The sequence below is a fragment of the Aquibacillus kalidii genome, from assembly GCF_014280935.1.
GTDB classification, from domain to species: Bacteria; Bacillota; Bacilli; order Bacillales; family Amphibacillaceae; genus Aquibacillus_D; species Aquibacillus_D kalidii.
The window spans coordinates 1-115,343 of record NZ_JACLZI010000061.1 but is presented as its reverse complement, the minus strand read 5'-3'; the positions used below and the strand labels follow the sequence as shown (position 1 = coordinate 115,343).

Sequence of the window (115,343 nt, the reverse complement as noted above, 5' to 3'; positions counted from 1 at the left end):
TTAATGAAGTCCTCATCTATTCCATCAACACGCTCAACAAAAATATCAGCTGGCACTGGATCTGGTATAGCTGTTTCATTATCATTAGCACCCAAAGAGGTTAAACTAAAGCTATCTAGATAACCATATGCACCTGGTTGTCCAGTAATAATTGCCCCCACTTTAAAATTAGTAACTACTTCCGTTAATTCAAATTCTAACGTTAAAGTCTCCCAGTTGTTATAACCAGTTGTTGTTACCTGTTTAATCTGATTATCACCAGCGAACAACTGAATATTCGCGGCTTTATTTTTCTCAATTGACCCTCCCATGGAATGTACAGATAATTGATAAGTTCCTACTGGCAATGATTCAATTGTTTGACTCACAGTTTCAGACTGCTCACTCATGGCGGAGTCTTTTATCCAGTATTTAAAAGCGTAGTCACCTTGATCCTTTACCATCCATTGATCATTCGAATAGGCAAAATGGTTAATTTCAAAATTATTATTATCCTCCACGTCCCACGACCCATCACTCCAGAAATCACTCTCAAATCCACCATTTGAAAGCAAATTACTTGAAGTAGCAGCAGAACTTACTAACGGACTTATCCCAAAAGAACTTAGCATAAAAATAAAACCAATTACGATAGTTTGTATCTTTTTCATATTATCTTACCTTTCCTTTTATGTAGTTAACACCCAAATAAACCGCTTACAAATTATATAAAGAACAAGCACCCATCCAAAATACACTATTATCTTGAATGAGTGCTGTTGTTTATCTCTAGGTGTTAGTTCCCTCTTGATTTCTCAACAATTCTGACTTCATATTGGTCCAATGTCATTTCTCCTGATAAAATTTCACCAGTCACCATATCTGTCACTTCAGAATCTAGTACAACAACTTGTTGTTCCTCGGTGAAATTCATGATAAAGACGTAATCTGCATCTTCACCTTGACGAACTTGAATAGATACTCCTGGACTGTGTTTAACTGGGAATATAGCTTTAAGTTCTAATTCACTAATTAAGTCACTATAGAAGTCTCTATGAAACTGTTCATCTAGTCGAGCACCAATATAATAAGTTTTTCCCTTTTCATGGGAATGGCTTGTTACAGCAGGCTTACTCTTATAAAAGTCTTGTAAATAAGTACCCTCCGTAATTGCTCCATTGACATCAATGATTGTTGCATAGTCTTTCACGAGATACTTCTGATTATTGAAAGTGACATAGTTTTCATCTTTCGGATATAACGTATCCGTTTCAAGGGGGTTCAATCCAAAGATTTCTTGTAAATCCTTGTGCCACCCACCCAGATAAGTTAGGTCATACTCATTTACAACTCCACTGATATATGTTGTCACAAGACGCCCACCATTTGCTACAAAAGCTTTTAATCGTGCGATTGTTTCCTCGCTCATTAGATAAAGCATCGGAACAACTAATAACTTATATGGTGAGAAATCTTGTTCCTTAGTAATAACGTCAACTGGAATATCCTTTTCCCAGAACGGACGGTAATGTTCCTGTAACGTTTGCGGATATTGCTTTGTTTCTAATCCATATCCTTGCGCATCATTCAATGCCCAATTACTTTCCCAATCATATAGGATTGCAACATCACTTGGTCGGTTTGTCCCTACTACTTTTGGTAGTTTTTCTAGTACTTGACCAACTTTTGCAACCTCTTGAAAAACACGATTTTCTGAACTATTATCATGGTCTACAACAGCACCATGGAATTTTTCAGAAGACCCTCGAGACTTTCTCCACTGGAAGTACATCACACTATCAGAACCATGAGCAATCATTTGCATAGAAGAAAGCAAGTGCATCCCTGGACGTTTTGCTTTATTTACTTCATGCCAATTAACAAGACTCGGAGTAGATTCCATTAATAGAAACGGTTGCTGTTTTAAACTACGATATAGGTCATCAATAAAGGCAACCTTCATAGCCAAATTAGCTGTACTTTCCCAATCATTATGCCAAGCAGGATACGCATCCCAACTAATTACATCTAAGTGCTTCGAAAACTTACTATAGTCTAGTGATTGGAATGGAATTAAATCAAACGTATCAGCCATAAAGTTTGTAGTAATAGGTATTTCCGGCGTAATTTCTCGGATTGGCACAATTTCATTCTTATAAAAATCAATCGTTTGATCTGTTACAAAACGACGCCAATCTAAATTCAATCCATGAACGGCATTTTCACCAATTGGAGAAGGTGACTCAATTTGTGACCAATCTGAGAAAGTATGACTCCAAAATGGTCCCCACCATGAATCATTAAGAGCTTTCAAATCATTATTATATTTATCTTTTAACCATGTTCTAAAGGCTTCCTGACACTGATCACAGTGACACTCCCCACCATACTCATTAGAAATATGCCACATCACAAGCGCTGGATGATTGCCATATCTTTCTGCTAGTAAACGGTTCATTTGCTGTGTTTTTTCACGATAAACTCCTGAAGTAAAACAATGGTTATGACGGCCGCCATGTAATTGTTTAACACGACTCCCATTGACACGTAAAACTTCCGGATACTTCTCTGACATCCAAGCTGGACGTGCCCCACTTGGAGTAGCTAAGATAATACGACCTCCGATTTTATAAATATTATCAATAATGTTATCTAACCATTCGAAGTTGTAGACCCCTTCTTCTGGCTCAAGCGTACTCCAAGCAAAGATGCCTACCGAAAATGTATTAGTATGTGCAAGCTGCATCAATTTAATATCATCCGAAAGAATATCTGGTCGATCTAACCATTGATCAGGATTGTAGTCGCCTCCATGAAGCATGAAGTCCGCCTTCGCAACGTATGTTTTCTCATGTTTTGACATAATACTCTCCTCTTAAATCATTGTTTTTAAAGCTTATCCTTTTGTACCACCCGCTGTTAATCCAGATACAAAGTTCTTTTGCAGTAGAACAAATACAAGGGCAATCGGAATACTGATTAGGATTGCACCTGCAGCGAACGTTGTATAACTCGCACCCATTACATCATTAACTAAATTGTAAAGACCTATCGGCAATGTATAAGATTCAGGGGTTCTTAGTATTGTTGAAGCTAAAACGAAATCTGCAAGCGGAATTATGAATCCGTTCATAGCAACAACAGCAATCATCGGTCTTGATAACGGCATAATAATTTGGAAGAAGATCCTTGTGTTACTTGCCCCATCAATTCTTGCACTCTCATCCAATGACATAGGAATCGAATCAATATATCCCTTCATTAGATACGTACACATCGGAATTTGACCACCAATGTAAAGGAAGATTAACAACCAGTGACTATTCATAAGCCCAAGAATTTGCGCTAATACAAATAGGGCAATTAAAGCCGAAAACTGTGGAATCATTTGTAGTAATAAAAATAGAATCAAGCCATTTTTCCGACCCGCAAAGCGAAATCTTGAAAAAGCATAAGCTGTAAATGACACACTAATTACTGTGCCAATCATAGTTAATACACTTATTTTTATTGAATTCATATACCATTGGCCATACTGAAGGCTTTCCTTGCCTGCAAATAACTCTTTGTAATGGTTTAATGTTGGTTTATCAGGAATTATGGATGTACTAATCAAACTATTACCCGGATTAAAGCTTGCACCCACTGTCCAAAGTAAAGGATAAATAATAATTACCATCATAAAGATTAAAATAAAGTAAGAGGCAAAGAGTCGATAAAATCTATTTTTCTTTATGTCTGTTACCATATCTCTTACTCCTCCTTAAATGAATTTGTTCGTCTGAATTGCCATAATGCGATTGCAATGACAAATACAGATAACAAAATAGTTAATGCAGCAGCTAATGAATATTGGCTAGATTGCATAGTCAATTTATAAATCCAAGATACTAAGATATCTGTTCCACCAGCTGTCGATCCTGGCATTGCAGGTCCTCCACCGTTAAACAAATATATAATGTTAAAGTTGTTAAAGTTAAACGTATATTGCGTAATAATAATTGGCGCAATCGCTAATAAAATCATTGGCATCGTAATATGTCTAAACTTCGCAAAAATTGACGCTCCATCAATCGTAGCTGCTTCGTATAAATCATCAGGAATAGACTGCAAGACACCTGTAGTTACAAGGAATATATAAGGAAATCCTAACCACCCCTGCATCATAATAAGCGCAAGTTTAGACCAAGCTGCATTTGTCATCCAAGGAATCGGATCAATTCCAAAGAAAGCTAAAACATCATTATTAATAGCACCAAAACTATCATTAAATAGACCAGCAAAGATTAATATCGTTACGAAACCAGGCACAGCCCAAGGTAAAACAAGTACCGTTCTGAACAACCTTTTAAAGCGAATTTCTTTTTGGTTGACAATAACCGCCATTAAAATACCAATACCAACTTGTAAAGTAGTGGCAACAAGTGTCCAAATGACCGTCCATCCTAATACATCAAAGAAGGTAGAACGCCAGATATCAACCGTAAAGATTTTTGCAAAAGTATCAAAGCCAACCCAATCTACTAAATTAGCAGGAGGCGAGTGATACAAGTCATAGTTTGTAAAGGCCACCCCTATACTAAATAATATTGGGAAAATAACAGCGAATACTAAGATAAGTATCGAAGGACCACTTACTACATATGGATATCCTTGTTCGACTAAATTGTGATATTGCTCTTTAAGTGTGTTTAAACGCATATTCTTATCTCTTAATTGACCATTGCGATATGCATCACGGAAATTCAAATAATAAACAATTAACCCTAAAACTGTAACAAGGATGGCGATTATACCTTGAGCCATCAAGAATACAGAGTTATCTCGTGGCACCTCCGTACCAAGTGTGAGAATTCCCCAAAATCCCATATTTAATAAATCTTTGAATGCAACAAAAAATGAAATACCAAGACCTAGGAAGACAAGCCCTTTTACCCATTGCTTATTGTAAAATTGTCCTAGACCTGGAATGATCGATAAAATACTTGCTATAGTCCGGTGTTGCACTTCTCTCACCTCTTTTATATAAGAAACCATAGTTTTCGACTTTTAAAGGGAAATGGTGCCAAACATAGCTTTACCGTTTGACACCATCCATAGTTAGATAGATTTTTTATTATTGTCCGCCATGATTGGCTTCAATTTGACCTTTGATTGTTTCAACTGCTTGGTTTAATGCTTCTTTTGGTTCAGCTTTACCAGTTGCAATTGTTTGTAACGCAGCATCTGCAGGTGTCCAAACTTCATTCATCTCCGGAATGTTTGGAGTTAACTGAGCGAATTGAGACTGTTGCGCTACAGCTTGAGCCGCTTCACTTTCTGCTACAACCGGATCATCTGCTAATGCAGCTACAGCTGGTACTTCATTTGTTACTTCGTATCTTGTTTTAGAATTTTCTTCATTTGCGATGAATTCAACAAATTCTTCTGCAAGTTCAGCATTCTTAGAGTAAGTGCTGACATTATAGCTTTTAATTCCAACAAATGAACTCATGTTTTCTCCGTTTGCAAGTTCAGGAAGCTTAACAACTCCATAGTTGATTCCAGCTTCTTTGTATGGTCCTAAGTTCCATGGACCAGAAATTACTGCTGCTGCTTTACCTTCTGAGAATAAAGAATCTAAAACGTTGATACCCTGTTCGCCGATAATTCCAGTTGGGAAAAGCCCATTTTCATAAAATTTTTGAATTTCTTGTGCACCTTCTACCGCACCCTCATTATTTAAGCCAATGTCACTAGCAACGAATCCACCATTGTCATCTTGTCCGAAAATGTAACCACCATAACCACTCATTACACCTTGCGCATAGTAAATTTGGTCAAATAAAGCTAAGAAACCAAAGTTTTCCCCAGTTGTTAATTCTTTTGATAGATCATACCAGCCGCCTAAAGTAGTTGGTAATTCATCTTCAGATACGATGTCTTTATTGTAAAATAATACAGTTGTTTCAACAGCTTTTGGTAAACCATAAACTTTTCCATTGTAAGTTTGTGATTGCATTGCTACATCTGTGTAAATAGATTGAACATCTTCACTAACATCAAGTTCTTTAATTAATCCTTCTGTCACCGCAGTACCAATTTGGTCACCAGGCATTGTAAGTACATCTGGTCCTGTACCAGCAGGTCCATCAAGTCGTAAATCTTCTATTTGTTGTGCATAAGCTTTTTCTACAACCTTTACTGTTACATTTTCATGTTCTTCTTCAAATTTTGCAACGGCATCTTCAATACCGGCAGATTTTTCTATATCTTCCCAAACTAGTAATTCAACATTACCATCGGAATTCTCATTTGATTTACCTGTATCACCTTCACTATCTTCCTGTGGTCCACAAGCTACTAAAGCTAACAATAATGCAACAATACTTAGAAGCCCAAATAATTTAATCTTCTTTGCCATCTAATAAACACCCCTCTAATTATGTTTGTATATGAAAGCGCTATTACATTTAATAATATAGCACGTTCAATAAAACATGTAAACAACTATTTTACTATTATAAGTAAAACATTTACTAAAAGTTAACCTATGATGCTGGTAAAAAAAAGAACCTTTACTCAAGGTTCTTTTCCGAAATATTAATTTGTACTCTTCCGAATAACTAATTCAGGGCGCAAGTATAACGTTTTTACAATTGTCCGCTTTTCTATTACTCTTTCTAACAGTAAGTCTATTGCATTTTTGCACATTTCCTCCATATCAATATCAAATGTGGTTAGTGGTGGTGAGACATATTTGGCAACGCTTATATTATTAATACCTACCACACTAACCCTACTAGGAATTGCAATTCCACTTTCATTCAAAGCTTGCAAACACCCAACTGCAATGGGGTCAGCTGCAGTAAAAAAGGCTGTCGGTAAATTGTCACCTAATTCTTCAATAGCCCGTTTCATCAATTGATACCCATTGTCAACGGAAAATCCTCGGTGGATAAATATATATTCTTCCTTCAGGATCCCCTTTCCATCCATATATCTTCGAAACACTCGTTCCCGGATATCACTTTCATCTTCATCCGTATTTGGATTATGGTAAGTGCCACCAATGAAACCTATTTCTGTATGACCTTTGTCTATCAACATATCTATCGTTTTCTTTGTTACTTGCGACAAATCTGGTCTTACCGAATCATAATGCTCCGGGTCTGGGGTTGCGTCAATAAACACCCCATTAGAGGTTATATTTCTCAAATACTCTAATTCCCTATCGGAAAAAGTTCCGACAGCAATAAATCCTTCTATGTTTTCAGGAATTGCGCTAATTCCATCAGTAATTTTATAAGTTGTTAACTCAATATTCTTTTTTTTCGCTAACTTTTCAATTTCTAGCCGCATACTTTTAAAATAAACATCTTCCAGTTCTTCCTTGTCCGTCAACCAAGAAAGAAATACAATGTTCTTAACAAGCTGGTTTACTGTTTTTTTCTTATATTGCAATTTATCTGCAACCTCATAGATTTTATCTCGTGTTTCATTTGAAACAGAGAGATTAGGATCGTTATTTAATACTCGTGACACAGTTGTAATTGAATAACCAGACTGCTTTGCCACCTCTTTTATAGTAGCCATGCTCATCCCCCTATTATCAATAATCAATATTCTTTTAATTGAACACCTTACCTATATAGTAAAATATTTTACTTTTATTTACTTATATTTTACTTCATCAAAAGTGAAAGTCAAGTAGATAATAATGAATAAAGTGAATTAAGAGAAAGCATTGAAGATCAACGATTAATTTAACATTTTGATGCAATAGCTTGCTTTATCTTTGGCCAGTCAAAATCTAGCACCTTCCAACGGAGATTTCTTTACTTTATCAATTAATAAATTGACAAGAGTTTCTCGATTAATGACGATTTATAGATCGTGAATCTCATCAATGAAGTCGATCAATTCTTCTAGTTCCATATTTATATTATAATTGAAATGCTCACTTGTTTCAGTTTCAGGGCTTGTTTTTCTAGTTCGTCGATAAAGGTGGGTGCGCTATCCTTAACGTGCAATACATAATTCTCCTTTGTGAGAGTATTTGCGAAATAGGGTACCCTGCCCTATCTCCAGTGCGAAAGGCTATTTTGCTAAAAAAGCAATTTACACATTATCATAATCCTGTTTTCCAACAATTATATTCCATAATTAAAAATCTTTTTGTTACATTGGAAAAAGAAGTTTGGACTAACGCAACCAGCTAACAATTAGAACAAAATGGTTATTGCTGCTTCCCTTAGTTCAGAGCTCTATCTTTACCAAAAAGAACAAGGGATAACAAAAAGCAGAAATTTTAGAAAGCGTTCAAGAAGTGTTTTTTTAAGCAAGAATCAACACAAGCCTCACACCACTAATCGACAAAATCCGGGTGGTGACAGGCACTATAGGAGGAAAAGACTATGATTATTCATGGAAAAGAGGTTCTGGGTGCTTTAGTAGATAACCAGACTCGTTGTAAACATTACCATAAGGAAGTAGATATTATTGCTATTAAATTTAAATGTTGCGATACCTACTATCCTTGTATTAAATGTCACGAAGAGGAAACAAAACATAATGTCCAGGTTTGGCCCCAGAGGGAGTTTCATACAGAAGCTATCTTATGTGGTAATTGTGGGATAGAGTTGACGATTGGTGATTACCTAAACAGTAGTTCTACATGTCCAAATTGCAAACATTCCTTTAACGAAGGTTGCGCCAACCACCACCACCTTTATTTTGATATTTCCCAGAAAAAAGAAGCAAGATAGCTGCGATAATTACTGACGAAATACGGGTGGTGACAGGCACCTTTTTATGCTACTGACCTTTTACCTATATAACTTTTTGATACAACTTTTTGAATTCGTGGTGCCATGACACCAGCAATAATCGTGAATATTATATCCTTTGGTAATGGTGCCACCATCCAAGCCCACGCCATCTTATAGGTGAATCCTTCTGGTGCTGATGCCCAAAATTTGTACGCATAATACATCCAGTTCGTCCCAACGAAATAATTAATAACTAATCCTATCAACGCTGCGAATAAAAACATTTTCTTAGATGACTTCTTTTCTACTATTTTACCGACAACATAAGCTACTAAAATATAAGATAGAACAAATCCAAATGTTGGCTTTACAAGCACAGAAGGCCCTCCAGTAAAATTAGCAAATACTGGTGCACCAACTAGTCCAATTAATGTATATACAGTCATAGAAAGAGCACCAAGCCTACTTCCCAGAATCAGACCCGCCATAACACAAAGAAAAGTTGTCAGAGTAATAGGTACTCCTCCAATAATAATAAATGATGTAATGTTAGACCCTACGGCCATTAGCGCTGCAAACATTGCTGCTAAAGTAATATCGATTGCTTTTAATTTCACCTTAATCCCCCCTACGTTTTATCTTCAAATAGAATAAACTACCACCCCAACCATTGTCAACTAAATATAAAAAGGGTTAACAATTATAGTAATATTCGACAAATCCCGAATTATTTCGGGTGGTGACAGGCACCAACGATGCACCCAACGAAGAGAAAAGATAGCCTTTATTGCAGCTATCTCTTTAATATATTTTTTCTTATTAGAAGCTATCATCCTTCTTCTCATAACTATTGTGACCAACTCTTCTATCTTATCGTTTATTACATAAAGACAGTGATATTAAAAGAAAATATAAAGGCCTTATTATCAGTTGTTAAACTGTAATAAGACCTTTTAATCTTGTGCTTCCTTAAGTATCTTGTCTATCTCTTCTTGATCTTTTCTTTCTTCTTCTTTTTCTCTCCAGAAATGGTTAAACGCTTTTATTGTTTCTTCACTATAAGCATAAGAAGTGAACTCATTTCCATCTTCATCATACTCTGTCATTGGGGTTACTTCTAGTGAATAAGATTCCGTTCCCGAATCGACTGATTCAGTTTTCTTATCAAATTCTGCACGCTTCTCTTTAATGGAGTTTCTTTCTGCAATCTTATTAAGTTTCCCCTGGACCTTTTTATTAGCCTCAATTAAGTCTTCCTTTTCCACTTTTAAAGCTTCTGCTTCTGTTCTCAATTCTTCTACTTCAATCTTTAGTTCTTCTTTCTCTGCATGAACTGTTCGTAATGCCGCTTCAAGTTTTGATACCTTATTTCGCAATTTCTCCAAATCTCTTTGTAATTCATTAGGAACCTCACTAAAAACTGTTTTTCCCTTTGTGTTCTTTATATCCTCAATCTTTTGAATCCCTATTCTTGTCTTATGGGTAAGCTCAAATACATTGGGTGAGGCTTCCAAAATTAATTGTTGTTGTGTTAACAGTCTTACTGAATGGTCAAACTCATCACCGTCCATGCTTAATCGCTCGACCAATTGGTCTTTCCGCATAGACTGCTGATCAAATAGCAAACGCAAAATCGGATTCACACTAACCCCCCTTTAACCCATCATACATGTCTCGTTATATAGTAACAGATTAGGGTGCCTGTCACCACCCGAAATTTGTCACAAAAGGACGAGCGCTCTTCCGATATTCGACAAAAACCGGGTGGTGACAGGCACTTTATTATTCAACTTCTTCAAAGCGATTGTAAATGGCTTGGAGGTGTTCGTGATCTAGTTGGTCGAACTCGTTCCAATTAATGGATTCAGATATATAGTGATGATATACTTTGATTTTTCTTCTAATAGCTGGCTTTGGATTGGCTAAAGCCATTTTATACAATACCTCTAAAAGGCTATAACATACAAAGACATCCTGTTTCCCATAATAAAATACTTTTAATATGCTCTTATAAAAATATTCATCAAATTGCTTCGTTGATTTAATTAATCGTAAGTCATTACGATTGTCTGTCAAATATCTTATATCTTTATACACCTTTCCCAAGTGGTTGAGTATCGACCCAATTCTGTTTATACAGTTAATTGCCGTATCAGGATCGTTTATAGATGGTGAAAGTGCCTTAACTGCAATCTCCACAAGTTTTTGTAAAATGAATTCGATATCTTCTAAATCTGTTCGCTCTGCACCAATCACAATAAATTCTCTTATTTTATTGATGTCATGCTGCTGTTCCACACTATAAATGCTTAGAAGCGGTAAATCCTCCATTACATAATTACCAATATGTTCATTTAATTCTATGACACAACGATGTGATTTGGCCCAATTTACAAGGTGCATCCATTCTATCTTCTGAATATAACCTGTGGTATCAGCTCGAAGGATAAACCTTTTCTGACTCGTTATTTGGTTTAATTCTCGCTCATCCCACTTTTCAAATTCTCCAAATTTTTGTTCTGAATAGGCATGTTCAATCACCTTTTTACTATCTGTATGAATTATTCCGATCAGACTACTCACTTGCAACCACTTTGCAGCATGATGGATGAAGAAAATAAAAAAAGCTAAACACAGAATTGATATGATGATCATTAAAAGTGGGCCAATAATTGTATCGTGCTGACCAACTAACATTAGATTAACGAGTGCGAAAATAAATCCAAAACAAAACACACCCAATACATGATGTGTCATTCTACTTTGCATAAAGTCTTGTAGAGTCCTCGGAGAAAACTGTGATGAATAGGTAGATAAAACAACCATGATAACAGAAAAACTGATAGTGGTCATTGTTAAAATTGCGGTTACTAAGGAGGAGTATATCCCCTTGGCAATCTGTTCATTAATGACTAAATTTTTTGGTACTTTATCACTAATATCTGACAGGACCAACTCATCAACAATGTGAAAGGAAATCACTAGGATTAACGAAGCAATGCTATATAATGTAGGGACAAACCAAAAACTATCTCTAATATTTAGTAACACTTTTGGAAATTTCGTTATTATTAACCCTCCCTTGAACACTTCAAAGATTAGTCTTAATTCAAAGTATCGGTTTCCCAAAGGAAGAATATTCAATCGGACAAACATTTCCAAACAGCTCACACCAAATTAATAAAACAATAACCCCAACCCCTGAAAATAAGGACTTGAGGTCATATCACCGTTCGACAAAAAACGGGTGGTGACAGGCACCTTATCTAATTTTTGCTTTGATGTCGTGGATGTAGCGGGTTAGGTGTGCGGTTAGTTCGCTTCGTAGGAATGGGGTTACGAGATAAATGCCGTTGAAGTAGTGGAGTGCTTCTTGGATGAGTTCTTCTGAAATGGCTAACCCTTCTCGTGTCGCCTCTTCTTTCGATTCAATATCCATGCGCGTTAGAATGGATTCAGGGATCTGCATACCTGGTACCTCATTATGCAAAAATTGCGCATTTCGCTTACTCACCATTGGCATGATCCCAACAAATACTGGCACATCAAACTCTTCGACTGCGCGGGCGATCTGTTCAAACAATGCCTTATCATAGATAGGCTGCGTCATAACATAGTCAGCCCCAGCGTCAAGCTTCCGTCGCAAACGTTCGATTGCTCGATTGAAATTCCTAACGTGTGGATTAAAAGATGTTCCCACACAAAAATCGGAACTCTGTTTTAATGCTTGCCCAGAGAAAGCAATTCCACTATTTAGCTTCTTAACCATTTTCGTTAAATCAATAGAGGAGACATCAAAGACCGATGACGCACCCGGTAGATCACCAAACTTAGATGGATCACCGGTTATCAACAGTATATGATTAACCCCCAAAACATGTAGACCCATTAAATGAGACTGTTGACCAATTAGATTTCGATCGCGACAAGCCACATGTACAAGTGGCTCCACTCCCATATCTTTAATTAAACTAGCAATTGCCATATTACTGACACGCACAGTAGCTAAAGAATTATCAGCAATGGTGAGCGCATCGATTCCTGCTTGCTGGAGTTCTTTCGTAGCTTGCAAATACTCCTCGACATCTAATACTTTCGGTGGATCTAACTCTACGATTATCGTAGGTTCATTTCTGACTTTTTCGATAATTGATTTCTTAGGCGGATTATTCGTCAGTCCACTCCGTACTGATTTGGTCAACAATTCTACTTGAGCAGCCTTCCTTTCTTTTACTTCAACAGCATTGTTATGCGAATCACCATGACTACGAACAACTAATTCTACACTATCATCCAAAGAAAGCTTCTCAATCCGCTCAACCAACGCACGAATATGGTCAGGTGTAGTCCCACAGCACCCTCCGATAAATTTAACCCCTTTCTGAAAAAGCTCAGCACCTCTATCCGCAAAATATTCCGCATTACCAGTATAGGAATACTCCCCATCAACCATATGTAATATCCCACTATTAGGAACAGCAGCATAGTGGGATGTTGGTTTTAGATTCAGCGTTTCATAGCTTCTCAGAATACCAGATAAGCCAAGTTTACAGTTAAGCCCAACAACATTTGCTCCAGCCTTTTCTAACACCGAGAAAGCTTCTTCAATACCATACCCATCCCTCGTAACACCAACAGCCTCCGGTGATAGATTAGCAATAATAGGTAAATTTGTGTTACGACGAACTGTTTCCACAGCGAGTTCTAATTCTCTCAAATCAGCAAATGTCTCAAGTAAGATTCCGTCTACTGACTCTTCTAATAGTGGTGCCAATTGTTCTTCAAAAATTAACCTCAGAGATAATCTAGATCCCTGATTCCCGAAGTCAGGAGTCTTTAGATCAGCTGTTGAGCCAATAGTCCCGAACACAAAAATGTCATGTTCTACCTGATTTTGTTCTCGAAAAGACTCTGCTGCTTCTCGCGCCACTTTTACAGCTGCACGATTAATTTCCCATACACTATCTTCCAAACCGTAACGCTCGAGTCCAAGCCTGTGCCCGCTAAACGTATTAGTCTGGATCAAGGTAGACCCAGCAGCAAGATAAGCCATATGCGCCTCTTTTACTAAGGTTGGGTTCTTGATACACAATGACTCAAAACACGTACGAGATGCAACACCCGACTGATGCATTAACGTAGCCATTGCCCCGTCACCTATTACTTTACCTTCTTTCAATAACTCTAAAAACTGTTGGGAGCGTTCCGAATGAATTGTTTTTGTCATTTTACCTCACCTTTCTCACTAACCTTATTATTATAAAACTTAGACATTGAAATACTTATCTTCAGGATCAGTTAAGATGTTCCTCCCCCTATCAAAGGCAACTTTAAATACGAAACATTGCCCATCTCACCTTATCCGCTGTTCTAACCATGTTTAAATCCGATTTTCATATAGCCACCTTCTTCCTTTGCTTTTCTGACAAAAATAAAAGGATCTTCCTCATAGAGAAAGACCCTGAACAAAATTCCGCGCTCCGGTCTCTCATCTTACAGTTAAATACTGTTGGAATTAGCACCGTAATCATACGTCAGTATAATCCGGTTGCCGGGTTTCATAGGGCCAGTCCCTCCACCTACTCTTGATAAGAGAAAAAATATGTAATTGTTGTTGTTTTGTTATCTATAACCTACAGGCTAACTTTTATAATGTCAATACAGAATTTTCAAAAAAGTTAGTAATAATGAAAATTGGGAGGTAAGTCCGTGCTACCATAATCCTACATTCTGTTAGCTTTTATAACAACCACTGGACCTAGCCGAGCGCTAACCACTTACACTACTTGTGATTTTAACACCTTTTTCCTCCGCTCCACTCGTACATAGCGGAACAGTACAAATGCTAACAGTGCTAGCTGGCCAATCAATGTTTCCCATGTAGGATAAAATCCAAAGAAGTTTATGATTGGTAGACTATTAATTGGATGAACAGGGAATATATTTGTAATTTGTAAAGCATGAATACTTTTTCGGTGCCTGTCACCACCCGATTTTTGTCGAATAAGAAAAAAGGAGTTACTTAAGTATGAGTAACTCCTTTTACCTATTCGATATTTAGTTTAGAACGAAGAAAAGGAGCAACCTTTCCCTACCCATTACTCTCCTAAAAACGATTCAACCCCATAACTCGCAAGTACCCACTTTGGTAAAACAAACCTTGCTGTCATTAGTGGGTCAACAACCTGACAAATCTCTGTTTGTCCAACTGCACTGAATAACATCGTTAACTCGCTAAAGGATAAGTTTATTTTCCCTTGCAATAATTTTGCCATATCGGCAACTGATATTTTTACAGCTTCATCCAATGTTCTTGCCGAAGCAATCGTTGCAATTTTATCCACCGTTTCTAACAGTGGATTTGCAAGAGCTACCTGTTTAATAATATCGAATGTAACGGTAACCTTTCCCGCAATTTCTATCCCTGTAACAGATACCTCCCCATCACCCATAGCTGCATGAAGATCACCCAAGGCAAATAACGCGCCATCGGTAGCTACTGGGAAATAAAGCGTTGTACCTGTCGTAATCATCTTGTTATCCATATTCCCACCATGGGATCCAGGGGTACCATTAGATACAGGATCAGCATAAGGTGCTACGCCAATTACTCCAACCATTGGGTTAAGCGGAATTTCTAACCTTTCATCGAAAATCGCCTTGTTATTTCTAATTGGGATTATTTTTGTTTCAAATTTCTCGATTTGATCACCTAGTACGCCTTTGCCTGGGCTGACACTCATCACTCCTTGATCAGAAAGTTCTATCGCATCAATCGTTACAACTAAAATATCTCCTCTTTCTGCTCCCCTTACAAAAATAGGACCAGTTGTTGGGTTGACCTTATCCCAATCTAAACTCTCATATGTTGAATCGGTCGATTGTATTTGATCTTCATAACAATCATACGTTTCTATCTCAATTGTCGAACCATTTTCCACAGTAATTGAGGGGTGGTGATATTTACTAAAATTATAAACAGGTGTAGATTTAGCAAGTTTAAAAACCATTGTTGTTACATCTCCTTTTCAACCAGTTGATTGGCCTCTACCTTTTAATCATATACATTAAAATTAAATTTGACTCTGTTACATTTTAACTGAGATCTGTTACTTTGGACCATAGTTGACTTTATCCTAATCAAGATGACACCAGGAGTCTATAGTTACTTTGGTAAGAAAAACAACAACTATCAATTAAAGCATTATAAAGTTGGTTGGTAGGACTTGTGGGACAGAGGACCTGACCCTCAGTCCCACAAAAAAACAACTGAAATAGTAAGCTATTTCAGTTGTTTCCCACTCTACTAGGAGCAATTTCTATTCCCCATCATTTTAGTCCGAAATATAAACAATGCCTTTTTCATCCATTGTTTCATAAAGTACAGAAAGCGTATAATTGCCACCTTCGTATATAGCATAAGAGTACATTCCATGATCCATGCGTGTTGCTTCTCCAAGGATTTCCTCCAATTCTGATCTAACTAAATCGGTTTGCAGCCAGAAAGCCACTCGGTTATAGAGAATGTCCACACCATAATCGCCATAGAAGGCCATATCAAAATCATCGCATTCTGAACATTGAGCAACATACATATCGTCTGGTTCTCCAAATTTGCTAACGATAGATGCCAAATCATTTTGCTCCATACTCTTACTAAATGGACCTAGTTTCCCCTCTTCCCTCGCAATTTTCAATATCTTCTCTAGTTCCGTTCTGTCATTAATAATAAAGTCATACTCGTCAGATGGCATTTCTATAGATGTAAGGCTTGCGTCAAAGTTGTGAATTTCTCTATCATCTGTCTTAAAGGAATCTACTTCCTTACTATTTGTAATGAACCACTGATTTTCTTCCTTACCAAAAGTTAATTCATAATTCCAAATGTAAGAGGATTCCTTTGTTGTAGAATCACTAGGATCTTCTCCAACTTCGTAATAAGCTGATTCAAAAGTGATGTCAACCAAAACATTAACAACATAGGAATCTTTGTCCGTTAATTCGATACTTCCCAAATCGTATTCGGTACTAACTGCCCTACCAAACCACCTCAAATTATCAGCGTTTAGGGAATCAAAGTTATCCTTAATTCGATCGATATATTCCTCATTAACCATATAGGTGAATTCATTACTATCTAAATTTGTAAAGGCACGAATATACTGATTAACATGCTCATTAATCGTGAACATCACATCATTTTCAAGTTGTTCATTTACAGCTTCTAAATTTAAATCAATAGATTTTACATTTGTATCTTGAACACTCACTTCTTTAGATACCACTTGCCCCCAAGGATAATCATACCTTGCTTGAAAACTCATTGAACCATTAGTCGCAACTGGACCATATTCTTTTAGTTTGCTCAGCTTACCTATTTCTTCTCCATTTATATATAAAATACTGTCTGGATTGTTCGTTTTAAAAGAAATATAATGTCCATCAAATTCAATATTGGTTGAAATATCAGCCACTTCATATTCTAAAGTTTGGATATCTAGTTCTTTTTCAAAATCACCAAATTCTCCACTATATACAGCACGAACGGTATATAAACCAGGAGTTAGTTGATCAATCATTATCGGTTCGTTATCATACGTTTCAACAAATTTATCATTTACATATATTTCAGTTCCAGAAAAGTTTGCTGTTAATCGCAGAGATATAGGTTGCACTTCAAGTTTGTAATCATCAAAAAAGTAATATTTAGTACCATCCTTCTTCAACGACAACCAGTTGTGTTCTTGACTCTCGCCCTCTTCTACTTCTTCGTTTAAAGCATCTACTGTTTGGTTTAAATTTTCAGGATGGTCATGAAGAAAATCAGCAATCTTTTCTATATCTGATTTATTTAATTGTTCAGCATCGTCTTGACTAATGAATAACTCTTGAAGTTTATTCACATCTTTTTCTTCTACAGCTGATTTAAACTCATCCACAATATGAAGGGGTTCTGTTATGCTTTTCGCATAAAAATATCCACAAGTCGAGACACCAAGTAACACAAGTATTGGAATGATAATAGCGATTAATCGTTTTTTGGTCAGTATTTTTCCAGTATTGTTACCGGTTCGTTTATTTGATTGAGATGTCTCTTGTTCAGGTCGAATAGGGCTAGATTCGTTTTTATTACTAGAAATTGTTTCATAGCTAGGTTGGTTTTCAATAGAGTTAATATATATTTCTTCATTGTGGTTTGAAGTTTCTGGTGGGCCATCATGATTTTGTTGTGGAGGAGTATTTTTTACCTTTTTTCCACATTCAGTACAAAACTTAGCATCTTCCTTAAGCTCAGAACCACAAGAGGTACAAAATTTCATTTACGTGTTTCCCCCTTGATTAGTAAGAATAATTCTTTTATAAAGAACAGACACCCAAACAATGGGTGCCTCCTATTTTTACAATTTTTTAATAAAAGCCGTATGGTACCATATTTTCTACTTGGTTTATAAGATTACCAACGATACTATCGCCTATGATCATAAAAATTATAGACATTGCAATGTTCGCAAGGATAAGTCCGTAAAATACATCTAACCCCTCACCATTCTCTTTTACTGAGAAGATGATAGCGATACACGAAACGAAGAACAGTCCAATTCCTGTTCCAAAAAGAATAAAGCTGAATACAGGTACTGACAATATAGAAAATAGTACGGCTAATAAAAGCAATGCTACTGGTAATACATTAAAAACTCCGAAGCGTACAACTACTTCAATGTAATTCACCTGCGATTTCATTAACTTTGACACACCTAAGACAACTGCTGAATAAACAGCTAAATAGATTAATAGGAAAAAGAATGGTCTAACCACGAATGCCCCGAAAGGTACTTCTATGTAACCTGCACTCAATCCCTTTGCTGCAAAGTATGAAAATAGCGGTAATAATAAGGCAAACAACACATGCGTGATAATTCCACTTACTTTATCCTCACTCGATACTTCTCTACTAGCTTTCATAGGACTAGCAATGCTTTTCTTAGCAAACCCCAAGAATTCACTTGCTACATTCTTACCTAATTGAGCATAATCCATATTGTTGCTTACTTGACCTACGTCAACTTGTTGTGTTGCCGCAATCTCTTCATTTGCATTAATTGCTTGCTTCTGTGCACTTTGTGACAAAGACACCTGATAACCACATTCCGCACAGAATTTCGCATCTGCTTCATTCAAAACACCACATTGAGTACAATGCATAAAATTATTCCTCCTTCTGTATTAGGAATGTTTGCTAATTATGTACATTTACCTACCCGAAACGATAACAATAAAATAATTAGTGCAAAAGAGGTATGAAAACTACAAAAATCAACAAACATATAAGGAATATTGTACCATATAAGTCGAGTGGTTTCGACAAGTTTTTTGGGAGAAATGTGTAGTCTGTTCTGCATTGGTCTGGAACAGAGTAGCAATACATCGAAAATAATAAGTCAAATCACCTATTAAATATGTTCATCTGAAAACTGAATAATTACGAAAACAATTTAAGCATTTCATACACTATGCGAAGTTAAAAATTTAACGGGACACTGGACCTGACCCTCTGTCTCAAGTACCTTCGTATATTTTACTCAATATCCCCTCTCTATACGGAAGACGAATATGCATATTTCACTTTTTTCAGGTCAACCTATTACTAGCTGTTTTTACATATAAACAGTTATAATGACAAAATTTACTCTAAGTTAAAAAGCATCTACATGGAGGGATTTTAATGGTAAAAGACGGAGTAGCAAATAATAGAGAAAAAAAGAACGGCGAAGGTAAAAAGCCTCCAGAGCAACGTCGTGGAGGAGCGAGATCTAACGCAAGAGGCAAAACTCGTTAGGATTTATTATAAGGGAGGGTCCTTTTTACAGAAGGGCCCTTCTTTTATTTTTCACTTTTTCAGATTACAAACTAGTTGATTCAATCAGAACGTAAATTGAAACTGCTTATTATTGATCAATATATACAAAAAAATTAAGGATATTTATGTTAAAATGAAGGTGCCAGTGTGAAAAATACTAGGGTTTTAAAATGACTAATAGTTAATTGTACATACTACCTTATTAATCATTTGGTTTTATCCATATTCTTTTATCAGTATTCAGTAGGTTTATCATTTACAATTCATCCTGTTGTAGTTGGTGGCTATGTTGAAAATTTAAAGACTTTTAAACGTTCTTATCAATAGGATTTAGATAATAGTGTTTTCTTCTAAGGGAAGGAATTTTGCTTAGTAAGGGAGGAGAATGAAAACTTGCAAAGCTACACACGCTATGACACACAGGAAAAAGCATATAAACAACAAAAAGTAGCCCTATATTGTTTATTAGGGAGTACATATTTATTTTTTGTCGGATTAGTATTAGGAGATATACAAGCAATTGCGGACTATAGCTATTCTTTACACGAAATCATATCATCAACAGCAAACTTAATGCTTATCACTCCATTCCTACTATTGATTTATATATTTTATAGAATTAGATATTTGATAATAAGAGGAAGGGTCCTTCCCGAATTAAAATCTGGCATTAAAGGGTTATTTGTTGCGGCTTCCATTATAGGGATTTTCACTTTTACGTTTTTTAAACTAAATGAATACGAAAGTCATGGTGTACTAACTGTTCAAGGAAAAATTCAAGAAGAAAACAACTATTATCTAATAATTAATGATAAGAAGATCAAAGTGACAGAAAGTGAATATTATTTAACCACGCAAAATGAAGTATATTTGGGAAGTTATAAATGGAATAAATTATCTCCAGATGAGGGAAAACTTTTGACTATTAAGCCAGATTAATAACTAATGCAGGAATTTAATAAGCAACTCTTGAAATTGGCAGTACTTTCGCTCTTCCTGATAGTTGAAAGACTTATTCACTTAAAGGTTTCTATTATAAACATTATATGATGGTGATAAACATGAAAAAATCAGATAAAGTAATCGTTAATACATCAGCAATAATTTATTGTTTCGCATTTTTATTTTATATAGGTTTATTGTTATTTGGCAGTGGTGTAGAATCATATGTTCATGCGATTTTCATATCTACATTTTTTCTTTTCATTATTGTTTTTGTTTCTAAAAAAGGCAGGAAAAGCACTTAACTTTTGAAATTAGTAATAATTCCATTAATCGATATAATACTACCAACTAAGTGAGACAGTATAAGTTGTGTTGACAGAACCTTTTGAGCTTTTAATTTATTGTAAATAATAATTGATGCTTTAATTGTTTGTACATAAAAAATAACGCTCTGATGTTTTCATATCTGAGCGTTTTGTCCTAGTGAATTTACTTAATTATTCTCTACACCATTTCTAACAAACCCTTTTACTTCCTCTAGTGGGATTCCCGCATCTTTTGCCATTAGCATTAATATAAGCCATTCCTTATCTACAGCTTCCCCTACCTTATCGTTGACCAAATCCATTAACTAATCATCCCCTATCAAGTTAACAAATTATAGGAAGCCATTTAATCTGGTTCAACTAGAGTGTGAATTAAGCTATCCCACCACTTGTTTCCAAAAAATATTACCAACTAAAACAGTTTATTCCGTACTAGGAGGTAGCATTCCGAATAAAAAAAGATTAACAATCTCCGTTGCTATTTGACTTGGCTCTTTAAGTCCTTTAAACAATTGAGTAATCGTTAGCCTTTCCATAATTCCAACCAAACTCTCAGCAACGGTACCCATATCTAACGCTACATTAAAATAGCCATCCTCACGCTCTGCAATTAAATTAAGCTCAATCATGGAAGCTAATTGCGTCTTTATCTCTTCAGATTCAGATGATTGAAGAAAGCCAATACGTGTTTCATTGATATTTTCTTTAAACAAAGTAAAGATCGCTGATAATCCTTGGATAATTCTTTCCGGAACTTTTTCAGGTGCAAGGCCCGTTTCAATTCTGCTACCAGCTGCCAAATCAAACAGCTTACCTCGAAAAGATTCTACTAATTCCTTAAATATTGCTTCTTTACTTTCAAAATATAGATAAAAAGTTGGCTGTGTCACGTTAGCCTTTTTTACAATGCTACTAATCTTTGTTTCATAAAATCCTTTTTCTGCAAACTCTTCTGCTGCTATGACGAGCAATTTTGCTCTACTTTCTTCCCCACTTGCCCCAGCTTTTCTGCCTCTTTTTGCCATCTATAATAAACCTCTATCTATATTTATTGAATTATATTACTCGTGAGTATTATCCTATATTATTAGCAATCACGTCAAGGAAAATTATACCTAACAGTACATAAATAAAAGCAGATCTGTGAAACAATCCCGTGAAACAAGAAAATTCGGGTGGTGACAGGCACCCCAAATATGAAACTTTTAGGTTCCTAGTTTCGTATTAGATACTATGCGAAATGTTACATACATTTTTTAATTATTTGGAGGTTATACGTGATGAGTGGATCGGCGATTAAAATTACTAATTTAGCAAAAACGTACGGGAAACATGATGCGGTTAAGCAACTTAACTTTGAGGTGCAAAAAGGTGAATTATTTGGATTCCTTGGACCAAATGGAGCTGGAAAAACGACAACGATAAAGATGTTAACTGGGCTACTAGAGCCAAGTAGCGGTTCTGCAGAGATTAATGGCATTAACATTTGGCAGCACCCCATTGATGCCAAGAAAAAGATTGCCTATGTCCCTGATCAGCCAAACCTTTATCCAAAGCTAACTGGCTGGGATTATCTTGAATTTGTTGCGTCCGTTTTTCAGCTTCCAAAGGATCGCTTCCAAGCTAAAGCTGAGGAATTGTTAAGTATCTTCAACCTATCTAATCAAGCAAGTGACCTGATTGAAAGCTACTCTCATGGGATGAAACAAAAAATTGCCATTTGTGGTGCTTTAGTACATGAACCAGCTGTATTATTTCTTGATGAGCCAACAGTTGGTCTAGATCCTAAAAGTGCACGTAGTCTTAAAAACCTACTACGTAAGCTTTGCGATGAAGGGATGACTGCTTTTATTTCTACACATATTCTTGAAATTGCCGAACAGATGTGTGATCGGGTTGGAATTATTCTCGACGGAAACATTATTGCATTGGGTACGATGGAGGAGTTAAAGAGTGCTGAAGGAAAAGCAGATCAAAGTCTAGAAGATATATTCTTAGAATTAACTGGTGGCGAAGATGAGCAAGCATTAATTAACGAAATAACTGATGATGGTGATAAATAATGATACAACTGCTATTAAGAAATCAATGGAAAATGGCGATTAACACCCTACGGACTCAGCGAAAAGTAAATTATCTTAGTTATTTGATCGTAGCTGTAGTTCTTGGTGCTCTATTATACTTTCTTTCACGTAGCGTCTGGAAAATGGGCTCTATGATCACCGAACCAGTTTTAGCTGGATTAGTTTCTTACGGTTCCTTGGCGGCAATTGGCTTTATTATCCTATTAGGGGTACCTCAAGTATTTAAAAGCTTATATGCAGCGACTGACCTTAATTTACTATTTACAATGCCGATTAAAACCCGTCACATATTTTGGGTTAAATATATTCAAAGCTTCATCGGCATACCTTTACTACTTTTCATCCTATTTCTTATCCCGTTATACCTATATGGTATATTGATGAGCGCACATTTTCTTTACTATGCTGTTGCACTATTAGCGTTACTTTCTGTTCTAATCATTGGCTTGTCTATTGCTTATTTATTCAATTTAGCCTTAATTCAATTAATCCCAGCAAATAGAGCAAATGAGTTTATGACGATGATGAGTTTCTTATCAGGGATTCTTGTTTATTTAATGTTCATGTTGCCTACCTATTTAGACGATCAACCCCTGTCAGATAAATTATTACAAGGGCTACCTCTTTTCCCAGAGTGGGTTCCAGTAACCTGGGTAAGTGATGCGCTTGTAACATCCATTAGTGGATCGGCTGGGTTTATAGTACCACTTGCCATGACCGTTGCCTTAGCTATTATTTTTATGCTGATTACCTTTATGTTAGTTGAAAAAGGATTTCGAACTGGATGGATCAAATTAAGTGAAGGGACATCTACTAAGAAAAAAAAGAAAAAAATATCTGCCTCAAAACTAAAAGCTCCTACACTACACCATCCGATCATCGCTGTTGGTAAGAAGGAATTTTATGCAATAAAACGTGACATGAGAGAATGGCTTATCTTTATGCCGATTATTTTCTTCATCGTTTTCGGTGTAATCGGTGCCCTTTCAGGCGGAGCCAAACTTAGTGATTTACAAGGGCCGAACCAAATAACCTGGCCAATTGCACAAGGTATCCTGCTATTTGTTTACGCTATGTTTAATGGACAAATAGCGAGCTCCTCAATAGCAAGAGAAGGAAAGTCAATATGGATATTACGGATTTTGCCTTTATCAGGAAGGGATATTGCACTAGGTAAACTATGGATTAGCTGGTTAATTCCTTTTATCATTTTAACCATCATTGAAATTATCGTAGCTATTTTCTTAAAATGGTCATTGCTTCCATTCATTGGTGGCGTTGCAATGAAAATGGTTATAACACTTGGTATAAGTGGAATCGGCCTTTGGTTAGGTACGATCGGTGCAAAGCATAATCCAAATAATCCACAGCAAAGATTGAAGTTTAGTACATCACTGATTTTACTACTTGCGTCTTATATTTATTTGATTATCGCTTTAATCCCATATATATTACTTATTTTGCCTACAGACATCCTCGATCCATTACAGGATGCTAGCGTCACAGGTTTCTGGGGCGGGGTACTTAATATCGTAATGGCCTTACTATCTTGGAAAGCAGCACACCCTATTATCGTTTGGATAGTTGGCGTAGTAATCATGCTAGTCTTTTCATTAGGAGTTACCTATTTATTCACCATTTTAAGTGGTCGTAAAATTGACAAGGGTGTTGAGATCGAAATTGTGCGAAACACCTCATCAGCTTCATTTAGTAAAAAGTCTGGAAAGTTCTTTTAAGCTTTTTTATTAAAAATACATTAAAAAATCAAGCAGAAAGGGTATCCTACTACTCTTTCTACTTTTCACAAAACTCCATTAAAAATCCCATTACCTCGACAGGTAATGGGGATTATAAAAAAACGACTTCCCTACAAAACTAATATATTCAATCTTCTCTATCTCTATTCTGATTAGCTAGCAGATGATTCTTTAGTCTTGCTTGAATCACTATCCTTAGCATTTCTTCCTGACAGGAACCAACCGCCAACAGCCGTAAGCAGTAGAACACTCCAGAAAATCGCTGTCCAAGCTATACCGTGTGGGAATTCCTCTGGTAAAATGCCTACGTCATGGTGAGATAAAGTAATAACAGCAAGCTTGACTCCTACCCACGCTACGATTAAGTAAGCGGTTGTCTCTAATCCTGGACGATCATTCAGAAGCGTTACAAACCAAGTAGCCGCATATTTAATCAAGATTAAACCTGCAAGCCCGGCGATTACGATTACCGCAAATTGAGCTCCATCCATTCCACCGAATTTTGGTAGTGGAGAATCTGGAAGTGCGAGTGCAAGTGCCACCGCTGCTAGAATCGAATCAATCGCAAAAGCAAGGTCAGCCAAGCCAAGTTTGGCAACTGTGGGCCAGAACCCTTTTCCAGCAGAAACAGTGTCTTCCTCTTCTTCCTTTTCTGAACCAAAATAGTGGCCAATAACATGTTTCATACCTAAATAAATAAGATACGCAGCCCCAATTGCTTGAACCTGCCATACATTAGCCAAAAATGAAATCGCAAAAATCGCTGCAAATCTAAAAACAAATGCACCTATAATACCATAATTAATTGCACGCTTTTTTTGCTCACCTGGTAGGTGTTTTGCAATAACAGCTAACACAAGTGCGTTATCTGCGGATAATAAACCTTCTAGACCTATTAAGATTAATAGTGTCCACCCATATTCTAACCAAATAGATTCCAATGGTGTTTCCCCTCTCTGATTTAACAAATAAAAAGAAGTAGCTGGTTAGCATGTCTCACATAAAAAATAGACCCCTACCCTTAAATGGGTAAAGGTCTTGCTAACAACGTGAAGTCGCCAGTAATGCCGAGAGTCTATCTACTCTGTCATGACGACATTTACTGTTAAAGCTACTCCCCTATACTCTTACAATAAATCTACCAAACTTTTGCTAGATTGTATAGGAAAAAACATTTCCAAATTAGTAATGAAAGAAGTGCCAAGAGATTTTATTCCACTAAATTATGATTAGACGCTTAAGACGGCTGATCAGGTGGATTTATATATTTGTTGACGCATATCCTTTCAATGGTGGAGTATTTCTCCTGTTAGTTGACGCATTTACATTTAATTAAGACTCATTCCCTCAAGATCTACATTTGATTATATTACCTAGTTAACTTTCATTAGACGAGATATTTTTTCTCTGTAGTAATAAATGTCAATAGCTATAACCATCTTTCACATATTGTTCAAAACTCTGTTACCTAAATGTGAATTAGTGAACAAAGTTGTTTTTATACTTTTTAAACATGTTATTATCTAAACATAGAAAGACAAGCAAGAATTCTTGAAGAACAAAATGTGAAGTGATGAACAAACAAAAATATTAGGGAGCTGATAAACATGTTAGAACTATTAAGAAATAACAAAGTTGTGAGTGGCGTATTAGCAATTATTCGTATATATCTAGGATATGAATTTTTACATGCAGGTTATGGAAAAGTTACAGGTGGAGGCTTTGATGCTAGTGGATTCCTACAAGGTGCAATAGCTAAATCAAGTGGTGATCACCCAGCTGTACAAGGCTGGTGGGCAGCATTCTTGGAAAACGTAGCATTACCAAACGCTGATCTATTCACCTTCTTAGTAATGTGGGGCGAGGTACTAGTAGGAATTGCGTTGATTCTTGGACTATTTACTAACTTTGCAACTCTAATGGGAATGGTAATGAACTTTAGCTTCTTGTTCAGTGGAACAGTTAGCACAAACGGTCAAATGATCCTTCTCGCTACATTCATCGTAGTTGCTGGAGCTAACGCTGGAAGATTCGGACTAGACAGATATGCCATCCCTTATTTAAAAGGTATCGTTGCTAAAAAAATAAACAAAGAAATTAAAACACCAGCAGAGGTTTAAGCACAAAAAGAGCCCAGTACCGCTTTCAACCAAGCGATTACCGGGCTCTTTCTTTACGACATAATCCAACAAAAAACGGGTGGTGACAGGCACCGACACCGGTTTTTTTAATCTCTATTATACAAATCTCTCGTATAAACCTTTTCTTCTACATTTTCCAATTCAGAGTGCAAACGATTAGAAACAATAACATCAGACATTTCTTTAAACTGATTTAAGTCTTTAATTACTTGTGAACCAAAGAAGACATCATCCTGAAGAGTTGGCTCATAGATAACAACTTCAATTCCTTTATCTTTGATTCGTTTCATGATGCCTTGAATTGATGAAGCTCTAAAGTTATCTGAATCTGTTTTCATTGTTAATCGGTAGATTCCCACTTTGTTTGGGTTTTTCTCCATTATCTTAGATGCTATATAGTCTTTTCTAGTCGAATTTGCGTCAACGATTGCTCCGATGATATTATTCGGTACATCTGCGTAGTTAGCTTTCATTTGTTTCGTATCCTTCGGCAAGCAATACCCACCATAACCAAAAGATGGATTATTATAGTGAGTCCCAATCCTCGGGTCTAACCCTACCCCTTCAATAATCTGCTTCGTATTAAGCCCTTTTTCTTCCGCGTATGTGTCAAGCTCGTTAAAATACGCAACCCTAAGCGCTAAGTAGGTGTTAGAGAATAGTTTAACAGCTTCCGCTTCAGTTGAATCCACAAACAAAGTAGGGATTTCTTCTTTTATTGCACCCTGTTTTAATAATTCTGCAAACTTCTCCCCACGCTCAGATCTCTCACCTACGATAATCCTTGAAGGATATAAATTATCATATAATGCTTTTCCCTCACGTAGAAATTCTGGAGAAAACATTATGTTATCTGTTTTATACTTTTCTTTTACTTCCTTTGTATAACCAACTGGTACTGTTGATTTTATAACCATTACTGCATTAGGGTTAATCGATAGAACGTCTTCGATAACGCTTTCGACTGTTTTTGTATCAAAGAAGTTCTTTTCAGTATCATAATCAGTTGGTGTAGCAATAATAACAAAATCTGCTTTAGAATAACCAAGCTTCTTATCGGTTGTAGCTACTAGATTCAAATCCTTCGTAGTTAAGTACTCTATAATTTCTTTATCAACGATAGGAGATTCTCTTCTATTAAGCATGTCAACCTTTTCTTGGACAACATCAACAGCTACCACTTCGTTCTGTTGTGAAAGTAGGACTGCATTCGATAATCCTACATATCCTGTACCTGCTACTGCAATTTTCACTTTTAACAACCCCATTACTTAAAGTTAATAATCTACATCTTAAAAGCTTAGTAAATAGTCATAAGAATTATTGGATGGTAATACTTCATTATTAATAGCTTACCATGCCCTAATATATTTAGACAATTTAATATACCTCTCAATATACTAAATCTTTTACATTAAATTAAGGACTTATGACTTTTTTAGCAACATATTATGAACCTTTTGAATTTCTTCATCCGAAACAGTCATATAATAGACACCGTCGATTTTCGTACCTGTGCCTTGAAGTTGGTACGTACTAAAGTTTTTTCTTGTATCTTTATAGTTAAACATCAAATCTTTCATTGCAGTGAAGTCCATATTAGTAGACATGTTATTACCTAATACATCAATCATTTCATTAATTTTCGTTACAGAACCTATACTTGCGCCTTTATCGAGTACACCTTGAATTACTTGTCTCTGGCGTTCTGTTCTACCAAAGTCACCTCTAGGATCTAAGTATCTCATACGAACATAGCCCATTGTTTGAGGTCCATTAAGGTTAAGCTCCCCTTTAGCGTAATGGTATCCTTTTTTATAATAGCCTTCATCATACCAATCAAGACTATTATTTAGTGTAATCCCACCAACAGCATCAACCATATCTGACAAACCTTCCATGTTCATTCTTACATAATAGTCCAGTTCGACATCAAGTAAATTTTCTACTGTTGCAATAGACATTTCTGGCCCACCAAATGCGTAAGCATGATTAATTTTATCAGAGGTACCATGACCAATGATTTCAGTTCTAGTATCACGAGGAATACTTACTAACTTCGCGCTATTTTCTTTTGGATTAAGTGAAAGAACCATTAATGCGTCAGATCTTCCAGGATCATCACCGCGTTGGTCTACACCTAATAAAAGAATATTCAGTGGTTTTTCCTCTTTAACCTTTTTCTTTACTACCTCTAAATCTATACTTTCTACTGGGTTGTACATTTTTTCATTTATTGTGTTTTTTGCATTATCATAAACAGTGTAGCTATATATCCCAACCCCAAAAATCATCACCAAAACAACTGCCAATATAGATATTAACAGTTTCCTTTTTGATTTTATTTTCATTCTTTATCCTCCATGCTTTCATAGATAGTTTACAGTTAAACTTGTGCATAATTTATTTTAATATAATTGTTTTATTTGCAGTGATTTTTGGCAACTCTTCTTTAAAGATAGACATAATTTCTTGGTAGTCGGCACCATTATTAGCTTGTTTATAAATAGTTGATAGCAACTTTTTTAGTTGTTCAGTTTCGCTCATTTATCGAAAAATCTCCTCTCTTGTCTAAGTCTGTAAATTATACATGTATGTTTTTCTAATTTCAATCCAAATTTCATTCCTTAAATGCTCTGTTTCTTTAACTTATCATTCTAGGGATTAATAATTCGACAACAATAGAAGTATTCTATCATATAAATACAATTTCCGTAACCTATTAGGAATAAATTTACAATTGAAAAGGAGTTTCTTTATTTACTTTCTTTCCCTACCTTAACAACATAATTATGTATGCTAAATAAGTGGAAAGAGATTAAAAAACACTGTACGACAAAACATTTATTTAAAGTTATTTTATTCCCTAATTCTATTGGAGCTAATTAGTAAGTAACCCTTCAGGTATGTTGTTACTATAAACTAGTTAATAATCAGAGGATAGTAGCGATTAACAGGTCCAGATGTCAGTGATAAACCAACTGATAGAATTTGTAATGACAAATAATATGTCTAATACACCAAGTACTTCAAAATAACAGATATCATACATAGGAGAAAAAGACACTTTAAAATAGTATAGAAAGTAACAACAAGGTTCCATGAAAACTATCACTGTATAAATAAAATACTATCAGTCTGAATACTTGTCATACTATATTTACTTTACTATTTAAATGTAAGATTGTTTTTTAAAAAAATAAACCAGTAGATGGAGGGGGACTCTAGCTTAAGGATGCTACCTCTTCTACTGATTAATAGTATAGATTTCCGAATGCCTTTTCACTGACAAAATCCTACAAAAACCGGGTGGTGACAGGCACCTTTTCAAATCAACAGCAACCCGTCTAAATTTAGAACTTCGATTCGTTTATTGGTTTTACGCTTAATGTATCCTTGTTCTTCTAGATCTGCTAGTTTTCTACTTATTGTTTCAGGTGTAGTGCCTAGATATGACGCAAGGTCCTTCTTACTCATTGGCAAAATAAACGTTCCCGTCGAACTTTTTTCCTGGTCGTAACACTCCGCTAAGAATAGCGCAATTCTCGTTTCTACCTTCTCCGTGGCAAATTGCGCTGTTTGTTTTTCTGACTGTTTTAACCTTGAGGCGAATTCTTCTAATATTTTTAATGAAATAGAAGGATATTTCAAAAGAAAATCCTGTAAATCTAAACGCCTAATCACACAGACACTTGTATCCACCATAGCCTCCGCATAGGATTCATGCATTGATTCACTAAACAAGGCGTGCTCTCCGGTAAAATCTCCCGGGTTCAAAATTCGCACCAACTGTTCCTTTCCAGAATCAGATAAACGATATATTCTTATTTTTCCTTGATTAACAATATAAAGGGAGTCGGATGGATCTTCTGCCTGGTAAATGATTTCCCCTTTTTTAAACGATGCTGCTTGAACTGTCTTCATTATTTCATCCATTTGTTCTACTTCTAAATGATTAAAAATAGGAACCAACGATATACAAGACTTATGTGAACCAACCGTGTGGTTACATGTATGAGTATGCCCGCAGTTAGATAACTTCCTTTTTTCCATAACGTAAACTCCTTTACCAACAGAATAGGTCTTCAAAGTTAAGTTTGAGATTGAGCTCTCAATCTTGTTTCTATTTTAATATCCTTGCGCTGAAACCGGAGTAACCTCATTGCATTCAAAATAACTACCAATACACTCGCCTCGTGGATGAACATTCCAGAAGCCAAATGTACAGAACCCATCAGTACTCCAAATAAAAGAACAAAAACAATACCTAATGCAAAGTAAGTGTTTTGTTTCATATTCCGAACAGTAGCTTTTGATAAGGAATACGCATGGGAAAATTGCATTAATTTATCAGCCATCAACACAATATCTGCTGTTTCCATAGAAACGTCAGTACCGCCTTCGCCCATCGCTAAACCAATATGCGCGGTGGCTATTGCTGGTGCATCATTGATCCCATCCCCCGCCATTGCTACTACATAACCTTGTTGCTTCAACAAGTTAACATGCTCTACCTTGTTCTCTGGTAATAATTCGGCATAAACCTCATCAATTCCTAGTTGAGCAGCAACCTTTTCCGCTGTATGCTGATTATCACCTGTTAACATTACGATTTTCTTTATACCGCTCTTTCTCATTTCTGCTAATGCTTTAGGTGCATCCTCTCTAATTTGATCGGCAATAGATAAGATTCCCACAACGCTACCGTCCACCGCTGCAAAAATTGCTGTGTTTCCTGCCTTCTCACGACTGACTGCATAGCTAACAGCTTCTTGCCCTATTTCTAAACCAACTGTGTTCATTAACTTACGGTTACCAACAACTATTTCGCGCCCTTCTACCGTAGCCAATACCCCATTCCCTTTGATAACCTCTCCGTCTTTTGGTACAGAGCTAATGTCAAGATTTCTAGTTTGTGCTTCTTTAACAATAGTTTGTCCTAGATGGTGCTCAGAAATCTTTTCTGCTTGTGCGACTAACCTTAATAACTCATCCGTATCAAAACCATTATATACTTTTATATCCGTTACTTCCGGTCTCCCTTTCGTCAATGTTCCAGTTTTATCAAATACGATTGTGTCTACCTTTGAAAAGTTCTCCATTACTTCTCCGCCTTTTACAAGCGCACCATTTTTGGCACCATTTCCAATCCCTGCAACGTTAGAAACCGGGGCACCGATCACTAATGCACCCGGGCAAGCAACTACTAGGAACGTAATTGCTAAGTGTAGATTCCAAGTAAATAGGTAGACAACGACCGATAAAAGTACAACAGCTGGCGTGTAGTAGTTCGCAAATTTATCAAGAAATTTTTGGGCTTTTGATTTCGACTCTTGTGCTTCTTCAACTAACTCTATTATTTTGGAAAAAGTCGTGTCATCCCCGACTTTTTCAGCTAAAACCTCTACATAGCCGCTATCCAGTATTGTACCGCTGTACACGTAATCTTCTTCTTTCTTTGCTATTACGATACTTTCACCTGTGACAGCCGATTCATTTAACATTGCCTTACCGGTTACGATTTTTCCATCAATAGGAATTTTTCCACCCGATCGAATAATAACTCTATCTCCCATTTTCACTTCTTCTACAGGAATAACAACCTGATCCCCATTGCGAAAAACAGTTGCTTCCTGCGGTGCCATATCTATTAATTCTTTAAGGGAAGAACGAGTTTTTTCTAGCGTTCGTGATTCTAAATATGCTCCGAACAAAAATAAGAATGTGACTACAGCTGATTCAACATACTCACCAATAATCAACGCTCCAATCACTGCAATCGTAACAAGTAATTCAATACTAAAGGCTTTCATAACTAGTGCTTGCAAAGCTTTTACAACAATTGGAATACTAGCAATTATCGTTGCAGCGATCAGTCCTAAACTTTTTACTTCTTCTACTCCCATAAATCCAAACAGAAAACCTATTACAATTAAAATACCAGATACGACTGTAAAATGATTTTTATGCTTACTAATTTTTAGGATCACTTTGATATCCTCCTTTATTATCATCTCGTACTTTATATTTCTATAATAGTTTGTTATCGTATTTAAATAATTGACCTTCATCAAGATTTTCAATTTAATAAAAATAAGACAAAGAGGAGGAAATTCTCTTTGCCTTTCTTAAACAATCTATTTAAAACACAATGCGTCACGATCAAACTATTTTTATTTTCAAAACTAGAAAAAGAGATAGCATACAGCTACCTCTAATTAAATAGTTAAGAAACCTTTGCAGACAGCACGGGGTATCCTAACCTACTAATCGTTCTCTCAACTTGAATGGTCTCGATTTGTAGTTCATCAAACTCTACTTTTACTTTGCTTGAATTAAATAATACCCTTGCAGATTTAATCCCCTCTGTTTTATCAAGTGTGGATTCAATTTTCTTTATACAAGATGGACAAGTTAATGGTTCTAATTGGAGAACTGCCTTTGTCATATAAATTCCTCCTTTAATTGTTTACATCCTTATTGTAAGACGAATAAGCAGGAAAATAATTGACCAAAATCAAGTTTAATTAGAAATTCAACACATTTTCACATCCGACAAAAACCAACAAAAACCGGGTGGTGACAGGCACCCACCCTCAGCTGAATAACTCGACAAGTTCTTCGGGGCTGTGTACTTCTTTGTCTGGTTTTATTGGACTTTCTACTGGTAGTTTTCTTTTGCGGTGGTTCATCCAAATCGCTTTCCACCCAGCTTGTTTTGCTCCTACTATATCTTTTTCGTAGTTGTCACCGATATAAACAGTTTCTGTTGGATCGAGTTCTAATCTCTGTTCAACAATATCAAATATTTCTCGTTTCGGCTTGGCATGCCCATACGTTCCCGAGATGAAGATATTCTCTTCCGGAAACCACTTGCTAAGATTTAGCTGCTTAATTTTCATTGCTTGATGCTTCTCTTCACCATTGGTTAGGATCGCAAGCTGCTTGCCTTTTGTATGTAACTTGTCTAACAAACCTTCTACTTCACTAAATAGTGTAATGTTTTGTTGTTCTATAACGTAGGTCTTATGAAATTCTAATGCTTTATCAAAGTCAACAGGGATACCGAAATCCTGACACGCAGCTATGATGCGCCCAGTCTGCCATTCCAATTGCGTAATCTCGCCCTTTTCACTCTGGTCAAATAATACCTCACTATGTTTCCGACTTGCTTTGTATAGTTTATCTATTTCTACATTATTAAGTATGTCACCAAACATTTTTATAAAGGTTATATGAAAGGATTTTGCCTGATCGTACAATGTATCGTCAACATCAAAAATGATTGTATTCATTATCATTACCTCCTCCGTTTATTATTCATTTTAACATTTTGCTCCTACTAGAACGAGTAAAGGCAAGTCACTACTAAAAATCGCTTTAATTTTTCAATTTTTTTCCCTATCGTTTTTAAAATCTAGTAAAATAAAGAGAACTGTAGTTATAAGAAAGGAATTAATCAAATGATATATAAAATGATTGTATTGGACTTAGATGATACCTTGCTTCGTGATGATCACACCATCTCTACTCGAACAAAACAAGCATTAATGGAAGCACAAGCAAGAGGAGTAAAGGTTGTACTTGCTTCTGGTAGACCTACTTACGGAATGAAAGCCACCGCAGAGGAACTCTCTCTAGCTGAATACGGAAGCTACATCCTTTCTTTTAATGGTGGTAAGATAATAGATTGGCAGACGAAAGAAGAGATTTTCAGCAGTACCTTAAGTTTTGAAGAAATGCGCAACTTATATGAATTAAGTAAGCGCGAGGGTGTCTATATTCACACTTATGTAGGTGAAGAAATCATTACAGAAGATGAAAATCCCTATACTACAATAGAATCCAAGCTTACTGGATTGCCAGTGAAAATTGTTAGTAGCTTTTTAGACGGCATTACGGAACCGGTTGTGAAGGCATTGATGGTTGATGATCCAGAAAAACTAAAAGTTGTAGAAGTAAAACTTAAAGCTGAATTAGCTGAACAACATAGCGTCATGCGTTCAAAGCCTTACTTTCTTGAGTTTACCGAAAAAGGGGTTACAAAAGGCACAAGTCTTGGCCAATTAATTGAGCGATGTGGTATTAAACGTGAAGAAGTTATTGCTATGGGAGATAGCTACAACGATCAAGAGATGATTGAATTTGCTGGGCTTGGTGTTGCCATGGGTAACGCCCCTGATGATATTAAAGCAGTAGCTGATTATGTTACGGACACAAATAACAATCATGGAGTTGCCAAAGTCGTTGAGGAATTTATATTAAAAGATGACTTAGTTAGAGAATAGAGAGTATGGATCAAAAGGATGACCTTAAAAGTCATCTTTTTGATCCAAATACACCTTATATGCTGCCTCACACTAAAGAAAGCTTTTCATTCTTTGCTTTGTACATTTCCTGATCTGCTACTAAATAAAGCTGTTCCATTTTTCCATACGAATTTAAACTATAACTACAACCTAACGAAAGGACAAGATTGTAGTTTTGCTCACTCTTGTTGTAGAGTTGAATTTGTTTGTCGATATAATCGATAATTTGATATAGATTATGTTTCTCTGAATGTGTCATAAAAATAAAAAACTCATCCCCACCAATTCGTGTAACATCAATATTTTCTGCTGTTATGGAGGAAAGTACCTTCGCTGTTTCTACAATTAGTTTATCCCCGGCTCTGTGACCCATGGTATCGTTTACTTGTTTTAAATTATCGAGGTCACACATGATCACGCCAACTGGGATACTTTCCTGATTAAGTCGTTCTAATTTCTCATCAAAATATTGTCTGTTATGTAAACCTGTTAAAGAATCATGATAGATTTGGTGTTTTAGTTTATTCTGAAGTTTTATCTTTTCTTCTACACATCGAATAATCCCCTGCACCCCAACCATAATGTCGTTTTCAATTATTGGTGTTGCGTACTCCTCAAACCATAGATATTCACCAGTCTCATTCTTCCACCTTTGCAAGATTGGCTTTGTATAATCTATGTCTCCAGAGATTTTATCTTTCAATTTATCAAAATCCTCAGGGTGAATATTTTCAAATGCAATTAATGGATTTTCCATACAGTCTTTTAAGTGACCGTCCCCAAAGAAATGCTCAATGGATGGACTTAAATATCTAAATCGAAAGTCTGGATTCGTCTCAAAATAATAGATGATGTCTCTCGATGACTCCACTAGATTATATAGCCTTTTTTCGTTTAGTGACTTTTCCCTTATTAATTTTAAAGAAACTTCACTCTTCTTAAGTACTAATCCAATTCCTCCGAAAATTATAAGAGCTGATACAACGATGATTAATTTTATAATAACCCTCTCCCTCAACCTAAAAAGTCGGTTTCTTTATAAAGAGAAAATGGATAGTTCTCGTTTCAGAACTATCCAAAGATATTTACCTTATTATCCTTGGCAACCCGGCTACCATACAATACAGTTGTTTAGGCCCGTGGTTTTGCGTCATTCCCTTTCGAGTAACTTTGCATTTTAACTAGATATTCCTATGTAATTGCTACTATTGTACTATATAACCTAGTAATTTGGTATGAAAGAAAGTCGACAAAAATCGGGCGAGAGCAAAGTGATTCATTTATTTAGGGACTACCTAAAAAAGGATATAATAATTATTCAGAATAATTTACAATCGACAAAATCCGGGTAGGGATATTGCTGTCTTCTCAAACGGACATATTAGGGTGCCAATCCCTATCACTAGGAATCTCAAAAAAATAAGAGTTGCTATTAGCAACTCTTATTTTCCATAATAAAATTTACTGATTACAAAATTCTTCATTAACAAAGATAAGCCATTACCAATCTATTAAGTCTCAATTTTTGGTATAGTGATTCCTTTGCAGAATCACATTAGTCGTTAAATAACCGCATATTTTTCCGTCCGCTCGATGTTGGTTCTACTCGGTTCCTTTTCTTTTTCTTGATCGATAGAATAGAAGAGACAATCCTAGTAAAGTGATAGACAATCCAACTAACAATATATTAAACATACTTGTCGCAGTGGAAGGGAGCGCGTCTCCACTAACAGGGGTACTTGGGTTCGTACCACCTCCACCTTCACTGTTATCAAGTACTTCCTTTGCAGCAAATTTAAACTCCATCTCAAACTGTAACCCTTGATAATCATTACCTAACTCAGGGGGAAATACAACAGAGAACTGTAAGTCTTCCCATTGTTCTGACAAAAGAGATCTAGTATTTAATCCCGTAAAGTCACTTAATTTTCCGTCATATAGCAGTCCCTTAGAGTCCTCTACTTGCAAATGGAATGCATTATAAAGTTTTTCTGAACCACCTATAAAAATAGCCTCCGTACTATATGCAAAATCTTTTACACCACTGTTTTGAATGGTTAACGTTCGAACAGCAGTATCTCCTGGTTTCATATTTCCAACCTCAAATAAGACAGATTCCGGTAATGACGAAATATCGATTTGATTAGTAGAAGCTAAAGATTTATTGTACCCGATACTCAATAAGATAAGTGTAATTACAACCACGCTTGTTGCTATCGTAAAAATATAACGGGCTTTATCTTTCATACTCATCATCCTTAATGGCTATATGGAACTTCACCACTTTAATTAAGTTTCATTTAAAATCTCTACCGTTTCTTCTTTTTTACTCTTATTATCAATTTGAGACATTGCTTGCCAAATGGTAATGCCTGCGTAACCTAGTAATAATAGCCCAGGTAGCACTAGAAGTAAGGCACTTCCTGTTTTAGACTGTGCATAATTAATGAAATAACCGATGTACGGAATTGTGAATCCAGTGTACTCTGCCACAACATTTTCGGATAGCACCGGATTTGGATCAGGTCCGTCATTGTTATCCCCTTTTGTTTGATACATTACGTTTTCTCCACTTTTAATTACATCTACAATTCGGTGTGTGACTAACTTATCACTCTCTTCCATAAAAGTTATGACATCCCCTTTTTCAAATGCAGTCATTTCCCCGTCAGGTTTCACCGCAATAATAGAACCAGTCTTTATACCAGGTTCCATTGATCCAGATAGAACCGTTTTTAGTTGATATCCCATAATTTGAGGTTCCCCACCTGAAGCCTTAGAAGAGATGACTACGAAAATCATAAATACTAATGTAACAAATAAAGTAAATGTAACAACCCGACTTATCCATTTCATTACTTTTTTTAATTTCATTGTTCCATGCTTCCTTTCTGATTATCAATCGGTTCTTCTTTTCCAATGTCTTGAACAGTCGAATTAGTTGCTTCATCATTGACTTCTACCTTGTCATTTGGATCAGGCTCTTTCTTACTCTCAATTTCTGCTGCGTTAACATCACTTTCTATTGTTTCGGAATCAGTCTGCTTACTTTCTTCAGAAGAATGACTATTCTGTTTCACCAGACTATTATTATCCGTTCCTTTATTATCGTCCTCTTCGGTCTCACTAGGTTGTTCCACATTAGGTTCTTCAGCCTTTTGTTTTAGCTCTTTCTTACTTTCTTCTTTTTCAATCTGTTTGTCTTCTTTCTCTTTACAAGTAACCATTACTCTTTTACTCCATAATTCCTGGTTACTTTCCTCATTCTTATATTCTTCACGTGGTAGCAATCGGAACATATAGTACCCGTCTACCTCAGCATTAATAGATAGAACGGCGGTCTCTCCCTTTCCAATCGGTTCTACCACTCCACTCCCAACCTTTTTACCATTCTTAATATGCTCTATCCCGTTTCTGTCAGAGTAATAGACTTCGTAATCTCTTGGTTCTGTCATCTTAAAGCCTTTATTTTCTACTTGCACGGCTATTTCTATTGGTGTACATGCTTTCAGGTTTTGCGTATTGCCAACAAACCTTAAATTGCTACCATCCCACCATGTACCGGCCTGTATCTTTGCTTCACTTTGCATCGAGTCATTGAAGTAGGCCCCTGTACTAGATGTTAAAACAGATGCTGAAACAATTACGGCGTACCAGATTGCCACAAATTGAGCCACTAACACTAGATTTTTATATTTCCTTCGATACCGAGCTAACCGCGTTCTCCTCAATGAACACCCCTCCTTGATAGGAAAGTTTTTTATTTACTATCGAGAATAAATAAGTACACTTATCCATTCCCCAGAGTAAATAGGGACGAAAAGGTGAGCTAGCTCACCTTTCCATATTTATGTTGACAATTATCTTCTTTCTCCCGCTTCTTGTTCAGCAGTAAATGTCCATTTAAGCTCTAAAGAATCGCCTTGGAATTCGTTTTGATCTTCCTCATTATCAACAAATTCGAATTGCACATAAAGCTTATCTGAAGTACCAGCTTTTAGGCCATCATTCTCTTCTAAGAACGGAAGAAAAACATGATTTTCTACCGCATCAGGAGTCATATCTTTAAGCTCAGCAAGTGTAGTTTGGTAAATGATATTGTCTGCATTTTGATTCGGTGGAAGTGTTGCTTTATCTTCATTCCAAAGGAAATTTACTCTAATATGTTTTCCAAAATCATCCGTGTTATTTTCCCCTGCATCTACAATCGTATATTCTGTATCAAGCAACACACTAGCAATATCTAATGACCCATCGTTTAATAAATTAAAGGAACGAGTCATCCAATCTCCTGGTTTTAAATTACCAATATTAATTATTTCTGTAGGTTTTGCATTCAAATCCAATGTACCTGCTGCAAATGTACTCGTTGTTTCGGCGGAATCACTAAAAAACGCATATGTACCTCCACCGATTAATGATAAACCTAGTGCCGCTGACGCCATTCCCAAACCTAACTTCTTTTTAATTCCCATTTTCTCTTCCTCCTTAGAATTCACATCTTCATTCGTTCTATATAACGAACTATAATTGAAGTATATGCTATGTTTTTAGATTATCAAAACCTTAAATTCAGCCAATTTTCTTTATTAAGAACAAATTATCTTTAATTTTCACTTGATTACTTCCGTTAACTAATTATTTCGTTATTTATTATAATCACTCGTACCTTATAAAGAACAATTTTCAAACATAGAAATTCTTAGCTAATAGCCTGTTGGCATATCCTGATTATTGTTACAATATTAAAACAAGTATTCAGATCACAAGTTTTGTAGTTAGATCTAAGCAAGATCCTAATACTATAACAAAATCCCTAAGAAATTAACGGCCAGTGTAAGACCTTTAATTTCTTAGGGATTCTGTAATGTTACGATTAATTGATTACATTATTCACGTTTAGAATGTACCGTAGAAGTACTAACTAGATATGATACTAGTTATCTTATACCTCTTTTTAAGGCTACCTCTTTATTAGGTGACTCCACCCTAATTTCTGTATCTCCACGGTGGTGTGTGTAATACAGTGCTAAACCAGTAAAAATAACACCACCAACGAGGTTACCGACTAATACTGTGATTTGATTCCAAAGCCACCAGTCTGCCATACTTACATCAGCACCTAGCATCATACCGGCAGGGATAACAAACATATTTACAACGGCGTGTTCAAATCCTTGTGCAAAAAATATCAAGATTGGTAACCACATCGCTGCAATCTTCCCACCTGTTGATTTGGAGGTCATCCCCATGACAACACCCAATGTTACAAGCCAGTTACACAACATAGCTTTCACGAATAAAACTACCTGTCCATCAAAACCTAAAGCTTTATAGCCCAATGTTTTAGCTTCAGCAACGGCAATAACTTGCTCTACAATGGCATTGTTATCTACATGGCCAAGGCTTGTTGCTGCAATCATATACAGTACACCGTATAAGGCACCACCTAAAATGTGTCCAATACTCACCCAAAACCAGTTCGAAAACATTTGTCCCACTGTTGCTTTCTTATTTAAGACAGCAACTGGAAGCAAAGCAAAATTCCCTGTGACTAGCTCTAAACCGAGTAAAACGATAATAACAAATCCAACTGGAAAAAGAATGGCTCCCAAAATTCCTAATCCAGACTGCGTAGATGCTGTAAAGGCAAGCGTTGTAGCAACCCCAAGTATTGCACCTGCCAGAGTTCCTCTTATTAACATATCTTTAATGGACATATTAGCCTTCGCAGCGCCCGCTTGAATCATATTCTCCACAACTTGATCTGGTTTCACATAAGACATCGCTATTCTCCTATTCTTTTTGGTTTAATTAACTTAATAAACTATATGTGAATAATAGCACAAAATATATCTTTATGTTCACCATTTCACATATTGTCACGAAAGTGTTGAAATTTAAATATGAAAAAACCTAGGTTCGACAAATTTCGGGTGGTGACAGGCACCACCACGTGTTTTGGAGACCATATGTTCTTGAAGAGACCATTATTGCTTCTTCTTTTCTTTCGATGATCCCTTTCTTTTTTTCACTAACTCGAACATTCCTGTTGCAGCCAATCCAGCGATACCACCAGCCCATAATCTTGATACTAAAACCATATCTGTGAACGAATAAGCTAAGACACCAAGCAACATACCAATAAGCAAACTAATTAATGGTATATAAGTTTTTTCTACATTAATTGTTTTCTTAACTAGTTGCACTAGTGCAGATACAATTGGCGCTAGAACAGTGGCAAATGATAAGACTTGATCCATTTTTATCACCTCATTAGAAGTGTACGAGCCTAATGGATGAATATGACTGTTAAGTTACAGTTCAACTACTTATTTTTTGATAAGCTATATTTCGCATTTACATCCCACACAAACTCCTGCTTGTCTGTTAAAATATCTGCTGCAGTTGGTAAAATGAAATCAGCTAAGTTTTCCAATTCATTTCTATTACTCGCTCCTGATAGCACTCCAATCGCTAATCCAGCACCAGAATTTTTAGCTAGAGTGAGATCAACTGATGTATCCCCTACAATGGCAACCTCTGTTGGATCGATACCATAATGTTCACAAAAAGTACGAACGACACTTGGATGAGGTTTTTTATTAGGAAACGTGTCCGCTGTTAGAATAAAATCAAAGTACCTTTTCATATTAAGATGTTCCAAACAAATATCTGTTGTTTGATAATCATCCGCTGTTGCAATACCAAGTATGATTCCTTTATCACGAAGTAGATCCAAACAAGGCTGTAGCTTTTCACTCGTTGGACGAATATCCGCTATGTATTTGTTCGTTAGTACCACCATTTTACTGGAGATCCAGTGGTGGAGTTCTTCCAGGTCACCCTGATGAGCATAGAAGTTCCTAAGACAATGATCGAATGCCTCCGAAATGTCTCTCATTGTTCCCGAAGCTAGTATTCCATCCGCAACTACCTGATTTCCATGTAATCCAATCGATGCAGCTAACTGTAGCGAGACTTCCTCCGTATCCGGAAACTCACTCACTAGATCTTGAATAAGCTCCTTGATCGCTTTCACCCAAACTCCATGGAAATTTATTAATGTACCATCTTTATCAAAGAGGATTGCCTTTATAGATGTCAATGACTATAACCCTGCTTTCTGTAGTAGATTTCCCCAAGTAGGAATCGAAGGAGTTTTCCTTCCTTTAAAAATAGGATTCGAGAAAGCTATTAATTCTCCGTCAACCCTTCTTACCTGAAATCGAGTCCAACTAAACGGTCTATCTGATAGATCAATAGATTCAACTAATGGTTCTGCACCGACAACTGGTGACCGCTTATCAATTTCCCCATCTACAATCCACTCCACTACCAAATCATCTTGATTTTCCCAAAATTTCAAACAAAATTCCACATTTCCCGCAGTTACTTCACTTCCCAGACTTACTATTTCATTATTTACCTTTATTAAAATATCAATCTCTTGGCTTCTTGATACATAGACCTTCCCCTCAGAAACGGCCCGAAGGATTGATTCAGCAGATAAATGGGTAGCATAAACGTAGGTGCATGGATCACCGATCACTGATGGTGGTCCACCTTCCATGTAGCTTTCCTCAGGTAGCAAATGGGAATCTGAACCGCCAATTCCAAATATTCGATGGCCGTCATTTAACAACGTATCCCACAATATTAGCGCTTGTTCAGTCGCTTTTATATTATCCGCAAAGGTAGGATCATTCCAAATTTCAATCGTGTCAACCTCTGACAAAAGTGTATCCGTAAACGTCCAATGCCAAGGCTTGAGCATAGGATGGTTTATAGAACGGAGTCCCCCAGATTTTTTCACATCATGCAAAAGACGATTTATTCCTGTTTCTGATTCCATCCCACCATCAGCCAAGCTAGGTCGCCAATCTAGCCAATTCATAACGCCTAGTGCATTGAAATGCCCTTTTGAGGAGGTGATCTCTACTCCTGGTATAACCAACATGTTAGGATCATCTATCCACTTTGTAGGAATGATGTTATGATCAGTGGCAACAAAGAAATCTAATCCCATTTTTTTAGCTTGTTCGATATTTTTTGATGGTGTCATTTTCCCATCGGATTGATTCGTATGTGTATGAAAATCACCTTTGTACCAAGCACTGCCTGTTTTCACTACCTTTCCTTTATCAAATTCTGGTAACGTGAATCCAACCTCACCCGATCCTTTTGACCAATTAATTATGTCGAGTTGTTCAGCAGTTAACGTTTCTAAAGAAGAATTCATCTCAACACTATAAGTAAATAGTGGGGAAGCTTGATAGGAGGGACAAAATATTTCTATTTCCCATTCTCCTGAAGGAATTGGTCCATCTACTGTAGAAAAAGAACTAACAACAGGATCATCAGCAATCACTACATGTTTGTTCGTATTTTCATCCGTATAAAGGTATTGCCATCTAAGGTGACGATTAGGATCCCATAATAGGATAAAAGCCCATGCTCTTTTTGAAAATGAAAGGTTTAACTGAAGAATATCAGAAATATTAGTCGTAAATGAATGGCTTACGTGTAATTGATTAATCTCAAAGCTGACAGATTTTTCTTCTTTAATCATGTAGTACAGCTCCTTATAATTTTGTTAAAAGAATCCTTCACCGCTTACATAAAGGATTCTCTTTATTGGTTTATTGTACAGCGTCTAACGCTTGTTGGGCTGTTTCCTTAGCCTCTTTAAGTGCTTTTTCAGCAGATACTCCTTCGATTTCTACTTTATCTGTTGCGATAGAGAGCGCATCTAAGATTTTCCCACCAGTTGGATCAACAAATGGAGCTGATGCTGATTCAGCTTGCTCTAACGGAATTAAAATTTGTGGATTTTCTTCCGCATAGGCCTTAAACGCAGCCACTTCCTTAGCAGACTTTCGAACAGCAATGTAACCCGTACTCATGGACCAGTCCGCTGTTTTTTCGGCGCTGGTAAAAAAGGATAGGAATTCGAAAGCAGCTGCTTTTTCAGCATCGGAAGCTGCCGCTGGAATGGCCCCTAGTAAGGCACCCGCTCCTGGTGCTGCCTTATGGTCCTCCCAACCTGGCTGTGGTGCTGCAGATACAACACTAAAGTCTAAGTCACCTTGGTCGCCACTAGATCCTGTATAACCAAACGCCTTGCCTTGCATAACTTCATCAATTGTTTTGTACCAATATTCCCAGCCCTGTCCACCATGGTTAATAGCCATCGTCTCTTCTTCATGAATAGCTTTACGGAAAAATTCCCACGTTTCGATCCATTCAGGGGAATCAATAAGAACTTCTTTACCATCATCACTTAAAATTTTGCCACCTTTGCTGTAAACAGCATCAATTAAGTTGCCCGAACCCCACATCGGCATCCAGCCAGTCATTCCTTTTTCCTTCTTAATTTTCGCTGCAGTTGCTTCTAACGATTCCCAAGTTTGTAAATCTTCTTTTGTTAATCCTAACTCTTCAAACACATCATTTCGGTAATAAAGTACCTGCGTTGTGCCGTATAACGGAAGTGCATATTGACCATTATCCACTGTACCTTGATTATAGAAAGATGGAACAAAATCATCTGGGTTAAAATCCGTATTTTCTTCTATATATTTATCCAATGGTTCAATCGCTTTTTTGCTAATTAAACTTCTAGTCGCATCATTTTCCAATAAAACTACTGCGGGAACTTCTTTTGCCGCTATCCCTGCTTGAAGCTTTTGATAGGTTTCCGTATAATTTCCCTGCGCAACACCCTTAACAGTGATAGTATCCTGACTATCATTAAATTCCGCAATGAATCTTTCAATCGTTTCTGCTAAAGTACCACCCTGCCCATACCAAAATTCAATTTCTAATGGTTTTTCATCTGCGGACTGTTTTGAACCAGTGGTGTTAGCCTCTCCTTCACTCGCATTACCTTCTTTACTAGAACAACCTGCTAGAACAATTAAAACCATTAACATTACTGACAAAAAAATAGATCCAATGTTCCTAACCCTTTTCATTACAAATTCCTCCTTGTTTATTATCCTTTAATTCCTTGATCATTAATTCCTGAAACGAACCACTTCTGTGCAAATATAAATAGAATAAGTAATGGAAAGACGACAAAGCTACTAGCCGCCATAATTAGTGGCCATTGTAATCCATAGCCACCTTCTTGCATGAAAAACTTCTGTATCCCTTGGGTAATCAGCATCTTTTCCTCACTTTTAATAAGTAAGGATGGCCATAGGTAGTTATTGTACATTTGAACGAAGCTAATTAAAGCAAATGTAACGAAGGAGGGAAGCGTGAGTGGAAATAAAATTTTCCACAATATTTTCCAATGATTGCTCCCATCTAATTTAGCTGCCTCAATTAATTCTTTCGGCACCTGCAAAAATGCTTGTCTTAATAGAAAGATTCCGAATACACTGACTGCATTTGAAACAATAATGCCACTATATGTATCTAGTAAATCGAATTTTGCTAATAGAACGTAACTAGGAACATAGGTTGCGGCAACAGGCAACATATAAGATCCTAAAATGATCGAGAATAGTATATTTTTTCCACGAAATTGAAACTGTGTAAAGGCATAGGCCATCATCGCGCCTGTTATAACCTGTAATAAAACAATGAAAGTTGCAGTAAACACACTGTTGAACATATATAACCCAAACGGAGCTACATTCCATGCATCAAGAAAGGTATGCCACTGTGGGTTTTCCGGCCATAACGTAGGTGGAAATTGCCAAATTTCATCTTTTGTCTTTAATGCACTGATAACCATCCATAGGAATGGAAAAAACATAAGCAAGCTTAGAAAGCTCAATAACAAATACTTTGCAGTCGTCATCGTACCAGACCAAAATATCCTATAATTCATGTTAGCCCTCCTTTCGTTACTGATAATGCACCCATTTCTTGGATAAACCAAATTGAATGATAGATAATATGGACGTTATTAAAATAATTACCGTCGCAACTGCTGTAGCTTTTCCCATGTTAAATTCCTCAAATGCTGATTGATAATATAGATATAACAATGTTCGGGTACTTCCAGCAGGGCCTCCTTGTGTCATTACTTGGATTTGATCGTAGGCCTCAAGTGCTTGAACAGTACTTATAATCGTTAAAAAGAATGTAGTTGGCGATACAAGAGGCACCGTTATTTTAAAGAATTTCTGCAAGCTACCAGCACCATCTATGGAAGCTGCTTCATAAATGTCAGTAGGAATTTTCCTAAGGGCATTTAGGTAAAATATCATCGTCCACCCAAGACCTTTCCATACCGATACAATAATGATTGCAGGCATTGCCCATGTTGAGCTACTCGTCCACTCCAACCCTGATAATCCGACTAGTGATAAAACCCAATTAGCAATCCCAGTCTCCGGCTCAAAGATCCATGACCATACAATTGCAACAGCCACAGTTGGTGTAACCCATGGCGAGAATAGAACCGTTCGAAAGATGCCCATTCCACGTTGATTTTTTAGAACTAGTAGGGCTAGTAATACCCCTCCAATAATGGTTGGAAAAACTGTACCGACCGTAAAATAGAGTGTATTCCACAACACATCATGAAATATAGGATCTTGGATAAGATTCGTATAATTTTCAAACCAAACAAAGGTATAAGCAGGACTAATATAATCCCAATTCGTGAAACTGATATACAACGAATTTAGCATCGGGTAGAACCAAAATAATATCAGTGGAATCATTGCTGGTAATAGAAACAACCACGGTGTTAAAGAGTGATAACCACGGTTTATCTGTTGCTTTACTTTTTTATTCGGTTTTGATTTTGTGATAACTGTTTCCATTTTATATTCCTCCCCCCTCATTTGATATCCTAAGTATAAATAATAGATATGTAGCCAGTGTAAATAGAGTTTTAATAATGTGTAAAAATTTGGACTTTTGTTAGTTTAATTAAAATAAACACACAAAATGACACATTTGTCATGATATTGGTGTAAAGGATTAGCTAAATAGGGTAATAAAGGCACTACTGGCGATAAGGAGGAGCAGCTATTATTATGTATGATTGTAAAAAAAAAAGCACCTTCAGGTAGGTACTTAATTACTTTCTATAGCTTTTGGTAGGACGCATACATGTAGAAATTTTGGCAGAAAAGCACCGCTAAAGAGAACTATTAGCAGTTTTTTTGACGAAGAAATAGAGCTATTACGTTACTAGCGAAAAATGATGGTCTAACGGCGCCAATTGAGGTTAAAAGAAATAAAGGATTTCACATGAAACTAATTAAATATGGAAATTCCAGCATTTATGTATTTTTGCTTTACATCATTAGAAAGTTTGTTGTCAGTAATAATCCCTTTGACATCATGGATAGAACAGACCTTTAACAGGGAAGAAGCATCAAATTTGCTACTATCAGCCAATATATAACATTCCTTACTCGATACAAGCATTTTTTTCTTCACATTCCACTCACGCACACCGTAATCCGTGATCCCTGTATTAAGAGATATCCCACTTGCACTTAAGAACAACGTGTCTATATGAAATTGGGAAAGGAAATCCTCTGTCATCTCCCCTACAACACAAAGCTCTTCATTACGCATGATCCCACCCGTAAGAATGATTGTAAAATGAGGCATTTCCGATAACTCATAAGCAATAGGAAGGGAATTGGTAATAACGGTTAACTGGTTGAACTTTGTTTTCAATGCTCGAGCAAACTGGGTATTGGTTGTACTAACATCCAGCGCAATCGATTGGCCTTCCTTCACAAAATCCAATGCACGATTAGCAAGCATCTTCTTCTCTTCCGTATGAAGGCGCTCCCTCGCATGAAATGACTTTTCTTCAGAGTTTCTTGCCTCTTCCCCCTCATTCAAGACCGCCCCACCATGAACACGTTTTAATAAATGCTTAGATTCTAAATATTCAAGATCCCGACGAACCGTTTCATCAGAAACACCAAACTCTTCTATAAGTTTAGCAACCTTTACAGATTTATATTTATATAAATTCCCCATTATTACTTCGTGCCGTTTTTGTGCCAACATATGATCACTTCCTCTATATTATTCTCAAACCCACAAAAATCCACAAAAGTAGTATAGCACGATATTCCTATGTTGGCGACTAGTTCCGTGGAAGTTCATAAATGTAGATGTTTTATACAAAAAAACTAGAATCACTAAAGTAATATGGCAAGCAGCACAACCACGATAACTTGCACCATACCTACTTCATAATTAGATTTGTATAATATTTTAAAAATAGAAAGTGCTTATTTAATAATTAGCTAATTACCACTAGGTAGCTCACTGAAGAAAAAAACCTTGAAAGGTATGGAAAACCAATCAAGGTTAATTTACTACGCCACGTTCTCTGAAAGAAAATAAGACTTCAACACGTGAAAATCATCTAAAAATATCGGGTTATTATTTTTATTTTGATATTAAGCACTGAAATTAATCTTCCAGATACTATCACCTAAGCACTGCACCCGTTACACTCGCGACATATATATTCACTTTGCCGAAGTCTTTCGTTTGGATTGTCACGACATCTTGATACGGTTTTGCTAAGACTTCATACTGTAGTCCACCAAACTTTGAAGGTTTAAGTACACCTGCCCAGTTATCTTTATCGTTTTTAACTGGAGGCTTGTCTAATTTATAAACCGTCCACGACCTTGCACTTTTCGGTAAATACAACTTTGTTTTAGTCCTTACTTTGTTAGGGGTGTCATTATTGGATCTAATTAAACTCAAACTTTTTTCTAGGTATGCTAGTGGATCAACGGCATTCGTTTTTTTAGCATTCCATTTACCTCTATGCAGCTCGAAGTGAAGGTGCTGACCATGACTATCACCGGTATTTCCCATCACACCGATTAACTCCCCCTGATTAACCTTATCCCCAACCTTGAAAGCTTTAGACCCAGTTTGCATATGTCCATATACCGTTTCATATACTTGTCCGTTAATTTGATGCTCGATGAAAGTGCACTCTCCATAACTATGGGATCGATAGGACTTGCTAACGGTACCCGCTGCAACGGCAAAAATTGGGTGTGTACCAGATTCCGCAATATCAACCCCATGATGTGTTGGACGTTCTTTAGTCCGAAACCTATTCGTTACCCGCAGTGTATCCGTTGGCCATATAAAATTCTCACCTTCCATGACTATCATCCTCCTAATCAATCTAATCCTTTTTCACTAAATAAAATCTTCCACTACTATTATCGTTAAAGAGAATAAGAATGGTGTTGGTGATGAAAAAATACACAAAAATATTGTATGTTGCTAACAGTAGATTTAAGGTTCATGGATAGTATTTTCTAGGTTATGCTGCATTCTGTAATTGGTTATCTTTTTTAGTGAAACGAGTCACCCACTTTTCCTCTTACTAGGACTACCCATAAAAAATACTCCCCCTCTACAGTACTCTGTAATAGGGGGAGTATTTACTTTAATTATTAAAGGCCAACTTCTTTTTCAATTGCCTCTGGGTTATTATACGTTTTAAGATTTAGTTTCTTTAAAATTCTAGATGTTAACGTTCCGGAAAGCATAGCGCCGTTTACATTAAGTGCTGTACGACCCATGTCAATTAATGGTTCTACAGAGATTAATAGACCAGCTAATGCTACCGGTAAGTTCATAGAAGAAAGTACGATTAGTGCTGCAAATGTAGCACCGCCACCTACTCCAGCGACACCAAATGAACTAATTCCGATAATCAGAACTAACTGGATAATGAATCCTGGTGATAGTGGATCAATACCTTGAGATGGTGCAATCATAACTGCCAACATCGCAGGGTAGATACCTGCACAACCATTTTGCCCAATTGTAGCACCGAATGATGCAGACATGTTAGCAATTCCCTCGTGAACACCTAAACTATTCTTTTGCGCTTGAACATTAAGCGGAATAGTTCCAGCACTAGAACGAGATGTAAAGGCAAAGCTTAGTACTGGTAATACTTTACGAAGATACGTTAATGGGTTAAGCCCAAATAGGCCAACTACAATGATATGGATGATAAACATTGTAATAAGCGCCGCATAAGATGCACCGACGAATTTACCAAGTTCTAAAATACCTGCTACATCCGTGCTTGCTACTGTATTCGCCATTAATCCTAAGATACCATAAGGAGTTAAACGAAGGATTAGGGTTACAATTCGCATGACAACCGCGTAAATAGAATTTACTAAATCAATGAATTTTGCCGCCTGTTCTGGCTGTTTTCTTCTAACACCAAGAACGGCCACACCAACTATAATAGAGAATATTACGACTGCAATCGTAGAAGAAGAACGAGCGCCTGTCATATCCTGGAACGGGTTAGTTGGAATGAAGCTTAAAATTTGTTGTGGGATCGTCATATCTTCCACAGTTCCTAGTCGCTCTTCAAGTGCAATTCCTCTATCTGTTTCCGCTTGCCCCGCTTCAATTTGGCCAGCATCTAGGTTAAAAATAGACGCAGCAGAAATACCGATAATAGCAGCCGCCATTGCAGTAGCTACTAAAATCCCTATAATCCACGCTGCCATTTTACCTAACTCAGCAGATTTTTCTAGATTAATAATTGATTGAATGATAGATACCATGATTAGTGGAATAACAACCATCATCAATAAGCTTACATAACCTCTACCGATAACATTATACCAGTCTGTTGTTGTACTAATAACGGCTGAACCAGGATCAAAAGCAAGCTGTAAGAATGCTCCAAGTAAAATCCCAAGTCCTAAACCAGTGAATACACGCTTACTAAATGAAACGTGTTTCTTTTGCATATAAAATAAAATACCAATAAGTGCTAGCATGATCACTATATTAACTAAAATAAATAATGTGTTCATATGCTTCTTTCCCTCCTATCTTAATAAAACCTTGAATAAATTATCTAATTACAAACAAACCACATCAAATTACTATGAATTAGAATACACGGGTATTTCCCCCTTGTCAATCTTTTAAAACTGCTAATATCTCAACGCCATTCTTATGCGTTAGTAGTAGGAATTATGAACACAGGAGAATACATGTAGCAGTAGCACTAAATGGAGCGTTTTCAACTTATAGTAGATGATTTGGTTTGGGGGGATATATCTTTAGTTTTTGGGGATAAATTAGTTATTTATGGGAGGTATAACTCTGAATTTGGTGGATATGCCTCTATTTAGAAGGGATATCCGTCATAACACAAAGTTATGCGTCGCCACACGAGTAATGCGTCATTCCCTAGCAATTTTGCGTCCCTCCATGAGGATATCCGTCATACCGCGAGAAATATGCGTCACTCAAGAGGGCATATCCGCCATAACACAAAGTTATGCGTCGCCACACGAGTAATGCGTCATTCCCTAGCAATTTTGCGTCCCTCCAAGGGGGATATCCGCCACACCGCGAAAAATATGCGTCATACCAAAAAAATATGCGTCGCCCACGCGGAATTATGCGTCAAGCCAAGGCTAGTTCGCGTCACCCTAATCCTAGGTAGCCAGTCCCCCCCCGACAAAAATCGAGCAAATTAGGGTGGTGACAGGCACCCGAATGAAGGAAAGTACAAATTCATAAAGCGAAAAAATTGAAACTGCGTATATAAAAATGCCCATAATTATTAGATAAATCCTAATAACTATGGGCATTTATTAATTTAATTTTATTTGTCAATCTACAATTTAATCTTAATTAACAGAAACTGTTAAGTGATAAGGATTAGATACACTATTTGCACCATTCCACCCTACAACTAACACATAGTAGGTACCGCTTTGGGATATAGAATGATTTATCGTCTCACTTCTTGTTCTAGCATTTTCAGAGCTACCCACTAGGGATCCTCCTGAATTATATAAGTACACATCATAATCATCAGGAAGATTAGATAAATTTATCCGTACATTATTTCCTGAATTTGCGTTAAATTTGAAGAAGTCTTCATCAGTTGTAGTGGAAATAAAAGATTGATATGTTTTCCCACTAGTTAATGGTCCAAACGCATTATTTATATTATCATTCGGCTCATAGTTGTCAGAACCAGGTGTTTCATCTCCCCCTACTCCACCTGATCCATTAATCCCAACTGCTGCAAACCCATTTTCAACTGCTGTATATTCAGAACTTGATTCTCCATATAGGTCATTTGCAGCTTGTAATAAAGCACTTCTTGCATCAGCAAAGTCTGATTGAGAGGTTAAATAAGTAGTTAATGCACGGTAATAAATTTTTCCTGACTTATCCAAGCCAATTTTTGTGGCAATATTATAGAAAGCCTTATTAGGGATACCACTATTTGTATGAACGCCACCATTGTCAGCAGTAGTATTTACATAATTATTCATATGAGCGGGTTGGTTATAAAGCGTAGGGTCTTTCATGCTTCGTAATCCATCACCTCGGGTTCCTGGTGTGTACACATCTTCACCCATAAGCCAGTCCATATCACCATCATAAGCCTCTACAATTGTGCCAAATACATCGGACATTGATTCGTTTAATGCACCAGGCTGGTTCTGATAAACAAGATTAGCTGTTGATTCCGTTACTGCATGAGTTAGTTCATGGGCAATTACATCAAGTGCACCAGAAAGTGGACTAAATGTCGTCCCATCTCCATCCCCATATACCATTTGAGAACCATTCCAAAACGCATTGTTATAGTCTTGGCCATAATGAACGGTGGAGACAAGAGATGAACCATTGTCATCATAACTGTTTCTACCAAAAGTATTATAATAGTAGTCATAGGTAATTCCGGCATTATAATGGGCATCAACTGCTGCAGCCTGCGCACTAGCATTAAACACATTATCATTATCCGTCACATAGTTACCAGGAAGTTGGGTTCTATTATTTGCCGTATATGTTTCAATTACACCATTCATTGGTTTTGTTGTGTCATATAAATAGAATTGGCCACCAGAGGAATAAGTATTTAGTGATACTGTAGTTCCATCACTCTTCTTACCTGTACCAGTTGCTGCCGCCTCAGATATGGCGTTATACGCTTCAACCACCTTGCCATCTTTTGCACTAACAAATACAAATTCACGTCCTGGATAAGGTTCAAGGAATTGAAGTTCCACTAAATAAACAGGTAACCATTGTTTCTTATCTTGATAAAGGTACAAATCTGAGGTAGGTTCAGAGGTGTAGGACATGGAAGAAGGTAGTTCTAAATAAGACTCCGCTTTAGCAACAGCTTCATTAGCAGATAGCTTTACTTGCTTGCTCCATTTCTTATTTTCTATTTTAGGCTCTATTTCACCATTTACTGTATAGACCTCACCATTTTTGTTAACATGAACATACAAATCTGAGCCATATACGGAAATCCCATCTATAGTCATTTCTGTACGATAATGAGTCATTCCAAGTTCATCGGTTGTTATATCCTTAACCTGAAATTCTCCTGCATCTACTTTGAACAAGTTATTATCTTCTTTTAAGAATGCAAGAGCATCACCCTTATTTTTCACTTTCTTCTTAGATAATTTTCCCGACACAAAATCAGGAATACCTTTCTCTTGGTCCCATGTAATTTTCGGCTGAATTTCTTTATCCTTAGTTGTAGCTGCACTAGTAACCATTGGCAAAGCCGTAACCCCGATAGTCATTGAGAATGCTAGACTCAACGGAATAAATTTTTTCACAGATTTTTTCATAAAATTTTCTCCCTTCAATTTGATAGAAACTACTATACATGAAAATAGTTTGCTAGAAATAGAAAAGACAAAATTCGCAAAAGAACCGACCATTCTCTTCAGGACTAAGGAACTATTAAGCCTAATAAAGCGACAAATATTGATGAATACCGAGAAAATCAACTCTACTATTTGGATGTAAGAAAATCTAACAAACACAACAACTTATATGTTTTTTTAGCGTTTTGTCCTAGAAAGTTTAAAGGCATTCTGAAACAAAAATCTCCATAAAGAGGACCTTTTTTACCTGTATCTACGTCTATATTTTAAGTGACATTACTCTACGATAAATTGTAATGTGTTCTATTTGTTAAATTCAGAAAAATTAGATTATAATTAACGAAGGAGGTGAAAACAATTAACATAGGTAAAAGGATATTTATTTTAAGAACGAAAAGTGGAATGTCACTAACAAAGTTTGCTGATGGTATTATTTCTCCTTCAAAATTAAGTAGAATTGAAAACGGCCATATAAACCCATCAACACACACGTTAACTGCCATAGCAGATAAACTGGAACTCACAAATACCTTTTTTGTAGATTACCAAAAAGAGGATAAAGAACTGCATTATATTCTAAACCAGTTATTTGATCATCTTATATTAGATATTCAAAAGGCAAAATCTCTAATAAAATTAATCGAAAGCAACTATTACGATTATCTAAGCTCTCCAGTACAAGAATGTTATTTCCAACTGCTAAAAGGAATTTACTTAATAAAAAGAAGGAAGCTAGCAGAAAATAAAGAATTACTAGATACTTATATAAAAGTATATTTGGGCAATACAGCTGTTTCTACTTTACCTATTTGTATAAAGCGACCTCTTTATTATTACTATGGATTATATCACTTTAGAAATTCTGAATATGAATACGGCTTAATCTATTTTAATAAGTTAAAAGATATAGTGGACAATCTTTCAATTAGAGCAGCAGTCACCTATAATATCGCCCTGATATATAGACAAATGTTCAAAAATCAAAAAGGTATCTTAGTAACACAGAACGCTATTTCTTATTATGAAAAGTTGAAAAACCCTTATAATACAGCTCTTTCCTATAATTTGTTAGCTACTCTTTATAGAAGGACAAAAAGTTATGATGAATCTCTAAAGGCATTGGCCTACTCTGAATCAATTTCAAAGAAAAATGATTATTTTAACATTTTGGGACTTGTTTATCATAACAAGGGGATAATAGCACAGGATCAAAATAGGATTGATGACGCCATCTCATTTTTTAATCAGGCTATCAAAATGAAGAAAAAATGTGGCGAAATAGGGGTGAATTTATTAATTACCTATAGAGAGCTAATTATTTGCAACCTTATGAAAAACAATGTAAAAGTAGCGACAAATCGATATCTTGAGGCATTGACACTAGTAAATAATAAGACTGATGAACACAAACTGTTATTTGCCTATAATGATTACTATCTACTAGAAAATGATTACAAGGTTTATGAAAAAAACTTAAAGAAATTAATTGACTACTTTGGTAAAATTGATCATAAACTTTTCCTTAGGGAGTCATACAGAAAGTTAGCTCTGTTTTATTATGAAACAAACAAATACAAAAAATCTGCCGAAACTTATGAAATTACACTATCATTAATGGAGGAAAATAAAAATGAAAAAATTTATTAGAGTATTTATTGTAACTATTTCTATCTTTTTATCTATAGGGTTTTCCACGAATATTGTTCATCCAAATAAACCATCTGTTGACCAACAAGCTTATAAAATTGTTCCTAAGCTTATTGAAGATGAAGCAGGTGACTTGCTATAGGGAACATTGATTTTATATGAGTTGCTATATAATTTAATTTAATGAACTGCATAAATTGATAGCACCTTTCTTCATCTCCCTCTACATTTATATGAAGGTGAAGTTCTTCTTTAAGCAATAAATATCTTTATCGCTTTGTAATGTTGTTCAACATCACATAAATAAGCCTCACCCACCAAGAAATGCGGCCCTTTCCACCATAGATAGTAACCCAAACCTCAAATAGTACAGGACAACCAAATCTAGATCTAAATTAGAAAACGAATCCAGCAAAATACTGGATTCGTTTTCTTTAAAGTATCTCAATCCGTTTCAGTTACCAATTTCGTCGTACTTTGAAAGTTGTCTATCAGTTGAATACTACCTTCTATGATAATTCACAGTACGCTAGGAAATCCTTAGCAAGTCCACATTCTCAGATTGTGAAGAGACAGCTGCCCAGTACCACCGACCAAACAAAAAACATTAAAAATTCGGGTGGCTGTGTCAAAGATAGGCATTAGCGTCTATATACAAAGTGGTTTATAAGCAATAGTATTAACTTAACTATTATTTATGGTAAAAAGTGTAAGTTCAGCATACTAACAAAATATAAAAATTGGAGCGTAAAAAATGAAAAAACGTATTATGATTATATTGACAGTTGCTATAATCGGTTTCATCTCTTTCAATCTTATTTCTACCGATGAAGCATCGATGAAAACAGATGGGTTACAAACAAATATTACCTATATAGATGGATCTACAGAGCTCGTTTCTGATATGACTATCGAAGGCAGTTTACTGACAAGTAAACAGTTAACTTTCCAAACAAACTTTCAAAAAGATAACACTATAAGAATAAAAAATTCCGCTTCTAGCAGTATCCATGTCACTGTACGTAATATAGATGGCAAAAAACTGCTATCCGAGAAGATAACGGGCGATAGAGATATTATCTTTTCTACGTCACCCGAGCCAGGAACGATAGAGTTAGCTTTAACTAACGGGAAATATGACGTAGCTATTAATATAAATGGAATAGATCAGGGTCAATAACAGAAACTGCTCAATTCAACAGATACTAATACCCTATTGTCCTTGATTAAAGTTAGTTACACATAAAACCTATACACACAAAAAGCCCACCATCTAAACCAGATGGTGGGCCTGCTAATCTACTTCACATACACAGGGTTTGTAAATGCGACAAGCTCTAAGTCTTCCTCAATCTCGGCATACAAACTCGGCACGAATCCAGGAAATCCCCCTACTTTTCATCTCATAACTAAGCTGTAATGTGCTCTACCAATCATAGAGAAAATTTAAATAATACATATTCATCATTAGAACAAACCCTCAGATTCGAAAGAGAAAGTACATAGATCAGAAACCAAGTATTTTGATTCAGTTGATATGAAGGGGTTAATAAATAATTCTATAAACATCTAAAGTATTCTTATACTGGAATAAGGAAAAAATAGTTAGCTATGTTACCTATTACAGTGAAGGAGACCAAGAAGTCCAAGACCATTTTTTACGTATACGAAATGCAAAACGAATATACCCTTATGTTCTACCGCATCTCTAAATTCTTGGTATAGGTGTAAATTCCTTCACTATGATAAAGCAAATAGCCGCCTTTTTATTAGAAGCTGCACACGCCTGGTACTTAGTTAAAGCCTTCTTCTTTGGTTATTTTATTTTAATTATTTACAGTAAAAATATTTTGACTAGCTATTATAATTCGAGTAGTTTCATCTGTCACATGTTCAATACCATCCTGTATTTTTCCATTTAGAATATTATTCATATCCGAATCTACACCATGAATAAGAATTTCTATCTCTTCCCACTCCGGTTGATATTGACTATGCTCTACATCTACTGTAATATCCAACGATCTTTCCTTTAAACTTGCCTTAAACACACATTCAAAGTAATCGCCATTTTCGTAGGCAAAGGACTGGCCATCGTCTTCATAATACCTAAAGATAGATGGTTTCTCTTCTTCAGGATAAACATGGACGGTTAGTTTTCTTTCTTTTGCCTCTGTTGAACTTTTCACAGTTCCTTGTGTAATGATCGATCCTTTTTTCACAAAAATAGGAAGTATATCAATCGCTGCCTCAACCAGATGGTGCTTACCACCTTTTAGCTCTTCATTAGTCCAATAATTTATCCAGTTGCCCTTTGGTAAGTAAACGACACGATGATACGTATCCGGTGTTAATATAGGGGCGATAAGTAAATCAGAACCAATCATAAATTGATCAGATAAATTGAGTGTATTTTCATCATTTGGATATTCCATTACTAGAGGGCGCATAACAGGTACACCTAAGATACTTGCTTCTTGAAAGAGCGTGTATATGTAAGGCAACCAAACGTAGCGTTCTTGTATATATTTTTTTATTATATTCTCGTATTCCTCACCAAAGGACCAAGGCTCCTGATGAACGGAATTTAATTCACAATGGTTTCTAAAATAGGGAGTGAACGTTCCGAACTGCGTCCAACGTGTTAGTAATTGTCCATTTGAATCATGTGCAAATCCGCCTACATCCGGGCCACAAAACGGAATACCTGACATTCCTAAGTTCATACACATTGGTAGTGCCATTTGTAAATGCTCCCAAAAACTACGATTATCCCCCGTCCAAACAGTAGCGTAACGCTGTACCCCGGCATAACCCGCACGTGTTAACAAAAAGGGACGATTTCCGTTTAAATTTTGTTTTAGTCCTTCATAGGTTGCTTTTCCCATCAGCATGCCATATATATTGTGAAGCTCACGATGCGTTTTTGGGTCTCCATCGTTCTCGTGCATAACTTTAACATCCATGGTTTTTGTCTCGTTGAATACAGATGGTTCATTCATGTCATTCCAGATACCTTCAATACCTAGATCCGTATAAAAATTATGATTCTCTCCCCACCATTTTCTTATCTTTTCACTTGTGAAGTCAGGGAAAGCACTGTTTCCTGGCCATACATCACCATGATAGACTTGCCCATCGAGATATTTACAAAATTGATTATTTCTTATCCCTTCCTGGTAAACAAAATATTCAGGGTCCTCCTTTACACCTGGATCTACAATCGGAACGACATGTATTCCCTCCTCTTTTAAATCCTGTACTAGCTGTCTAGGATTAGGAAATCTATCCTCGTCAAATGTAAATACTCGGTACCCATCCATATAGTGAATATCTAAATAAATCGCATCTAATGGTATATCTCTGTCTTTAAAATTCTGCACTAATTCTCTTACCTCTTGTTCATTCTTATAACTATATCTGGATTGGTGGTACCCTAGTGCCCATTTAGGTGGAAGTGGCATTTTACCAGTAATAGCTGTGTACTGCTCCAAAACATCCTTTGGTTTCGGGCCTGCAAAAACATAATAATCCAACTGGCCTGTATCGGCCTTGAAGAAATAGTCCTCATTCGACGTTTTCATATCAAAAACCGTCTTAGACGTATTATCCAAGAAAATACCATGTGCTTTCCCTTGACGAATCGTTAAAAAATATGGAATAGATTGATAGAGTGCATCGATTTCAGGATTATGTGGCGCATAAATGTCCGTATTCCACATCGTCATTTTCTCGCCGCGTTTATCGAGAAAACTTGTTTTTTCTCCAAACCCATAGAAATGGTCATCTGCTTCCATTTTCTTAAAACAAATCACTTCCTTTTGCTTATTAGATGCCATGCCGTTTGGGGCATCTTCGACGATAACACGTCCATTATCATCACTAATCGAAAGCAATAATGGTTGTTTATTTATTTTTATCGAGAGCTTATTACTTTTTAACAAGATTTCATCCTTATTTTCTGTAATTATAATATTTAATTGATCCGGTTCCATCACAACAGCTAAGCTAGTCTGTCTAGAAGGAAATGTGTTCGGGTTCATGATAATTCGAACGATATCATCTCGATAAAATAATAGAGACAGATACCCATTTTCACCTGTTATTTCTAAACTATTTTTTTCAAATGTGTATGACAACAATGCGCCAATACGCTTATAATTCTTATTTTCAAAGTTACTTTCTTTTTCTGGTAATATAGCAAAACTACCATCCTGCATACATTGTCCCTCCAATGTTAAATTCAATTCTAACTTTCTATTTCTATTAACCTTTTGTTGCTCCTGAAGTCAGTCCACCAATCAAATATCGTTGTAATAACAAGAAGACGATGGAGATTGGAATAGCAATTAAAATCGATCCTGCAGCAAATCTTGTAAAATTGTTTGCGAATTGGGCATTAACAAAATTATATAGACCTAAGGCTAATGTGTAATTTTCCGGACTCCGTAAGATAATTCTAGGTAAGATAAAATCCATAAATGGTGCCATAAAATTAAACAAGGCTACGACAGCAAGAATTGGCTTCGCTAATGGGAGCATAATCGTAAATAACACTCTAAAGTGACCAGCTCCATCCATTCTAGCAGACTCATCTAACTCTCTTGGAATCGTGTCAAAATAACCCTTCACTAGGAAAGCATTCATTGGAATTGCTCCACCAACATAAATAAGGATCAGCCCTAACAAAGAATCTAATAACCCTACTAGATTCAGTAATATATAGATGGCAACCATTGCCATCAAGACAGGAAACATTTGCAGTAATAAAAATGCATATAATCCATTTTTTCTTCCAACAAAACGATACCTTGAAAAGGCATAAGCAACCAACGATACGAAAACAGTTGCTCCTATCGAGGCTGAAAAGGCAACAATCAACGTATTTTTATACCATAATAAATAATCACTATCAGGATTAGTGAATAACCATACATAATGTTTAAATGACCAATTATCTGGTATCATATTGGCACCAAATAGACTCGATCCTGGATTAAGTGATAACCCAAATGTCCAAAGAAGAGGATATAGAATGACGATGAACATGACAATGACGCTTCCGTACATCCCCACTAATTCTAGTGTGTTTTTCATCTTTCTACTCATTACATTTCCCCCTCCTCTTTAAATGAAGCTGTTTTTCTAAATTGAAAAAACGCAAACACCGCTACGATTAGTCCTAATATGAGTGATATTGCAGCAGCAATACTAAATTGACTGGATTCAAATGTTAAATCGTATACCCATGAAATTAAAATATCGGTACCGCCTGCATTTTGGTTTTTTACAGCAGGTCCACCCTGATTAAATAAATAGATAATATTGAAATTATTGAAGTTCTGTGCATACTGCAAAATTAATAAGGGTGCAGTTGCAAACATTAAGTGTGGGAACGTAATATTCCTAAACTTTTGGAACCGGCTGGCACCATCCATATCTGCCGCTTCATACCATTCAGATGAGATACTTTGCAGTACACCTGTAAACAAGGCAAAAACAAACGGAAATCCTAACCATATTTGTATGGCGATCAAAGCCACTTTTGCCCAGAAAGGATCACTTAACCATGGAATGCCTGATCCAAATAACGGCATTAATATATCTCTGTTAATTGCACCGAAGTTGTCATTAAATAATGCTGAGAAAATTAGTATCGTAACGAATCCCGGTACTGCCCATGGAAGGATTAACACTGTCCGAATTAATCTTTTGAATCTCATTCTAGAGTCATTGACTATTACCGCTAGATACATAGCCAATCCAATTTGTAAGGTAGTGGCTACAAATGTCCAGATTAATGTCCATGCTAGCACGGAGAAAAATGTGTTTCTCCATATCGGGACAGTTAACAACGATTTAAAGTTTTCAAAGCCAACCCACTCTAATAAGTTCTTAGGTGGTGAATTCATCAAGGTATAATTGGTAAAGGCAAGAAACGCCATAAATAGAAGTGGGAAAATAACGACAAATACCAATAAGACTAAACCAGGACCTGTTAAAACATATGGGAAGGCGGTATCCCATGCATCACGAATCGTTTCTCTTAAATTACCACGTTTAAATCCGTCTTTGATTTTCTGTGCATCCCTGTTAGCATCGACCAAATTTGCTATATAAAAGGTTAAGGCAAAAGAGGTTAATATGAGGGCTATTATACCTTGGCTTAACAAAACCCTAGAATCATCAACAGTAGGAATCGTACCTAATGTGAAAAGCCCCCAATAGCCTATGTTTAATATGTCATAAAAAACAATAGAGAACGCCAATGATATGATGAGGAAAATAGATCCCTTGATATACCGTTTATTGTACAGTTGACCTAAACCCGGGATAAGGGACAATATGGTCGCTAACTTTACATTATGTTCTCGTGACTTACTAGATGCCATCTCGCACCCTCCTTCTGCTTTCCTACAATTCAAAAGCTTTTTTGAAGGAAAACGTTTCGTAAGATATAAAGTAAAATTTGTTTGCTTAGATATCACTCATTTTTGAGCAATATCTAAGCTAAAACGATTACTTATAGTTTAATTCGATATCTTGTTTAATAGCTTCTACAGCATTATTTAACGATTCTTCCACATCTTCCCCTTGGGTGATGAATGATAAGGCGTCGGCCATCGGATCCCAAACTGCAGATAATGCTGGAACTGGTGGAAATGGTTTAGCATGCTCTAATTGTGTCGCAAAGCCTTTAACCAACGGATCAGTCTGGAACTCATCGCTTCTTAAAATAGATGATTTAGCAGGCATTTCGCCTGTTTTTTCATAATAGGTCTTTAAAGATTCTTCACTAGTTAGGTAAATAGCTAGGTCTGTAGCTGCTTGCGGATATTCTGTATAAGCTGAAAGCATCCACCCTTTAGTCCCTAGGAATGTAATAGGGTTTTCTCCATTTTCAAGTTTTGGTAGCGGAGCTGTCCCCAATTTATCCCCTAACGATTCTTTAAATTCAGAAAGTGCCCAAGGACCATTAACGACTGCACCTACTTTTCCATCATTGAACAATCCTCCTACTACATCTTGCGTAATTCCAGTTGGCATGTATCCGTTTTCAAACCAACCTTTAATCAATTCACCACCTTTTACTGCTGCTTCACTAGCTAAACCAATATCATCAACTTGATACACGTCATCTTTCTCACCGAAAATAGAAGCTCCGTACCCAGCCATAAATGGAAAAGAGAAATAAAAATCAGCTGCAGGATACAAAAATCCGTATTCATCCTTTGAGGTGTTTGTAAGATCTTTTGCTATTACTTCTAATTCAGCAATTGTTTCTGGTGCTTCAGGTATGAGATCTTTGTTATAATAAAGTGCCAGTGATTCAACCACTGCTGGTAGACCATAAACATCTCCTTCATAACTTAATGCTTCAACAGAGCCTTCTGAATACGTTTCAATTATTTCTTGGTCTACTTCCATCGCTTGCACTAAACCTTTTACAGACAAACTACCAATACCAGGCTGAAAGAATAAATCAGGACCATTTCCAGATGGGCCATCTAGCGACATAGCTTCTTCTTGCTCATCCATCGCAAAAGGTACCACCTCTACTGTTATACCTGACTCCTCTGTAAAACCTTTTGAAATCTCTTCAACAGCACTCGCCTGATCAGTAGGAGCCCAAATAAGTAGCTTCTCTGGCTTTTCCGTACTAGATTCTTCATTTGTATTTTCCGTGTTATCCGAACTACTATCTTCCGTCGATGTATCTCGTTCTGGACCACAAGCAACTAAAAACATCATTAATAATAATGAAAATAAGATTACTAGATTTTTTTTCATCCTTTAATTCCTCCCCTTTTTTATTAACCTTTTGATTAATTGCTAATTGTACAAATAATTGGACAGACATCACCTCCTAAACGTATGTTAACCGGTTAACCAAAACCCAAAAAATTAAAGATTCCATTTTTAGTTAACCGGTTCAATTATAATTAGTAATTTATGCGCTATGACACATAGCACATTTAATTACTAACTATTTTTTTTGTTGATTCTCTTACAACCAACTGAACCGGTAGTTCAATTATTTGACGTTCTACACCTTGATCTCCAATATTATTCATCAAAAGTTCCGCAGCCTTTTCCCCTTTTTTAAAGATATCTTGTTTAATTGTTGTTAAACTCGGGGTAGTAAATTGACTTATACTCAAATCGTCAAAACCAACTATGGAGAAATCATTTGGCACATGCTTCTGATGGTATTGGAAGGCTTTAATCATTCCAATTGCCAATATATCCGATACTGTTACGATTCCTGTTAGTTCTTTGTTCTCATTAAGGATTTTTTCAGCAATCTCCATTCCATTTTCAAACGTAATTTCCCTGGTCTCGAATAATAAATGATTATTTACTTCAAGTCCTGCTTCGTTTAGCGCCTTTTTAAATCCAGTGAAACGTTTCGTGTCAACTGGGCTCAAATTAAGATTGGTAGAAACAAAAGCAATATTTTTATGACCAAGCTTAATTAAATGATTTGCAGCTAGATATCCACCTAGTTCATCGTCTATTTGAACATTATTAAATAATTTTGTATATTCCTCGTATGTATCGATTAGCACGATGGGTATTCCTAATTTTGACATCTGTTCAAATATACTTTTGGGGAATATGCCCAAAAAAATCAAGCCATCTAGATTACGCTTCTTCACCCATTTTCTACACTCTTCTTGGTCCGCAACACCTGTTAGAAGAGTATCAAATTGTTGCTCTCTGGCTACCATTTCAACACCACTAATAAATTCATTATAATAAAGGTTGTTCTTAAGCACGGAGGCAGTAGCGTTATCAGGCATATCATCTGTTAACGGTAACATTATCCCAATTAAATTTGATTTCCTCTTCGATAAACTAACAGCTGTAAAATCAGGGTAATAGCCTAATTGTTCTATAGCCTCTAGCACTCGTATTTTCGTTTTATCAGAGACTTTTTTAACTCCATTTAATACGTAAGAAACAGTTGCAGGTGAAACATTTGCATGTTTTGCTACATCTCTAATTGTTGGTTTATTTGTCATGTTCATCCCTACTTTCGTTAACCGGTTAACCTATATTCGTATAATAATATAACGCTTTCATCGTGTCAATGATAAAATAAAATGTTCCCTGCCATTATAGTAGTAGATTAACTGAAATGAACTAGCAGGTAATGAAACTTATTTCATATAATAATGATTAATTCTACTTGACGGTGACATTTCTGCTCGGACCTTTTGATTTGGGAGAAATCCAGAATTAATAGTTAACATATTACTAGCCAACACTAATCACTGTCCTTCGATAATAGACATAAACCATTTTGTCTTTCGACAGAGTCTAACCCCTATAACTAGCTCTTTAGTTATACACTAAACTTCAGTACCTAATTAATAATTACGTAACCTATGTCAATAAACTAAGAACAAATCTATAAAAGAACCCAGTTCCGCTTTAACTTAACAAAAGCGTACACCAGGTTCTTTTAAACATCTCGACGACTTTTGACAAATTTCGGGTGGTGACAGGCACCCTTATACAAAGAAGAAGCAAAGGACTGGTCCTCTGCTTCTCTAATTCATTACTGTGTTCTTCTATTACGGATATATAGGAATCCACCAAATAATAGGATTATCATACCAGCTAACATGTAGTTAAAAACTGACGTAGCTGTGTTTGGAAGATCTTCAGATTGTTGATTGTCATCTGATTGACCTTCTTCACTAGACTGATCGCCCTCTCCAGTCTGATTATCATCTTGAGTTGGACCCTCTGTTCCGCGACCCTCTGTTCCTGGATTCTCGGTTTCTGGATCCTCTGTTCCCGAATCTTCTTCAACTTTTACTAATCTAACGTTGTCCATTACTATATTATATGGCACTGCAAGCTCAGGGTCGGTTGCACCTCGACCTAGGCCAAATAATAGTTGTTTGTTGCCATTTTCGGCTACCTCAATAATAGCTTCATAGGTTTTCATAGTATTAGAAACAGTAAATGCTTCAACTTCACTGCCCTTTAATTCAACCGATACAGGACGCGTGTGATCGGATTTAGCATCAAATGATAATTTATATGTTCCTGCTGGTACATCCAAGACTTGCAGAAGTTGGATATGATACCATTGCCATCCTACCTGTTTAACTTGAGCGTTTAATTGACCATCCACTACTGAAAAGTCAGCAAGGCCTGCCCATTCTTCATATGTTGCTTGGTTAAAAATATTCCAACCCTCTACTAAATTATCAGGAGCAATTCCAAACTCCGTAGTTGTATCAAAGGTACCGTCTATTACAAGGTTATCTCCAACCTCAACCCAATCTTTGTCTAGATCTGGGTCCACTCCTTTTTCTTTTAAAACGAAATCATCGAATGATATCGTATGTGCCTCAGAAGGAGTAGTTGCATCATCAACAGTTACTCCACCGAGCATGAAGTTAAGCTTTAACGTATCATTAGCGGCTGTTGCTGTAAAATCCCGGGTAAATGTTTGCATATCTGCTGTTAATTGGAACGGAATTTTTGTGCTTCCTGAACCAAAAATTTCTACACTAATTGGACGATTAATTGTTGAACTTGCTTTAAAGCTAAGTTCATATGTTTTACCAACTTCTAAATCAATTCCATCTTGGAAAAATTGGTTTGCATAATCATACGCACCTAAAGCAGTCACATCTAGATTTGCAACTCCGTTCGTTACTTCAAACGTCGCAGCACCGCCTTCACCAGACCAAGTAGCCCAGCTTTGTGTACCATTAGTAAAGTCTCCATTTAAGATAAGATTACCATCATCTGCTTTAATCGTTTGCTCAACAGATGTTGGGGCATAACCATCAGATTCTATAACAATTTTATAAACTGCTGCTTCTGGGAACAAGCTTGCTGGTAATGTAATCTTACCCGCTTCAATTGTGTAATCAGATTCAGCCAGTGCTTGACCATCTACTTTAACTGCTGTAATATTTTCTCTCCAAGTTTGATCATCATTAAATAAAAGCTCTACGTCTGATCCAACAGTGATGTCCGTCTGTTCTGCTGTAAGGCTAGGCGCACGATCATAAGGAGCATCCTTAACTTCAAGAACAACATTGTCAATCGTAACATCATGTGCACCAAGTGACTCAGAACCATCCATCATACCTAGTAAGAATTTCAAGTCTGCCGTATCATTTGCAGACATTTTAAACTCAAACTCATAATTTTGCATGGTGTCTGTAAGCTGTACCGTTTCATCCACATACCTAGTGTAGCTAGAATTTTCAAGAATAGCACCTATCGTTCTATTTTTTGATGACTTTGCATCAAATGATAGGACATAATCCATTCCTTTTGTGAAGGACATACCAGATTGGAATAATTGAATACCCCACGGTTGGCCTCCTACACTAGAAATACTAGTTACAGATTCACCGTTGACATTAGTACTGTTTCCAGCTGCACCATCATTATGGAAGTAAGTTTCCCATCCAGTCATTCCGCTAGAGAAGTCACCATTGTCTAATGGGAAAATATCAATACCAGAATAATCAATATTGTTTGTTGTGCGAACTAGTTTTACATTATCCATCGTTACATCTGCATTACTTCCACCAAGTAAGATAACGAGTTGACCATTCACATCATTTTCCTCACTCATTGCAAAGGATGCGGTATGCTCTACCGTATTCGTAGTCAATGAAATAGTGTCTTCCCCATAAACAGTCGAACCATCTTCACTAACAAGCTTCACGGTCACATCACGTTCTTCTTCCGCCTTTGCATCAAACGTGAACTGGTAATTATTATTCTTCAGTAAGTTCATTCCTTTTTGTGTCAATGTAATATCTTCAGCACTTGAACCACCATCAGTAATTGCAACACTTAGCTCTCTTGTGTCGGAATCTACGGACGCACTTGCATCGGCAGTCGAAGCATCAAAGTGCCAGTAAGTCATACGATCCATTTCCCCTAGATCAAACGTACCGTTGTACACGTGGTTACCATTTCCAAGAGGCTCTTTCGCTGCGTCTTCCTGGTATGGATCAGCCTCAGCCTCAACCTCTTCTACACGAATATTCCCCAGCCAAACAGGATTTGTATTTAATCCTAAGTTTAACTCTATACGCGCTAAAGGATTCGTGTCATTTTTCATTTGGAAGGTGAAATCATAAGATTGGACCTCATCTGTTAAATTAAACGTTTCACTATCAGAATAAACAGCCCAACCTGCTGAATCATCAGCTCCAAGCTTTACATTAATATCTCGATTTGTATTAGACTTTGCATCAAAGCTTACCTTATAATGTCTACCTTTACCTAATGTTAAATATTGGATTAACTGAAGAGAGTAAGCTTGGGTTCCTGCGTGTGTAATATCTACCTTAGCAAACGTATCTCCCCCAATAGCTTCTGTCGTTAACTCACCTGCACCACCAAACGTATCAATCTTTGCAAAATTCCAATACTCTTTATCAAGTGGTGTATCGGATGCTGTAATTTCCGTAACATGTTCAAAGTTAGCATCGTGAATTAAGTTACCATCAGCAGTCGGTTCTTTCGCATCATCAGGTAACGGCTCCACTTCGATTACAGGTTCAACAGGTTCTTTGTAGTCTCTGCCCTCTAATTCATAAACTCGTACATAATCTACTTCCATTTCTGCTGGCATGTCAGAATCAGCCGGTGTTCTTCCTCCATCAAACGTTCCACCTACAGCTAGATTTAAAATAATATAAAATTCTTGATCGAATGGAGCTGGATATGCATATTTTGTAGGTTGGTCAGCGCCAATACTGTTCCAGTTATTCTCTGTATGGTATAGTTTACCATCCACATACCAACGAATTTCACCTGGCTCCCATTCTACAGAATAGACATGGAAGTTTGTAATATCATCGCCTTCTTCAAACTCATACTCTCCACCTGAAAACTTATTAGCTGGAGCACTTCCGCCATAATGAATCGTTCCACCTATGGATTGAGGAAGGCGCCCTCTTGCTTCCATAATATCTATCTCACCCGATGATGCCCAATTACCATATACACTATCTTTTGGCATCATCCAAAATGCAGGCCATAGTCCATCGCCTTCTGGTAATTTCATCTTAGCTTCAAACTTACCATACTTCTTAGCATAAGTTGGCTCCGTAAATAGTCTAGCAGACGTATATGCCTTCCCATCTTTACTTTCTTTTTTAGCTGTAACAACTAGCTTACCATCTTCAACAGTAGCATTTTCAGGTTGGTAGTATTGTTCCTCTTGGTTACCCCAACCATCAAGGCCATACTGGGCACCAGTACCATTTTGGTAACCCCATTTTGAGGTATCAACCTCAGTTCCATCAAATTCATCATTCCATACCATTTCCCAATCCGTATAGTGCGATTCTGGGATATCGACTGTATCATCTGATCCGCCTTCTGAATCACCAGTTCCGTCACCTGAACCTCCTTCTCCAGTAGTTGGCTCGTCTGAACCAGAACCACCAATTGTTAGGTCATATGGCAACACCACAGTTGAAGCTTCAGATGGTGCATTGACTTTTAGCTCAACATCACCTGGCTTAAGGAATAACCAAGCTTCTACTTTAATTTTACCGTTAACAAAAGTACCATGCTCACCAGATTCAGAAACTAAGTTTCTATTAAAATATTCATAAGTTCCTAGCGCTACATCAGCATTTGTGTTCATTTGTTCGGGAATATCTGTTCTCTCCACTCGATCCCAATTACCATCTCCGTCAAAGTCATAAGAGACCCTAGCATGAGTAGCAGAGCCACCAGCAAGTCCATTTAAATAATAATTAATGACTGCATTTCCACCACCATTATAGGAACCGCTTACATTTTCTACTACATATGCAATGGAATCACCTGATTTCGGTATGATATCTGCCTCCACTGCTGACCCAGCAGTATCAGAAAGAATTCTAGCATTCCCATCATTTAATAAGTATAGCGTTGTACCATCACCTGTATCCGTAGCAGCAAATACAGCTATGTTAAAATTCGAAAAGACTAATAAAGCAATAAGTAATAAGTAAACTGATTTCTTAAACAAAAACGTTCCCCTCCGTTTTTCTTAGTTTTTTAATTCAACACCTAGGAAAATCTTAGGATTAACACCTCCTTACGTTTTTTTAAAAAAACAAAACCACACACAAAGAGATTAATATCAGACCTAAAACTCATACGATATGATCTGAATAATGTGTGTGAAAAACTACGAGAAGTATAAGGAAAGAATTTAATGGAACTACCACATATCAAAAATAAATTTCTGAGTGATGGTTCATACGCTTTCTTTTAAAGAAGACTGGTACATCAATAAAGGAAACCGGTTTCCATGAGTTGTAAAAAAATATGATGGTAGGTATGTTAATTAACCTGAAACATAACGGAAAGCGCTTTCTGTATTCAGATTATAAAATATCTTCCAAAATAATGCAATAGATTAAGAGTAAAATTTAACTTTGTTGGAAAAAAAACCCTTGCTAATTATCATATTGCAAAAATAAAAGGAAAATTGATTTTGTTTTAACTATAACTAGAAACAGTAGTTTAGAGTCAATGAAAATTATCTAACAAATCGACTACTATCCTGCTACTAGTGTCACTTCAACACTTTTGACAGGAAATCGAAATAATAGATCAGGCTTAAATAAAGTTGTTTTTTTAAGTTGTAACAAGCAAAGGGATTTTTCTCTAGTGCTATATTCATAATGAATTAATCTCTCTTTCCTAAAGGATAGGCACAATGTTGTGTTCCTTCGTCATTTTGTGATTATTTGGAAAATTCAGTGGTAAAATGCCTCTTATAAATAGATTTAAGAGAGAAGTAGGTGTCAATTTGAAAGAAATTAAGTTGTTATGGATAGCTTGCATCATAGCTTTACTAATAGGGTGTGTTAGAGCTGAAAAGAGTAGTATGATGACGCAAGATTCCGTAAGGTCTACTAATACTAGTACTTTTACAGAATCTACTATTAAAACTAACAAAGAAGAAATGCTTAAGTCTAAAAAGGAAGTAGAAATAAAAAACAGCTCGCAGTACACAAATTCCATTACCAATCATAAAGAAAATCAAAATAATACTAATTCTTCATTAGAACCAACCACTAATTCAAATCAAACAGTAAAAGAGCATAATGTTAATAGCAGAACGGGCAGCTATAATGAGAAAACAAATGATAAAATTAGCCCAAATACGAGTAAGGTAGATAAGGTGAAGGATATTACTCCTTTCGTAAAAAACAATATTAAACTTGGCATGTCAAAGAGTGAAGTTATATCCATACTCGGAAAACCAGATGAAATCGCATTTGATTCACTGGTTTCAGAAATCAGTTGGAAGTATATTGTAAGGAATAAGGAGAAAGAATATGAACCAAATACCGAGTACTTTGATTCAGTTGATATGGATGGTTTATTAAATAAATCTATTAACATACAACTATTCATATCTTGGGACAAAGAAATAATAGATAGCTATGTTTTTTATTACAGTGAAAGAGACCAAGAAGTCCTCGAGTACCGTGTTTTTAAAAACGGAATAGTTAGAGAATCAACTTTGTGAAGCAGAGTGACGGTTCTTTCCCCCTTAGTACCAAACCTAAAAGAAGAAAGGGAACCGTCACTCTGTTCCTAATTGCCCCATAACCTATATTAAAAAAGAAGCAGGGGATTCATCCCCTGCTTCCCATATTACACCTATTACACCTGTCTTCTTCTCTTAATAACAAGAACTCCTAGTCCCATAATTAGTAGAACAGAACCTAGCAGTAACCAGTTAAATGTATGACTAGCTGTACTAGGTAATTCCGTATTTTCTTTCTTTTCAGGTGTTTCAATCACACTTTGTGATGAAGCTTCCTCCGTGTTTGTTTCAAATACCGCATACGTACTAAAATGGTTTGTTGTTACAGAAACTGTACCATCCTGGTATGTTCCACCAACAAGTTCCCATTTATCAGTAGACTCGTTCCAATAGAATACTTTCGCATTGTTAGGATTAAATTCTTTGCTAGCATCCACTTCGAAGTGCAATGTAATTCCTTGGTCAAATTTAGTGATGAATTTACCATTTTGCTCAATAGTAAAATCATATACAGTACTTAGAGCATTAGAAATTTGCTTTAACTTTTCAATCTTAATGATTACCTTTTCGGAACTATCTTTAAATACGGAACTTGGGATTTCTAAAGTAATGTCTCCCTTTATAATAGACAGAACAACATCTTTACCTTTCAATAGCTTCACTTGATCTCCTTGAAGTTCAATTTCCACCTCTGTTTTATCAGAAATACTATTTAAGTTGATCTCAATTGTACCTCTATTTTTAACAGAGTTAATCACTTGGGTATCTAATGTAACCTTATTGCCTTTCAGCACAGGAGAAACCTTTACAACTGATAGCCCGTTCTTAGTACCCACAGGATTAGACTTACCATCATCGTCTTCATTTTCTGTTGGTTGCTCTCCTTCTTGGTTACCTTCTGAATCTGTTGGCTGCTCTCCTTCTACTAGAGTTCCTTCCCACTCTGTTTCCACATACTTTTCGACTGATTCTGTTGCCACTTTTCCAACATAGGAACTTGTAGAATTTTCAGTAATGGTAGCAAGAGGATCCCAACCTAGAGAAGAGGATAATAACATTTCTTCTGCTTGAGTCTTGGAAATCTGTGGTCTACCACTATGAATGGAGAATCCTTTACCATACGTATAATATTCATAGAATCTAGCATTCTCAGAAAGGTTTCCACTCATATCATTATACGTATCGTCTTTATTAATAACCTCACTCATATAGGTGTTAATAAATGTTGCTGCGGCATCTGCCCCCCAAGGACGAGCTAATAAATATCCATCACCAGATGCACCAGCCTCTGCAGTGATTCTACTATCTTTAAAAATAAATCCGTATGACTTGTCACTGGCAGTTTTTGGTGCTGTAACATATCCACTATTTTTTATTGCATTGTAACGGAACACAATATCCGAGTCATCAAATAGCGCCTGCGCAGAACCATAGATAAAATCTACATTTCCAAGGATATAACTCTTGTAATAATACTGGCGATTGGAACTTGCATATAAAGTATCTTGGTACCCTAGCATCTTCACATTTACAAAGGTGCTTTTATCAGCATCTACTCGAATCGCATCAGCTGATTCATTCGATTTTGTTCCATCTCCTAAATATTGATACGTATTTTCAAAAGTTAGGTTTTCTGCTGAGAAACCTGTTGCCGTTTCCTTTATATACGTTGCATTTCGATCCGACGTACTTCCACCCTCTGGAGATAGAACTGGATCATAGAATTGAATATTAACCATATCGCGGTCTTCTCCGATCAAACTTATATATGGAGAATTCACTCTTAAATGCTCAAAATAGGCTCCCTCTTTTACCAAAATAACTACTCTTTCTTTATTGTTAGTTGGTACAGCATCAACTGCTGCCTGAACTGTACTAAATTGTTTGATACTAGGCTGTTCATTGGATACTGCACCTTCTACACCAGTATAAGTAGCATCTACAACCATGTCGTAGCTTGTTAAATAAACAAAATTAAATGTTTTTCTAGTGACATTTCCTTGATTATCTGTAAAGTAAAGATTTACATCATTTCTACCTTCTTTTAACTTCACAAGGAAATTAAACAATTGACTTGCTTTTAAGGTTACACTTTCACGTTTTTCACCATTCACGACTAGTTCCATTAATCCTGGTTCATTCGTAACACCTTGAAGTGTGGCCCTATCGGTATATACCGTATCATAAGATTTTTTGATAAGAACAATATCTGTAGCTTCTTTTTCAAGAACGTACTTTCCAACCCTACCAGCAGACGGTACGGATAAAACAGGTTCAGAACCGTTACTAGAATTAATTGCCGATTTTGCTACTAAATAATAGTAATAAGGAGTTTCATTCACTACTTCTGCGTCAACAAAAGTTGTTTTCTTTACTTCACCAAGTAAAGTGTAATCAGCTTGTTCGGATGATTTCCGGTAAATTTCATAGCTTGTAGCCTTATCAATTGCATTCCAATTAAGCGTTAACGTACTATCTCCACTATCTATCGCTAATTCCGGACTAGCCAGTGGTTTTAAAACTTCTACAGCAACTGACTCCAACGCAGCTGTCGTGTCATCACCTAATTTACCATATACCCTGAACTTATACGTTCCACTTTCTTCTATATCAACCGTGTACATATTATCCATAACATAGCTATCTAATGTTGTGTAGGTTTTGCCTCCATCAGTGGATAACTCTATCGCATACGCCCCATCACCTTCAGGCCTGTCTCCACTCCAGGTTACTGTAATTGTTGTCCGGTCAGTTGATATAGCAGGTTGTCCCACACTAGTAACTGTTGGCGCGGCACCTACAGCCTCATAGGTATCTTTTTGATCATATAAGGTCTTTCCATTTTCATCTTGCAGTATTAAATTAGTGATTACTGCATTAACATTCGCAAATGCGAAGCCATATTGCATACTTTTATCTTTATTCATATCAGCAATATCTTCATAATCAATCGAAACACTAGTTGTTTCTGAATTGATAGTTGCTTCTGTATGCCATCCATTTTTGTCCTTTTTAGATACAAGGTGAATCACATCACCAACAGCATAATCAATATCCATACTTCCTGCAGTTGCTATTGATGGAGTATCCTTCTTACTGTATACGTTTCTTAATCTGTTATCCCCTCTAATTCCAACTGTAGCAATCTTGGATATAGTAGTTTCATCCTCAAAGAGACCAAAGAAAACACCATTTTCACTAGAGTTTCCAACCTCTTTTATTTCGATATCCGCTTCCATTGTAGTTGCAGCGCTTCTACCATCAAAAACAAAGTATCCTACGTTGGTTAAGGACTCAATATTTGCTTCTGAATCAGTATGATCTACCTGTAATCGATAGCCATTTGCAGTGATATTTAGTGAATCATGTTCATCTATCTCATTCGGCATAGATGCCTGTTCCTCAACGATTGGGGAACCCTCTGCTTTACCTTTGTTTTTCACTGTAATCCCGTGGAGATAATTTTCTCCTGAAGTAGCTAGTGTGAATCGTAATGTTGTCGCTTCACCAGTATAAGAATAGGTTAATTTCTCACCATCCACTTCAGATTGAAGCTCATTTTTATCAAATGTACCATTTGCTCCCTGCGCTAGGTTTGTAACTTCCAGACTTCCTCCATTACCATATTCACATACAGTAAAGATAATGTCTGCATCCCCGGCCACTTTCACTTCTACATAGTTTTCATCAAGAACAGACATCCCGTGAGAACTATCGTGCCAATATGGGCTATCTCCATCTCCTTTAGCAACTTTTAAAATGCCGTCATCTGTTAAGTAAGAATCGATTGGCAAGCCATTTGTAGGAATTGCGCCTCCCGCAAAATCAAAATTATAGACATCTCCTTTATTCGGAGTAACGAAAACACTAGTATCCTGAACCTTTATCCGATATTCTCTCGGATTTGTCGCTTGATCTGCAAAAGTAACTACAATTTCATTTGTGTCATAATCTATATCTAAATTCCCCACCACATCTGGACTTAGATTAGTAAGAATAGAGGAGCTAAAAATTTCCCCATTTAAATCGGTACTTATGTACGCACTCTCACTTGTGGAATAGTAAACAGATCCTGAAGTCATACTTGTAGATGCATTTTCTAATTTCGTAGCAGCCCCATGTACATCAACAGTTTCTTGTCCAATTTGTAGAGAGAAGTCCTTTTTAACCCAAGGAGTTACATCTTCTCCCTCATCTAAATTTTCTACTATAAAACCATGCACGTAGCCTTTGCCACTCACTGTGAATGTTAACGTAGTAGCACTACCAGAATAGTAGAAGTTTGCTTTCTCCCCATCAACAGGTACCTTGAGTTTAGTACTTTCAGTAAATAACTCACTTCCAGGAGTACCCCCAGATACAGAAATCGTACCTTCATCACTATACTGGCATAAAACAAAAGATATTTTAGCACTACCAGCAACCGCTACCTCAAAACTATTTCCCGTTTTCACAACGAGTCCATGTTTATCTCCATGATGATACATCTCTCCATTGCCGTTATATTTCACTAATCCGTCTGATGACATTAGTGTATCAATTGGATTGTCTTTATCGTAAATCTTCAATTCTGAAAAATCATAATTATATGTTTCCCCCATCTCTGGTAGACTTTCTGCATTTACTACCATATTCTGTTGATATGGTATGGATCCGACCACAACGGTCAGTAACATAACAATTATCATAAACCTCTTAAAACTATCTCGAATTCTTATCATTTTTTAATTCTCCTTTTCTTTGTGTTCCTTTGACTAAGATGATTGATACGGCGTTGTAGGACTTAGAAGAATGTCTCTATCAATGGGTAACTTCTGTGAAAATCTGTGTACGATGGTGTATTTCTCCATATCCATAAAGTCCCTCTATCTGCTTATTTTTCTAGTACATCACAAAAAAATAGTAAGTTTTACCTTGCTTAAACATCTATTACTTTTACTAGAAAAAAGAGTCCCCTTTGAAAAATTACAATCATAGAGAATCACATTCCTTTTAGCTTACTGCCGAACAATTTTATATCGATAACTTTGAACTTTGTCTCTTAATCCCAAAAGACATCACCCAAATTTATAACAACATCCTTTCCACTCCTTCTAATTTCAGAAAATAAAAAAAGACCTAACTAAAATGGACTTAAGTCCAAATTTAATTAGGCCGGTTGCACCAGTAACTCCATACGTCTCTGGTGCCCAAGTACGAGACGTACATCATTGTTTCCTCATATTATTTTTTTAACAAAGTTTAGTATATATTTAGTTTCGTAAATTTTTTGTCAATCCATGGAGTAACATTACTTCTATTTTTGTCGAACCGACAATAAATATCGTCTAATTTAAACTGATTATGTCGAATTACTTTTTTTCGCGTCATTATGTTAGTTTAAACTTGGTATTAAATTAAGGTAGGAATATATATCTAATTTGTTAGATTTTTCGGATTCATTCTAACTTTTTGAAGTAGGTAGTTTAATTGAGGGGATGGAAACGGTCTTTTCACCTCTTAAACGTCAAGAAATTCATTCTTTGTTTTCCTCTCTTAGATTGATTGACAGGTAAATAAAAAGTATAGTCTGCAAGTTGGGTTTCTTTATCAAAATCAGTAACTTGGTAAAAAACTGGTCCTGTACCATAAAGTCCATTTCTTATAACTGCATTCCTTAAATCTTTGGCTAAAAGATGCCATTCATCCGTTTTACACTTTACTCTAGTACTTATTACATGATTAAACTGAAGCGGACTACGTTTAACTTTCATATGAGTTACTTCCTCCTATCTTCTATGTTACTATTTGGGGACGACATTAAATGACTGATACCTAAATTTGCAATAAGTTATTAGAAAGAATTCTGGTATAATCATGGCTATCCCACATTGTAAAAAGAACGATATTACCAAAGGGATAATCAATTCTACTATATTAGGAACTTCCGACATATTCGACACCCCTCTTGCTATCACGCCTCCAAGTATCGTGACACCAAATATGATAGGTATACTCACGAATCCCTTTGATTGTTTAAAGTTATAGAGTCCGGATCTACCTTCTTTAAACTCACCGTGCTTGAAACGGGTAACACCTCTTACAGTAGATATAATTAAATACATGAAACCAACCATTAGACTGACCATTCCAATAGTTACCATTATAGGTACGTTTTGATCAAAGCATAGCACAAAGTAAACTAAGTAAAATTCAATAGATAGTTTGATAAGTAATAAACTTATCACTATCATTTGTATATTTTGAAACTTATATCTAATCCCTTTAATACTAAACAATAAAGCGAATAAAATTTGTCCAAAAAAAAACTAATAGATTGATAGCCGCTATTTTCGACCATGATGGGTGGGCATACTCTGCTCCGATGGAATTATAAGTAAATGCAACTATAATAAAACTAAATATTGTTGTTCCCCAGAAAAAACCTACCACATTCTTCGGGTTCATTCTTCCAAATGCAACCGCTTTTAATTGATACAAATTACTCTCTTGATTCTTTCTCAAATTTCTCTCCTCCTACCAAAATACAGAATCAAGCTTTTTACCGATTCCGCTTACACAATCACTAACTGATCGGCCACATTACTAATCGTTTTACCTTGATCATCTACTAAATTATTTGCAAACTCTTTTGTATGTTCCACTATACTCTGTTTAATCCTGATAGTGGGATGTGAATTAGGAAATTAGGTGCAAAGCCTTCCCCCCTGTTCCAACAGGTGGGACTATTAAGGAAGCTACAGCTGCCTTCTAACTCTATTATTCCAGATTTTAAAAATGCATCAGTACTTTCTCAGTCCTGATTAATTATGACTTTTATCTTAGATGGGATATGATTATTCAATAACCTGTTGAAATCCGACAATTTATGACAATATTTTTAAATTAATCTAGCATTATCTCTAGAAAGTTATATAATATTAGAAAATACAAAAGATTATTAGTATTGATGTTATCTACTAAGCTCTTTGCGAAAAATGGAGTTGATTGATAATGAAATATATTGGACAATTTTTCACCTTTTTCCTTCTGCTTCTAATTTTTCCTTTATATTACAGTATTTCAACTGTATTTGCTGATGAATTGCCAAATGAAGAAAAGGAAGTAATTGTAGTTTATAAAAATCAAGATGGAAAAGAAGCAACAGTAGAGGATAGTATTCGTGTTGAATATCAGTTTAAATCTGTTCCTGCTGTTTCAGTAGTGACCACGGAGGAGGAGCTAACTGAACTAGAAGCAAATAAAGATATAGCTTATATAGAGGAAAGTCTACCTTTTAGTATTACAGATACGAATACTACAAAAGTGTTAAACACCCTAGCTGATTACTCAACAGGTACAACTCCATGGAACATTAATGCTACAAATGTACGAGCTCTTTGGAATGAGGGCTTCACCGGTAAAGGGATAAAGGTTGCTGTACTGGATACAGGAATCGCAAACCACAGTGAATTAAACATATCAGGTGGAGTATCCACAGTAGATAACACTACTATGTGGCATGATGACCATGGACATGGGACTCATGTTTCTGGAATTATTGCTGCACAACCTAACATCCGACGTATTAACGGATTTGATATTGTAGGAGTTTCCCCGGATGTAAGCTTATATGCGGTGAAGGTATTAGATAGTCAAGGAATTGGAAGCCTTCAAGATATATTAGAAGGCTTAGATTGGGCGATAACAAATAATATGGATATCGTTAACCTTAGCTTTGGTACTTCTGGATATAGCCAGCTGTTCGAGCAAATGATAAATAATGCGTACAACAAAGGAATAGTGATTGTTGCAGCAAGTGGAAATGACGGGTTAGAAAACTCGGTAAATTACCCTGCTAAATTTGCCAACGTTAATGCAATATCGTCCGTCAATCAATCTCTAAGCTTAAGTAGCTTTTCTTCTACCGGCAAAGAAGTTGATTTTTCAGCTCCAGGAGAAACTATATTAAGTACCTTTACTGGCGAGAACTATGCCTACCAAAGTGGCACTTCCCAAGCGACTCCGCATGTTACTGGAATGCTTGCTCTATTAAAACAAAAATATCCATTTCTAACGAATAGTCAGTTAAAATCCTTGCTTAGTAAGTACACAACGGACTTAGGGACATACGGACTTGATCCGTTCTATGGACATGGATTTATTTCTTATAATTCTGGTGCAGAACAAGCGGTTTTAACTGACTCTGTCATGGATCAGGGTTTTAAGCAGGGAACCTATACAGTTGGGGAAGAGGTACAACCTGGATTGACCCGATTTAGTGTTTCTAATGGTGAAGCGTCTTTATTGATTACTAGAGGTAATGAAGTAATAGTATTTGTGAATATTGAAAGTAAGCCTTTTTATTATTCAGATAAATTTATTGCAAACCTAAAAGAAGGGGACAACATAGAAATTTTCTCGAATAGGGAATTAACTTCAGTTGGAGTTGAAAAAGTTTCTACTGTAGATGTAAGCAAACTTTCTTCTGGTTACTACGAAATAGGGACAGATATACCAACAGGTACTTATACAATTACATTTGATAGTCCAAATGAAAAGGACTCTACTGCTGATATCAGAATATTTAATAGTAACTATATGACAAAGAATTTTTATAGTGTTTCTAGCAATGATCCACCATTTGATTATACCTTTGTAAAAGGAGATATGGTCTACCTAGCAAATTATTTAGGTACCATGAACTTGAAAGAAAAAGTACTGATCCCTACAAGTATCACATTGAATAAATCAACTATTTCTTTATTGGTAAGTCGTTCCACGCAATTAAAAGCAACTGTAAGCCCTTCTACAGCATATAATAAAGGTGTTAGTTGGATAAGTAGTAATCCAGCTGTTGCAACCGTAGATTCTAACGGGAACGTAAAGGCAATCAAAGCAGGAACAACCACAGTTACTGCAATTGCTAAGGGAAATACCTCTGTAAAGAACAGTACCAAACTAACAGTGAAAAATATATTACCTACTAGCTTAAAGTTATCTAAATCAACTTTAAATATTTCAAAGCAACAAGCTTTCAAGGTTACAGCAACTGTTTCCCCATCAAATGCAACTGTAAAGACCGTTACATGGAGAAGCTCGAACACAAAGGTAGCGACAGTTGATTCTAGAGGGATCATCAAAGGGAATACTAATGGCACTGCTACCATAACAGCGACTACGAAGGACAACACAAAAGTTTATAAGAAGATCACCGTGAAGGTTTCTAACAAAACAGTAAAGGTAAACAAATCGTCTCTATCAGTCGTTGTTGGAAATTCATCTACTATAAAAGCAACTGTTTCCCCCTCTGATAGTACTGAGAAAACAGTAAAATGGAAATCATCCAATACCAAAATTGCCACAGTTGATAGTAAAGGCAAGGTAACTGGTAAATCAAATGGCACTGCAACGATCACCGCAACCGTAAAGGGAGCAAAGGAAATAAAAGTAAAAGTAACAGTTAATCGTCCTGTAGCTGCCAAATCAGTTAAGTTAAATAAAAAGTATGCTACGCTAAGTAAAGGAAAGACATTGACCCTATCTGCTACCGTTAGCCCTAGCAATACAACAAATAAAACAGTGAGTTGGAAATCCTCCAATAGCAGTATTGCTTCTGTAGACAGTAAAGGAAGAGTTCAAGCAGTTCGATCAGGTACGGCAAAGATAACTGGTACAACATCAAATGGTAAAAAGGCTATTTTTACTGTTAGAGTTCGTTAAGGAAACATAGTCCCCTCACTTAGTACCAGTTTGGGTTTAAACTAATCATGAGAAGCAGAGGTAACTTTTCCTCTGCTTTTTTTTGTATGTGATCATAAAAAAATAATTAATATTGTATGATAATCTTGACTCTCCCCACAACAATTTGATTTATTCCGTCCTAGTGGAGGTATGCTTCCCCCCTTCCCTCTTGCGGTACTGGAACTCATAAGAAAGCAATAGTTACAATAAATGAGTTATTGTACAGTATGCTTAATGAAACTTAACTAATTAATCACTTTTCCGTACCAAGCATTAAAGATGGTCAAACCTCTTACTTATATAGTTTTGTCTATGTAAGCATTGGAACTCTTACGTTTACTTACGCTCGAAAATTATTAGCAAATACTGTATCATTTAACTACTAATACACAAAGGAGTTGTACGAATACATATGAACCAAAAACGATGGATCGCACTATCTATTGCTGTTGGGCTATTTTTTATCTCCACACTATTTCAGTTTTTTACCAGTCTAGCAGCTACTGACTTCGAATCAATGTTTAATTTAGAAGAAGAGGTTAGTGGGGTTAAAGAAAAGGTAATAGAAGAAGGCTCACCTACTAAAAAAATAGCCGTTCTTCATTTAGACGGTGTTATTCAGGACTCGGCAACTAGTACATTATTAAATACTAGCGTATACAACCATAAACGTTTTTTAGATATGCTAGATAAAGCAGCTGAAGATCGTAATGTTGACGGAATTATTCTCCGTGTCAACACACCTGGTGGCGGTGTTGTAGAGAGTGCGGAAATACACGATCATATTGTCGAAATAAAAGAAAAATATGAAAAGCCGATTTATATATCTATGGGTAATACTGCCGCTTCGGGTGGATACTACATCTCAGCACCTGCAGATAAAATCGTTGCACATAAAGCTACCATAACAGGCTCCATTGGTGTTATTATGGAAAGCATTAATTTTGCTGAACTTGCTACGGAGCTTGGTATAGATGTTAACACCATTAAAAGTGGTGAATTCAAGGATATCATGTCTTCGTATCGTGAAATGACAGATGATGAAAGAAAAATACTGCAATCAATGGTTGATAGTATGTACAATGACTTTGTTCAAGTCATTGTCGAAGGGCGTGATTTGTCTGAAGAACGCGTTCGTGAATTAGGCGATGGTCGCGTTTATACTGGCGAGCAAGCAAAAAAAGTAGGCCTTGTTGATGAACTGGGTTCATTAGATGATGTCATTGCTATGATGAAAGAAGAACAGGATTTAGATAATGCACAGGTTATTGAATATGAACCTGGATTAGGCTTCGGGCAATTTCTTGGTGGAACGATGAAAAGTCTAACGAGTTCCGAAACAGAGCTACTCGGAATTAAGCAATTGATACAAGAAAACAATGCACCACGTGCTATGTATTTATATTCTAAATAAGGGGGTGTCGTAATGAGTGAAGAGCATATGGAAACTGTGACAGAACCAACTTCTTCCAATAGAAGCTATGTTGGATTCTGGATGCGATTTTGGGCTTATTTAGCTGACATCATTATTGTTTTTAGTATAAACGGCATCCTACTTAGTCCGTTTAAATTTATCAATGATGGAGTAGACTTTGATTTGGGATTCTGGACGTTAACAGGGATGCTTAGTTCCATCGTTTTTTATCTATACTTCCTATTCATGACAAAGAAGTTTAATCAAACACTAGGAAAAATGATATTTGGTATCAAGGTTATTCGTGAGGATGAAGAGCCGTTACAATGGAGTGACCTTTTATTCAGAGAGGTAGTAGGAAGATTCATACACCGCGTATTTTTCATATTGGTGTTTTTGTATGTCGTTGTAGCATTTACAGCTAAAAAACAAGGTGTACACGATATGATTGGCAATACACGTGTTGTGTTCGATAGATAATGAAAAACGGGACAGCTTCCTAGAAGCGTGTCCCGTTTTTTAATTTAGGAAAAGAAGGAGTGTATAATTAACTTGTCAGAGTAGGAATACCAGTGTCTTTCGGCAGGGTCTGACTCTATATCATAGTCTCTTTTTCATATCTATTAATAAGTCAACGAAAAGATTGATATATATGGATTTAATGTTTCCGTAAATTTCCAATGCAGTTGCCTCATCGTATGTATGTGATGTTCTATTGCGGTCTTCAAGCATTTTAAGCCAGTTATCTCCATCTTTTATCATTCTTTCTTTAAAGGCCTCTTTTATAGTTCTTCTTGGGCTAGATACTTCGAGAAGCCCATTATATTCTAAATATGCCTTCATAATTTTCCAAGAGAGTTCATAGGTAAATTCAAAGCGTTGGATGGTAGCATCAACAACAATATCATCATTAGATGGATCTCTTTCTAGTGATTCATGAAGCTTTTTTATAGCCTTTTCTAAATCAGTTAACTTGTCTGCCACTTTGTTCATATTGTCCACCACTTTTCCATTTGGTTTTGTAAGAAAAATTGTTTTTCCTTCATCGTTTATATAATTCTTTAATTTTTGATTGTTAATTTTGTTATAATCGATAACATCGAATGTATGTATGATTTTTTCCTCTGATAAATCATCGATAATTTTATATATTTTTTCGTTGTCGGCTCTAAAAACGATAGCCAAGTCAATATCAGATGTAACCTTATAATCCCCTCTAGCCCTAGACCCAAACAAAATGACCTTTTCAATACTATTTGAAAAGTTTTTAAATGTGTTTATAATTGTGTAAAAAGTATCACTCGTTAAGCCATATATGGTCTTTTTCTCCATATTTACCCTAAGCCTCCTTGTTACAAAAGGATGTTATTTTTATGTATTGGCGACTAAAATATTCTTACTATAAGTATAGCATGGCGCATTTAACCCTGTCGAAACAAGCCGCCAAAACTTCTGCATATTTCTAAATACAGCAAATAGGTTATACTTTTAAAATGTGTTGTATGTAATTATTTAATGTTAAATCATCCTAGGGATTAAGGATAAGGAATGCAAACATCATCTAGAAAACAATGCTCATTCCCACATAAAAAATACAATCCTTCTATCAGGGACAAATCCTTTTATTTTTCGGCCGGGTCTGAACCTAAATCAAAAAAGAAGAAAAGGCGTTGATGATTTTACATTCATCAACGCCTTTTCTATCTATTTAACCTTAAATTTCAATCCAGCTTTTGGTTGTATTTCTTTTGCGTTAAGTACAAATGTAACCGTATAGGAACCAGGATTCAAACCTTTTATTGAAATTTTGTGACTAATTGCACCACCGGGCTTTAATGGATATTCGCTCGGAAGTTTACTGGATGATGTCGAATCACTTTCACGAATGACTTTTCCATTTTCATCTCTTATTTGATATTGAAATTGTTTTCCACTATCAAAATGAAAAGTGAACATAAAATCTGATGAATTTTTCACCTGAAAGACAAAATTTGCAATATCTCCATTTTGTTCAAAAGATATGCAAGGTTCAAAATTAGTTGTTAGGTTAGTTCCTCTGTTTCCTCCATCATTATTCCGTGGAGGGGTTGAGTTTTTTGTCCCGGTAGGAGGTGTTGTTGTTTGATCCTTAGTATTTTCGACTTCAGTTTCGTTATCTGCTTGATTAGTCTCCCCGGCTTCCACCACCCCATTTAAAGGTTGGTTAGTTTCCTCTACTACTTGAGTAGGAGGTGAGGAGTTATTATTAGTACACTTAGAATCTTCTTCAGCTGCTCCTTTACTAGTATCTTCGCTCGTTGCTTCAGCAGATTCTTGTTCATTAGTAGATACACTTGCCTCTTGCGGATTAGTTTGTTCAACTTTCTCATTGGATGAACATCCAACTATGAAGAGAATGGCTATCATTAAGAGTAAAATCAACTTTTTCATCAGAAAAGTCCCTCCTTATTCTATTAGTCGAATCAAATGTAAAAAAGTTACAATGTTTAGTTAAAACACTATATCACGCTCCAAACTAATTTACTAGTCCAACTAAAATCTACTACTTTTGAATCCAAATGACTCATAAATGTTAAGTAAATATTAACAAAGTGGGAATATTTTGATGTTTTTGTAAAAAAAAGGTGCTTTATTTACCTAATATATGGTATATTTTAAATTATCCGACTAATCTACTATTCTGAATTTTCATGAGATTAATAGATTTGTTAGTAAAAAATGACTTTTGATCGACAGCGCAAGTAAGAGAGGGAAGTACTGTCTATCAAAGAAGGGGAGGCATACAAAATGGTGAATTGGAAGAAAATTATGGGAACTTCTGCACTATCAGCAGGTTTGGTATTTAGTTCCTTCGCACCAATGTTCACTAATGTACAAACAGTAGAAGCTAAATCTACTATTAATGTACAAAGTTCTACAGAAGAAAATCTACCATTTCTTGGACAACATGTAAGTGGTCCATTTGACTTGGGAATGGTAAACAAGGAGAAAGTATTAGCATCTTTAATTAAACAAGGAGTTATTGATGCGAATGCTTCAAGAGAAGTACAAGAGAAAAAGCTAGGTGAATACCTGCAAAAGCGTGCAAAAGGTGCAGAAGCTTTAGCAAGTGATCAAATGGATCAAAAACAAGTTCGTACAGACATCCAAAAGGCGGCTGGACTAGATCAAGTTCCTGCTGTTGCTCCAAAAGCATCTGAATCTGAGCTTGCAAAAGCAAGTTCTAGTGAACCTGATAAGATTATGGAAGAGGGTTGGGATGGACCCGTTCAAACAGATAAGATTCTAGTTCTGTTAATAGAATTCCCAGATCTTGCAACTGGGGAAATTACTGCAGAAGATGATCCTGTTCTTCTATACGATAACTATACAAAAGAACATTATGAAGAAATGGTCTTTGGTGAAGAGTCTTACAAAGGTCCTGACGGCCAAGATCTTATTTCTATGAGAGAATATTATGAACAACAATCTGGCGGAAGCTATTCCATTGATGGTGCTGTTTCTGACTGGTACACAGCAGAACATCCTGCTTCTTACTATGGTGGAAACTACCCTACACCAGATGGTAGTGATATTAGACCTCGTGAATTAGTAAATGAAGCATTAGCGTATGCTTCAGAAGACCCTGAAATCGACCTAACTGAATTTGATAAAGAAGATCTTTATGATGTAGATGGAGATGGTAACTACAGTGAGCCAGATGGTATTATCGATCACTTAATGCTCGTACATGCTGGTACTGGTGAAGAAGCTGGTGGCGGAAGTGTTGGTGCTGATGCAATTTGGTCTCACAGCTGGAGTTTATCAGAACCTACAGTTATTCCTGGTACAGAAGGACAAGCTGCAGTTGATTACTGGGATGGCGGCGGAATTGCTGCTTATGACTATACCGTACAACCAGAAGACGGTGCTACAGGCGTATTCGCACACGAGTATGGCCATGACCTAGGTTTACCTGATGAATATGATACAAACTATACAAAAGATGGTGTTGGTGCTCCAACAGATTATTGGACATTAATGGCATCTGGTAGCTGGGCAGGTGAAATCAATGGTACAGAACCAACCGGTTTTAGTCCATATGACAAGGAATACTTACAAAACAAATACCCAGGGTCAAACTGGTTTAAAGCTGTAGAGTATAGCCTAGAAGATATAAAAAGTGGTTCAAAGACAATTAACTTAGACCAAGCAAGTGTTAAAGGAACAAATGCTGATGCGGTAAAAGTTACATTACCTAATAAAGAAACAGTTGTGAACACACCAACTAGTGGTCAATACGAATATTTCAGTGGTAGTGGAAATGATTTAAATAACAGTCTAACAACCACTGTTGACTTAACAAATGCAACAACAGCAGAATTCTCCTTTAATGCTAACTATGACATTGAAGAAGATTGGGATTATGCTTATGTTCAAGTTAAGGATGAGTCAGGGAATTGGGTGGCTATTCCTGGTACTGATAGCAATAATAATGTTATTACAAGAACAACAAATCCAAATGGTAGTAACCTTGGACACGGAATTACTGGTAACTCGAATGGATGGATAAATGCTTCATTTGATTTATCTGAATACGTTGGGCAAAAAATAGAAGTAGGAATTAACTATGTGACTGATGCAGCAGCGGTATTACCAGGCCTTTACGCTGATGACCTTGCCATTTTAGTTGATGGAGAAGTAGTCGTAGCAGATGATGTGGAGTCTGATACTTCTGCATTTAGTAAAGCCGGATTTACTAAATCAACTGGTACAGTATCATCTGAACATTACTATTTAATCGAGTGGAGAAACTGGGCAGCTGCAGATAAGGCGCTTGGAAACACTACTCGTGGTGATGGAACAGTACTTACGCTAGATCCAGGTATGGTAATTTGGTATGTAGACAATAAATATACAGAAAACTGGGTAGGAGATCACCCGGGTGATGGTTTCCTAGGAGTTGTCGATGCACACCAAGCAGCAGCCACTTGGTCTGATAGTGGTGAAGCCATTTTCAGTACAAGATATCAAATTCAAGATGCTGCGTTCTCATTAAATCCAACAGATGAGCTGAACCTTAACTTTACAGCTACTGATGGTGCAAACATGGTATTAGATGCGCAACCAGCAGTACCAACCTTTAACGACTATAACGATTATTCTAACCCAGAATTAGTCTATGCAGGGCGTAACGTTCCTAAATATGGTCTTTCTGTTGAGGTAGTAGACCAAGCAGATGACATGAGTGTTGGTCAAATCAAACTTTCTTTTGACGATCACCAACCAAATGTTTCATTTACTGGTTTACAAGACATTTATTCTAGTAATGAAGGAACGAACACAATCGACCTTACTGTGACAAGTGACGATGAAGCACTTGATCAAGAAGTAACTGTAACAACTAATGTTATTAATAGCGATGGTGTAGCAGTAGAAGGACTATCTGATGTACAAACATATAGATCTGATAAAACAGAGAAAGAAATTGCTGTTCAATTAACCCTTCCAGAAGACTTACCATCTGGTAACTATACTGTAGAAGTAGCTATTGCAGCTAACGGATCAACGCTTGCAACAAGCACTGATGTATTTCGTGTAGATAACGATGCTCCAACTCCAGAAGTGGATAACAATGGATCAGTAGAAATCGTTAAAGACCCTGCAGTTCAAGTAACAATTGATGATGCAAAAGAAGGTACGCTAGAGTATATGTGGTCAACTTCTCAAGAATTAGTTACACAAGCTGCACCTGCTAAAGGTATGAAGCGTAGTGTAACGGAGCTTGACGCATGGAAACCATTTAACAATGGTGATACATTAACCCTTAATGGTGTACAAGGTAATTACTACCTACACGTTCGTGGTGAGGATACTTTAGGGAACGCAATTGCTTGGACATCTAACTCCTTTACTGTAGATGGTGTTGGTCCAGTAATCGAATTAGCTGGGGAGAATCCAACGATTGTTCCAGTATTTACGGAATATGTAGAACCTGGATTCACTGCAGTTGATGGTGTTGATGGTGATGTTGCTGATCAAGTAGTTGTTACTGGTGAAGTAGATACCAACACAACTGGTGAATATGTATTAACATACACTGTTTCTGATGCACTTGGTAACGAGTCTGTAGTAGAACGTCGTGTTCATGTTGTAGATGAAACTGTACCTTACATTGAATTGACGAATGGAAACACAGTTGAAGTGGAAGCTAGTAGTGAATTTGTAGAACCAGGTTTTACCGCAACAGATAACGTAGATGGTGACTTAACTGAATCAGTAGTTGTAACAGGTGAAGTAGATTCTACTACACCAGGAGAGTACACATTAACTTATACTGTTACTGACTCTAGTAACAATGAATTCTCTGTAACTCGCACAGTATCTGTAGTAGATACTACTGCTCCAGCACTAACATTAACTGGTGAAACTACGGTAGTTGTAGAAGGCGCTACAGAATATGTAGAACCAGGATTCACTGCAACTGATATCGTTGATGGCGATGTAACAGAAACTGTAAAAGTATCTGGAAATGTTGATGTCAATAAAGTTGGAAATTATGTATTAACATATACAGTAGTTGACGCTGCAGGTAACGAAGCAGTTGCAACTCGTACAGTATCTGTAGTAGATACTACTGCTCCAGTAATCGAGATCCTAGGCGAAAGCCCAGTAGAACTTGAGCTTGGAGATGCGTATGTTGATCCAGGGTTCGTTGCAACTGATAGCGTTGATGGAAACATCTCTGACTATGTTGTGAAATCAACTGATCTTCGTTTCGCAGTTGGTGAGTACACTGTAACTTACACTGTAGCAGACGCATCTGGTAATGAAGCAACGGCAACACGTAAAGTAACAGTAATTGATACAGCTGCACCAGCACTTGATCTTGAAGGTGAAGGCACAGTTGCGGTTGATCAAGGTACTGATTATGTAGAACCAGGATTCACTGCAACAGATAACGCTGATGGTAACCTTACTGACGCTGTAACAGTTTCAGGTAAAGTCGATACAACTACTGTTGGAGAGTACACTCTAACTTACACTGTATCTGATGCATCTGGCAACGTAACTACAGTAAAACGTATTGTCACCGTTAATGCTGTTACATCTGGATCTGATCAAAAAGGTTCAGACAAAGGCAAAGATTCTGATGAAACAACAGGACCTGACAAGTCAACTGGTTCTGAAAACACCTCAGGATCTAATAAAACAAAAACAGACTCTGATGTTGAAACTGCACCGGATGATGAAGCTCTTCCTGAAACTGCAACAAACACATACAACTGGTTATTCACCGGTCTTATTGTTCTAGTTGCAGGTGTTGTACTTATTGTTCTTCAAAGAAGAAGAAAAGGTATGACAGAATAAAAAATTTAAAAATACAAACCCACACAGTTAATAATCACTGTGTGGGTTTTGTTTTAAGAATAGAATAGAAGATAGAAAATTAGTAGATAACACCCTCCCCAAGTACACAAAATAGCCATTATGTCTTTCGACAGGGGTCTCCCCTCCTATTATTAGTTCCTATAACTAGCTCTCTTTATTTTTTAACAAATCTTATACCTTAACTTTAGTACCTAATTAATAACTAGTACCCAATGTCAATAAACTAAATGCAATTTCACATTTTGTTCACAGTTCTGTTGCGATTATGTGAATTACTGAACAAATGTATTTTACATACATTTTAAACATGTTATTATCTAAACATAGAAAGAAAACAAGATATCTTGCATCACTATTTGTGAAATTATGAACATTATAAAAATTATAAGGAGTGTATGAACATGTTAGAATTATTAAGAAACAACAAAGTGGTTAGTGGCGTATTGGCAGTCCTTCGAATATATTTAGGTTATCAATTTTTACATGCTGGATATGGAAAGGTTACAGGTGGTGGCTTCGATGCTAGTGGATTTTTACAAGGTGCAATTGCACAAGCTGGTGGCGATCATCCTGCCGTTCAAGGTTGGTGGGCAACATTCTTAGAACATGTGGCATTACCAAACGCTGGTTTATTTACTTTCCTAGTCATGTGGGGAGAGGTTCTAGTAGGTATTGCTTTAATTCTCGGCTTATTCACAAACTTTGCTACGTTAATGGGAATGGTAATGAACTTTAGCTTCTTATTCAGTGGTACAGTTAGCACGAACGGTCAAATGATCTTACTTGCTACATTCGTACTTATAGCAGGAGCAAATGCTGGAAGATTCGGGCTAGACAGATATGCAATGCCTTACCTTAAAGGTTTTATTACTAGAAAATTTAACAAAGAAGAAATAACTAAACCTGTAGAAGCATAACAAAGATAAGAGAACCCGGTAGACGCTTAAACTTAACAAAAGCGTCTACCGGGTTATTTAAATCACAACGACAAAGTTTGACAAATTCCGGGTGGTGACAGGCACCGATGGAAGTTTCAGGTATATTAATTACAAATTCTCCGCAAATAATTCCTAATTTCTTTTTCAATACCCTCATCGTTGCGCAAGTCTCCATAAATGACAGATTCAAATACTAAGCCATGGATGAATATAGTTAATGAATTTGCACTGTCCTCTATATTTATCGGTTCTTTCAAAAAACCATTTTCATAAAGCGTCCTTAATACATCCTCAGCAAAATTACGGTTTACCTCTCGAGATTTGTCCTTTGTCTCACTGTATTCCGGATTCATCGTTGCCATTATGGAAAATTTCATCCATATATCATTTTCCAATCTCTCTTCTTCTGTACTTGCTTGAACAATCTGCTTAATCAGACGAACGGCGTTTTCAAAAACCCCTTGATCTACCTGGATAACCTTCTGAATTCTTTCTTCAAATCTTTGATAGATAACGTCCATCGCAAACATATAAATGTCTTTTTGCTTCGGAAAAAAATATTGAACCGAGCCCAAGGATAATCCCGCTTCTTTAGCAATTTCGCGTAATGTAGCTTTTTCGAAACCTGATTGATGAATAATACGAAACATCGCTTCTACAATGTGATCTTTTCTTTCTGCATGATCTATTTTCTTTGGCATAGTCACGAACTCCTTTGAGTTTTTAAGTCAGTTGTATTATAATGTTTTTAGGTCAGTTGACTTAATTAAAGAAAGGCAGGTATGTATATGGATCTCTTCCTTCAATGTCTGTTTGTATTTTTTGTGAGTATGGTTCCATTTCTTGAAGTATTTATCACGGTTCCGACGGCTATCATTGTTTTCAACTTCCCGCCTATCGTAGCGTTAATCATAGCCATTCTTGGCAATGCAACGAGTGTCCTTATTATCGTGTTGTTCGGAGGTGAAATGAATAAACTCTTTAACACAATATATCATAAATTTCGAAAGCAAAATAAACCACCAAAGAAAATGAACACACGAGTAAAGAAAACTTTCGATCGTTTTGGAGCGACCGGCGTATGTTTTCTATCATCTATTTTGATTAGTAGTCAGGTTGGGGCTGGTACGATATCGACTCTCGGTGTCTCAAAAAGACAGGTATTTATTTGGACAAATTTAGGAGTTAGTTCGGTTGCAATCGTAATGGCAACATTATCTGTAGTGGCAGAGGGACTTGTTTCATCGTTGGTGAATTTATAGGGGATCAGCGCCCCTCAAAAGCTGGTTATTTCTATTCATTTAAAGTAAGCAATTAAATGGATAAGTGAGAGTGCCTTCATTCCGAAGGCATTCTCACTTATTTTCTCACATTAGGCTTCTAGCCCCTTATAGGTTATTCTCGATCCAAGTCGTCATCTGCAACTAGCATTGCAATCTCGCTACTTGTGGTGAATCCTTGTATGCCGAAATTATTCTCTTTCGACAGCGTCCCACCTACCTCTTATCTCTGATTCAAATACATAAACCGTTCCATATAATACATAAAAACTTGATTATAATAGCTGGAGAAATAAAAGTCACCATTGTGACCCGCGAATGGCATCATAATTAAAGCTGAACCATCATTATTTTGGCTACGATACATTTTATCGAACTCTTTTGCAATGGAAGGATCCACTACACCATCCTTCGTACCCTGAAAGATTAGCGCAGGAGGACTATCCTCCGTCACCAGTAACGCAGGATCGACTAGTTCGTCTGAACCATCAATACCAACATGTCTCGCCAATCCATTTGCCGGATATATTGGGATAATCCCCTTAACCTTTAACGCCGGATTCAACATGTCTGTATACTGACCACTGGCTAATCCAAGACCCACTGCATTAGCGAGCTGCCCTCCAGCTGACGCTCCTGATACAAATACTGTATCCAAATCCCCTTTAAACTCATTATTATTTTTAACCAAGTAATCGGTAAAAATCCCAATATGTCGGACCATATCGTCAATCGTAAAGTCCGCAACAATATTTTCAGGCACTGGTGCGAAGTCGACAAACTTCTCCTCACTACTTAACCCGTACTGGACATCAAAAACAACATAGCCCTGGCTAGCAAAATACTTATTTACCTCTGCATTGTTCCCTGCCCCTTTATCCCCAATGGTCCAACCACCACCATGTATTCGAATTAACACGGATCGATTACCCGGGAGAGCCTCGCCATTTCCAGGTGGTAGATAGGCATCAAAGTATAGCTTAATATTCTTATCTACACCTTCCTTCCCTTCATAAAACAGAATGTCTTCCTTAAAAGTAAAATCCTCTGTTCCTGTTCCAAAGAAATAATTCGGCAGTGAAAAAGGTGTGTTTAAAAAGTAAGAACTTGCATCGTCCGGAATACTCTCTCCCCAATTCTTGCCAAACACCTCCGTGAATTCATGCTCTGCTTCATTTAAAGCAAACAACGTGGCAACAACCGGGCCACTAAATACTAAAGCTATCACTATTCCTACAATAGCTAGTGAGACTCTAACCTTTGTCCGCTTTCTTTTTATTAATAAAGCAGTGATTGCTAGTGTACTAATGCTAAAGAATAACGCATAGCCCGGGAAGAACATTTCAATTGCTCCACCCGTCTTTCCTACTAAGAGTTGATAAGCTGAAAACAGACCAATCAACAGACATAATCCCAATAAAACCAATCCTATTACTGCTTTCCTCGATTGTTTTTCCAAGCTAGGCGACCCTACAAACACAGAATTAGACCCGGTTCGTTTCGTCCAAGCCACAACCGTTCCAAATCCAAGCAACAAAAAAAGGATTGTACTTGATAACCAGCTAGTAGAATCTTGGTTAAAAGGATTGTTTGAGGCAACCGTATTTATAACCGGCAACAAAAACATAGCCAAAATCGCAAACAATAGATACCCTTGATCCAAGGTCTGCTTGTTACTAGGTAATGCAGCAACTACGATATTTCCTATAAAGGTTAGAAGCAGTACCACCCCAAACACATTCAGGAAGCTTGCCATTTGTAAGTCGAATAAAAATAGAATACTAGATATAATGGAAAGGATATTTAGTACTATCATTGTGGATGAGATTATACGTACGAAATTACGTTCAGGTTTCTTTTCTAAACTTGATAATGAAGGATCTAAAGAATCTAATAAAGGCATTTCATTTCCCCTCTTTTTATGTAAAGTATTATTCTATTATATTCTTAATTAAGCCTTACAACAATCGGAAAGTATCTGACACCTGTCAATGGCTTAGATCTAAATATTCCCTTTCTAAAACATTCCTCCATCTATTCCGACTATATTCTGGAGATTGTATCAACCATTACTTTGGAAGGATCTATTAAAAATTGTAAAACACACCACCCTTCATTATAATAGTACGTACAACTTAAACCATAATGGAATAGTTATCAATAAATTAAAAAAGTTACCATAAGGATAAATAATCGAAACCGCTATTTTTTTGTATAGACGTTTATAGCAAAGAGGTGTTTATGTGAAAACAAAATATAAGATTATTAAACATGCGATCAAGTCTAAAATTTTAGAAGGGGCAATTGTACCTCATCAGAAAATAAGCTCAGAAAGTGAAATGATGGATCAATTTGGAGTAACTCGCCATACTGTTAGGCTTGCAATAGGAGAATTAGTAAGTGAGGGATGGTTATACCGAGAACAAGGTTCAGGAACATTTTGTGCTGATAGAGATGCACAGCAAAATAAACAACTTCTAAGACCACCACATAAAAGCATTGCCATCATCACTACCTACATTTCAGAATATATTTTCCCCAGCTTAATCCGTGGTGCAGAATCCTATTTAAGTGAAAAGGGTTATCATGTAAGTATATTTAATACGAACAATAACCATGAACAAGAAAAAAGAATCCTAGAAACTATCATAACTGGAAATTACCAAGGTGTACTTGTCGAACCCACAAGAAGTGGTTACGCAAATCCTAATATAATTTATTACCTTACTTTAGCAAAATTAAAGATTCCTTATTTAATGCTAAATGCTACATATGAAGAGTTAGAACCAATCAGTATAGAAGTAGACGATGTGCAGGGTGGTTATAAGCAAGTAGAACACCTTTTAAAATTAGGTCATAAGGAAATAGTCGGACTGTACAAAACGGATGATGCTCAAGGTAAAAAAAGATTAAAAGGTTATATTAAAGCACATAGAGCGTATCAAGTACCAATCAACCCAAAAAATATTATAACGTTTAATACGGATGAATTTGATGAGGCCTACCAAAGTTTAGAACGATTATTTAATGAAGAAGCTCCCCCTACCGCTGTTGCTGGTTATAATGATCAACTGATAGTGTTGTGTCTTGACTTATTCAGAAATATGGGGGTTGAAATTCCGGAAGATCTATCAGTTGTAGGGTTCGATGATTCTATTCTTACCGAAATATCTGAAGTAAAGATTACATCAATTAAACACCCGAAGAGCATTATGGGAACAGATGCTGCTAGGTTGATTATTAGTTTAATAGATAAGCAGAATGGCTTACATAATAAAGAGATTGAATCTATCCTGTACGATGTAGAATTAATTGAACGAAACTCAACAAGAAGGCTTACAGATAATAAAGAAATAGAGGTTATTTCTTAACTATGTTGATTATGTAAACATAAATTATAAGTAAATTATACGTATATGCAGTTGCGCCTTTGCATAAAGTTAAGTGTGAGTTCGTATTATTTTTTTGAAAATACTGATGAAAGGAACATTATTGCAATTTTCTATATCGCCCCTGTACGGACTATCACAATAAGAGTAGAAGGTTGATCTAAGCGAGTTAGAATGTTTTTAGTTTCACAATATTTTACATATACGTATAAGATTATTTTTTCCCCATTAAATTCATTGACATGTTTCTTACATAAATGGTAAGATTTATGTAAGAACAAGTTTTATGAAAGTTATACATCATCTTTTGAATGCGTTTGCAATACTTCGTAGGGTTTAGATTAATTAGAACCTTAAGGAATGTTTGCAAGTGTAAAGAACCTTTTTGTAAGCGCTAAAAAAAATAGGGGGTATTGAATGATGAAGAAAAGTTTACTTGTTTTACTTTTTGGTTTCTTGGCTATTGTACTTGCTGCATGTGGCGGAGATAGTGAAGAAGCAGGAACCGAAGCTGACGAAACAGCAGTTGTAGGTGATGATATTGAAGGTGCAACAGAGTTAACATTATGGACATTTGTTGGTCAACACATGGATTTGTACACAGATGCTGCTGAGCGCTGGAATGAAGAGAACCCAGATCGCCCGATTAAATTAAATGCCGAAACATATCCGTTTGAGCAAATGCACAACAATTTGCTACTTGCAGTTCAATCAGGACAGGGTGCACCAGATATGGCAGATATTGAAATTGGACAATTTGCTAACTTCTTGCAAGGTGAAGTCCAACTAGAGCCTATGAATGAATATGTAGAGCCAGTGTTAGACAAGGCTGTAACGTCAAGGTTTGAAAACTATGCAAAAGATGGGAATTATTATGGTCTTCCAACGCACGTAGGTGCAACAGTAATGTACTATAATACAGAAATTATGGATCAAGCTGGAGTAGATATCGATTCTATTAAAACTTGGGATGACTTTGTAGAAGCTGGTAAAAAGGTTACAGAAAATACAGATGCAGTTATGTGGAACGTTGGGACAGACGATTGGTTAATGGACATGTGGCCAATGATCTCACAACAAGGTTCTGATGCTTTTGATGAAAATGGAGATGTTATTTTAGATAACGAAACAAACATCAAAACACTTCAGTTTTTAGAGGATCTTATCTATAAAGAAAAAATTGCTGAGATAACTCCAGGTGGAATGAATCAATCAGAAGAATTTTATGGCTATTATTCTGAAGGAAAGTCTGCTTCCATTTTAGCTCCACTTTGGTATATGGGTAGATTCCTAGACAACATGCCAGATTTAAAAGGTAAGATAGCTATTCGTCCGATGCCTGCATGGGAAGAAGGCGGAAAACGTTCTGCTGGTATGGGTGGTACTGGTACGGTTGTTACAAATCAAAGTGAAAACACAGAACTTGCGAAAGAATTTTTAGCTTATGCTAAGTTGTCAGAAGAAGGAAACATTAAGCTTTGGACAGAACTTGGTTTTGATCCTCCACGTTGGGATACATGGGAAAGCGAAGAAGTGCGTGCAGATAACAAATACTACGATTACTTTGGCGAAGGAATCTTTGATATGCTACTTGAGATCAAGGATGACATCAATCCATTAAACTTCACAGAAAATACACCAGATATTATTAGCGAATACCACACAAATGTTACACAAACCACAATAAGAAACCAATCACAATCACCAGAAGAAGCACTTAAGCAAGCGGCAGACGTAGTACGAGACCAAATGAAAAAATAATACATGAAGGAGAACAAAGGACGTACGTACAAATATGTACGACTCCTTTGTTTTCCATATCATTAGTTTCCTAGTTTCATAACTTTGTTTGTATTATGTACAGTTTACTGTAACTCCATTATTAAAAAAAGGGGGTTTTAGCATGTCTTCTGAATTGCAAAAAGGGAATACTTCACCTAGTTTGCAAAAGACATCCTTCAAAGAGCCTAATAAATTTTTAAAGTTCTTGAATTCAAAAAAAGTGGTTCCATATATCTTTGTTTTTCCTTTCATTATATCCTTTTTAGTATTAACTTTATATCCTGCTGTTCGGGGTATAATGATGAGTTTTCAAAGTATATTACCAGGTCAAGTAAAATTTATAGGATTAGATAACTATTCTCGAGTATTTAATGCGAATTTCTATAAAGCACTCTCGAATACTACTATTTATGTAATTTTAACGGTATTAATCCTAACTATATTACCTATGGTTTTAGCAATTTTATTAGACTCTAAATATGTTAAGTTTAAAACGTTTTTTAGAGCATCTCTCTTTATTCCAGCGTTAACTTCGACAATCGTTGGTGGTATGATCTTTAGATTGATGTTTAGTGGTACAGAATCATCGGTAGCGAACCAAATTGTTTCCTTCTTAGGAATGGAAGCAGTTGATTGGCGTTATCAAGCATGGTCAGCTATGTTCTTAATGGTTGTTCTTGCTTCATGGCGTTGGATTGGTGTTAACCTTTTGTATTTCCTTGCTCAACTACAAAACATACCGTCAGAATTGTACGAAGCTGCTGACATCGATGGTGCAAGTAAATTGCAGAAGATGAGATATGTTACCATTCCACATTTGAAACCTATTATAATCTTTGTAAGTACCATTACCATCATTAATGGTTTTCGGATGTTTGAGGAAAGTTTCGTATTCTGGGAAACAAGTTCTCCAGGAAATATAGGTTTGACTGTTGTTGGTTATATTTATCAACAAGGGATTGGGCAAAATGATATGGGATTCGGCTCTGCAATCGGTGTAGTATTAATGCTAATCATATTTGTCATTAGTATTATCTATTTAATTGCAACAGGAACATTTAAGAGAGGTGATGAATAAATGAATAAAAACCGTGATTTAACCTTGAAATGGGTTGCGAATATAAGCTTTGTTATCATTGCGTTTATTGTTTTATTCCCAATAATCGGGTTATTAGTTTCTTCGTTTAGACCATCATCTGATTTAATGAGGGACGGTATTTCGTTAAGTATTGACTTTAGTAAGTTAAATCTAGATAACTATTTATATATCTTTAATGAGGCTTCTCAGTATTGGAGCTGGTACGGAAATAGTTTAATGATCTCAGCTTTAACAATTGTTCTTTCTTTATTCTTCTCTTCTATGGTCGGTTATGCGCTGGCTATGTATGATTTTAAAGGAAGAAATTTGTTCTTCGTATCGGTTTTATTAATTCTTATGGTACCGTTTGAGATATTGATGTTACCTTTATACCAATTAATGGTAGGTGCACATTTAATAGATTCCTATTTTGCAGTTATCCTACCGTTGATTGTTGCACCTGTAGCAGTATTCTTTTTTAGACAGTTTGCGCTTGGGTTACCGAAAGAACTAATGGATGCTGCAAGAATAGATGGTAGTACAGAATATGGGATATTCTTCAAAATAATGTTGCCGTTAATGGGGCCCTCTTTGGCTGCGATGGCAATATTACAAGGTTTAGCGAGTTGGAATAACTTTTTATGGCCGTTACTAGTTTTAAGATCTAATAGCATGTTTACATTACCAATTGGTTTAGCTACCTTATTGACTCCATATGGTAATAACTATGATATTTTAATCGCTGGTTCTGTGTTAACGATTATTCCAATTATTATATTGTTTATATTTTTCCAAAGATACTTTGTTGCCGGCCTAACATCAGGTGGAGTAAAAGGATGATAATTTAGTAGAATGAGAACATAGCTTTTCTGTTTTCTTTTAGAAAGCTATGTTCTCATTCTATATCTTACTATTACATAGCATTATAATAATAACTAGACGATCCTATCGAGTTGAATTTTTCTACATAAGAGTAAAAAAGGGGCTTCAAAATGAAGGGTAACGATATCGTGACAACATTAGAATTAGTTATGGGTTGGCTAAATAAATTGGCTTTATTAAATATTTTATGGATTCTTTTCACTTTATTCGGCTTGATTATTGGAGGTATATTCCCTTCAACAGCAGCAACGTTGGGAGTAGCGAGAAAATGGCTAATGGGAAAAAAGGATATAAAAGTATGGAAAACATTCAGGAAAATTTATCGCGAAGAGTTTATCTCGACGAATATCATAGGCTGGATATTAAGTATCGTTGGAGGTCTATTGTTTTTAAATTATCGATTATTATTTGAATCACGAGAGGATATCTCATTCATTTTACCGTTTGTTTTCTATTTAGTACTCTTTCTATTTCTGATAATCGTTACATGGGTTTTCCCTTTAAATGTTCATAATTACGCCAGCATAATAAATCAAATAAAAAATGCCTTCATTATCGGTATTGCTAGAATTCATATAACCATAACTATTATGCTTTTATTATTTTCTTTTATGTTCTTTTCACTAGAATACCCTGTTCTACTTATATTTTTTACATTTAGTGTAAGTGCATTAGTTTGGATGTGGTTATCCCTGAGAGTCTTTACACAGGTGCTGCATGGGAAAAAGGATCCTGCCTAACCAAAATTACTCTATCATGAAAGTGTGTTGTTTTACCACTGATATTTCTCTAAATCCAAGGACATTACTAGTTTCTTCAAACATGCTTTCTCTCGGTAGTTCTTGCGTCAGTAACAAATCCTACCATTAGACTTTTCACATATACTGGTGCCCTACATATAGAGCAATGATATATGCTCTGGGTTGATGACCAAATTCCCCTCTTCATCGTAATCATAGCTAACCTAAGTTCCCCCCAAGCTACTGACTCTAGCATGGGTTCTACTTAAAATGGATATTGGATAGGTTATAAGCACCAAAAAAAGACCGTCTAGACGGTCTTTTTAAAAATAATTTAGCCCCGTTTAATTGAACTCCGCACTTCTTATTGACTAACAGCAAATGTTCCTATGAATTCATTAACTTCCTTGCTTATTTCCTTATAACGAGTCCAATGAAGGTAATGATGCCCCTGTAATGTAACAATGTTACTAGCAGGAGATTTAGTTAACTGCGTCTCATAAAAAGTAACATTGTTTTTACCATCCTCTGTTATTTTATCTTCTTTCGTGGTAAAGAATAAAACTGGCATATTTGAAGGGAATTTCTGATCAACTGTTTTTTTAATATTACTTTTTATTTTATTGGCTTCAGCAACAACATTTTTGTTATACCCCTTCCAAGCCGTTATAGCCTTGGTCATTTTTAAATTTTCTTCGGAATATGTGCCATCATCCGCAATAGGTAAAAAACTGTCCTGATTTATATACAATGCAACTCTTGCAATTCCAGTTGGTGCTAAATAACTTAAATACTTAGGCATTGTTGGAGAATTTTCACCAAAATAATCCAATGCCTGTGGTAACGTTGGGTCGATTCCTATGACGGCTTCAACTTCCTCTGGATATTTATTAGCAAAATACATACTGTAGATTCCTGATATTGAATGTGGCATTAATATGTATGGCCCTTCTATGTTAGAGTTTCTTAGGGCAATTCTTATTTCATCTACAATGTTTTCCACCGTTCGTTCCTTGTTGGTTATATCACTCCATCCATACCCGAACGACTCTACCACTACTACCTTATTATTCTTTGACATTTCATTTATCAAAGGTTCAAAATCCAATGCCGGTGCAGCAGTACCAAGACCACTTAATAAGACTATCGTGTTATCGCCCTCCCCTTTTGTATAAATGTGCATATTCTTATCATTAACCTCAACTAAATCTCCTATTGGAGGGTACTTTTTTTGTTCATATTTAGTCATAACGTTACTGAAAATAACCCAAATAACCAATGCTGCTAGGATGAATAATAAAATATTCCTAAAAACGATCCAAAGTCTAAATTTCTTTTTATTTCTCTCCATTACTTACTATGACCTTCCTTCTTTTTTTCCATCTTACCGCGCGAACGAACTCCTAGAAATGAACCTTAGATGTATTTTAAGATAAGTCTTGAGGCTTATTAACTCTACTGTAACCGTTAGTTATAGAAAGTGAATGTTAAAAACATTAGCTGGTACATTCTTTATGAAAAGGTAAGTTTTTGCTCAGTCAATCTTAATTTACTGTTATTGATTTCTAACATTTTGTTTCTCCCTTACTAAAATATATATTGCATATTAGATCATAGGTTATGGGCAATCCCCTTTCCTTCAATATAAAAGACTGCTTTAAAACATGAGCATAAAAAAGCCCACCAACCAGTTAAGGTGATGGGCTACGTTATTAATCTTATCCTATATAACTATATTTACTTTTCTTACAATGAAAAGGATGTTGGTTTGTTGTTTGATGTCACGTCATTAGTCTGATTTATATTCCTAAAGATTAGCGTACACTTAATCCAGCATTACCTGTCCTTCTAATAAGGGTAAACATTTGACAGGATCTGACTCCTATAGTAATCACTAATTCTGTATAACTACGTACGTACCCAATTGATAGAATTCTGCAGTCTCTAACTTTTCTGGTGCAGTATCTTGGTAAGCATTAGCAGTCTGTGTATATAGTTCATCTTGGTTTTCTATTTTATTCGCAAAACGAATAACAATCGTATCTTTGCCCTCTTGAAGTTGTTTGGTTACTAATTTCTTATATTCATCCATCGTATCCACGATTAAGTCATTAACTACATAATAATCATATTTATAGCTTGTGCTTTCAAACTCACTTAACTCCTGATCAATCCAATACTCATTATCTAGCACAAATTCCTGTCTATTGGCATTTTCATCATTAGAATTATATAGGAAATACGGAATTCCTGTGTTTGTCTTGTTATTAGTAGTATCTACATGTACCCATTGATCGTCTAATTTAACTTTATTCCACGCATGAGGTACTCCGGCTAAATCACCAGTAACTACGATGCTATCTAAACCTGCCAACTCACTTAACAATTGGAAAGTATATGCATAACTCATACATACCCCAACCTTGTTCACCATGATTCCATATACACTAAATGAGTCGTTAAAGGATGGATCTGTCTTTTCAAAGTTATTCTTTTCAGCATTTTCTAGCGCTTCATTATCATATGTCGTATTATCATTCAAATAGTCATATATAGCTTTTTGTTTCTCATTTGCATCCATATCTTCCTTTATAATACTTTTAACAATCTTATTCGCTTCGTCCATTACTTTCTGTTGTTTTTGTTTCATTTCAGCCTGTGAATCTTGATAGGTAACGATAACACTTAGGGTTGCATAATCATATTGAAAGGATTCTGCCCCTATGATAAGTGGATTTTGATAGATCACCTTTAAAATAGCATCACTTAGAGCCTCTACATTTTGGGCCTCAGGAAAGGCTTGGATGGATATCTTTTCTTTTCCCTCTAGCATATTAATCGCTAAATATTCTTCTAATGCCGAATCTGCATTTATAATAAGATCACTTGGCTGTACCACTTCCTTGTCAGCCTCTTTAACTTGGTCTTCTGTATTTTGTTTCTGCTTCTCAATTGATTCTTCTTCTTGCGCTTTTTCATTTTCTTCATCTATGATCGTTGGTACATCTGGTGTTGGTACATAGTCTGATTCATTTTTTGGCATAACATAACCAGAAGCCTCTGAGCTTTCCTCATTTTTAACGAGGGTTTTAATCGACTCTTTCGTTGCAGATTTTACTGTGAACGCTCCTTTTAACACAGTTCCTTCTATTGTATAAGGAATCAGAGTTCCACCTTCTGAAATATCAACTTTATCTGTGTGATAGTTAACTATTTTATCTTGGGTGGTATTATTTAAATAGCTAACAGGTACGGTTTTTGGCAGCGCATTTACATCTTCAAAGGTTGAAAACAAAAAATTGTTTTCTTTAGCAATCTCTGTTGGTAATTGATTAGATAGAGCGGAAGTATCCACAGGAGCACTAAACGAAGATTCTTTCCCATCTACTACAGCTGTTACAAAATATTCACCATTCACCCCAAAGTTTTGTTCTGTAATGGTATCCGCTACTTGAATTAATCCCCCAGAACCATCTGTCATGAAATCATTAAATTCCGTTTCCTTTACACTTCCAAGCAAACTTACAGAAACTCCTTGATAGCCTTGATCAGCTCCATTAAGTGGTTTATTGCCTTCCTCAAATATTCCTATACCCATTGGGTTTGCTTGGTAAATGTTATACTGTTCAGCTCCTTCTACCTCACTCCATTTTAAACTCAATCTCCCATCTGACCCGATTGACGCCTTTAAATTAGGAGTAGCCACACCAGTTTTTATAGTAAAAGGAATAATCATTGGCTCCTTCAATTTAACCGGTTCTGGTGTGTTTAAATCATAATTAACACGAATGTAATACATAGGGGCATTACCCCAAGTAGCTTCATCAGATTGACTTCCAATCACTTGTAACGGAGCAAAGTACGATGGCTCAACCGTTATAGGGGTCACCTGTTTATCTGGATCGTACATTAGAAAAGCAGATACATCAGCCTGTATATCACTTTCTGGCAATACTTTACTATCGGTATGTACACTAATAATTTCAGTAGAATTTAACTCTGACATATCTGCCTTAAATTCGAAGGTAAACTCTTTATTTTTTTCCACATTATACATGGGCATAATGGATTGCTTAGATTCTTCACCGTATTTCTTTTTTATATCTAGAACCGTTGCTTCTTTCCCGTTACTCTTCTTCGTATCTGTAACATTTTCTTGTTTCAAATCTTCTTCACTTTTTGATGCTTCCTTATTTCCTACACAACCCGCTAACAATAACAAAACTATTACCACACAAATCATATATTTCTTTCTAATATGTTTAACTTTCATAAGATCCCCCTAATTCCTCATTATTCAAACACTATCCTCAAAAGGCGCACCCATTTATTTTCAATTTTCTTCCAAATACCCCTTTCCGCAAAATAAATTACCCATACAAATATTACCAAACATACATTGGATGTATATCAGTCAAAGGACACAAACTTTAAATCTAAACAAAGAAAGATTGTACTATTGACACGGACCATATGAACTACAAGATATACAATCAGGATGAACAGGCTAATCCCCTAGACTTAAATATCGCTAGTGCCAGTCACCCTATTGATCACCCAAATTATTGTAGAAACCGAAGAAAGTTAGTACTTAAGTTGTTAATTAATGAAGCAGGAAGAGGTTTTACTAAAATAGGAAAACTTCTCACCCATCCGTTACGGAAATTAAAATTTATGTAACGCTTTTTAAACGAATAGCGAGTATTATACGACCATCTATTGTAAAAATACAACCCAAAATTAATGAGCCAAGACTATAAAACAACTCTCTTTCACAATACCCATTGTTTATCGCCACGAGCCTTGTCAATCTCGTTAGTTTGTCAGCCATTCCATATCATAACTATTCCTGCCATGGTAAAATGTCATTTCGCCTAATTATCGTACTTTTCTTACTATCCAAGTATTAAAACGATACTCCATGATGGTACAACCACCATGAGCTTTCGATTCTCAAACAAATCACATTCTTGGACAGGGTTTATCTATCGACATTAGAAACGGTATGCAAAGTGTTAGACATCGACATTCAGGAGTTAATCGAGGTGGAGTAGTCCTCTTGACATAGTAATCGTTCTATATACGTAAAAGTTGCGAAAAATTTAAAAGACAGGGGGAAAGCAAAGGCTAAGTAATTGAGGATAAGTATGTTGGTATCTGATGATTTTAGGTTATTTGACAACAACTAAAAGTGACTAAATAGGTTACTTTTTTAAAGGCGTTGTACGTACTAAAGAATTTGTTAAATATCATATAGGGCTTACAAGGCATACTTCTATTGTAACAATGATAAGTGGTTCATCCGGTACTAGGTAGCCCCCACCAGCAAAAAAGAAACCTTGAAAGGCATTAGCCAATCAAGGTTATCTTTAAACTTTTTTATTTCTATTTTGTTTTCACTCCTTCTTTCATATTCTCTACTAAATTATTTAGCCACTGTAGAGGGGTTAATTCTATAGCTGGAAAGTAAACTTCGGCATTATTTTGAATAATATTTTCTTTCTCCTGTTTTGTTAAACTACTATTCAAAAACTTCTCACAATCCTTTATTGTAGACAGCAGACATTCTATGCTAGCTTCGTTTATAAACTCATCAATTGCTTGTTCTGGAGAACTGATGTCTTGATGAAATGTACCTCCTAAAAAATCTTCCAGTTCTTCTAAGTAATCATAAGTTTCATCCATAAACTATCCCTTCTTTCTATTTAACAGGATATCCTGTTAAAATAAAACTACCATTATTATCCTTTTTAAGTATTATTTTTGCGTTTGTAACATTCTCGATTAATTCTGAATTTCTAGTAGCACTTCTCCCAATTATTTCCCCATCACCTTTGAATTTTAAAGGTAAGGTAGGTCTACTATTTGGGTCAGATATCCACTTTTGGATTTTCTCGATATTCTTAGGGTCTCTAAGAACTGTATCAGCAACTTTTTCCGCTGTCATTCTATCATTAAAAGTTGAAGAACCTGTAATTTTGGGATTATTTTTTAATCTATCCAATAATTGTTCATCTGTTTTTCCAATATGCCTATCTATTAAATGCCCACCTTTTAGCTCATGTGCATTTAATCCACCACCAGGCGCTAGAGAACTCTTATCTCCTTGCTTAACATTATCTATACCCTATGTTGTAATCTTAAAAGCTAAAAATAAAAAAATCAGCCATTTTACCACCCTATTAAACTACTCCTTTCTCGTGCACTATCGGCAATCTATAGGCTGTTTTATGCTTCATCATGCCATAAACAATGTTCACAAGCCTTCTCATAATGCAAACCAATGCTTGTCCCTTTGTTTTGCCTTCTTTAAGCTTTCGTTGGTAGTAAGCATGAAACACAGGGTTCCGTGGCAGTTTACTTCCTTTTGCCACTTGTACTTGTTGGACTGCCAAGTTGTAAAATAAGGCGTGTAGCGCCCGATTTCCCTGTTTGCTTTTTTGTTCCTTACCTTTCCCACCAGACCCAAAGTAAACTGGCGCAATACCCGCAAATCGTGCTAATTTGTTGGCATTTGGAAAGCGTCTTACGTCACCTATCTCTGCAATTAAAGCTGAAGCTGTTACAAGGTCTATTCCTGGCATAGAGTCTAGCTGAAAGTCTAGTAAGCTCATTAACTCTTTTAATTCTCTTTCCACCTTGCCTATTTCCTGCTTTCCAAATAAAATGTGGCGCACAATGCTTTCTACCAAAAAGTTTCGAGTTTCCTGATATTCTTTTGTTGTGTTCCCATCTTCTATTACTAGCTTCAATATTTCATTCGCTTTTTTCACCGAACAAGTATTATGGCTCACTTCTAATAGGAAGGTGGTCAATTGTTTTATACTCACACCTTCTAAACAAGACGGTGATGGGTATCGTTCCCAAAATGCTAAAGCTGTTTTCCCATCCACCTCGGAGAAAAACTTCTTATAGCTAGGGTAATGGTGACTCAATTGAATATGCAGTTGATTCTTCAAAGCACCTTGCGCCTTCACCAATGCATTTCTTCTAGTGACCAATTGTTGTATCGACCAATATAAATCATGTGGCTTAGCATCTGACAAATGGCTAAGTTGTCTTACTAATATTCTAGCCACACATTCCGCATCCCAGCTATCACTTTTTTGTACGGTCACATGGCTTTTTCGTTCAGCATATGAAAGTGCTGGGTTAACCTCTTTTACAACTTGTCCATGGTCCGTTAGATATTGTGCCAGTGCTCGACCGTAACCCCCCACATCTTCTAAACCAAATACAGGTGTCAACCCTTCTTCTGTCAGTTTATCAATATCTAGTAAAAATGTTGAGAAAGCGGACGGTTTATTTTCAACCTTTATTTCATCAAGCTTCTCCTGCCAACAATTAATAATCACTGCCACATGATGCTGTTTATGTAAGTCTACACCCACATAAATGTGTTTCTGTTTTTCATGCATGGTTCATCCTCCTATTCAGTTGTCAATTATGGAATGAAAATGCCGGCAACCTTAGTTCGAGCGTTCACCAATTGGTGCGCATTGGTACGAAAGCCTATCCATTTTCACCTTTACATAGGGATATATAAGAAAATGAGTCTCTTTTTTAAGTAACCATTTAAATTATTGCTTCATGTTTGCCATTTGCTTGTATTTGTCCGTATGTATATATCCCTTGATAAAAACTTTCTCGGTCTAATATTCGCTTCACTTGTACTTTCGTAAATGCTTTCCCCTGGGTTGTTTGATACCCTTCTTCATTCAAAGCTTCTGCCAACCTAGACAGTGACCATTTTCTATGTAAGTGTTTCAACTCAAATAACCGTTTCACTACTTCTGCATGCCCGTTATGTATTTTTAGTTCCTTTTCACCCTTTTGTTTGGTATAGCCAAATGTCGCCCTTCCTCCTGCATATCCTCCTTCCTTAGCTTTCTTATTTCGCCCTTTCGTTAGTTTGAGGGCAATTTCAAGCCGTTGGTATTGGTCTAATAATTCCATCAAGCCGTTTACCAAGAAATCATTCGGATCTTTCTTATGGGCACTGTAAAATGGCTGTTCAATGCTCTTAATGTCACAGCCATATTTCTTCAACTCTCGTTGTATCAAGACCTTTACAATATCCGACCGCCATAATCGGCTTGTGTTCAGCACCACCACATAATCAATTTGGACAGACGAAAGGTGAGCCAACATTTCCTGTAAGCCCACCCTGTCAATTTCTAATGCTTCTTCATTTAGTTTTGCGCCACTGATTCCTTCATCTCTAAAGATGTGTATCAAGTTACAACCTTGTTCTTCACAGTATGCTTTAATTTCCTCTTCTTGATATTTCAAACTGTATCCATCTTTTGCTTGCCCTTGAGTGGATACTCGTATATACCCAACAACGTTCAACTTCTCACCCTCCCGTTACATAAATTTTAATTTTCGTAACGCTTTTTAACGAATACCGAGTATTATACGACCCTCTCCAGTAAAAATACAACCAAATTTTTGTCTGCCCTGATGCTAAACTAGTAACCTTCTTACGTAACCTACCTTTTATCGCCAAGAGCTTTGTCATACTCGTTAGTTTTTTAGCCATTCCCTTTCATAATTACCCCTGCCATATAAAATGTCATCTCGCCTAATTATCGTACTTTTCTTACTATCCAAGTATTAAAACGATACTCCTTGATGGTACAACCATCATGAGCTTTTGATTTTCATGTAAATCATTTTCTTTTTGTCTCACTCAAAAATCCTCACTTTCTTTTTACTAGATTTATGTATCTGTATCATTACCATCTTTAGCATTACGAGCTTTGTCATTGTCTTTAGTTTGTCTGTTTTACAGTATCATAAGTCTTCCTGCCACTTAAAATGTCATCTCGCCTGTTTATCTTATTATTTTCACAAACAAAGTACTAAAACAGAATGCCATGATGGTACAACCTTCATGAGTTATGAATTTCATTAATGCATCATCTATGTTGACCAAGATCTAAAACTTTAATAAAAAACACCTGTTGCTCAAAAGGCAATCAGGTGCTTTCTTCCATACTCTAAAATTTATCCATTATTAATATCACATTCAATTTCCTATACTTTCAACTTGTAATGTCTATTCAAGTATCCTTAAAAATTCAGTAAAGTTATCTGCCAAATTATATGTAACAGGCTCAAACTCACCAGATTCTTCATGAGACCATATACAAACAGATGGATTATTTTTATCTGTTCTAAAATCTAAACATACAAAGTCACCCGCAAATACACTAGCTATTGGCAATACCTCTGCCCCTAATAAGTCTTCGTTATCAGTTAACCTTTCACCTATTTGTGAAAATACAACATCTATGTCATAAATTCCTTTTGGATGATTCTCAATATCATCTAATATACACAAAAACCTTTCTATCGCATAACCTCGGTTGTTACACTCAAATGTTGCTTCCTCAACCTCTACACCATTATTTTCTTTTATAAATTCTAAGAAAGACTCTGGTAATAAAAGTCTCCAAAACTTTTCCTGATTTTTTATTAATTTATCAGAAGGCAATGGCCTTACTATAGTGTCCTGTTTGATTTTCATATTTGTTCTCCTTTCTTTACACCATACTATCTTAGTGCATTTGCACAAGTTCCAGTACACATATCTTGCCTTAATCAGAAAAACACCTTCGAGTCAAAACCAGGACAATACTTGTTTTTAGAATCAAAGGTGCATTTCATTTTATATTTATTTTAACGAGTTCATTTCTATACGAGGTTATTCAAATAGATTTTCGTACTCAGTAGACCAAAAGAATCCAGTTTGCATACACTTATTATCAATTCTCTCTAGCTCATCTTTTAACCAGTTTATTAATGATTCAGGTATATCGTTATCAATAAAGGCATCCTCACCGTTAACCTCTATTGCTTTATCAATCATGGATGTATAGGCTAATATACACTCTGCAAACTGATTCAAAGAAGAATTAACAAATATTTCTTCATAATTATCTCCATTATTAAGAAACACTATATTTTCTTCCTTCTCCGTAATACATATTGGATCGCCTGAACCAGTTGAACCTAAAAACCAATACTTTTGAAATTTATTTGATATATCAAATAAATGAGTAATAGGTCTAAGTTGTGGCGAAGTAAATTCCAAATACGGCGGTGGTGTCTCCGGTAGTCCACCTATAGACAAAAATTTCTTAACATCATCCGAAAAATCTGTAGCCATTATATCTTGTTCTTTAAATTTATTTAATGGCCCATTCTTAATAACATCCCATCTATCAACAAACTCTTCTGGTGTTATCATTCTCTCACCTTCCCGAATCTTTTATAAAGCTATCTAATCTTCTTGCAATTTCATCATCTACTCCAGTTATACCCCAATCCTTCTCCACATTATGGATACCACCATATCCAGGATGTAGACTTTTGGGAAGGGCAACAGCTTGCCCACCTTCTCCAATGTGATGATGACGCATTGGTTCTTGTATATACTCATTGTATTGGGGAAAGTGTTTTAAAAACTGCTCATCGACTTTTGGAACACGCCCTCTTTTTATCAAAGCTGTATTTTCTGTACTCCAAAACTCCGGATTACTTTTTAGGAGTGAATTAAAGAATTTCTTTGCATTTCTTTCCCATCCAGCAGCGTTAGTTCCTGAATGAGCCTTTCCTTTAAAATTCATTTCAACTACAAGCCTAGGATCAACTAAATATTCACTGTTGTATTCCGTAAGGTCTCTGCCTCTGTATGCTCTAACTTTATCATATTTACCATCGTTACTCCATTTTTGGAGTTTAGAAGTCTCATAATCTTTACCCGTACCCTTAGTACCAACACTACCACCTTTCCCCTCAACATCAAACCGATTAAGCTCCACAATATTCCCTATCGAATCAAATCGTTGAGGTCCAAAACCTGCTCCATCAAATGCCAGTGTTTTTGGTCGTAAGAGGTTATTCCAGTTTTTTATAGATTGTTTCGCATACTGAGAAGTTGCTACTATGGGACTTTTTAAAGTTTGATTGTACGTATTGTCCATTAATCGGCGCATTCTTTCTGGCATCAGATTATATTGAAAGGATTGCCTTTTAATCGAGTTTCCTGATGATACAACTACTGTACTTATACGAGATGGGCCTCCAGTAACCTTGGAAAAGGCAGATCCAGTTATTCCTGTTACAGAGGCTGCTAGGCCCAGGCTACTTAACCAGTGCTCCTTTGAAAATGGTTCATCTGGATTAACGGATGAACGAACTAAGTCTACGCCACCTAGCGTCCAATAATTTGTAAAATCATATACCGAATTCATGGATTGTTCAGATCGATAGGATAAACCGGACCAAAAAGCTTTCCCTCCATCTAGTGCACCTAGTGTCAAATAATTTGTGAAGTCGTAAGTCGAATCAAACTTTTTATTGTTTCTATTATCAAAACCATCCCCGATATCTTGGCCAATTCCTTTAAAACTCTCCCATGATTTTTCAAACATGTTTAACTTTTCTTTTTCTTTACTTTCTATCTTACAAACTTTATTGAAATCTACTTCTTGTTTGTTCCCATTAATGATATCTTCTGCTTTAAACTGTAATTCCCTCTCTGTTTTTTCCACTTTAGACTTCGTAATAGAAACCAACATCTTGGTACCATCTAGTTTTTGCTGATAACGCTTCATATCATCGAGTAATCTGTTTTCTAAATATTTAATACTACTAGTCGTTCCACTTCCAGTAGGCAACCTATTCATTCGGTGTAGGGACTCATCTGCTTGTCTTTCCGCTTGCCTAATTACCTTTCCTAAGGCTTCCAGGTCATGTAGATTCACTTTCATCATACTCATGAGTAATACGAGACCTTTTGCCGATAGTATTGAAGCTTATTTCTCGTTTCCTGTCGAAGCTCCGAGTATGTTTGCTCCACTTTTCTTTTAGATTGGGCTACCTCTGAAATGCACCTATTAAACTCGCGCCTTGTATTTCCCAACCAATTTCCTGAGTTAGCAGCACAACCTCTTTTAAATGTGTGATCGGCATGATGAAAGTCCTGTATAGCTTGATCTAGTCGAGATAAGTATTCCTCCAGTTCAGCTGCTTTACGTAGATAACGTTGCCGTTCCCTTCTCCGCTCCGCCTCTTCCGCACTCACTAACATTCGCCATTCCCCTTCCAAATATTTCTATTACTATGGTAGCGAATCACTGAAACTATTGGTATATTACATATTGCCTGTTTTATCTAAATACTGAATAGGCTTATAGGTTTAGATGATGAGTTTATCTGGGTAGGATGTAGGAGAAAACGACAATATGGAAATAAACAGTAGGTCTGTTATTTTGTCTTACCATTGGGCTTGTGAGTAAGCTTAAATTAGAAGTAAATTTTCCTTTGGCATTACGTTGGTAAATCAAACGAGGGACTATTGATTAGTAATCACAGTGTTTATCTCATTAATTAATCGTGGTGGCTCTTTCCCCATACGTACTGGCTCAGATTTCCACAAACAGTGGTTCCATCTATCAATGTATCTTTCAACAGGGGCTGACCCGATATTATTGGTCCCTAACACCCGAGTCTTTATCAATATAAATATCTCTAAATCTCATATGATTTTTCTTATAGAATGTTTTCAACAGTAATATAATAGGAATAATGAAAGCAATTCCTAAGAAGGAAAAAATATTAACAAATGTGAGTACCACATATGTCACGATCATAGCTAATAAAAATGTATGAATAATAAGAATCATAGCATTAAACGAGATGAGTTGGTATAACCTATTTTTCATCCCTTTATTTAATTGTTCATTAAGCATTCCTTTTAAATATGTAATTTCTACCCGCCCTGTTTGGTAAGGTTCTATTAGCCAATGAATAAATTTCCTCATTCATACTCAACTCCCAACATATAAAGAATAAGCTAACTATTCTAATCTTTTATTCTGTCTCGGAAAATATCATTCTGTTTCTAACCCTTTAAAAATAACATTGACATTTGTTCATGATCAAATAAAAAAGACCTTCTATAATTAGATCCGCTGATTAGTCAGCGTATTCTAATTATAGAAAGCAATTCTACTATCCGAGAAAATAGTTCTGTTGGTGTGAAAAACAATACAGAAAGTTCATACCCTTTCTATCATCTGCTTAGCCTAATCATTCTCCCTTAAAGACATATCTATCACTTTATCTTTCAACAGGGGCTGACCCGATATCCAGAAATAACGCCATTTATTGTTCTTCTTCTGTAGACAACTTATCATTTTGTCCGACAGGGTCTACTCCCTCATTTAAGAACTCGTCTATCGCTTGCTTATTTTGTTCAAAATCAATTTCTAGTACGTCTCCAGCATGAGAGTAATTACCATCGGTATAAGATCCTTGTATAGGAATCGTCAACGTTTGAACATCATTAACAGGATTTAAAAGAAACTCTTTTCCTATGGAAAGAACCTGCATTGTACTTATATTTGTTTCCATATAAGGGGTTATTGTTCCTACCAGTTTAGGTAGTTTGGTAATCCCATTTAAACTAAGTACTTCATCTTTTAGTGCACTTACAACCTGTTGCTGCCTTCTTACTCGTCCAAAATCTCCCTCTGCATCATGCCTAAATCTAGCATAATTAAGTAATTCAAGACCATTAAGTTTTTGCAAACCAGCCTCTAATTCGACGTCAAGTTTAGCAGACATATCTTTCTCAACATCTATTTCAATTCCTTCAGGAGCTAATACGTCTACTACATCTACAAACCCCTGGAAATTTACAACAGCATAATAATTCAAGTCTATTCCAAAGTTCTGTTTAATTGTTTTTCTTAAAAGCTCTGGACCACCTAGAAAATAAGCTGTGTTAATTTTATAGTTTTGGTAGTCAGGAATCTGAACATACATATCTCTCATCAATGAAATAAGTTTTACCGTTTCATTGTTCGTATCATATTGTGCAATCATGATGGTATCTGTTCTAGATTGTTCATCTGCACGAGCATCACTACCGAGTAGAAGGATATTGATTTCACCTTCAAATGGCTCCACGCCATTAAATTCTTCATCATTATTGTTGTTATCAACAACAGACTTTTCAGCCAGTTTTTTACCTTGGTTAAATTGTATGATGGAATAAGTCGTTATACCTGCTATTATGGCAAAAATTATGAGTAAAAATATCAAAAATTTCTTTTTCTTACTGCGCTTTTTTTTAGTTAACCTTCTTTGCTCCAATTTGATCCATCCTTATTTTAAATAAATTTATTCATAGATTCGATTTTAACATTGTTTATACGACAAATATATCAAAAAAATGAAAATAAATTAATTAAGAAAATATTATATCGGACCAAAGTCATCTCTTTTAAATATTTATGTGAATGGGATAGATGGAATAATATTAATTTTATATTCTTACTTATTTACATTAGCAAATAAGCTTTGATAATCTGTACTCTTTTTACTTATTTATTTAACTTTCAACTATAATGTAATTAAAACCATTGAAATGTGCCACCTTAGACATATCATTTACAACCAAATGAAAAAAGGTAGAGCAATGAACGACAGAGCGTTTACCACAGAAAATGATCTATAACAATACAAAATTGCACTCAATATGATCAGCATCTCCCAAATGGGTCAGGTCAACTCTTTCATACTGGTAGACTATTACTTACTGTGCAACATGAGTCTTCACTTTTAAGTGACTTTGTGAAAAATGCACTTAAGCCACGAAGCTGGATAGTGGAAGTAGAAAGTAATTTTTAGAGGTTAAAACAACCTCTAAAAATTTAATTTGATGGTGTATATCGCTTATCTAGTTTGTCACGATGAGACTGAAAAATATCTTCGAGAGAAATATCATAGTTGTTGGCAATCACAATAAGGTTTCCTAGAACATCCCCAAGTTCTTCTGTTAATTCTTGTTTTTGTTGTTCTAATGTTCCCGTACTTTCATCTGGTCTGTCTCTACCAATTTCAAGCTCTCTTATAGCTCTTGCAACTTCCCCTGTTTCCTCAGCTAAAAAACCAATTCGAATAAAAATGTCTAATTCAGACCATCCTCGTTGTTCATAATACGCTTTAACCCATTCCTGAAACTCAATAACATTCAAGATTTCCCCCTCCTTTAATAGTCCCCTTTTAGCCTATCAGAAAAAACTATATAATGAGAAGGAAAATCAATATATTTATAGTTTATCGGAGGTTATTAATTTGGAATGTATAGCGGTTTTTTGTGGTTCAAGTAATGGAGCGTCTGATATTTATAAAGAAGGTGCCATTCAATTAGGAAAAGAATTAGTCAGGCGTAATATTACATTAGTGTATGGTGGTGCAAGTGTGGGAACTATGGGGGCGGTAGCTGATACTGTCTTAGAAGAAGGTGGGAATGTCATAGGTGTTATACCAAGACTTCTTGAAGAGCGTGAAATATCTCATCAAAATTTAACTGAATTATATACCGTAGATACCATGCACGAAAGAAAAGCGAAAATGGCAGAATTAGCGGATGGATTTATTGCATTACCCGGCGGTCCGGGAACTTTAGAAGAGTTTTTTGAAATATATACATGGGCGCAAATTGGATTACACCAAAAACCTTTTGGGCTTCTTAATATTAATGGATACTACAATCCTCTTGTTGACCTACTTGACCATATGGTAGAGCAACAATTTTTGCAGGAGAAATATCGCTCATTAGCTTTATTAAATTCAAATCCTAAAGACTTAATTGATAAATTTAATACATATGAACCACCAACAATAAAAACCTACAACAAATAAACAGTT

The 115,343-nt window shown here is 36.1% G+C and carries 91 protein-coding genes and 3 riboswitches (1 of these 94 running past the window's edge); of the genes, 25 read left to right on the top strand and 66 right to left on the bottom strand.

Features of this window, described 5'->3' with window-relative positions; translation table 11 throughout:
- The 6 genes from H7K77_RS18210 to H7K77_RS18185 all read right to left on the bottom strand — a co-directional run.
- On the bottom strand, positions 1-650 hold the 5' portion of the coding sequence (locus H7K77_RS18210) for a glycosyl hydrolase 53 family protein (protein ID WP_235988994.1). The gene continues 2,563 nt to the left of window position 1, outside the view; 650 of the gene's 3,213 nt are visible here — the first part of the coding sequence; it begins with the start codon at positions 648-650; the stop codon falls past the left edge of the window.
- A gap of 125 nt (positions 651-775) precedes the next feature.
- Positions 776-2,845 (bottom strand): beta-galactosidase, encoded by a 2,070-nt coding sequence (locus H7K77_RS18205; RefSeq protein WP_186580161.1) that lies wholly within the window; start codon positions 2,843-2,845, stop codon positions 776-778.
- Positions 2,846-2,875: 30 nt separating this feature from the next.
- The gene (locus H7K77_RS18200) at positions 2,876-3,727 is read right to left on the bottom strand and encodes a sugar ABC transporter permease (protein ID WP_186579971.1); all 852 of its coding nucleotides are present in this window, start codon (positions 3,725-3,727) and stop codon (positions 2,876-2,878) included.
- Positions 3,728-3,732: 5 nt separating this feature from the next.
- On the bottom strand, positions 3,733-4,986 hold the full coding sequence (locus H7K77_RS18195; protein ID WP_186579969.1) for a sugar ABC transporter permease: 1,254 nt from the start codon (positions 4,984-4,986) through the stop codon (positions 3,733-3,735).
- A gap of 109 nt (positions 4,987-5,095) precedes the next feature.
- Positions 5,096-6,382 carry a sugar ABC transporter substrate-binding protein gene (locus tag H7K77_RS18190; protein WP_186579967.1) on the bottom strand — a complete coding sequence of 429 codons (1,287 nt, stop codon included), beginning with the start codon at positions 6,380-6,382 and terminating at the stop codon, positions 5,096-5,098.
- Positions 6,383-6,561: 179 nt separating this feature from the next.
- Positions 6,562-7,554: a LacI family DNA-binding transcriptional regulator gene (locus H7K77_RS18185; RefSeq protein WP_186579965.1), complete on the bottom strand. Its 993-nt coding sequence runs from the start codon at positions 7,552-7,554 to the stop codon at positions 6,562-6,564.
- 821 nt (positions 7,555-8,375) lie between these two features.
- Here H7K77_RS18185 and H7K77_RS18180 point away from each other — a divergent pair.
- Positions 8,376-8,726: a CHY zinc finger protein gene (locus H7K77_RS18180; protein ID WP_186579963.1), complete on the top strand. Its 351-nt coding sequence runs from the start codon at positions 8,376-8,378 to the stop codon at positions 8,724-8,726.
- Between the two features lie 44 nt (positions 8,727-8,770).
- Here H7K77_RS18180 and H7K77_RS18175 read toward each other — a convergent pair whose 3' ends face one another.
- The 7 genes from H7K77_RS18175 to H7K77_RS18145 all read right to left on the bottom strand — a co-directional run bounded on the left by H7K77_RS18175 (position 8,771) and on the right by H7K77_RS18145 (position 18,932).
- The gene (locus H7K77_RS18175) at positions 8,771-9,346 is read right to left on the bottom strand and encodes a biotin transporter BioY (RefSeq protein WP_328701159.1); all 576 of its coding nucleotides are present in this window, start codon (positions 9,344-9,346) and stop codon (positions 8,771-8,773) included.
- Positions 9,347-9,682: 336 nt separating this feature from the next.
- Positions 9,683-10,372 (bottom strand): hypothetical protein, encoded by a 690-nt coding sequence (locus H7K77_RS18170; RefSeq protein ID WP_186579961.1) that lies wholly within the window; start codon positions 10,370-10,372, stop codon positions 9,683-9,685.
- 139 nt (positions 10,373-10,511) lie between these two features.
- Positions 10,512-11,780 (bottom strand): DUF2254 domain-containing protein, encoded by a 1,269-nt coding sequence (locus H7K77_RS18165; RefSeq protein WP_222599443.1) that lies wholly within the window; start codon positions 11,778-11,780, stop codon positions 10,512-10,514.
- Between the two features lie 211 nt (positions 11,781-11,991).
- Entirely contained in the window at positions 11,992-13,956 is a 1,965-nt protein-coding gene (locus H7K77_RS18160) for a bifunctional homocysteine S-methyltransferase/methylenetetrahydrofolate reductase (protein WP_186579952.1), read from the bottom strand.
- Between the two features lie 258 nt (positions 13,957-14,214).
- Positions 14,215-14,324, bottom strand: a riboswitch (SAM riboswitch).
- A 503-nt stretch (positions 14,325-14,827) separates the two neighbouring features.
- Complete coding sequence (locus H7K77_RS18155) at positions 14,828-15,739, bottom strand: acetamidase/formamidase family protein (RefSeq protein ID WP_186579950.1); 912 nt, start codon at positions 15,737-15,739, stop codon at positions 14,828-14,830.
- A 324-nt stretch (positions 15,740-16,063) separates the two neighbouring features.
- On the bottom strand, positions 16,064-18,049 hold the full coding sequence (locus H7K77_RS18150; protein WP_186579948.1) for a zinc ribbon domain-containing protein: 1,986 nt from the start codon (positions 18,047-18,049) through the stop codon (positions 16,064-16,066).
- A gap of 88 nt (positions 18,050-18,137) precedes the next feature.
- The gene (locus tag H7K77_RS18145) at positions 18,138-18,932 is read right to left on the bottom strand and encodes a zinc ribbon domain-containing protein (protein WP_186579947.1); all 795 of its coding nucleotides are present in this window, start codon (positions 18,930-18,932) and stop codon (positions 18,138-18,140) included.
- A 1,048-nt stretch (positions 18,933-19,980) separates the two neighbouring features.
- Between H7K77_RS18145 and H7K77_RS18140 the strand changes: the two genes are divergently transcribed.
- Positions 19,981-20,526, top strand: a complete 546-nt coding sequence (locus tag H7K77_RS18140; protein WP_186579945.1) for a hypothetical protein — start codon at positions 19,981-19,983, stop codon at positions 20,524-20,526.
- Positions 20,527-21,025: 499 nt separating this feature from the next.
- Here the strand turns inward: H7K77_RS18140 and H7K77_RS21600 are convergent, their stop codons facing one another.
- On the bottom strand, positions 21,026-21,160 hold the full coding sequence (locus H7K77_RS21600; RefSeq protein WP_268911934.1) for a hypothetical protein: 135 nt from the start codon (positions 21,158-21,160) through the stop codon (positions 21,026-21,028).
- A gap of 120 nt (positions 21,161-21,280) precedes the next feature.
- Positions 21,281-21,883, bottom strand: a complete 603-nt coding sequence (locus H7K77_RS18135; protein WP_186579943.1) for a TetR/AcrR family transcriptional regulator — start codon at positions 21,881-21,883, stop codon at positions 21,281-21,283.
- Positions 21,884-22,138: 255 nt separating this feature from the next.
- Between H7K77_RS18135 and H7K77_RS18130 the strand changes: the two genes are divergently transcribed.
- Complete coding sequence (locus H7K77_RS18130; protein WP_186579941.1) at positions 22,139-22,921, top strand: ABC transporter ATP-binding protein; 783 nt, start codon at positions 22,139-22,141, stop codon at positions 22,919-22,921.
- Complete coding sequence (locus H7K77_RS18125) at positions 22,921-24,678, top strand: putative ABC transporter permease subunit (RefSeq protein WP_186579939.1); 1,758 nt, start codon at positions 22,921-22,923, stop codon at positions 24,676-24,678. Before H7K77_RS18130 ends, H7K77_RS18125 begins: the two co-directional genes overlap by 1 nt.
- A gap of 173 nt (positions 24,679-24,851) precedes the next feature.
- Here H7K77_RS18125 and H7K77_RS18120 read toward each other — a convergent pair whose 3' ends face one another.
- On the bottom strand, positions 24,852-25,640 hold the full coding sequence (locus tag H7K77_RS18120; RefSeq protein WP_186579937.1) for a TerC family protein: 789 nt from the start codon (positions 25,638-25,640) through the stop codon (positions 24,852-24,854).
- A gap of 666 nt (positions 25,641-26,306) precedes the next feature.
- On the opposite strand from H7K77_RS18120, the gene H7K77_RS18115 reads away from it, so the two are divergent.
- Complete coding sequence (locus tag H7K77_RS18115; protein WP_186579935.1) at positions 26,307-26,819, top strand: DoxX family protein; 513 nt, start codon at positions 26,307-26,309, stop codon at positions 26,817-26,819.
- Positions 26,820-26,926: 107 nt separating this feature from the next.
- Here H7K77_RS18115 and H7K77_RS18110 read toward each other — a convergent pair whose 3' ends face one another.
- From H7K77_RS18110 to H7K77_RS18080, 7 genes are all read right to left on the bottom strand, one after another.
- Positions 26,927-28,093, bottom strand: coding sequence for a nucleotide sugar dehydrogenase (locus H7K77_RS18110; protein WP_186579933.1), 1,167 nt, complete (start codon positions 28,091-28,093; stop codon positions 26,927-26,929).
- Between the two features lie 174 nt (positions 28,094-28,267).
- The gene (locus H7K77_RS18105) at positions 28,268-29,191 is read right to left on the bottom strand and encodes an LCP family glycopolymer transferase (RefSeq protein ID WP_186579931.1); all 924 of its coding nucleotides are present in this window, start codon (positions 29,189-29,191) and stop codon (positions 28,268-28,270) included.
- A gap of 52 nt (positions 29,192-29,243) precedes the next feature.
- Positions 29,244-29,387: a hypothetical protein gene (locus H7K77_RS18100; RefSeq protein WP_186579929.1), complete on the bottom strand. Its 144-nt coding sequence runs from the start codon at positions 29,385-29,387 to the stop codon at positions 29,244-29,246.
- Positions 29,388-30,167: 780 nt separating this feature from the next.
- Positions 30,168-30,893, bottom strand: a complete 726-nt coding sequence (locus H7K77_RS18095) for a Crp/Fnr family transcriptional regulator (RefSeq protein WP_186579927.1) — start codon at positions 30,891-30,893, stop codon at positions 30,168-30,170.
- 38 nt (positions 30,894-30,931) lie between these two features.
- Positions 30,932-32,830, bottom strand: a complete 1,899-nt coding sequence (locus H7K77_RS18090) for a heavy metal translocating P-type ATPase (RefSeq protein ID WP_186579926.1) — start codon at positions 32,828-32,830, stop codon at positions 30,932-30,934.
- A gap of 236 nt (positions 32,831-33,066) precedes the next feature.
- Positions 33,067-33,288, bottom strand: a complete 222-nt coding sequence (locus H7K77_RS18085; protein WP_186579924.1) for a heavy-metal-associated domain-containing protein — start codon at positions 33,286-33,288, stop codon at positions 33,067-33,069.
- Between the two features lie 148 nt (positions 33,289-33,436).
- Positions 33,437-34,135 carry an HAD family hydrolase gene (locus H7K77_RS18080; protein ID WP_186579922.1) on the bottom strand — a complete coding sequence of 233 codons (699 nt, stop codon included), beginning with the start codon at positions 34,133-34,135 and terminating at the stop codon, positions 33,437-33,439.
- Positions 34,136-34,303: 168 nt separating this feature from the next.
- On the opposite strand from H7K77_RS18080, the gene H7K77_RS18075 reads away from it, so the two are divergent.
- Positions 34,304-35,128 carry a Cof-type HAD-IIB family hydrolase gene (locus tag H7K77_RS18075; RefSeq protein ID WP_186579920.1) on the top strand — a complete coding sequence of 275 codons (825 nt, stop codon included), beginning with the start codon at positions 34,304-34,306 and terminating at the stop codon, positions 35,126-35,128.
- 67 nt (positions 35,129-35,195) lie between these two features.
- Here H7K77_RS18075 and H7K77_RS18070 read toward each other — a convergent pair whose 3' ends face one another.
- From H7K77_RS18070 to H7K77_RS18000, 15 genes are all read right to left on the bottom strand, one after another.
- Positions 35,196-36,167 carry a sensor domain-containing diguanylate cyclase gene (locus H7K77_RS18070; RefSeq protein ID WP_235988993.1) on the bottom strand — a complete coding sequence of 324 codons (972 nt, stop codon included), beginning with the start codon at positions 36,165-36,167 and terminating at the stop codon, positions 35,196-35,198.
- 80 nt (positions 36,168-36,247) lie between these two features.
- Positions 36,248-36,334: riboswitch (cyclic di-GMP riboswitch) on the bottom strand.
- Between the two features lie 417 nt (positions 36,335-36,751).
- Positions 36,752-37,396, bottom strand: a complete 645-nt coding sequence (locus tag H7K77_RS18065) for an LPXTG cell wall anchor domain-containing protein (RefSeq protein ID WP_186579916.1) — start codon at positions 37,394-37,396, stop codon at positions 36,752-36,754.
- A 42-nt stretch (positions 37,397-37,438) separates the two neighbouring features.
- Positions 37,439-38,023: a signal peptidase I SipW gene (sipW, locus tag H7K77_RS18060; RefSeq protein WP_186579914.1), complete on the bottom strand. Its 585-nt coding sequence runs from the start codon at positions 38,021-38,023 to the stop codon at positions 37,439-37,441.
- On the bottom strand, positions 38,020-38,880 hold the full coding sequence (gene tapA / locus H7K77_RS18055) for an amyloid fiber anchoring/assembly protein TapA (RefSeq protein ID WP_186579912.1): 861 nt from the start codon (positions 38,878-38,880) through the stop codon (positions 38,020-38,022). The genes sipW and tapA overlap by 4 nt, the downstream gene beginning before the upstream one ends.
- A 129-nt stretch (positions 38,881-39,009) precedes the next feature.
- Positions 39,010-39,624 carry a CalY family protein gene (locus H7K77_RS18050; protein WP_186579910.1) on the bottom strand — a complete coding sequence of 205 codons (615 nt, stop codon included), beginning with the start codon at positions 39,622-39,624 and terminating at the stop codon, positions 39,010-39,012.
- A 465-nt stretch (positions 39,625-40,089) separates the two neighbouring features.
- Positions 40,090-40,935: a formate/nitrite transporter family protein gene (locus H7K77_RS18045; RefSeq protein WP_186579908.1), complete on the bottom strand. Its 846-nt coding sequence runs from the start codon at positions 40,933-40,935 to the stop codon at positions 40,090-40,092.
- A 204-nt stretch (positions 40,936-41,139) separates the two neighbouring features.
- Positions 41,140-41,412 carry a holin gene (locus tag H7K77_RS18040; protein WP_186579906.1) on the bottom strand — a complete coding sequence of 91 codons (273 nt, stop codon included), beginning with the start codon at positions 41,410-41,412 and terminating at the stop codon, positions 41,140-41,142.
- A gap of 65 nt (positions 41,413-41,477) precedes the next feature.
- Positions 41,478-42,257, bottom strand: a complete 780-nt coding sequence (locus H7K77_RS18035) for an HAD family hydrolase (protein WP_186579904.1) — start codon at positions 42,255-42,257, stop codon at positions 41,478-41,480.
- 3 nt (positions 42,258-42,260) lie between these two features.
- Positions 42,261-43,721, bottom strand: coding sequence for a CehA/McbA family metallohydrolase (locus H7K77_RS18030; protein WP_186579902.1), 1,461 nt, complete (start codon positions 43,719-43,721; stop codon positions 42,261-42,263).
- Positions 43,722-43,791: 70 nt separating this feature from the next.
- The gene (locus tag H7K77_RS18025; RefSeq protein WP_186579900.1) at positions 43,792-45,126 is read right to left on the bottom strand and encodes an ABC transporter substrate-binding protein; all 1,335 of its coding nucleotides are present in this window, start codon (positions 45,124-45,126) and stop codon (positions 43,792-43,794) included.
- Positions 45,127-45,146: 20 nt separating this feature from the next.
- Complete coding sequence (locus H7K77_RS18020) at positions 45,147-45,992, bottom strand: carbohydrate ABC transporter permease (RefSeq protein ID WP_186579899.1); 846 nt, start codon at positions 45,990-45,992, stop codon at positions 45,147-45,149.
- 16 nt (positions 45,993-46,008) lie between these two features.
- A complete protein-coding gene (locus H7K77_RS18015) occupies positions 46,009-46,833 on the bottom strand; it encodes a carbohydrate ABC transporter permease (RefSeq protein ID WP_235989004.1) in 825 nt (274 codons plus the stop codon).
- Between the two features lie 541 nt (positions 46,834-47,374).
- The gene (locus H7K77_RS18010; RefSeq protein ID WP_186579894.1) at positions 47,375-48,148 is read right to left on the bottom strand and encodes a DeoR/GlpR family DNA-binding transcription regulator; all 774 of its coding nucleotides are present in this window, start codon (positions 48,146-48,148) and stop codon (positions 47,375-47,377) included.
- A 429-nt stretch (positions 48,149-48,577) separates the two neighbouring features.
- Positions 48,578-49,276, bottom strand: a complete 699-nt coding sequence (locus tag H7K77_RS18005) for a M23 family metallopeptidase (protein ID WP_186579892.1) — start codon at positions 49,274-49,276, stop codon at positions 48,578-48,580.
- Between the two features lie 296 nt (positions 49,277-49,572).
- Positions 49,573-50,967 (bottom strand): L-cystine transporter, encoded by a 1,395-nt coding sequence (locus tag H7K77_RS18000; protein WP_186579890.1) that lies wholly within the window; start codon positions 50,965-50,967, stop codon positions 49,573-49,575.
- 201 nt (positions 50,968-51,168) lie between these two features.
- Here H7K77_RS18000 and H7K77_RS21595 point away from each other — a divergent pair, with 201 nt between their 5' ends.
- Complete coding sequence (locus H7K77_RS21595; RefSeq protein WP_268911933.1) at positions 51,169-51,291, top strand: hypothetical protein; 123 nt, start codon at positions 51,169-51,171, stop codon at positions 51,289-51,291.
- A 504-nt stretch (positions 51,292-51,795) separates the two neighbouring features.
- On the opposite strand, the gene H7K77_RS17995 is transcribed toward H7K77_RS21595, so the two are convergent.
- On the bottom strand, positions 51,796-53,775 hold the full coding sequence (locus H7K77_RS17995) for a M4 family metallopeptidase (RefSeq protein WP_186579888.1): 1,980 nt from the start codon (positions 53,773-53,775) through the stop codon (positions 51,796-51,798).
- Between the two features lie 387 nt (positions 53,776-54,162).
- Between H7K77_RS17995 and H7K77_RS21760 the strand changes: the two genes are divergently transcribed.
- From H7K77_RS21760 to H7K77_RS17980, 3 genes are all read left to right on the top strand, one after another.
- Entirely contained in the window at positions 54,163-55,461 is a 1,299-nt protein-coding gene (locus H7K77_RS21760) for a helix-turn-helix transcriptional regulator (protein WP_186579886.1), read from the top strand.
- Entirely contained in the window at positions 55,445-55,603 is a 159-nt protein-coding gene (locus H7K77_RS17985) for a hypothetical protein (protein ID WP_186579884.1), read from the top strand. The genes H7K77_RS21760 and H7K77_RS17985 overlap by 17 nt, the downstream gene beginning before the upstream one ends.
- A gap of 612 nt (positions 55,604-56,215) precedes the next feature.
- Positions 56,216-56,641: a hypothetical protein gene (locus H7K77_RS17980; RefSeq protein ID WP_186579882.1), complete on the top strand. Its 426-nt coding sequence runs from the start codon at positions 56,216-56,218 to the stop codon at positions 56,639-56,641.
- A gap of 646 nt (positions 56,642-57,287) precedes the next feature.
- Here the strand turns inward: H7K77_RS17980 and H7K77_RS17975 are convergent.
- The 6 genes from H7K77_RS17975 to H7K77_RS17950 form a co-directional block, all read right to left on the bottom strand.
- A complete protein-coding gene (locus H7K77_RS17975) occupies positions 57,288-59,681 on the bottom strand; it encodes a glycoside hydrolase family 31 protein (RefSeq protein ID WP_186579880.1) in 2,394 nt (797 codons plus the stop codon).
- A gap of 46 nt (positions 59,682-59,727) precedes the next feature.
- Positions 59,728-60,570 (bottom strand): sugar ABC transporter permease, encoded by an 843-nt coding sequence (locus H7K77_RS17970; protein ID WP_186579878.1) that lies wholly within the window; start codon positions 60,568-60,570, stop codon positions 59,728-59,730.
- Positions 60,570-61,853: a sugar ABC transporter permease gene (locus H7K77_RS17965; protein ID WP_186579876.1), complete on the bottom strand. Its 1,284-nt coding sequence runs from the start codon at positions 61,851-61,853 to the stop codon at positions 60,570-60,572. Before H7K77_RS17965 ends, H7K77_RS17970 begins: the two co-directional genes overlap by 1 nt.
- 127 nt (positions 61,854-61,980) lie before the next feature.
- The gene (locus H7K77_RS17960; protein WP_186579874.1) at positions 61,981-63,252 is read right to left on the bottom strand and encodes a sugar ABC transporter substrate-binding protein; all 1,272 of its coding nucleotides are present in this window, start codon (positions 63,250-63,252) and stop codon (positions 61,981-61,983) included.
- A 185-nt stretch (positions 63,253-63,437) separates the two neighbouring features.
- On the bottom strand, positions 63,438-64,487 hold the full coding sequence (locus H7K77_RS17955) for a LacI family DNA-binding transcriptional regulator (RefSeq protein WP_186579872.1): 1,050 nt from the start codon (positions 64,485-64,487) through the stop codon (positions 63,438-63,440).
- A gap of 539 nt (positions 64,488-65,026) precedes the next feature.
- A complete protein-coding gene (locus H7K77_RS17950) occupies positions 65,027-69,481 on the bottom strand; it encodes a carbohydrate binding domain-containing protein (protein ID WP_186579870.1) in 4,455 nt (1,484 codons plus the stop codon).
- A gap of 789 nt (positions 69,482-70,270) precedes the next feature.
- Between H7K77_RS17950 and H7K77_RS17945 the strand changes: the two genes are divergently transcribed.
- Positions 70,271-70,996 carry a hypothetical protein gene (locus H7K77_RS17945; RefSeq protein WP_186579869.1) on the top strand — a complete coding sequence of 242 codons (726 nt, stop codon included), beginning with the start codon at positions 70,271-70,273 and terminating at the stop codon, positions 70,994-70,996.
- Between the two features lie 137 nt (positions 70,997-71,133).
- Here the strand turns inward: H7K77_RS17945 and H7K77_RS17940 are convergent, their stop codons facing one another.
- The 4 genes from H7K77_RS17940 to H7K77_RS17930 form a co-directional block, all read right to left on the bottom strand.
- A complete protein-coding gene (locus H7K77_RS17940; protein ID WP_186579867.1) occupies positions 71,134-75,738 on the bottom strand; it encodes a pectinesterase family protein in 4,605 nt (1,534 codons plus the stop codon).
- Between the two features lie 422 nt (positions 75,739-76,160).
- Positions 76,161-76,244: riboswitch (cyclic di-GMP riboswitch) on the bottom strand.
- Positions 76,245-76,509: 265 nt separating this feature from the next.
- Positions 76,510-76,770, bottom strand: coding sequence for a hypothetical protein (locus tag H7K77_RS17935; protein WP_186579865.1), 261 nt, complete (start codon positions 76,768-76,770; stop codon positions 76,510-76,512).
- A gap of 30 nt (positions 76,771-76,800) precedes the next feature.
- Positions 76,801-77,250 carry a hypothetical protein gene (locus tag H7K77_RS21090; RefSeq protein WP_222599440.1) on the bottom strand — a complete coding sequence of 150 codons (450 nt, stop codon included), beginning with the start codon at positions 77,248-77,250 and terminating at the stop codon, positions 76,801-76,803.
- A gap of 37 nt (positions 77,251-77,287) precedes the next feature.
- Complete coding sequence (locus H7K77_RS17930; RefSeq protein ID WP_186579863.1) at positions 77,288-77,521, bottom strand: hypothetical protein; 234 nt, start codon at positions 77,519-77,521, stop codon at positions 77,288-77,290.
- Positions 77,522-78,010: 489 nt separating this feature from the next.
- Here H7K77_RS17930 and H7K77_RS17925 point away from each other — a divergent pair, with 489 nt between their 5' ends.
- From H7K77_RS17925 to H7K77_RS17915, 3 genes are all read left to right on the top strand, one after another.
- Positions 78,011-80,719 carry a S8 family serine peptidase gene (locus H7K77_RS17925; protein WP_186579861.1) on the top strand — a complete coding sequence of 903 codons (2,709 nt, stop codon included), beginning with the start codon at positions 78,011-78,013 and terminating at the stop codon, positions 80,717-80,719.
- 433 nt (positions 80,720-81,152) lie between these two features.
- Positions 81,153-82,154: a signal peptide peptidase SppA gene (sppA, locus tag H7K77_RS17920; RefSeq protein ID WP_186579859.1), complete on the top strand. Its 1,002-nt coding sequence runs from the start codon at positions 81,153-81,155 to the stop codon at positions 82,152-82,154.
- Between the two features lie 12 nt (positions 82,155-82,166).
- Positions 82,167-82,634 carry an RDD family protein gene (locus H7K77_RS17915; RefSeq protein WP_186579857.1) on the top strand — a complete coding sequence of 156 codons (468 nt, stop codon included), beginning with the start codon at positions 82,167-82,169 and terminating at the stop codon, positions 82,632-82,634.
- A 120-nt stretch (positions 82,635-82,754) separates the two neighbouring features.
- Here H7K77_RS17915 and H7K77_RS17910 read toward each other — a convergent pair whose 3' ends face one another.
- Together H7K77_RS17910 and H7K77_RS17905 are read right to left on the bottom strand one after the other, a co-directional pair.
- Positions 82,755-83,486, bottom strand: a complete 732-nt coding sequence (locus H7K77_RS17910; RefSeq protein ID WP_186579855.1) for an HI0074 family nucleotidyltransferase substrate-binding subunit — start codon at positions 83,484-83,486, stop codon at positions 82,755-82,757.
- Between the two features lie 372 nt (positions 83,487-83,858).
- Positions 83,859-84,584, bottom strand: coding sequence for a BsuPI-related putative proteinase inhibitor (locus H7K77_RS17905; RefSeq protein ID WP_186579853.1), 726 nt, complete (start codon positions 84,582-84,584; stop codon positions 83,859-83,861).
- A gap of 357 nt (positions 84,585-84,941) precedes the next feature.
- On the opposite strand from H7K77_RS17905, the gene H7K77_RS17900 reads away from it, so the two are divergent.
- Complete coding sequence (locus H7K77_RS17900; protein WP_186579851.1) at positions 84,942-89,504, top strand: immune inhibitor A domain-containing protein; 4,563 nt, start codon at positions 84,942-84,944, stop codon at positions 89,502-89,504.
- A gap of 422 nt (positions 89,505-89,926) precedes the next feature.
- Positions 89,927-90,442 (top strand): DoxX family protein, encoded by a 516-nt coding sequence (locus H7K77_RS17895; protein WP_186579849.1) that lies wholly within the window; start codon positions 89,927-89,929, stop codon positions 90,440-90,442.
- 125 nt (positions 90,443-90,567) lie between these two features.
- On the opposite strand, the gene H7K77_RS17890 is transcribed toward H7K77_RS17895, so the two are convergent.
- On the bottom strand, positions 90,568-91,164 hold the full coding sequence (locus H7K77_RS17890) for a TetR/AcrR family transcriptional regulator (RefSeq protein ID WP_186579847.1): 597 nt from the start codon (positions 91,162-91,164) through the stop codon (positions 90,568-90,570).
- Between the two features lie 129 nt (positions 91,165-91,293).
- On the opposite strand from H7K77_RS17890, the gene H7K77_RS17885 reads away from it, so the two are divergent.
- The gene (locus tag H7K77_RS17885) at positions 91,294-91,725 is read left to right on the top strand and encodes a small multi-drug export protein (RefSeq protein WP_235989002.1); all 432 of its coding nucleotides are present in this window, start codon (positions 91,294-91,296) and stop codon (positions 91,723-91,725) included.
- A gap of 241 nt (positions 91,726-91,966) precedes the next feature.
- On the opposite strand, the gene H7K77_RS17880 is transcribed toward H7K77_RS17885, so the two are convergent.
- Positions 91,967-93,646, bottom strand: a complete 1,680-nt coding sequence (locus H7K77_RS17880) for an alpha/beta hydrolase (protein WP_186579844.1) — start codon at positions 93,644-93,646, stop codon at positions 91,967-91,969.
- A 340-nt stretch (positions 93,647-93,986) separates the two neighbouring features.
- Between H7K77_RS17880 and H7K77_RS17875 the strand changes: the two genes are divergently transcribed.
- From H7K77_RS17875 to H7K77_RS17855, 5 genes are all read left to right on the top strand, one after another.
- The gene (locus tag H7K77_RS17875) at positions 93,987-95,114 is read left to right on the top strand and encodes a GntR family transcriptional regulator (protein WP_186579842.1); all 1,128 of its coding nucleotides are present in this window, start codon (positions 93,987-93,989) and stop codon (positions 95,112-95,114) included.
- A gap of 438 nt (positions 95,115-95,552) precedes the next feature.
- Positions 95,553-96,893 (top strand): ABC transporter substrate-binding protein, encoded by a 1,341-nt coding sequence (locus tag H7K77_RS17870; RefSeq protein WP_186580158.1) that lies wholly within the window; start codon positions 95,553-95,555, stop codon positions 96,891-96,893.
- A gap of 142 nt (positions 96,894-97,035) precedes the next feature.
- Positions 97,036-97,992, top strand: a complete 957-nt coding sequence (locus tag H7K77_RS17865; RefSeq protein WP_186579841.1) for a carbohydrate ABC transporter permease — start codon at positions 97,036-97,038, stop codon at positions 97,990-97,992.
- Positions 97,993-98,832, top strand: coding sequence for a carbohydrate ABC transporter permease (locus tag H7K77_RS17860; RefSeq protein WP_186579839.1), 840 nt, complete (start codon positions 97,993-97,995; stop codon positions 98,830-98,832).
- A gap of 152 nt (positions 98,833-98,984) precedes the next feature.
- Positions 98,985-99,614 (top strand): YesL family protein, encoded by a 630-nt coding sequence (locus tag H7K77_RS17855; protein WP_186579837.1) that lies wholly within the window; start codon positions 98,985-98,987, stop codon positions 99,612-99,614.
- A 364-nt stretch (positions 99,615-99,978) separates the two neighbouring features.
- Here H7K77_RS17855 and H7K77_RS17850 read toward each other — a convergent pair whose 3' ends face one another.
- Both H7K77_RS17850 and H7K77_RS17845 read right to left on the bottom strand, forming a co-directional pair.
- Positions 99,979-100,965, bottom strand: coding sequence for an alpha/beta hydrolase (locus tag H7K77_RS17850; RefSeq protein WP_235988992.1), 987 nt, complete (start codon positions 100,963-100,965; stop codon positions 99,979-99,981).
- A gap of 543 nt (positions 100,966-101,508) precedes the next feature.
- Positions 101,509-103,887 (bottom strand): transglutaminase domain-containing protein, encoded by a 2,379-nt coding sequence (locus H7K77_RS17845; protein ID WP_186579835.1) that lies wholly within the window; start codon positions 103,885-103,887, stop codon positions 101,509-101,511.
- Between the two features lie 200 nt (positions 103,888-104,087).
- Between H7K77_RS17845 and H7K77_RS21085 the strand changes: the two genes are divergently transcribed.
- Positions 104,088-104,294: a hypothetical protein gene (locus tag H7K77_RS21085; RefSeq protein WP_222599438.1), complete on the top strand. Its 207-nt coding sequence runs from the start codon at positions 104,088-104,090 to the stop codon at positions 104,292-104,294.
- A 269-nt stretch (positions 104,295-104,563) separates the two neighbouring features.
- Entirely contained in the window at positions 104,564-104,668 is a 105-nt protein-coding gene (locus tag H7K77_RS17840; protein WP_328701162.1) for a helix-turn-helix domain-containing protein, read from the top strand.
- Positions 104,669-104,999: 331 nt separating this feature from the next.
- Here H7K77_RS17840 and H7K77_RS17835 read toward each other — a convergent pair whose 3' ends face one another.
- The 11 genes from H7K77_RS17835 to H7K77_RS17785 all read right to left on the bottom strand — a co-directional run bounded on the left by H7K77_RS17835 (position 105,000) and on the right by H7K77_RS17785 (position 114,667).
- A complete protein-coding gene (locus tag H7K77_RS17835) occupies positions 105,000-105,299 on the bottom strand; it encodes a contact-dependent growth inhibition system immunity protein (RefSeq protein WP_186579833.1) in 300 nt (99 codons plus the stop codon).
- Between the two features lie 16 nt (positions 105,300-105,315).
- Positions 105,316-105,654 (bottom strand): RNase A-like domain-containing protein, encoded by a 339-nt coding sequence (locus tag H7K77_RS17830; RefSeq protein ID WP_328701161.1) that lies wholly within the window; start codon positions 105,652-105,654, stop codon positions 105,316-105,318.
- Positions 105,655-105,796: 142 nt separating this feature from the next.
- On the bottom strand, positions 105,797-107,032 hold the full coding sequence (locus tag H7K77_RS17825) for an IS110 family RNA-guided transposase (protein WP_186579831.1): 1,236 nt from the start codon (positions 107,030-107,032) through the stop codon (positions 105,797-105,799).
- A 157-nt stretch (positions 107,033-107,189) separates the two neighbouring features.
- Complete coding sequence (locus H7K77_RS17820; RefSeq protein ID WP_186579829.1) at positions 107,190-107,966, bottom strand: recombinase family protein; 777 nt, start codon at positions 107,964-107,966, stop codon at positions 107,190-107,192.
- Between the two features lie 709 nt (positions 107,967-108,675).
- Positions 108,676-109,146, bottom strand: coding sequence for an SMI1/KNR4 family protein (locus H7K77_RS17815; protein WP_186579827.1), 471 nt, complete (start codon positions 109,144-109,146; stop codon positions 108,676-108,678).
- 177 nt (positions 109,147-109,323) lie between these two features.
- Positions 109,324-109,869: an SUKH-4 family immunity protein gene (locus H7K77_RS17810; RefSeq protein WP_186579825.1), complete on the bottom strand. Its 546-nt coding sequence runs from the start codon at positions 109,867-109,869 to the stop codon at positions 109,324-109,326.
- 4 nt (positions 109,870-109,873) lie between these two features.
- The gene (locus tag H7K77_RS21380; protein ID WP_235988990.1) at positions 109,874-111,397 is read right to left on the bottom strand and encodes a hypothetical protein; all 1,524 of its coding nucleotides are present in this window, start codon (positions 111,395-111,397) and stop codon (positions 109,874-109,876) included.
- Between the two features lie 2 nt (positions 111,398-111,399).
- Positions 111,400-111,714: a hypothetical protein gene (locus tag H7K77_RS17800; RefSeq protein WP_186579823.1), complete on the bottom strand. Its 315-nt coding sequence runs from the start codon at positions 111,712-111,714 to the stop codon at positions 111,400-111,402.
- A gap of 397 nt (positions 111,715-112,111) precedes the next feature.
- On the bottom strand, positions 112,112-112,447 hold the full coding sequence (locus H7K77_RS17795) for a hypothetical protein (RefSeq protein ID WP_186579821.1): 336 nt from the start codon (positions 112,445-112,447) through the stop codon (positions 112,112-112,114).
- Between the two features lie 343 nt (positions 112,448-112,790).
- Entirely contained in the window at positions 112,791-113,783 is a 993-nt protein-coding gene (locus H7K77_RS17790) for an LCP family protein (protein WP_186579819.1), read from the bottom strand.
- Between the two features lie 560 nt (positions 113,784-114,343).
- On the bottom strand, positions 114,344-114,667 hold the full coding sequence (locus H7K77_RS17785; RefSeq protein ID WP_186579713.1) for a MazG nucleotide pyrophosphohydrolase domain-containing protein: 324 nt from the start codon (positions 114,665-114,667) through the stop codon (positions 114,344-114,346).
- 100 nt (positions 114,668-114,767) lie between these two features.
- Between H7K77_RS17785 and H7K77_RS17780 the strand changes: the two genes are divergently transcribed.
- Positions 114,768-115,337, top strand: coding sequence for an LOG family protein (locus H7K77_RS17780; protein ID WP_186579711.1), 570 nt, complete (start codon positions 114,768-114,770; stop codon positions 115,335-115,337).
- Positions 115,338-115,343 lie beyond the last annotated feature (6 nt).

What these genes read in the sequence shown, in the direction of transcription:
- H7K77_RS18145 (WP_186579947.1), bottom strand. Translation starts at nt 18,932, where the DNA reads ATGCATTGTACTCAATGTGGTGTTTTGAATGAAGCAGATGCGAAATTC.
- H7K77_RS18095 (WP_186579927.1), bottom strand. Translation starts at nt 30,893, where the DNA reads ATGGAAAAAAGGAAGTTATCTAACTGCGGGCATACTCATACATGTAAC.
- H7K77_RS17855 (WP_186579837.1), top strand. Translation starts at nt 98,985, where the DNA reads ATGAAGGGTAACGATATCGTGACAACATTAGAATTAGTTATGGGTTGG.
- H7K77_RS18040 (WP_186579906.1), bottom strand. Translation starts at nt 41,412, where the DNA reads ATGGATCAAGTCTTATCATTTGCCACTGTTCTAGCGCCAATTGTATCT.
- H7K77_RS17995 (WP_186579888.1), bottom strand. Translation starts at nt 53,775, where the DNA reads ATGAAAAAATCTGTGAAAAAATTTATTCCGTTGAGTCTAGCATTCTCA.
- sppA (WP_186579859.1), top strand. Translation starts at nt 81,153, where the DNA reads ATGAACCAAAAACGATGGATCGCACTATCTATTGCTGTTGGGCTATTT.
- H7K77_RS17885 (WP_235989002.1), top strand. Translation starts at nt 91,294, where the DNA reads ATGGTTCCATTTCTTGAAGTATTTATCACGGTTCCGACGGCTATCATT.
- H7K77_RS18160 (WP_186579952.1), bottom strand. Translation starts at nt 13,956, where the DNA reads ATGACAAAAACAATTCATTCGGAACGCTCCCAACAGTTTTTAGAGTTA.
- H7K77_RS21600 (WP_268911934.1), bottom strand. Translation starts at nt 21,160, where the DNA reads ATGGATTTGGTCAACGATAAGGTAGGGGAAGCTGTAGATAAGGAATGG.
- H7K77_RS17965 (WP_186579876.1), bottom strand. Translation starts at nt 61,853, where the DNA reads ATGGCATCTAGTAAGTCACGAGAACATAATGTAAAGTTAGCGACCATA.
- H7K77_RS17940 (WP_186579867.1), bottom strand. Translation starts at nt 75,738, where the DNA reads ATGATAAGAATTCGAGATAGTTTTAAGAGGTTTATGATAATTGTTATG.
- H7K77_RS17815 (WP_186579827.1), bottom strand. Translation starts at nt 109,146, where the DNA reads ATGAAAATCAAACAGGACACTATAGTAAGGCCATTGCCTTCTGATAAA.
- H7K77_RS18080 (WP_186579922.1), bottom strand. Translation starts at nt 34,135, where the DNA reads ATGAATACAATCATTTTTGATGTTGACGATACATTGTACGATCAGGCA.
- H7K77_RS17865 (WP_186579841.1), top strand. Translation starts at nt 97,036, where the DNA reads ATGTCTTCTGAATTGCAAAAAGGGAATACTTCACCTAGTTTGCAAAAG.
- H7K77_RS21380 (WP_235988990.1), bottom strand. Translation starts at nt 111,397, where the DNA reads ATGATGAAAGTGAATCTACATGACCTGGAAGCCTTAGGAAAGGTAATT.
- H7K77_RS17910 (WP_186579855.1), bottom strand. Translation starts at nt 83,486, where the DNA reads ATGGAGAAAAAGACCATATATGGCTTAACGAGTGATACTTTTTACACA.
- H7K77_RS18065 (WP_186579916.1), bottom strand. Translation starts at nt 37,396, where the DNA reads ATGAAAGATAAAGCCCGTTATATTTTTACGATAGCAACAAGCGTGGTT.
- H7K77_RS18105 (WP_186579931.1), bottom strand. Translation starts at nt 29,191, where the DNA reads ATGAAAATAAAATCAAAAAGGAAACTGTTAATATCTATATTGGCAGTT.
- H7K77_RS17860 (WP_186579839.1), top strand. Translation starts at nt 97,993, where the DNA reads ATGAATAAAAACCGTGATTTAACCTTGAAATGGGTTGCGAATATAAGC.
- H7K77_RS18180 (WP_186579963.1), top strand. Translation starts at nt 8,376, where the DNA reads ATGATTATTCATGGAAAAGAGGTTCTGGGTGCTTTAGTAGATAACCAG.
- H7K77_RS17975 (WP_186579880.1), bottom strand. Translation starts at nt 59,681, where the DNA reads ATGCAGGATGGTAGTTTTGCTATATTACCAGAAAAAGAAAGTAACTTT.
- H7K77_RS18130 (WP_186579941.1), top strand. Translation starts at nt 22,139, where the DNA reads ATGAGTGGATCGGCGATTAAAATTACTAATTTAGCAAAAACGTACGGG.
- H7K77_RS18190 (WP_186579967.1), bottom strand. Translation starts at nt 6,382, where the DNA reads ATGGCAAAGAAGATTAAATTATTTGGGCTTCTAAGTATTGTTGCATTA.
- H7K77_RS17955 (WP_186579872.1), bottom strand. Translation starts at nt 64,487, where the DNA reads ATGACAAATAAACCAACAATTAGAGATGTAGCAAAACATGCAAATGTT.
- H7K77_RS17890 (WP_186579847.1), bottom strand. Translation starts at nt 91,164, where the DNA reads ATGCCAAAGAAAATAGATCATGCAGAAAGAAAAGATCACATTGTAGAA.
- H7K77_RS17795 (WP_186579821.1), bottom strand. Translation starts at nt 112,447, where the DNA reads ATGAGGAAATTTATTCATTGGCTAATAGAACCTTACCAAACAGGGCGG.
- H7K77_RS18135 (WP_186579943.1), bottom strand. Translation starts at nt 21,883, where the DNA reads ATGGCAAAAAGAGGCAGAAAAGCTGGGGCAAGTGGGGAAGAAAGTAGA.
- H7K77_RS17980 (WP_186579882.1), top strand. Translation starts at nt 56,216, where the DNA reads ATGAAAAAACGTATTATGATTATATTGACAGTTGCTATAATCGGTTTC.
- H7K77_RS17850 (WP_235988992.1), bottom strand. Translation starts at nt 100,965, where the DNA reads ATGGAGAGAAATAAAAAGAAATTTAGACTTTGGATCGTTTTTAGGAAT.
- H7K77_RS18085 (WP_186579924.1), bottom strand. Translation starts at nt 33,288, where the DNA reads ATGACAAAGGCAGTTCTCCAATTAGAACCATTAACTTGTCCATCTTGT.
- H7K77_RS18000 (WP_186579890.1), bottom strand. Translation starts at nt 50,967, where the DNA reads ATGAACACATTATTTATTTTAGTTAATATAGTGATCATGCTAGCACTT.
- H7K77_RS18100 (WP_186579929.1), bottom strand. Translation starts at nt 29,387, where the DNA reads ATGAGCGAAACTGAACAACTAAAAAAGTTGCTATCAACTATTTATAAA.
- H7K77_RS21595 (WP_268911933.1), top strand. Translation starts at nt 51,169, where the DNA reads ATGGAGCGTTTTCAACTTATAGTAGATGATTTGGTTTGGGGGGATATA.
- H7K77_RS17985 (WP_186579884.1), top strand. Translation starts at nt 55,445, where the DNA reads ATGAAAAAATTTATTAGAGTATTTATTGTAACTATTTCTATCTTTTTA.
- H7K77_RS18075 (WP_186579920.1), top strand. Translation starts at nt 34,304, where the DNA reads ATGATATATAAAATGATTGTATTGGACTTAGATGATACCTTGCTTCGT.
- H7K77_RS17970 (WP_186579878.1), bottom strand. Translation starts at nt 60,570, where the DNA reads ATGAGTAGAAAGATGAAAAACACACTAGAATTAGTGGGGATGTACGGA.
- H7K77_RS17845 (WP_186579835.1), bottom strand. Translation starts at nt 103,887, where the DNA reads ATGAAAGTTAAACATATTAGAAAGAAATATATGATTTGTGTGGTAATA.
- H7K77_RS17825 (WP_186579831.1), bottom strand. Translation starts at nt 107,032, where the DNA reads ATGCATGAAAAACAGAAACACATTTATGTGGGTGTAGACTTACATAAA.
- H7K77_RS21085 (WP_222599438.1), top strand. Translation starts at nt 104,088, where the DNA reads ATGAACTACAAGATATACAATCAGGATGAACAGGCTAATCCCCTAGAC.
- H7K77_RS17935 (WP_186579865.1), bottom strand. Translation starts at nt 76,770, where the DNA reads ATGAAAGTTAAACGTAGTCCGCTTCAGTTTAATCATGTAATAAGTACT.
- H7K77_RS18020 (WP_186579899.1), bottom strand. Translation starts at nt 45,992, where the DNA reads ATGAATTATAGGATATTTTGGTCTGGTACGATGACGACTGCAAAGTAT.
- H7K77_RS17900 (WP_186579851.1), top strand. Translation starts at nt 84,942, where the DNA reads ATGGTGAATTGGAAGAAAATTATGGGAACTTCTGCACTATCAGCAGGT.
- H7K77_RS17835 (WP_186579833.1), bottom strand. Translation starts at nt 105,299, where the DNA reads ATGGATGAAACTTATGATTACTTAGAAGAACTGGAAGATTTTTTAGGA.
- H7K77_RS18010 (WP_186579894.1), bottom strand. Translation starts at nt 48,148, where the DNA reads ATGTTGGCACAAAAACGGCACGAAGTAATAATGGGGAATTTATATAAA.
- sipW (WP_186579914.1), bottom strand. Translation starts at nt 38,023, where the DNA reads ATGAAATTAAAAAAAGTAATGAAATGGATAAGTCGGGTTGTTACATTT.
- H7K77_RS17800 (WP_186579823.1), bottom strand. Translation starts at nt 111,714, where the DNA reads ATGTTAGTGAGTGCGGAAGAGGCGGAGCGGAGAAGGGAACGGCAACGT.
- H7K77_RS18025 (WP_186579900.1), bottom strand. Translation starts at nt 45,126, where the DNA reads ATGAAAAGGGTTAGGAACATTGGATCTATTTTTTTGTCAGTAATGTTA.
- H7K77_RS18125 (WP_186579939.1), top strand. Translation starts at nt 22,921, where the DNA reads ATGATACAACTGCTATTAAGAAATCAATGGAAAATGGCGATTAACACC.
- H7K77_RS17905 (WP_186579853.1), bottom strand. Translation starts at nt 84,584, where the DNA reads ATGAAAAAGTTGATTTTACTCTTAATGATAGCCATTCTCTTCATAGTT.
- H7K77_RS18030 (WP_186579902.1), bottom strand. Translation starts at nt 43,721, where the DNA reads ATGATTAAAGAAGAAAAATCTGTCAGCTTTGAGATTAATCAATTACAC.
- H7K77_RS17895 (WP_186579849.1), top strand. Translation starts at nt 89,927, where the DNA reads ATGTTAGAATTATTAAGAAACAACAAAGTGGTTAGTGGCGTATTGGCA.
- H7K77_RS17925 (WP_186579861.1), top strand. Translation starts at nt 78,011, where the DNA reads ATGAAATATATTGGACAATTTTTCACCTTTTTCCTTCTGCTTCTAATT.
- H7K77_RS17915 (WP_186579857.1), top strand. Translation starts at nt 82,167, where the DNA reads ATGAGTGAAGAGCATATGGAAACTGTGACAGAACCAACTTCTTCCAAT.
- H7K77_RS18045 (WP_186579908.1), bottom strand. Translation starts at nt 40,935, where the DNA reads ATGTCTTATGTGAAACCAGATCAAGTTGTGGAGAATATGATTCAAGCG.
- H7K77_RS18050 (WP_186579910.1), bottom strand. Translation starts at nt 39,624, where the DNA reads ATGGGAATTAAAAAGAAGTTAGGTTTGGGAATGGCGTCAGCGGCACTA.
- H7K77_RS17960 (WP_186579874.1), bottom strand. Translation starts at nt 63,252, where the DNA reads ATGAAAAAAAATCTAGTAATCTTATTTTCATTATTATTAATGATGTTT.
- H7K77_RS18150 (WP_186579948.1), bottom strand. Translation starts at nt 18,049, where the DNA reads ATGAAATTTTGTACCTCTTGTGGTTCTGAGCTTAAGGAAGATGCTAAG.
- H7K77_RS18155 (WP_186579950.1), bottom strand. Translation starts at nt 15,739, where the DNA reads ATGGTTTTTAAACTTGCTAAATCTACACCTGTTTATAATTTTAGTAAA.
- H7K77_RS18115 (WP_186579935.1), top strand. Translation starts at nt 26,307, where the DNA reads ATGTTAGAACTATTAAGAAATAACAAAGTTGTGAGTGGCGTATTAGCA.
- H7K77_RS17810 (WP_186579825.1), bottom strand. Translation starts at nt 109,869, where the DNA reads ATGATAACACCAGAAGAGTTTGTTGATAGATGGGATGTTATTAAGAAT.
- H7K77_RS18185 (WP_186579965.1), bottom strand. Translation starts at nt 7,554, where the DNA reads ATGGCTACTATAAAAGAGGTGGCAAAGCAGTCTGGTTATTCAATTACA.
- H7K77_RS18200 (WP_186579971.1), bottom strand. Translation starts at nt 3,727, where the DNA reads ATGGTAACAGACATAAAGAAAAATAGATTTTATCGACTCTTTGCCTCT.
- H7K77_RS17870 (WP_186580158.1), top strand. Translation starts at nt 95,553, where the DNA reads ATGAAGAAAAGTTTACTTGTTTTACTTTTTGGTTTCTTGGCTATTGTA.
- H7K77_RS18015 (WP_235989004.1), bottom strand. Translation starts at nt 46,833, where the DNA reads ATGATTCCACTGATATTATTTTGGTTCTACCCGATGCTAAATTCGTTG.
- H7K77_RS17880 (WP_186579844.1), bottom strand. Translation starts at nt 93,646, where the DNA reads ATGCCTTTATTAGATTCTTTAGATCCTTCATTATCAAGTTTAGAAAAG.
- H7K77_RS21090 (WP_222599440.1), bottom strand. Translation starts at nt 77,250, where the DNA reads ATGATAGTGATAAGTTTATTACTTATCAAACTATCTATTGAATTTTAC.
- H7K77_RS18005 (WP_186579892.1), bottom strand. Translation starts at nt 49,276, where the DNA reads ATGGAAGGTGAGAATTTTATATGGCCAACGGATACACTGCGGGTAACG.